A 109,789-nucleotide genomic window follows, 5' to 3' on the forward strand; every position below is an offset into this window, starting at 1 on the left:
GTTGGCGATCTCGCCGTTCACGCGCCGCCGCGCCGCCAGGCCCGGCAGGCCCAGCCCGAGGATTTCGACGAACAGCGTGCGCAGCAGCACCGGGTCTTGCGCGAGGTAGTCCATGTACGCGGTCATCGCCTGCTCCACCTGCGTGTGCCAGGGCTGGGCCGGATCGAAGGCCTCGCTCACGGCCTGCAGGCCGAGCCGGCTGGCCGTTTCATACAGCGCGATCAGGCACTCGGTCTTGGTGCTGAAGTGCTCGTAGAACGTGCGCCGCGACACGGCGGCCTCGCGCACGATGTCGGCGATGGTGGTGTCGGCGTAGCCCTTGGCCGCCACGGCATGCGCCATGCCCTGGAGCAGCCGCGCGTAGTGCTCGCTGGGCGCGCCTTCGGCGGCATCGGGCGTGGCGGTTTTGTCGATGGTGGCAGTCATGTGCGATTCATTTTCCTACGCCTTGGTACTTGACAGTACCAGCTCACAATTGCACCATGGCGGCACGCGGTACGGATCTGTACCAACCTTTGTGCCCACGACCTCAGGAATTGCCTTCCCATGACCGAACTCGTAGTCCGCCGCCTGCTGATCGACCTGCAACCGCCCTTCTCGCGCGACTGGTGCGGCGGCGATGCGTTTTCGACGGCTTTCTTCAACGCCCTGTCGATGAGCTTCCCCTTCGGCGAGCAGTTCTTCATCGACGCCGTGCGCGACGCCATGGCCACGCTGCCGACCGAGGTGCAGGAGCGCTACCGCGCCGACGTGCGCGGCTTCATCGGCCAGGAGGCGACGCACCGGCGCATCCATTCGCTGTTCAACGCGCACCTGGAGCAGCAGGGCCTGGTCGACCGCTGGACTGCGCGCGCCAGCCAACGCATGGAACTGATGGACGGCGCCGATCCGCGCCACGCGCTGGCCGTGACGGCGGCCACCGAGCACTTCACGGCGATGTTCGCCGAGTGGCTGCTGGCCCGCCCCGAGATCCTGGACGGCGCCGAGCCCCGGCTGCGCACGATGTGGCTGTGGCACAGCGCGGAAGAGCTGGAGCACAAGAGCGTCGCCTTCGACATCTACAAGGCCGCGGGCGGCTCCGACGAATGGCGCACGCGCTGGTTCCGCCGCGTGACGGTGATGTTCCTCGGCGACCTGATGCGCCAGACGGTCGACAACCTGCGGCATGAAAAGCAATTGTGGAAGTGGGCCACCTGGAAGAGCGCCGCGCGCATCCTGCTGGGTCGCGGCGGCCTGCTGCGGGGCAATCTCGCGGGCTGGCGCCAGTACCTGCGCAGCGACTTCCACCCCGACCAGCAGGACAGCAGCCTCTCGGCGCGCTGGCTTGCCGACAACGGCGCGCAGTTCACGCCCGTGGGCGCGCCTGCAGCCACGTCGGCCTGAATTCGTCAGTAGATGCTGGCGCGGTGCGGGCTCAACGCGCCCGCCTGCGTCGGCTGCCCGTCGGCGCGCAACGTGAGGTCGTGCAGCGTGTCGAAATCGGACGGCGCATCGGGCACGCGCATCACCACTTCGAGTTCGTGCATGGAGGCCACCCAGCGGCCGGCCGGTGATTCGGCCGGTTCGTCGTTGGCGAACACGCCGTCGCGGATGTAGAGCGTTTCGCCTTCGGGGCGTTCGCCGTGCAGCTCGATCAGGCGTGCGATCGAGAAGTTGTAGGTCACGAGCTTTTCGCGCGTGCGGCGGTCTTTGCCGCCGCAGTTGAACGAGCCCTCGGCCGCGATCACGATGCAGGAGCCGTCCACCCCGCCGTCGATGGCGATCTCGTTGCCCGAGCGCCAGATGGCGTTGGGCAGGCGCACGCGCACCTTGTCGATCACGAGGTCGCGTTGCTTGTTGAGGGCACCCAGTGGCGGCACCAGCGAGCGCAATTGACGCAGGCGCTCCGCGAAGTTGTCGTCCATGAGGAATTCGACATGGTGCGTGGCGCTGCCGGACGAGCGCTTGACGACCTGCATGACGACGTGACGTGGCTTGTTCACAGCTCAGGCCCTCCACGCAGAGAAAAATCCACGCCCGCTGCGGGGCACCGATCGCCTTCTTGCTGGATTTGAGTGGTCATCGGCTACAAATTAGAACTTTAGATTAAATGCAATTACTTGCATCATTTGTGTCCAACTGTATATCGATTGCGACCGGGATGGAAGGCAATCGACGACATGCCGATGAGGCCATGTCGCCAACGCGACGCGGCGCCGTGCTAGGCGCTCAGCTCGACGATGCTTCGGCCTCGAGGGCCTCGTCGAGCGCCTTGCACGAAGGCGCGCAGACGGTCTGCGACTTGCCCAGCACCTGACGCGTGCGCAGCTGCGAACGTACGCGGTGCTTGCCGCACATGAAGCAGGACATCGTGGCCCCGCTGAACGACGCCGAGGCGCGGAACGGAGAGCCCGGCGCCTTCGATTTGTAGCGCAGCCCGTCCGCCACCACTGCCGTTTTCACTTCACCCTTGGCCATGCATCTTGTCCTTGTTCGATTCGTCACCGCGCATGGCGCGGGCAATGGCTTCCCTGGCTGCGCCTTCGGCGGCCAGGGAAACGTCCAGCGCCGAGCGGCAAAGGCCGGCGTGCTGGTAATTCATATTTTCGTAGACCTCGGAGGCGGCCGGATAGGCATCGAGCAACTGCCCCAATTCGGCACCGGGCTCGACGTCTTCGAATTCATGCACCAGGTGCTCGACCACCGAGCGGTACTGCTCGGCACCAACCGGCACGGCGCTGTGCTCAAGCCTCTCCAGCAGTTGAGCCAGCACGTGGGTCACTGCCAGATCGGTCTTGGGAGACGGATTTCGGGTCGTGTTCATGGTTTGCATGTGGGGACAGCATACCCCTATGCAAGGGGCGGGTCGCGCGGAAGTGTCTCTGCCGACATGGCTTCCTGCGCCGCGCGCATGCGCTGGAGCAGGCTGTGGAGCATTTCGGTCGACAGGCCGTGGATCACCAGCCGGTGCCCGGCCCGCAGGGTCGACAGCGGCACCAGCGGATGCTTGTTGTTGACCAGGATCAGGTGCTCCGGCGCGTTCAGGATCGTCGCCGCGTAGATGCCGATGGTTTCGTCCAGTTGCAAGGAGTTGGCGGCGCGCCAGAAATCGTTGTCGGTCAGCATCAGCTGGTACAGCGGCGTGAACAGTTCGATGGCGCTTTGCAGGTCGAGAAAATTGAGCTTGCCCTGCGGCATGTCTTCCAGCCGCAACGCTGGCGGCTGGATCATCGAGAAATCGACCTGCTCGGCCTTGCACAGCGCCAACCCCTTGTCGCGCAATGCTTTGTTCAGCCGGATCACGAAGTTGAACAAATTCAGGTCGTGCTTCAGGAACATCTCGTCCTTCAGCGCGTCGATGTCGGCCGGCTCCAGCGGCGAGGTACCCACGGGCGCGGGCGAGTTGCGCCCGATGAAGGCCAGCACCTGCGAGCCCAGGTGAAAGTGCCTCAGGATCAGCCAGTTGGCCTCGGGCGACACGAAGCGCTTGAGCCCCCACGCCAGGAAGCGGTGCAGCAGCATCGAGTGCGACCAGTTGCGCGGCACGAACACCTTCACGATCTGGATCAGGATGATCGTCAGCCGCGCGATCGGCCGCAGGAACGGCAGCAGGTACTGGCGCGAGGCCGAGCTCGAATCGGCCAGCCACGCAGCCTTCACGTCGTCGGGCAGCGGCGTGCTCTGGTCGAGGTAAAGCGCCAGCCAGGGGCTGGGGTCGCGCTCGTCGTGGGCTTGCGTCAGGAATTCAGGCGTTCGGCTCACTAGAAACCTCCGCCTTCGGCTGCGGTATTCGCCTTGGGGCGGCCCGGCGGCTCATGGGGCATTCGTTCGGTGATGTGCTGGAACTGCATCAGGTACAGCGCCGCCGTATGGCGTGCGGTGTCGGCAATCTGTCGGGCGGCGCGGGCCTGCCCTTCCACGGCCATCACCATCTCGACCGCGGCGAGCCAGCGGTTCAGGTGGTGCTCATCGTTGTGACCGTGGTACTCGAGGAAACGGAACGCATCGGGCGGCAGCTTCAGGCTGGCCTTGAGCAGCGGCAGCAGCGCCGGCACGATGCGCTGGCCCGTGCCTTCGATGATGTAGATCGCGCCCAAAAGGCCAATCGGGTCGCGCGTGGCGGCCAGGCCGTGCAGGTAGGCGTTGAGTGCCTCGCCGCCGGGGTTGCGGCGCAGCTCGTCGATCGATTCGACCGTGCCGCCGGCCTTGCGGTAGTCGCTGAAGAGGATGTTGAAGTCGTTCTGCTCCTCGCCCGCGTGCACGTCGATCAGCGACGACAGCATGCGGTACGGCTCGCTCAGCGAGGCAGCGCCTTCACGCATCCACAGGCTGCCTTCGCGCACCTGCGGCACCCACTGTTCCATCCAGTTCAGGTAGTCGGGCACGGCAAAGCGGCGCTCGCGGATCTGGTGGATCAGCGGCGTGCGCCACACGCGCGAGCGGTAGTCGTGCCAGATGGCGGCCAGTTCGGTCAGCAAGGCGCCCAAGCCTTCGGGCGCGGCGGCCGGGTCGTGCGGGGGTGCGATGACGAGGTCGTCGTCGGGCGCCACCGCCGCCGCGCGCGGCGCGATCACGACAGGCGCCGCATCGACGGCCTCGACCTCGAGCAGCATGTACGCCGCCATGAAGCGCCCCGACTCCGGCACGTAGCAGAAGATCTGCTCGCCCGGTTTCAACGCCTTGGTGTGCAGGAACTCCGCCAGCATCACGAGGATCGATGCCGCACCGGTGTTGCCGCGCCACGCGAGGTTGCTCCACCAGCGCTCGCGCGGAATCGCCAGGTCGGCCTTGGCCATCAGGTCTTCGACCACCGGGATGAATTTTTCCGACGAGTAGTGGCACAGGAAATGGTCGACCCGCTTCGGATCGACCCAGCCGTCGCGCACCAGGCCGGCGTACTCGTGAATGCCGATGTCGAACAGGTGCGGCAAGAGCCGGATGTCCTGGCGCAGCGACAGCGCGCCGGCCGCCTCGGCCTCGGCCCACGAGCCGAAATCGAGATGCCCGCGCGCGCGGTCTTCGGTGAGGCCCAGCTGCATGCAGACCGGGTAGTCGCCCGAGAAGGCGCGCTGGTGCACCCACTTCAGCTTCAGGCGCAGCCCCGGCTTGTCGGCCAGTGCGGGCGTGCCGTCGGACAGCAGCAGCGCGCCCGCGCCATCGGACAGCATCCAGCGCAGGAAGTGCGAGTCGAAGTCGGTCTCGTAGCCGCGCGCGGCGAAGCGCGAGCGCTTGAACAGGCGCGACGGCATCTCACTGGCCACCGCCAGCGCCGAGCGGTGTGCGCCCAGCTCGATGCCCTGCGCCGCCGCCTGGATCGCCGACACGCCGGCCGCGCAGATGCCGTGCACCGAATGCGTTTCCATCGGCTGCGCCGCCAGCTCGCCCTGGATCATGTTGGCGAAGCCGGGCATCAGCGTGTCGCCGCCCGAGGAGCCGCTGGCCAGCAGCGACACGCGCGACAGCTCGGCGCCGCCGCGCTGCAGGCAGTCGCGGATCGCACCGGCCGCCAGCTGCGCGTTGGTGTGGCGCGTCACGCCTTCTTCGTCGATCGCGTAGTGCCGCGTGAGGATGCCGTTCTCGGCCAGGATGCGGCGCTTGATGCGCTCCGACATGCGGTTGAGCGGCGCGATGTACGCGTCCATGCGGTCGTTGGGAACAGGCTCGCCGGGCATGAAATAGCCGGCGCTTTCGAGGTACACGCGTTGGAATGAAACGGGCATGGGTTCAGGAGATGGGTGAATCGGGAGGCATCAGCGAGCGGCTGCGAAAACGCGGCCACACGGTCCCCAGCACGAAGACGCGCACCATGTACGGCACCAGCCCGCCCTCGTTGAGCGCGGGTGCCACCTGCGCGCGGTAGCGCGTGTGATGCAGGTGCGTGAGCTCGGACCAATGGGCATGCGGGTTCTCGTGGTGTGCGGTGTGCAGGCCGATGTTGAGCAGCAAGGGGTTCACCAGCCCCTCGAAATTGCGCGCGTAGTTCAGCTGGCTACCGCGGGTATCGCCGGATGCCTCCTTGCGCTGCGTCTTGCGGCCGTCGGCGTGCGCATGCTGCAGGTAGTTGGTGGCCAGCAGCCAATGCAGGCCGTGCAGCTGCGGCACGATCACGAAGATCAATGCCTTGCGCCAATCGATCGCCAGCAGCACGCTCCAGCTGGCCAGCCACAGCGCGTACTGCGCCATGCAGTAGCGCCAGGCACCGCGGTGATGCTGGTGCAGCCGCGCGAGCCAGCCGAAGAACACCGGCGTCAGCACCCACACGGCCTGGAACGGGTGCAGCAGGTAGCCCCACAGGTGGTTGGTGTCGCCGCCGAAACGGTAGGTGCGCGCCACGTCCTTCGGTCCATGGCGGTGGCGATGGTGGTTGGCCACATGCGCGGGCCAAAAGACGAAGGTCGGGTGGCCCTGCAGCAGCGTGATCCAGAAGTCAGTGAACCGGTTCATGCGCCGCCCGCGCCACATGCGCAGGTGCACGTGGTTGTGATGGATCACGCCGATGCCGAGCGTGAGGAACAGCATCAGCGCATACAGCACCACATGAAAGCCGTGCACCCACTGCCACGCCGCCAGCGCGGGCAAGGCGACGAGGTACGCCAGGCTTTGCCAGTCGCGCCAGTGGCGCAGCCTGGGCAGCCGATGGCGCGCGTCAGGCCGTCGTGGCGCCATGCTTCTTTCGAAAAGCCTGGAACAGCGGCTCGGCCGCGTCGGCCGCGATGCGCGTGCGGAACAGCCGGTCCATGAAGGTGAACTGGAAGCCGTAGTTGCCGTTGTGCACGGCATGGTGCAGGTGGTGACGGCGGCTCGCGGCGAACCAGTGGCTGTACGACACGCCGGGCACGAAGTCGTAGTTCGAATGCCCGACGCAGTTGAAGAACAGGCTGAACACCGGCACCGATGCCAGCGACCAGAAGCTGAAGTCGTGCAGCACCATCGGCAGCAGGATCACGTTGCCGAGCATCAGCGCCTCGATCGGATGAAAGCTGTAGGTGGCCCACGGCGTGGTCACGAACGAGCGGTGGTGCGGCCCGTGGAAGCGCCGCAGCCAGCGCGTGTGCAACAGCCGGTGGTTGAGCCAGAAATGCACGTCGTTCCACACCGCGAGCACGAGGATCTCGATGCCGATGCGGCGCCAGCCCGCGTCGGGCTCCAGCCGCGCCCAGCCCAGCTGCAGCAGCCCCCACGGAAACACCATGCCCAGCCCGAAGATCAGCACCGAGATGCCCGATTGCGCGAGCTCGCGCCGCAGCTGGCCGGGCTGCAGCGGCCGCGGATCGAGCGCGCGCCCGATGCCCAGCGCCGGCAGCACCCGCTTCGTGAGCAGCCAGGTGAGCGCGCCGAAACCCAGGTAGATGCCCCCGAAGAACAGCAGGCCCCACAGCATGACCTGCGGGGCCGAAAGAGAAGTGAAAGTCTGCGCCATCCCCCGAGGCTACAACAGCATCTCGGGCACCAGCGGGGAGATCAGGGTGTTGTACAGGCGCTGAAAGAAACCCGACTCGGGTTCCGAGGTGAGGATCACCTCTTTCTCGCCGTCGTTCGTGAGCCATTCGAGCGTGCCGCCCTCCTTCGACAGCCGCAGCCGGTACGAGTTCTGCAGCTTGCTCACGTGGATGATGCGCAGCATCTCGCGCGCCAGTTGTGGGTTGTCGACCACCACGCCCATCTCGGTGTTCTGGCTGGCCGAGCGCGGATCGAGGTTCATCGAGCCGATGAAGATGCGCGTCTTGTCGATGGCGGCGGTCTTGGCGTGCAGCCGGCCCAGCGAGTTGCCGAAGCTGCCGAAACGCATGCTCGCGGTGGTGCGCTGCGGGCTCAGCTCGTACAGGTCGGCGCCGCCTTTCAACAGGCGCTCGCGGTAGCGTGCGTAGCCGGTGTGCACCAGCGGCTCGTCGTTGGCGGCCAGCGAATTGGTCAGCAGCGTGAGCTTGACCTTGCGCTTGGCCAGGTCCTCGAAGGCGGCCATGCCGCGCTCGCCCGGCACGAGGTAGGGCGAGGTCAGGTCGACCTCGGTCTTGGCGTCGAGCAGCAGCGCCCAGACCTTCATCGTCACGCTGGTGGCAATGGCGTCCTCGGCCGTCAGCGTCGTGGGCTTGGAGGGCGGGTCGGCGATGGCGCGGGCCTCGCCCCACAGCAGGCCCATGCGGCCGCCGTCGAGCTCTTCGGCGATGGGGCCGTAGCCGAGGATGTCGGAAGGCGGCAGCACGACCTTCGGCGGCGGGCCCGACATGCCGATCTCGGCATCGAAGGTGGCGGCGCCGGCCTCTTTGCGCACGATCTCGGCAATGGGCCAGATCTGGTCGCTGTTCCAGTAGGCGTCGAAGATGCTCTCGAGCTGCGGCACCACCTTGCCGACCACCAACGCGTCCATGTCGATGAAGTTCTGCGCCTCGCTCAGCACGAAGTACTCGTCGGCGATGTTGCGCCCGCCCACCACCGCCATCGCGCCGTCGGCAATGAAGAGCTTGTTGTGCATGCGGTGGTTGAGCCGGTGGATGTCGAAGATCGACACCACGAAGCGCGACAGGAACCCGTCGCGCGCGCAACAGAACGGGTTGAACAGGCGCACCGACACATTGGGCGTCTCGGACAGCGCCAGCAACAGCTGCTGGCTCTTCACCGTGTACAGGTCGTCCACCAGCACCCGCACCTTCACGCCGCGCGCCGCCGCCTCGCGCAGCGTGCGCAGCAGCAGCCGGCCGGTGGCGTCGTTCTCGAGCTGGTAGTACTGCACCACCAGCGAGCGCTCGGCGCGCTGCGCGAGCTGCAAGCGCGCGTCGAGCGAGTACACGCCCAGCGGCATGAGCCGGAAGCCCGAATGCTCGCCGGGCGGCGTGGAGGCCGCGACGATCTTCGCGAGCGCGGTGCCCGGGTCGGCGGCGGCGGCGTGTTCGGCCGGGCGTTCGCGCGCCGGCGGCAGCGAGCCGCACGCGCCGAGCAATGCCAGCAGCACGCCGGCCAGCGCCGTGCGCAGAAGAGATCGGGCCCAGGCGTTCATGGTCGGGTTCCTCTTGTCGTTGTGGATGCCACTGCCCTGATGTACGCCGGTCCTCCCGCGGCGGTTTCAACGGGGCCCTTTTTGCGAAGCGTCGTCCTAGAATTCGATTCACTTCGCTTCGGAGTTACATCATGGCCCGATCGCTCCTTTTGCGCACCGCTTTGTGGGCCGCGGCCCTCGCCGCCGGGGTACCCCATGCCCACGCCGCACTCGACATCGGCGACCCGGTGCCCAAGTTCACGGCCACCGCCGCGCTCGGCGGCAAGACCTTCCGCTACTCGCTGGCCGAGGCGCTGGCCAAGGGGCCGGTGGTGCTGTACTTCTTTCCGGCGGCCGACTCCAACGACTGCTCCATCGAGGCCCACGCCTTCGCCGAGGCGGTCGACCAGTTCGCCGCGCTGGGCGCCTCGGTGATCGGCGTGTCGGCCGACGACATCGACACGCTGTCCAAGTTCTCGGTCAAGTCCTGCCAGAGCCGCTTCCCAGTGGCCTCCGACCAGGGCAAGACCGTGATCCAGGGCTTCGACGCGCTGATGCAGACCCGGCCCGACTTCGCCAACCGCCTGTCGTACGTGATCGCGACCGACGGCAAGGTCGCCTACTACTACCAGAACCTCAACCCCGACAAGCACGTCGAGCGCATGCTGAACGCCGTGCGCGCGCTGCCCAAAGCCACCGCGGCGAAGTAAGGCGGGCCGGCCGGGGCGCCACGCGCGGGGCGGGCTTCGCGCAAAATCTCGCCCCATGCAGCTCAACTACATCGCCAACGCGGACGTTCCCTCCGCCTCCGGCCGCACCCTCCCCGTCATCGACCCGTCGGACGGCCAGCCTTTCGACGAGATCCAGCGCAGCAACGCCGCCGACATCGACGCCGCCGTGCGCGCCGCGCGCGACTGCTTCGAGGGCGTGTGGCACAAGGTCAGTGCGGCCGACCGCGGACGCCTGCTCTTCAAGCTCTCGCAGAAGATCGCCGAGCACGTCGACGAGCTCGCGCTCATCGAGCAGCGCGACTGCGGCAAGCCCGTGAAGCAGGCCCGCGCCGACGCGGTGGCGCTGGTGCGCTACTTCGAGTTCTATGCCGGCGCCTGCGACAAGCTGCACGGCGAGACCATTCCCTACCAGGACGGTTACAGCGTCTTCACCTGGCGCGAGCCGCACGGCGTCACGGGCCACATCATTCCGTGGAACTACCCGATGCAGATCTTCGGGCGCAGCGTGGGCGGCGCCCTGGCGGCCGGCAACGTGTGCGTGGTCAAGCCGGCCGAAGACGCCTGCCTGTCGCTGATCCGCGTGGCGCAGCTGGCGGCCGAGGTCGGCTTTCCGGCCGGCGCGCTCAACATCGTGACGGGCTACGGCCATGAGGTGGGCGACGCGCTCGCACGCCACGAAGGCATCGACCACATCAGCTTCACGGGCAGCCCGAAGATCGGCACGCTGATCCAGCAGGTGGCGGCCGAACGGCACTGCCCGGTCACGCTCGAGCTGGGCGGCAAGAGCCCGCAGATCGTGTTCGCCGACGCCGACCTGGACGCGGTGATTCCCGTGGTGATCAACGCCATCGTGCAGAACGCCGGCCAGACCTGCTCGGCGGGCTCGCGCGTGCTGATCCAGCGCGACATCTACGAGCCCCTGCTCGAGCGCCTGGGCCACGCCTTCGAAGCCCTGCGCGTCGGCCCCGCGGCCATGGACCTCGATGTGGGCCCGCTGATCCGCCAGACGCAGCAGCAGCGCGTGTGGGATTTCCTCAGCGACGCGCAACATGCCGGCATCCCGATGGTGGCGCAGGGCGTGGTGGTCGAGGAAGCGCCCGAGACCGGCTTCTACCAGGCGCCGACCCTGCTGCGCGACGTGCCCGTGGGCCATCGCCTGGCGCAGGAAGAAGTGTTCGGCCCCGTGCTCGCCGCGATGCAGTTCGCCGACGAGGACGAAGCCGTGGCCCTCGCCAACGCCACCCAGTTCGGCCTCGTGGCCGGCGTCTGGACGGCCGACGGCGCGCGCCAGTTCCGCATGGCCCGGCGCGTGAAGAGCGGCCAGGTGTTCATTAACAACTACGGCGCGGGCGGCGGCGTCGAGTTGCCGTTCGGCGGCGTGAAGTCGTCGGGCTACGGGCGCGAGAAGGGCTTCGAGGCGCTGTACGGCTTCACGACCTTGAAGACCATCGCCGTCAAGCACGGCTGAGGCTGACGACGCCGCGCCCCGGGCGTCAGCCCAGCGCGGTGTCCAGCAGCATCATGAGCACGAAGCCGATCATCAAACCGCTGGTCGCATAGGCCTCGTGCCCCTTGCGGTGCGACTCGGGAATGATCTCGTGGCTGATCACGAACAGCATCGCGCCTGCCGCGAAGCCCAGCCCCCAGGGCAGCAGCATCGCCGAGTGCCCCACCACCGCCGCGCCGAGCACGGCGCCCAGCGGCTCGACCAGCCCCGAGGCCATGCCGATCAGCACCGCGAACAGGCGGCTGTAGCCGGCCGCCAGCAGCGCCACGGCCACCACCAGCCCCTCGGGCACGTCTTGGATCGCGATGCCGGTGGCGAGCGCATCGGCGCGCACGCCGTTGTTGGCCGCGTAGCCGACGCCGATGGCCAGGCCCTCGGGCACGTTGTGCAGCGCGATCGCGAACACGAAGAGCCAGGTGCGGCGCAGCTGCCGCCCGCTCTGCCCTTCGCGGCCCTTGATGAAGTGCTCGTGCGGCAGCACGCGGTCCATGGTCATCAGCACCAGGCCGCCCAGCAGGATCGCCGTGCCGATCACGCCGCCCGCCGCCCAGTCGCCACCGCCGAAGACGCCGGTCGACTTGGCGGCGTCCAGCCCGGGAATGATCAGCGAGAAGGCGCAGGCCGCGAGCATCACGCCCGCGCCGAAGCCGAACAGCGTGTCCTGCAGCTTGTCGGGCAGCTTCTGCGAGAACAGCACCGGCAGCGTGCCCAGCGCGGTCGCCAGCGCCGCCACCGAGCCGCCGCGCAGCGCGTTCCACACCAGCAGGTCGGCGCGCACGAAGGACCAGAACTGTGACGCCAGCGCCAGCGCGCCGGCCGCGACGATGGCAAAGCCGATCCATTCGCGCAACGGGCGCGGCGACCTCGGCGGCGGCGCTGTGGCCACCGTGCCCTGCAGCTGCGTGTCGTTCATGGGCGGGCTCCTCTTCGGCTCATCGGCCGCCGGTCGCGGCGGCATGGCGGCGGGCCACCTCGGCCCAGTTCACCACGTTGTAGAAGGCCGCGATGTATTCCGGGCGGCGGTTCTGGTACTTCAGGTAGTAGGCGTGCTCCCACACGTCCAGGCCCAGGATCGGGGTCTTGCCCGAGCCGATGCCGCGCATCAGCGGGCTGTCCTGGTTGCCGCTGCTTTCAACGGCCAGCTTGCCGTCGGTGCCGACAACCAGCCAGGCCCAGCCGCTGCCGAAGCGCGTGAGCGCGGCCTTGGTGAAGGCGTCCTTGAAGGCGTCGAAGCCGCCCAGGTCGGTGTCGATGGCCTGCGCGAGCGCGCCCGAAGGCGCCCCGCCGCCGCCCTGGTCCACGGGGGCCATCACGGTCCAGAACAGGCTGTGGTTGGCGTGGCCGCCGCCGTTGTTGCGCACGGGCGCGCGCAGCGCCTCGGGCAGTTCCTCGACACCGGCAATGAGGGCTTCGACCGGCGTGTCCGCATGCGGCGTGTCTTTCAACGCCGCATTCAGGTTGTTCACGTAGGTCTGGTGGTGCTTGCCGTGGTGGATTTCCATCGTCTGCGCGTCGATGTGGGGTTCGAGCGCGTCGAAGGCATAGGGCAAGGCTGGCAGGGTGTACGGCACGGTTCGGAAGCTCCTTGTTGGAAGAGAGCCCTTTGCGTGGTGCTTGTGCTGCGTACTCAGGCGTTCAAATGATAGTAATTCTCATTGTCTGCGTCAAGATATCGGCGCCATAGATGCCGCCAATCGGCCAGCACGCCACGACCGAAGCGCCGATACACTGCCCCGCGACCGGCTCGCACGGACGGCGCCAAGACCGTCTGCCCGGTTGCATCCATCCACCACCGACGGAGACAACACGCATGACCTTCCTGAAGCGCCGCGCCCTGGTGCGCACGGCCCTGCTCGGCCTGAGCCTCGCCCTGCCGCTGCTCGCCACCGCCCAGTCGCTGCCCACCGCCCGGCCCGAGTCGGTGGGCCTGTCCACCGAACGCCTGCAGAAGCTCACCGACGTGCTCAAGGCCGACGTGGCCGCCGGCAAGATCCCCGGCGCGGTGCTGCTGGTCGCTCGCCAGGGCAAGGTCGCGTGGTTCGAACCCGTCGGCAAGCTCGACGCGGCCGCCGGCACGCCGATGCCGCGCGACGGCATCTTCCGCATCTACTCGATGAGCAAGCCCATCACCACGGTCGCCGCGATGATGCTGGTCGAAGACGGCCGCATGAAGCTGGACGACCCGGTCGCGATGTACCTGCCCGAGTACGCCCGCATGACGGTGGGCATCGAGAAGCCCGGCGCCGACGGCAAGCCGGTGCTCGAGACCGTGCCCGCGCGCCGCCCGATCACCGTGCAGGACCTCATGCGCCACACCTCGGGCCTGACCTACGGTTTCTTCGGCCCGGGGCTGGTGAAACAGGCCTACAACACCGCCAACCTCGCGGACGGCGACCCGACCAGCGCCGAGTTCTCGCAGCGCCTGGCCAAGCTGCCGCTGGCCTACCAGCCCGGCACGACCTGGGACTACAGCTACTCGACCGACATCCTGGGCCGCGTGGTCGAGGTGGTGTCGGGCCAGTCGCTGTACCAGTTCGAAAAGGCGCGCCTGTTCGACCCGCTGGGCATGAAGGACACCACGTACTACGTGCCCGAACCGGCGCGCCAGCCGCGCATCGCCGAGCCGCTGCCGAGCGACCGCAGCTTCGGCGTGGGCGCCGACCTGAACGACCCGCGCATCGTGCGCAAGTTCGAATCGGGCGGCGGCGGGCTGGTGTCGACCGCGTCCGACTACGCGCGCTTCCTGCAGATGCTGCTCAACGGCGGCACGCTCGACGGCACGCGCTACCTCGGCCCGCGCACGCTGGCGCTGATGACGACCGACCATTCGAACGCCGGCGCCGGCATCGTGCCCGGCCCGCTGTACCTGCCGGGCCCGGGCTACGGCTTCGGCCTGGGCTTCGCGGTGCGCCGCAACGACGGCGAGGCGCCCTACCCGTCCGGCGGCGGCGAGTACAACTGGGGCGGCGCGGGCGGCACCTACATGTGGGTCGATCCGAAGAACGAGCTGTTCGTGGTGCTGATGCTGCAATCGCCCAAGTACCGAACCCACTACCGAAGCCTCGCGCGCAACATGGTCTATGCGGCAGTGCTGAAGTAGCCCGCATGGCGCGCGGTCGCGGGCCATGGCGCAAAATCGGCATCGCCCCATGAAGAAAAGCAGCAGCACCGTCATTCCGATCGCTCAGGCCGGCCACGCCGTCGTGGCCGCGCCGGACATTGCCGTGCCCGCCACCGGCCTGCTGGCCGACCGGCTGGGCCGTCCGCTGACCGACCTGCGCATCAGCGTGACCGACCGCTGCAACTTCCGCTGCAGCTACTGCATGCCCAAGGACGTGTTCGACAAGGACTACCAGTACCTGCCGCACAGCGCCCTGCTGAGCTTCGAGGAAATCACGCGCCTGGCGCGCCTGTTCGCCTCGCACGGCGTGCACAAGATCCGCCTGACCGGTGGCGAGCCGCTGCTGCGCAAGCACATCGAGGGGCTCATCGCCCAACTGGCCGAGCTGCGCACGCCCGACGGCGACCCGCTCGAACTCACGCTCACCACCAACGGCTCGCTGCTGAAACGCAAGGCCGCCGCGCTGAAGGCCGCCGGCCTGCAGCGCGTGACCGTGAGCCTGGACAGCCTGGACGACGCCGTGTTCCGCCACATGAACGACGTCGACTTTCCGGTGGCCGACGTGCTGGCCGGCATCGACGCCGCCCTGGCCGCGGGCCTGGGCCCGATCAAGGTCAACATGGTGGTCAAGCGCGGCACCAACGAGCAGGAAATCTTGCCGATGGCGCGCTACTTCCGCGAACACCACGGCGGCAAGGTCGTGCTGCGCTTCATCGAGTACATGGACGTGGGCGCCACCAACGGCTGGCGCATGGACGAAGTGCTGCCCTCGGCCGACGTCATCGCCCGCATCGCAGCCGAGTTTCCGCTCGTGCCGCTCGAAGCCACCACGCCCGGCGAGACCGCCCAGCGCTGGGCCTATGCCGACGGCGGCGGCGAGATCGGCGTGATCAGCAGCGTGACCCAGGCCTTCTGCCACGACTGCAGCCGCGCGCGCCTGTCGACCGAGGGCAAGCTGTACCTGTGCCTGTTCGCAAGCCACGGCCACGACCTGCGCCCGATGCTGCGCGACGGCGCGAGCGACGGCGACATCGCCTCCGCCATCGGCCACATCTGGCAGGGCCGCGCCGACCGTTATTCCGAGCTGCGCGCCCTGCGCGGCCCCGACGACAGCGCCCCCGACGCGGCAGCGCCCCGGCGCGTCGAGATGAGCTACATCGGCGGATGAGGCCACCAGCCATGGGTACCGCACCGGCCATCGCAGCGGCCGACATCACGGGCCTCGTGCTCGCCGGCGGGCGCGGCACCCGCATGGGCGGAGTCGACAAGGGCCTGCAACTGCTCCAGGGCGAAGTGCTCGCCGCACATGCCGTGCGGCGGCTGCGCCCGCAGGTCGGCCGCGTACTGATCAATGCCAACCGGAACTTCGCCGCCTACGAAGCGCTGGGCGTGCCCGTGTTCGCCGACAGCGTGCCCGACCACCCCGGCCCGCTGGCCGGCATGCTGAGCGGGCTCGAACACTGCCCCACGCCCTGGCTGCTCACCGTGCCCTGCGACACGCCGCGCTTTCCACCCGACCTGGCAGCGCGGCTGGCCGAAGCCCTGGCCGCCGAGGGCGCCCACGCGCGCATCGCCATGGCCGCCGCGCCTGAAACCGAGGCCGACGGGCGCACGGTGCTGCGCCGCCAGCCGGTGTTCTGCCTGCTGCACATCGAACTGCGCGACAGCCTGCGCCGCTTTGTCGAGGAAGGCGGCCGCAAGGTCGGCGCCTGGACCGCGCAGCACAACGCCCTGACCGTTCCCTTCGACCGCCCCGGCGACGCGCCCGACGCCTTCTTCAACGCGAACACGCTGGCCGACCTGCAGACGCTCGAACAGCCATGAGCCGCATCGCCGCCATTGCCGCCGACCTCGCGGACTACGACGCGGGCGACCTCGACGTCGACACCGTCGCCGCCTTTCTCGCGCGCCTCGTCGCACCGCTGGCCGTGGCCGACACCGAAGAAGTCGCGCTGCGCGACGCGCTCGGCCGCGTGCTGGCCGACGACCTCGTCTCGCCCGTGAGCGTTCCGCCACACGACAACTCCGCCATGGACGGCTACGCCTTCGACGGCGCGCTGCTGCCGGCCGATGCGCCCATCGACCATTCGCTCACGCTGCGCGTGGCAGGCACGGCGCTGGCCGGCTCGGCCTGGCGCGGCGCGCTCGGGCCGCACGACGCGGTGCGCATCATGACCGGCGCGATGATGCCGGCCGGCCTGGACACCGTGATCCCGCAGGAGTTCTGCAAGGTCGACGGCGACCAAGTCTGCTTTCCGGCCCGCGTGCTGCGGTGCGGCGACAACCGCCGCCTGGCCGGCGAAGACCTGATGCAGGGCCAGCCGGCGCTGCGGCGCGGCGAGCGCCTGTCGCCGGCCGCGCTTGGCATGGTCGCCAGCCTCGGCCTGGCGCGCGTGACCGTGCGACGCCGGCTGCGCGTGGCGTACTTCTCGACCGGTGACGAAATCCTCTGCCTGGGCGACACGCCGCGCGAAGGCGCCGTGTACGACAGCAACCGCTACACCCTGTTCGGCCTGCTCACGCGGCTGGGCTGCGAGGTGGTCGACCTCGGCCTGGTGCACGACGATCCCGCCACGCTCGCGGCCACGCTGCAGCGCGCGGCGCACGAGGCCGATGCCATCGTCACCAGCGGTGGCGTGAGCGCAGGCGCGGCCGACCACACGCGCGACGTGATGCAGCAACTGGGCGACATGGCCTTCTGGCGGGTCGCGATGCGGCCCGGCCGGCCGCTGGCGGTGGGGCTGATTCCGCGTCCGCGCGAGGCCACGGCCACATCGGCCGTGCTGTTCGGACTGCCGGGCAATCCGGTGGCGGCGATGGTCGCGTTCCTGGCCTTCGTGCGGCCGGCGCTGCTGCGGCTGATGGGCTGCCACGACGAAGCCTGCGCCCCGCCGCCGCTGCTGCGCGCGCGCAGCGCCGGGCCCATCCGCAAGAAACCGGGGCGCACCGAGTACCAGCGCGGCGTTGTCCGTCAGGTGCCGGGGTCGTTGCCCGAGGTGCGGGTGGCGGCGCACCAGGGTTCGGGCGTGCTGAGCTCGATGCTCGAGGCCAACGGGCTCGTGGTGCTGCCCCACGAGCAGGGCCATGTCGACGCCGGGCAGGAAGTCGACGTGATGGTCTTCGAAGGGCTGATCTAGTCCCTGGCCCTTCCGCTGACGGTCAGATCCGGCCCAGGGCCTTGTCCACGCCCTTGTTGGCCAGCATGTCGGCCCGCTCGTTGCCCGGATCGCCCGAGTGCCCCTTGACCCAGCGCCACTCGATCTGGTGGCCGCCCTCGGACACCAGCTTGTCGAGCTTCTGCCAGAGCTCGACGTTCTTCACGGGCTGCTTGGTCGAGGTGAGCCAGCCCTTGGCCTTCCAGCCGCGAATCCACTCGGTGATGCCCATGCGCACATACTGGCTGTCGAGGTACAGCAGCACCTTGCAGGGCCGCTTGAGCGCGGCCAGGCCCTCGATCACCGCCGTGAGTTCCATGCGGTTGTTGGTGGTGTTGAGTTCACCGCCGAACAGTTCCTTCTCGGTGGGGCCCGACTTGAGCCACGCGCCCCAGCCGCCCGGTCCCGGGTTGCCCTTGCACGCGCCATCGGTGTAGATCACGACTTCGTTCAAACTGACTGTTCCTTTTTTCTCTAGCGTCATGCGGGCGATGCCGCCCGCGTCCATGGATTCGTTCGTTCACTGCTTGCTGCGGTGCACCTTGCCCGCGATGGGCACCGGCGCCGTCGCCCGCGCGCCGCTGCGGCGCCAGTCGGCGCTCAGCAGGCGCATGCCGCGCACGCGCTTCACCGCCACCAAGAAGTAGGCGGCGCCGAAGATCGGCCACCAGCGCTCGCCGGCGGCGTCCATCCAGCGCGAGCGCTCCAGCCAGGCGTCGCTGCGCACCGCCGGCCGGTAGATGCCGAAGCGGCCCGACTCCACCTCGAAGCTCAACAGGCGCAGCCAGTCGCGCATGCGCCAGTAGCCGATGAACTCGCCGGCCTCGGGCAGGAAGGTCTCACCCAGGCCCAGCCGGCGGTACAGGTGCCCGCGGCGCTGCCGCAGGCCCCACAGGCTGGTCGGGTTCAGGCCGCAGATCACCACCCGCCCCTCGGGCACCAGCACCCGCTCGACCTCGCGCAGCGTGGCGTGCGGATCGGGACTGAGTTCCAAGGCGTGCGGCAGCACCACGAGATCGAGGCTGTTGGCCGCGAACGGCAAGGCGGCGAAGTCGGTCACCAGCGTGGCCTTGCCGGCCCGCACCGGGTCGGTCAGGGCCAGCCAGCGGTGCGGCATGCGGTTGGCGCGCAGCCCGTCGACCTCGGCGGCCCCGAGCTGCAAGGCGTGGTAACCGAAAACATCGGCCACCGCCTCGTCGAACTGGGCCTGCTCCCAGGCCAGGAGGTAGCGGCCGGGGGGGGTCGCGAACCAATCCTGCAAACCTATAATTTGACCGCTCATGACCCTTGTTCCGCTGCCCGCTTTTGCTGACAACTACATCTGGATGCTGCACGACGGGCACCACGCCATCGTGGTGGACCCGGGCGATGCCCAACCGGTGTTCGATGCGTTGGCGCACCACAAGCTGCAGCTGGCCGCGATTCTAGTCACGCACCACCACCCCGATCACACGGGCGGCGTGGCCGCGCTGCATGCGGCCACGGGCGCGAAGGTGTGGGGCCCGGCGCGCGAACGCATCCCCGAGCCTTTCACGCCGCTGGTGCAGGGCGACATCGCACAGGCCCTGAGCCTGCGCTTCGAGGTCATCGACGTGCCGGGCCACACGGCCGGGCACATCGCCTATTTCCTGCCGGCCTCGGCCGCGCAGGCCCCCGTGCTGTTCTGCGGCGACACCCTCTTCTCGGGCGGCTGCGGCCGCCTGTTCGAGGGCACGCCCACGCAGATGCTCGCCTCGCTCGACGCCCTGGCCGCGCTGCCCGGCGACACGCGCGTGTGCTGTGCGCACGAATACACACTTGCTAACCTGAAGTTCGCCCGCGCCGTGGAACCCGGCAACGCCGAACTCACTCACTACAACGCGCATTGCGAAAGCCTGCGTGCACAAGGGCAGCCCACGCTGCCGTCGCAACTGGCGATCGAACGCCGGATCAACCCTTTTCTTCGCAGCCGCGAAGCCACCGTCTTTCGAGCAGTGCGGGCCCATGCCGAGCTTTCCGCGGATGCCGCCGAAGCCGAGGTGTTCGCCGCCCTGCGCCAATGGAAAAACGACTTCCGATGAAATTTATCGTTGCCACCTGCCTTGCAGGCTCCCTGGTACTCGCGGGCTGCGCGAGCACGGACAACAGCGCTTCTTCCTCCACCTCCGCCAAGGCCGGCACCGCTGCCGGCGGCACCGGCGCCCGCCCCTCGGGCAGCGCCACGCCCATCTATCCGCGTGACTCCAACCTCAGCCCGCTCACCAGCGGCCAGGCGCGTTCGCAGAGCGTGGTCACGCTGGCACCGCCGGCCGACATGTGGGACCGCATCCGCCGCGGTTTCAAGATGCCCAACCTGGAAAGCGACCTGGTGCGTGACCGCGAGCAGTGGTACGCCAGCCGGCCCGACTACATCCAGCGCATGACCGAGCGCTCGAACAAGTACATCTTCCACATCGTCGAGGAGCTCGAGCGCCGCAACATGCCGACCGAGCTGGCGCTGCTGCCGTACATCGAGAGCGCCTTCAACCCGCAGGCCGTGTCCAGCGCGCGCGCCGCCGGCATGTGGCAGTTCATGCCCGCCACCGGCACCGACTTCGACCTCAAGCAGAACATCTTCCGCGACGACCGCCGCGACGTGGTGGCCTCCACCCGCGCCGCGCTCGACTACCTGCAAAAGCTCTACGGCATGTTCGGCGACTGGCAGCTCGCACTGGCCGCCTACAACTGGGGCGAAGGCAGCGTGGGACGCGCCATCGCCAAGAACCAGCGCCTGGGCCTGCCCACCACCTACAGCGACCTGTCGATGCCGGCCGAGACCCGGCTGTACGTGCCCAAGCTGCAGGCCGTGAAGAACATCGTGGCCAACCCGCAGGCCTTCAACGCCGAGCTGCCGCTGATCGCCAACCACCCCTACTTCCAGACCGTGCCGCTCACGCGCGACCTCGACGTGGAACTGGCGGCCAAGCTGGCCGACGTGCGCATCGAAGACTTCCGCGCGCTCAACCCCGCCGCCCACAAGCCCGTGCTGATCGCGGCCGGCACCTCCGAGATCCTGCTGCCCTGGGACAACGCGGCGGTCTTCAAGCGCAACTTCGACGCCTACACGCAGGGCCAGTACGCCAGCTGGACCGCCTGGGTCGTGCCCACCACCATGACGGTGGCCGACGCCGCCCAGCGCTCGGGCATGAGCGAGTCGGACCTGCGCGCGCTCAACAACGTGCCGCCGCGCATGCTCATCAAGGCCGGCTCCACGCTGATCGTGCCGCGCGGCGCACGCGTGAAGGAAGACGTGGCGGCGGTCGTGGCCGACGGCGGCCACCTGAGCTTCCAGCCCGAGATCATCACGCGCCGCACCACCGTCAAGGCCGGCCGCTCGGACAACGTGGCGAGCATCGCGCGCCGCTACAACCTCAAGCCGGCGGCCGTGGCCGACTGGAACGACGTCAACCAGAACCACGCCTTCAAGCGCGGCTACAGCGTGGTCGTGTACCTGCCGGTGCGCGCCACGCCCGCGGCGCGTGTCGGCTCGGGTGCAGCGCCCGCGCGCGGCCGGGGTGCGGCGGTGGTCACGTCCAAGCGCGGCGGCGCGCCGGTGAAGGCCGCCGCACGCGGCAGCAGCAGCGCCAAGCAGGCCGTGGTGCGCCAGCCGCGCGGCGGCACGCCCTCCAAGCGCAAGCGCTGATCCCTGCCCTGCCGGCGGGCGGTGCCGGGCCCGGACCAAAAAAGCGACATCAGGAGGACAGGCCATGGCAGTCGAAGGAAGCGCGGGCGATCTCATCAAGGTCGTCACGCTGTTGGGGGCCGCCGTCGTGGCCGTGCCGCTGTTCAAGCGGCTCGGGCTGGGCTCCGTGCTCGGCTACCTGGCGGCGGGCCTGGCCATCGGGCCCTTCGGCTTCGGCCTTTTCTCCGACCCGCAGACCATCCTTCACACGGCCGAACTCGGTGTCGTGATGTTCCTCTTCGTGATCGGGCTCGAGATGCGCCCGTCGCACCTGTGGAGCATGCGGCGCGACATCTTCGGCCTGGGCAGCCTGCAGGTGGTGGTGTGCGGCATCCTGCTGACCGGCGTGGGCATGGCCTTCGGCTTCCCGCTCGCCGTCTCGTTCGTGTGCGCGATGGGCTTCGTGCTCACCTCCACGGCCATCGTGATGCAACTGCTCGGCGAGCGTGGCGACATCGCCGCGCCGCGCGGCCAGAAGATCGTCGCCGTGCTGCTCTTCGAAGACCTGCTGATCGTGCCGCTGCTGGCCATCGTCGCCTTCATCGCACCGGTGGATGCAGCGCAGCAGGCCATTGCACCTTCGCGCTGGATCGGCATCGGCATTGCCGTGGGTGCGCTCGCGGCGCTGGTGGCGGCCGGCATCTGGCTGCTCAATCCGCTGTTCCGCGTGCTCGCCAACTCCAAGGCGCGCGAGGTGATGACGGCCGCGGCACTGCTCGTGGTGCTGGGCGCGGCGCTGCTGATGCAGGTCGGCGGCCTGTCGATGGCCATGGGCGCCTTCCTGGCCGGCGTGCTGCTGTCCGAATCGACCTTCCGCCACCAGCTCGAAGCCGACATCGAACCCTTCCGCGGGCTGCTGCTCGGGCTGTTCTTCATCGGCGTGGGCATGTCGCTCGACCTCGCGGTGGTGGCGCAGAACTGGCAGCTCATCGTCGCGGGCGTGATCTCGATGATGGTGGTCAAGGCGCTGTGCATCTACGGCGTGGCACGGCTCGCCAAGAGTTCGCCCGCCGATGCGCTCGACCGCGCCGTGCTGATGGCGCAGGGCGGCGAGTTCGCCTTCGTGCTGTTCTCGTCGGCGCTCGCCGCCAAGGTCATCAGCCCGACGGTCAACGCCAACATGACGGCGGTGGTGGTGCTGTCGATGGCGCTCACGCCGTTGGTGGTGCTGGTGCATCGCCGCTTCGCACCCACCGCGCAGGCCTCGATGGAGGGCGTGGAGAAAGCCGAGGAACTGGCCGGCAACGTGCTCGTCATCGGCTTCGGCCGCTTCGGGCAGATCGCGATCCAGGGCGCGCTGGCGCGCGGTGCGTCCATCTCCATCATCGACAACGACACGCAGGTGATCCGCGACGCCGCCGACTTCGGCTTCAAGGTGTACTACGGCGACGGCGCACGCGCCGACGTGCTGCATGCGGCGGGCGCGCACAACGCCCGCGCGATCATGGTGTGCATCGACAACCGCGCCGTGGCCACGCGCATCGCCGAACACGTGAAGACCGAGTTCCCGCATGCGCACCTGATGGTGCGCGCCTTCGATCGCGAGCATGCGGTGGAGCTCGTGAAGCTCGACGTCGACTACCAGATCCGCGAGACCTTCGAATCTGCGATGGCCTTCGGCCGGCAAGGCGTGGTCGCACTGGGCGCCACGCCCGAGGAAGCCGACGAGGTGATCGACGACCTGCGCCGCCGCGACAAGGAACGGCTGGTGCTCGAGATGTCCGGCGGCCTCTTCGCGGGACGCGCGCTGGTGCAGGTCAACACCGAGACGCGCCAGACCCACTGAAGGCACTGAACGCGCTGAACGCGCGGCTCAGAGCTTCTCTGTCTCGCCGCTGCGCGGCTGCCACTTCATGAGCCGCTTCTCGATCAGGCCCACGAGCCCGTCGAGCGCCAGCGCGAAAGCCGTGAGCACCACGATGCCGGCGAAGACCGTGTTCACGTCGAAGGTGCCCTCGGCCTGCAGAATCAGGTAGCCCACGCCGCGCGCCGAGCCCAGGTACTCCCCCACCACCGCGCCGACGAAGGCCAGGCCCACGGAGGTGTGCAGGCTGGAGAACACCCAGCTCGTGGCGCTGGGCAGGTACACCGTGCGCAGCAGCTGCCGCTGGTTGGCGCCCAGCATCTTGGCGTTGGCCAGCACCACCGGGCTCACTTCGCGCACGCCCTGGTAGACGTTGAAGAACACGATGAAGAACACCAGCGTGACGGCCAGCGCCACCTTGCTCCAGATGCCCAGGCCGAACCACAGCGCGAAGATCGGCGCGAGGATCACGCGCGGCATCGAGTTGGCGGCCTTGATGTACGGATCGAGGATCAGGCTCGCCGTGGGCGCCAGCGCCAGCCACAGGCCGCAACCCAACCCGAGCGCCGTGCCGATGCCGAAGGCCAGCACCGTTTCGAGCAGCGTCGTGCCCAGATGGCGGTAGATGTCGGCGTTGCCCTTCAGGCCTTCGGGAAACAGCAGGTTCGGCGGCACCTCGAAGGGCAGGAACCAGCTCCAGATGCGCCCCGCTACCACGATCGGCTGGCCGAGGAAGAACGCGATCTGGTCGTTGCGCGAGGCCACGTGCCACAGCACAAGAATCACGGCGAGCAGCGCGAGCTGCCAGAAGCGCGCATGGCGTGCATCGAGGCGCGGCATCATGCGGCCTTCCTCAGTTGCTGCGCGTAGCCCTTGAGCACCTCGTCGCGCAGCACCTCCCAGATCTGGCGGTGCAGCTCCACGAAGCGCGGCTGCGTGCGCACCTCGGCGACGTCGCGCGGACGCGGCAGGTCGATCACGAACTCGCCGATCGGCCGCGTCGCCGGGCCGGCCGACAGCACCACCACGCGGTCGCTCATCGCAATGGCTTCATCGAGGTCGTGCGTGATGAAGAGCACGGCCTTCTTCTTCGCGCTCCAGAGTTCGAGCACCTCGTTTTCCATCAGCTGCCGCGTCTGCACGTCGAGTGCGCTGAAGGGCTCGTCCATGAGGATGATGTCGGGGTCGAGCACCAGCGTCTGCGCCAATGCGACGCGCTTGCGCATGCCGCCCGAGAGCTGGTGCGGATAGCGGTCGCCGAAGCCCGTGAGGCCCACGCGCGAGAGCCAGGCCTCGGCCTGCACATGCGCCTCGGCATCGGGCACGCCGCGGTACTGCAGCCCCACCTTCACGTTGTCGATGGCGCTGCGCCACGGCATCAGCGCCTCGGTCTGGAACATGTAGCCCGCGCGCTTGTTCACGCCCGTGAGCGGCTGGCCGAAGACCTTCACCCCGCCCGACGATGGCTCTAGCAAGCCCGCGCCCACGTTCAGCAGCGTCGACTTGCCGCAGCCCGTGGGCCCGACCACCGAGACGAACTCGCCCGCGCCGATGCGCAGCGTGGTGTCGTCCACCGCCGTGTAGCGCTGGCCCGGGTCGTCCTTCGAAAGGAAGGTGCAGCGGATGGAAAGAAGTTCGAGGGCGTAGTCGGACATGGCGCTCCGGAAGAAAAAACCCGGCCGAAGCCGGGTTGCTGAACGTTCGCAATCAGGCTTTGAACCTGTCTTTCGCACGCTTTGCAAAATCGTTGGTGTAGGTCCTGGCGAGGTCGATCTTGTCGGCCTTGACCGAGGTGTCGAAGCTCGCGATGGCATTCAGCGCCGTCTTCGGCCCTTCGGCCGGCACGAGGCCGTCGGTGGCGATGGACTCGCGCACCTTGTCGAACGACGCGAGGTACAGCGCGCGGTCGCCCAACAGGTAGGTCTCGGGCACGGTCTTGATGATGTCGCCCGGCCCCGCCGTCTGCAGCCACTTCAGGCCGCGCACGATCGCGTTGGCCAGCGCCTGGCAGGTGTTGGGATGCTTCTGGATGAAGTCGATCGGTGCGTAGAGGCAGGCCGCGGGCATCGGCCCGCCGAACACCTGCTCGGTGCCCTTGAGCGTGCGCGTGTCGCTGATGATCTTCACGTCGCCCTTCTGCTCCAGCATGGTCATCACCGGGTCGGTGTTGCTGATGGCGTCGATCTGGCCCGAGCGCAGCGCGGTGAGCGCGCCGGCCGCCACGCCCACGCCGATGAAGCTCACGTCGCTGGCCTTGAGGCCGCCGCGCGAGAGCACGAGGTTGGCCACCATGTTGGTCGACGAGCCCGGCGCCGAGACGCCGATCTTCTTGCCACGCAGGTCCTGGATGCCGGTGTAGCCCGCCATGTTCTTCGTCGACACGCCCACCGCGATCTGCGGTGCGCGGCCCTGCAGCACGAAGGCCTGGAAGAACTGGTTCTTGGCCTGCAGGTTGATCGTGTGTTCGTAGGCGCCCGAGCAGACATCGGCCGAGCCCCCCACCACCGCTTGCAATGCACGCGCGCCGCCCGCGAAGTCGGAAATCTCGACCTCGAGCCCTTCGGCCTTGAAGTAGCCGAGCTGCTCGGAGATGGTGAGCGGCAGATAGTAGAACGCCGCCTTGCCGCCCACCGCGATCGAGACCTTGGTTTTCTCCAGCTTGGCCTGCTGCGCAAAGACCCGCGGCAATGCAATCGCTGCGGCAGCGACTGCGGAGGCGGAGATGAGGGTTCTGCGATGAAGCATGGCGCGGTCCTGCGGGCTCTGTGATTCTGGTGAACTGAATCGAGCTTAGGCGTGCGCCCTGTGGGCCTGCATCGGGGTCATCCCGTGCGGGTTTTCACGTAAGCACGAAGGCCTCCTGGAGAAGCCTTCGCCAAGGCGCTATCGCGCCAGAAAAAGTATCGCGATATTGACCAGGAACGCGAGTGCCCAGACCGCGCTGCGCGCGCTCGGCGCGCCGCGGATGTAGAGCGCGAGATAGATCACCCGCAGCACCACGTAGGCTACCGCGAGCATGTCGAGCCGCGCCTGCGCCACGCCGAGCTGGTGCGCGATGAGCACCGCGCCGATGAAGAACGGCAGGCCTTCGAAGCTGTTGGCCTGCGCGCTGTTGGCGCGTGCGCGCCAGCCGCTTTGCTTGGCGGCCCAGTCGCGCGGATGCATGTTGTCGCGCACGCCGAAGCTGCCCGCCTTCGCGATCCATGCCGCGAGGTACGGCAGGCCGCAGGCGATGAACACGCACCAGTAGGCGACGGTGAGCAAAGAGAAGGTCATGGTGACGACAACGAAGAGAAAGAACGAACGCGGCCTGCGTGAGGCCGCGCGTCAGCGGCGATCGACCAGCGCGTGCGCGATCGTGCCGAGGTCGACGTACTCGAGCTCGCTGCCGGCCGGCACGCCGCGCGCCAGGCGCGTCACGGTGAGCCCGTGCTGCTTGAGCGCCTCGCCGATCACGTGCGCCGTGGCCTCGCCTTCGGCGGTGAAGTTGGTCGCGAGGATGACCTCGCTCACCGTGCCGTCGCGTGCGCGGTCGAACAGCTTCTGCAGGCCGATGTCCTTCGGCCCGATGCCGTCGAGCGGACTGAGCTTGCCCATGAGCACGAAGTAGTAGCCGCGAAAGGCGCCCGTGCGTTCGAGCGCGGCCTGGTCGGCCGGCGTCTCGACCACGCACAGCTTGGTGCCGTCACGCCGCGAGTCCATGCAGACATGGCAGATCGGCGCTTCGGTGAAGGTGTTGCACAGCTCGCAGTGCCGCACCTGGCCTGCCGCCTGCTGCAGCGCGCGCGCGAGCAACTGCGCGCCCTCGCGGTCGTGCTGCAGCAGGTGGAAGGCCATGCGCGAGGCCGACTTGACGCCGACACCGGGCAACCGGCGCAGCGCATCGACCAGCGCATCGAGCGAACTGGCGTCTGCCATGCCTCGCTTAGAACGGGAGCTTCATGCCGGGCGGCAGGCCGGGCATGCCGGCCGTCAGCTTGCCCATCTTCTGCTCGCTGGTTTCCTCGGCCTTGCGCACGGCGGCGTTGAAGGCAGCAGCCACGAGGTCTTCGAGCATGTCCTTGTCGTCGGCCAGCAGGCTGGGGTCGATGGTGATGCGCTTGACGTCGTGCTTGCAGGTCATGACGACCTTGACGAGACCGGCGCCCGACTCGCCTTCGACCTCGATGTGCGCCAGTTCTTCCTGGGCCTTCTTGAGGTTGTCCTGCATTGCCTGCGCCTGCTTCATGAGGCCGGCCAGTTGTCCTTTGTTGAACATCGTTGGTCCTGTCTGTGATGGGTTGGTGATGGAAAGAATACGGTCGAAAATGCGGCGACTGCGGCGCCGGCTTCAGAGGGGCTTCAGCGATCCGGGAACAATCTTCGCATCGAAGTCGCGCATCAGCATCTGCACCTCGGGGTCGCTGCGGATGGCTTCCTCGGCCACCCGCTGGCGCTCGTCTGCCGCCTGCTTGTTGCGGCGCGCCGGGCTGTCGACCACGCCGCCGATCTCGATGGCCAGCCTCACATTGTGGCCGAGGCCCTGCAGCGCCGCCGTGAGCTTCTCGCGGCTGGACGGCTGGTTGAGGGTTTCGCGCTCGATGCGCAGCATCCACTGGTCGGTGTCGCGCGCCACCAGCTGCGACTGGAGCGCCAATTCGCGTGCCAGCGCCGCGACACTTTCGGCCGCGACGAGCTGCATGACCGTGGCATGCCAGAAGTCGCCCTCTTCGCTCGGAGGGATCGGGGTGTAGGTGCTGCGCTGTTCTTCTTCGCGCGGCACGTCGCGCTGGCCGGGCGGCGGCTGCACGCGGATCGGCACGCCGACGACATGGGCCGCGGGGGCGTCGGACGCCTCCTGCGGGGCAGGCCGGGGCATGGGCTGGCGCTGCGGGGCGTCGACCACCGCGAGCCGCTGACCGGCCGGTGCGGGTTGTGCGAATTGTGCGGGCGGTTGCGAAGGCGCGGCAGCAGGTGCCGGATCGGGCACCGAAGGCCGGGAAACCGGGGCAGCTTCGCGCGCGGGAGCCCGCGGCGCGGCGCCACCGGCGTCATTCAGAGTTTTTTTTTCCGTGGAGGCCGTCGAGGCGGCCGCGTGGGAAGGCTTGAAGGCCAGCAGCCGCAACAGCACCATGGTCAGCGCCGCGTACTCATCGGGCGCCAGGCCCAGCTCGCCGCGCCCATGCAGGCACAGGCTGTACAGCAGCTGCGTCTCGTCAGCGGGCATCAACGACGCCAGCCGCGCCGTGTCGGCCGCGTCGGGGTCGGTGGCCGCATCGGCCGATTCGGCGCGCGAGGGCACGGCCTGCAGCACGGCCATGGCCTGCAGCACCGCCGTCATTTCTTCGAGCGTGGACGCGGCGGACATGCCGTCGCGACGCAGCGCCTCGGAGGTGTCGACGACGGTCTTGCCGTCGCCTTGTGCCAGCGCTTCGATCAGGCGGAACACATGGCCGCGGTCGACGCTGCCGAGCATCTGGCGCACACCGGTCTCGAGCAGCTCGCCGTTGCCGAAGGCGATGGCCTGGTCGGTGAGCGAGAGCGCGTCGCGCATCGAGCCGCGCGCGGCGCGCGCCAGCAGGCGCAGCGCCTGCGGCTCGGCCGGCACCTGCTCGGTCTGCAGCACGCTCGTGAGGTGTTCGAGCACCGTCTCGGGCGCCATCGGCCGCAGGTTGAACTGCAGGCAGCGCGACAGCACCGTCACCGGCACCTTCTGCGGATCGGTCGTGGCCAGCACGAACTTGAGGTACTCGGGCGGCTCCTCGAGCGTCTTGAGCATCGCGTTGAACGCGGTGTTCGTGAGCATGTGCACTTCGTCGATCATGAAGACCTTGAAGCGCCCCTGCACCGGCTTGTAGACCGCCTGTTCGAGCAGCGACTGCACTTCGTCGACGCCGCGGTTGGAGGCCGCATCGAGCTCGGTGTAGTCGACGAAGCGGCCCGAATCGATGTCCTGGCAGGCCTGGCACACACCGCAGGGCGTGGCCGTGATGCCACCCTGCCCGTCCGGGCCCTGGCAGTTGAGCGACTTGGCCAGGATGCGCGACACCGTGGTCTTGCCCACCCCCCGCGTCCCGGTGAACAGATAGGCGTGGTGCAGGCGCTGCGTCGTCAGCGCGTTTTCCAGCGCCTGGACCACATGCCCCTGACCGACCATCTCACCGAAGGTTTTCGGACGGAACTTGCGAGCGAGCACGAGATAAGACATTGCGGGCATTCTAAAAGGCGCGGCGGGGGTCACTTCACGCTTGTTTCCCATCCGCCGTCGAAATGATTCACGCCCCGGCCAAGGGGGCAAATCCGCGCGGTTAGAATGCAGGCTGACGGGCCTCCCTGCATGGTGAAGTGGCCAACCGGGTCAGGTGGGGAACCAAGCAGCCCTAACTGCGTAGTCAGTGCCAGGGGTAAGGCTCGTCAACCTAACATCCAGAAGCCGTGAGTTCCTTTTCAGAGAACTCACGCGCTGTGTCCAGGGGTTACCGACCCCAGACACCTCAAATTCCCAGAACTTCGCGCAGCCATCCATGAACTTGGACATCCGGCCCGCCCGCATCAGTGATCTCGAAGCGTTGGTGCGCCTCGACACCGTGGCCGCGCACGATGCGCACCGCGCCGTGCAGATCAAAGGCTGGATCGAAGATCGCTTCTGCCATGTGATCGAGACGAATGGCGAGATCGCCGCCTACGGCGTGCTGCACCACCACTTCTTCGACTGCGGCTTCATCGAGATGCTCATGGTCGGCGAGCCATTTCGCCGCAGGCGACTCGGCCTGAGGCTCGTCGATCACTTCCAGTCGATCTGCGAACGCCCCAAGCTCTTCACCTCCACGAACCGCTCCAACGCGGCGATGCACGCGCTGCTGAAAGAAGCCGGATTCAGGGAGAGTGGCCACATCGAGAACCTCGATGCGGACGACCCCGAGCAGGTCTTTTTCTGGCCGTGCAAGCGCTGAGCAGCGCCTGCCGCTACAGCCCCAGCCGCTGGATCGCGCCGCGCGCCGCAGCCGCGCCGCTGGCCATCGCTGCCGTGAGCAGGTAGCCGCCGGTCGGCGCTTCCCAGTCGAGCATCTCCCCTGCCGCGAACACGCCGGGCAGCGCCGTCGCCATCAGGGCCGGATCGAGCGCGTCGAAGCGCACGCCGCCCGCCGTGCTGATCGCCTCGTCGACCGGCCGCGTTGCGACCAGCTTCAACGGCACCGCCTTGATGGTGGCCGCCAGCTGCGCCGGGTCCTGCATCGCTTCCTTGCTCAGCGCTTCGTGCAGCACGCCCGCCTTGATGCCCTCGATGCCGAGACGGCTCTTGAGATGGCTGCTCAGCGAACGCGCGCCGCGCGGATGCTTCACCGCGGCGAGCACCTGTTCGGCGCTGCGGTCGGGCAGCAGGTCGAGCAGCAGCGTCGCACTGCCGTTCGCTGCAATCTCGTCGCGCAGCAGCGCCGACGCCGCATAGACCAGGCTGCCTTCGATGCCGGTGGCCGTGGCAACGAACTCGCCCTTGCGCGCAAAGTGCCGCCCCTGGCTGTCGGTGAAGGCGATCGCGACCGATTTGAAAGGCTGCCCCGCGAAGCGGCTCGAAAAATGCTCGCTCCAGCCTGCGCCGTCGAAGCCGCAATTGGCGGGCAGCAGCGGCGCCACCGCCACGCCCTGCGCTTGCAGCCACGGAGCCCACGCCCCGTCGGAGCCCAGGCGCGCCCAGCTCGCGCCGCCCAGGGCCAGCACCACGGCATCGGCCTTGGCGGTGACCTCGCCCGCCGGCGTCGCGAAGCGCAGCGCGTTCGCATCGAAGGCCCCGTCACCCACCCAGCGATGGCGCATGTGGAATTGCACGCCCGCGGCGCGCAGGCGATGCAGCCAGGCGCGCAGCAAGGGCGCGGCTTTCATGTCGGTCGGGAACACGCGACCCGACGTGCCGACGAAGGTCTCGATGCCCAGCCCGGCCGCCCACTCGCGCGTCTGCTGCGGGCCGAAGGCCGCGAGCAGCGGTTCGAGCTGCGCACGGCGCTCACCGAAGCGGGTCACGAACACGTCGAAGGGCTCCGAGTGCGTGAGGTTGAGGCCGCCGCGGCCGGCCAGCAAGAACTTGCGGCCCACCGAGGGCATCGCGTCGTAGACATGCACCTGCGCGCCGGACGCGCTCAGCACTTCGGCCGCCATCAGGCCGGCAGGTCCGCCGCCGATGACGGCGACGGTAGAAGAAACAGTCATTCGAGATTCACCAGTTCGCCCTGCCCGGTCAGGAACGCGGCGCGCACCGTGGCACCGGGGTAGGCATGTTGCACGGCAGCGCGGTAGCGCTGCATCTGTGCGATCAGGGCCGCGTCCCGTTCGGGGCGCGCGGCCGATTTGTAGTCGAGGATCCACCATGCGCCGGTGGCGCGCTCGCGCACCAGCCGGTCGATGCGCAAGGTATCGCCCTCGTGGACCAGCGTGACTTCATTGCCATGCCAGTCGATGCTGCGATCGTCCCACACCCAGGCACCAGCGCCCGCGCGGATGCGCTGGGCCAGCGCCGCGGCGCCGCGTGCCTGCTGCGGATCGAGCATGAATTCGCGCGCGGCCGCCCGCACATGCGCCGGCGGCAGCGCCTCGCCGGGCACCGCCCATTCGAGCAGCCGGTGCATGGCCTGGCCGAACGCGGCGGCGCGTGCGTCGACCGTGGCGTCTTGTGCCTTTTTCTTTTCGGGCGGCGCACCGGTTGCAGCCACGAGCGGTGCGGGCAGGCGCTTCATCGCGAAGGTGCCCACTCCGGTCTCGCCGGCGGCGGAGGCTTCGACCAGCGGCTCGTCGGCCTCGGTCGGCTCGCACAGCGGCTCCAGCCGCGCCCACCAGCTGCCCTCGTTGGCGCGCGACGGTTTCACCGACGACAGCACCAGCCGCTCGCGGGCCCGCGTGGTCGCCACATAGAGCCCGTTGAGTTCTTCGCGGTGGCGCGCGCGCTGCTCCTCCTCGAGCAACGCGGCGGCGCAGGCCGGAGGGGTCTTCTCGCTGGCCAGGAACACGAAGCGCGTCGGCGCGCTGTCGCTGCCCTTCCACTCGACCAGCACGCCCATGGTCTGCGCGCGCGGCGGCGGCGCGTCGCAGTCGAGCATCAGCACGGTGTCGGCTTCAAGGCCTTTGGCTCCGTGCACGGTCAGCAGCTGCACGGCCTCGGGCGCGGCCACGGTGGGCGCGCGCACACCGCCCGCGCGCAAGGCTCGCACCAGGGCATAAGGCGTCGCGAAGCGCGCACCGTCGATGTCGAGCGAGGCGGCGACCAGCCCCCGCAGGTTGGCCAGCGCGCTCTGGCGCAAGGCCGCCGGCACCGCGGCGCCGAACTTCGCGAGCACGTCGCCGTCGTGAAAGATCGCGTCCAGCGCGTCGTGCGGCGGCATTGCCATCAGCCAGCGCTGCCAGCGGCGCAGCTGCACGCCCGCCTCGGTCAGCACGGGCGGCAGGCCTTCGCCCTTCTGGATCAGCGAGAACCAGCTGGCGACCGGCGTCTCGCGCTGGCAGCGCGCCAGCTGCACCAGCGTGTCGTCGTCGATGCCGAACAGCGGCGACTTGAGTGCGCGCGCCAGCGAAAGATCGTGCGCGGGCGACACCAGCGCGTCGAGCAGCGCGACCACGTCCTGCACCTCGGGTGCGTCGTTCAGGTCGTTCTTCTCGGGCTGCTGCACGGGAATGTGGCGGCGGCGCAGCGCGTCCTGCATGGCCGACAGCCGACTGCGGCGGCGCGCCAGCACCATGATCTGGCGCGGCGGCGTGCCGTCGGCGATGCGCTGCGCGACCCAGCGCGCGGCCTGCTCGCACTCCTTCTGCAGCAGTTGCTCTTCGGGCAGCACGCGCGGCGTGACGAGGCTGTCGCGCCAGTGCAGCATGCCGTCGTCGGCCGGCGCGGCGGCCACCGTGGTGTCGAGCGCGTCGCGGTCGATGGCGGGCAGCTTCAGCAGCTCGCCGTCGTCGCCGCGCTCGGTGGTGTGGGCGCGGTAGCCGTCGAACTCGCCGGCCGCCTGCGCGGCCAGCATCGCGCTGTTGACGAGGCCGACCACGGCACGCGCGTTGCGGTGCGTGTGGTCGCAGTTGAGCAGTTCGCCGCCGAGCCCTTCGCGCACGAACTTCTTGGCAGCGATGAACACCTGCGGCTCGGCGCGGCGAAAACGGTAAATGCTCTGCTTGGGATCGCCCACGATGAACACGCGCGGCGCACTGCCGCCCGCGCCGGTGTAGGCACTGAGCCAGCCGTAGAGCGCCTGCCACTGCAGCGGGTTGGTGTCCTGGAACTCGTCGATCAGCAGGTGCGCGACGCGCGCGTCGAGCCGCTCCTGCACCCAGCCCGACAGCGCCGACTGGCCCAGGAGCAGCTGCGCGGCCTGTTCGACGTCGTTCATGTCGACCCAGCCGTGGGCGCGCTTGACCTCGCCGAAGGCGGTGATCAGCAGGCGCGTGAGCCGCGTCATGCGTTGCTGGTAGAGCCAGGCCGCGTGCTGCGCCTGCGCCGCGCACAGCAGCTGCAGTTCGATCTCGGCCTCTTGCGCCGCGGGGAATTTCTGCAGGTTCTTGGTGAGCCGGTCTTCGCTCGCGACGAAGAAGGTCTTGCGCAGCACGGCGAGCGCGTCGGCCAGCGCCTCGGGCACGGGTTCGCCGGTGCCGAACACGTCGATGATGGCTTCGGCCGCCTTCTGCGGTGTCTTGTTGGCCTCGCGGCCGAGGGCGGCGGCGCGGTCGAGCCAGCGGCGGCGCACGGCCTCGCCGCGCAGCGCGTCGGTCGGCAGCTCCAGCCCCTGAAGGGCCGGGTACAGCACGTCGAACGGCGTCACCGCATCCTGGGGATCGGACAGCGAGAACTCGACCCGCTTCGACAGCGCCTCGCCCAACGCCTTCGCCGTCTGCGAGCGGCCGTGGGTGGCGACGACGGCGTAGTAGTCGGCCAGCGCGCGCGCGTCGCCGGTCACGGCCTCGAAGAACGGACGCCAGGTGTGGTTGCGCGCCTCGGCATCGTCTTCGAGCAGCTCGTAGTTCGCCGGCAGCCCCAGCTCGCGCAGCACGGCGAGCGGCGCGTTGCGCAGCAGGCCCGCGAACCACGCGTGGAAGGTGCGGAACTGCACCGGGCGCCCGCCTTCGAGCAGCCGCCGGTAGAGCCCCTGCAGGCGCGGCACGGCCGCCTGCGCGGCCTCCGGTGTCATGCCGCGCATCACGAGTTCGCGCTGCGAGGCGGCCGGATCGAGTTCGGCGAACAGCGCGAGCCACTGGTCGAGCCGCTCGCGCATTTCGCCGGCGGCCTTCTTGGTGAAGGTGATGGCCAGGATCTCGTGCGGCTCGCAGGCGGAATCGCCCTCTTCGAGCAGCGCGCGCACGATGCGCGACACCAGCATCCAGGTCTTGCCGGCGCCCGCGCAGGCTTCGACCGCGACCGAGCGCCGCGGATCGCAGGCGACGGTGTAGAAGGCCTCGCGCGCGACGTGCCGGCCATTGTGTTCGTAGGCAGCGCCGTTCATGGCGTGACCTCCCAGAAATCCTTGCGGCACAGGCCGCGTGCGGCGCAGAAATCGCAGACGCTGCCCTCACCCAGCGGCGGCAGCGGCGCGCCCTGCGCGATGCGCGCGAAGTCGTCGATGATGCCGGCGACCAGCGCATCGCGCGCCTCGACCACGGCGGGCTGCTCGACGGTCTGCGTGCCGGACGACTTCTCGCCCACGTTGACGTAGGCCGCACGCAAGGTGTCGTCGGCCACCAGCGCGGCGTAGAAGGCGAGCTGCGTGTCCTCGGTCGGGTCCTTCACGCGCTCCTTGGTGACGGAGGCGGTCTCGGTCTTGTAGTCGATCACGAAGGGCTGGCCGTCGGCCGTGCGGTCGACGCGGTCGAGCCGGCCGACCAGCCGCAGGGTGCCCAAGGGCTGCTCTTTCCAGGGTTCGGCCTCGACGAAGACCGCCCCGTCTGCTTCATGTTTCGCGAGCCAGTCGAGATACCCGTCGCGCACCGCCGGCCACGCGGCGGCGAAGGGCAAGAACTCGGCGTCGGAGTAGCCGAGGGTTTGCGTGACATCGCGCGCGGTGTCGGCGAGCAGCGCGGCGCGCGCTTGCGCATCGCTTGTCGGCGCGTCGCGCAGGGTCTCGTGGAACTGGCCCAGCACCGCGTGCAGCCAGTTGCCGAAGTCGCGCTTGTCGACCTCGGCATCGAGCTCGTCGGCGGTGCGCAGGCCCAGCTGGCGCAGCGCGAAGAAGCGATAGGGGCAGCGCCGCAGGTCTTCGTAGACGCTGGTCGACACGTTGGTGAGCGGCAGCAGCGCGCCCGAGGGCGTGGGCCGCAGGGTCGGCGTGACGGTGACGTCGCGCGGCGTGCGCGGATCGACGCCCGGCTGCAATGCGTGCGCGAGCTGCAGGGCCTGCACCAGCGGGCTCGGCCGCACGGGCTCGCCGCTGGCGTCGGAATGGCGCCAGACCAGGTCGCAGTTCGGGTTGCGCGTGGCCATGGCCCAGGCCGCGCGCTGCGCGGTCTCCAGCACCTCGCGCGAGGCCAGCCCCAGGTCGAGGCGCTGCGCCGCGCTCCAGTTGCCCGGCGGCTCGGGCGACGCGGGCATGCGGCGGTCGTCGCAGCCGGGAATGACGACGGCGCCGAAGACGCGGCCCAGCAACTGGTACATCGGCAGCACGGACACCTTGGGCGCCTCGTCGCCGGCGGGCGGCACGAAGCTGGCGTCTTCGAGTACGTCGCGCGCCCAGGCCGTGAACTCGGCCAGGCTGTGGCGTCCGCCGGGGAATTCGTCTTCCTCGCCGTGCGCGTCGGCATCGAGCCAGAGGGCGGCGATCACCTTGGCGCCCGCGAAGTCGGCGGCGAGCGCGTCCCACTGCTCGCCGGCCGTCAACAGCTCGCGCAGCGCGCGGTGCCACTCGGCCAGGGAGCGCGCGCGCGCCATCGGGGCGCGGCGGGTTTCGATGGTGACGGTGAACGTGCGCAGGCCTTCGTCCTGCGGCTTGTCGCTGCGCGCGATCAACGCGCACCAGGCCTGCCAGTCGCGCACGCCTTCGCGCCGCAGGCGCATTTCGAGCGACTGCACGGCGAACCCATCGACCTCGGCGCCGCTCTTGAGCCATTCGAGCACCTGGTCGGTGGCCGCGTCGTGCGCACAGGCGCGCAAGGCACTCATCAGCGTGGCGGCGGCGCGCGTGGTGGACAGCTTCCAGCCGGTTTCGTCGTGCGTGACGATGCCCTGCGTGCTCAGTTGGGCGCTGATGCGGCGGGTGAGCGCGCGATCGGTGGCAACGAGCGCAACCGGCGCGCGGCCCTCGGCCAGGTGCTGCAGCACGCAGGCGGCGGCCAGCTGGGCCTCGTCCTCGGGGTCGAGCGCCACATGGGCGTGAGCAGAAGACGGCGGGGCATCGGCGGGCACGAGCGGAATGCGGATCGCGCGGTCGCCCCACAGCGCGCACAGGGCCTGCGTGAGCGGATCGGTCTGGAAGCCTTCGAGCACGATCAGCGCATCGACCTGGCTGCGCGCCGCGTCGCGCAGCAGCACGTCGGTCGCGTAGCCCGAGTTCGCGGCCCAGGCCACGGCGACACGGATCAGCGCGCTCTCGATGCGGAACCACTCCGACTCGCTGCCGGCATCGGCCACCTTGGACGCCCCTTGAGCCCAATCGCTGCCGCGCACCTCAGGCGCCACGGCGGATGCCAGCGGCGCCAGCTGGTAGGCCAGCTCGACCACGCGCCCCGCGAGCGCGAAGCGTTCGGCCTGGAAGCCCGATTGCGCGAGCAGGCCCTGGGCCGTGACCAGGTCGCGCGCCATGTCGAAGGCGATGTCGTAGCCGGACGGCAGGAAGCCGCCCGCGCTGCGCGCCCAGTTGTGCGTGGTCTCGAAGCGCGGCACGAAGCCCGGGCTGCCGCAGCGCGCCCACATGCCGCGCGCGACCGCCATCAGCTGCGCGTACGGCACCAGCACCACGGTGCGCGCCGCATGCAGCTGGCGCTCGTCGAGCGCGCGCACGATCCGCGCGACGACGCCGTCGGCGGGATCGCACCACAGGGCCTGGACGGGGTGGCCTTCGTTCATGTTCTATCGAGGGGGTTGAGGGGGTCGGCGGCAGGGCCGCAAAGGGCTTTGGCTATCGCCGCCATAGCCGGGCCGCATGGCACGTCACCCCTTGGTTTCTGTCACAATGACCAGCACTTTAGCTGCACCGAAACTCTCTCTGCGCACAAGGACACATCACATGGCCAGCGAACTGATCAAACACATCTCCGATTCTTCCTTCGAGGCCGACGTGCTCAAGTCCAGCCAGCCGGTTCTGGTCGACTACTGGGCCGAATGGTGCGGTCCCTGCAAGATGATCGCCCCGATCCTGGACGAAGTCTCGGCCACCTACGAAGGCAAGCTGCAGATCGCCAAGCTCAACGTCGACGAGAACCGCGACATCCCCGCCAAGTTCGGCATTCGCGGCATCCCCACGCTGATGCTGTTCAAGGACGGCCAGCTGGCCGCCACCAAGGTCGGCGCCATGAGCAAGGCGCAACTCACGGCCTTCATCGACCAGCAACTCGCCTGATGCATTTCTTCCGGCCAGCGCGCAATGCGTTGGCCGGGGCGATTTTCCTGTCATAATCGCCCTCAGTTCACCGGGCCTTTCATCAGGCAACCGGTTCGAGTTCCCCGGTTCGTGAGGCAGTTCTTGCCCCACATCAAACCTCCCCCCGTTCCCGATTCGATTACCCCTCCAGGGGTCGTTCCATGCACTTAAACGAACTCAAGGCACTCCACGTGTCTGAAGTCTTCAAGCAGGCTGAGGCGCTTGAGATCGAAAACATCGGCCGCATGCGCAAGCAAGAGCTGATGTTCGCGATCATCAAGAAGCGCGCCAAGGCCGGCGAACAGGTCTTCGCCGACGGTGTGCTCGAAATCCTGCCCGACGGCTTCGGCTTCCTGCGCAGCCCCGACACCAGCTTCACGGCCAGCACCGACGACATCTACATCTCGCCCAGCCAGGTGCGGCGCTTCAACCTGCACACCGGCGACATGATCGAAGGCGAAGTGCGCACGCCCAAGGACGGCGAGCGCTACTTCGCACTGACCAAGCTGGACAAGGTCAACGACGGCGCACCCGAAGCCAACAAGCACAAGGTGATGTTCGAGAACCTGACGCCGCTGTTCCCCAAGGAACAGATGAAGCTGGAACGCGAAGGCGTCAAGGGCGAAGAGAACCTCACCGGCCGCATCATCGACATCATCGCCCCCATCGGCAAAGGCCAGCGCGCCCTGCTCGTGGCGCCGCCCAAGAGCGGCAAGACGGTGATGATGCAGCACATCGCCCACGCGATCAGCGCCAACTACCCCGACGTGCACATGATGGTGCTGCTCGTGGACGAGCGCCCTGAAGAAGTGACCGAAATGCAGCGCACGGTGAAGGGCGAAGTCATTGCTTCGACCTTCGACGAGCCCGCAGCGCGCCACGTGCACGTCGCCGAAATGGTGATCGAGCGCGCCAAGCGCCTGGTCGAACTCAAGAAGGACGTGGTGATCCTGCTGGACTCGATCACGCGTCTGGCCCGCGCCTACAACAACGTCGTGCCCTCGTCGGGCAAGGTGCTGACCGGCGGTGTGGACTCCAACGCACTGCAGCGCCCCAAGCGCTTCCTGGGCGCCGCGCGCAACGTGGAAGAAGGCGGCTCGCTGACCATCATCGGCACCGCGCTGATCGACACCGGCAGCCGCATGGACGAAGTGATCTTCGAAGAGTTCAAGGGCACCGGCAACTCCGAAATCCACCTGGACCGCCGCCTGTACGAAAAGCGCGTGTTCCCGTCGATCCAGCTCAACCGCAGCGGCACGCGCCGCGAAGAACTGCTGCTGGCCCCCGAGATCCTGCAGAAGACCCGCATCCTGCGTCAGCTCATGTACAACATGGACGAGATCGAGTCGATGGAGCTGATGCTCAAGAACATGAAGGCGACCAAGACCAATGTCGAGTTCTTCGACATGATGCGTCGCGGCGGCTGAGCTTCAAGCTCTTCCGCGAAAGCGCGTTGGCCCCACGGGTCAACGCGCTTTTTTCATGGGCGCTCGATGCGGATGGCGCGGCCTTCGGCGGCGCTCTGGCGGCCGATGTCGAGCAGCTCCATCAGTGCGACGGCCTGCGCGGGTGGCACGGGATTAGGCCCCTTGCCGAGGATCGCATCGCGGACCGCGGCGTAGTAGTCGGCGTAGTTGCCGGCCTGCGTCGGTACCGCGCGAAAGTGCGGTGCGCCGTCGCTGCCCGTCAGCGTGAGTTCGCCATCGAGTGGATCGGCGCCCCATCCTTCGGCCGGCGGCCGCTGGCCGGCGCGCAGCGCGTCTTCCTGCGTGTCGACGCCGTGCTTGACGTAGCTGCCGCGCGTGCCGTGCACGATGTAGCGCGGAGCCGCATGGGCCGCAAGCGTCGTGGCGTGCAGCACCACGCGCAGGGGCGCATGGGGGCCGCCTTCGTAGCGCAGCACGGCATGGAAATAGTCTTCGACCAGCGCGCCATCGCGCAAGGCGGCGGTGTCGAGTTGCAGCGTGTCGGGCCGGCCGAAGAGCTGCACGGCCTGATCGACCAGATGCGCGCCCAGGTCCACCCACAGGCCCGAACCTGGTACCGGCTGCTCTCGCCAGCGCTCACGAACCTGGGGCCTGAAGCGGTCGAAATGCGATTCCAGGTACACCGGGCGCCCCAGGTCGCCAGATGCCAGGACCTGCTGGAGCGTCAGGAAGTCGGCGTCGAAACGCCGGTTCTGGTAGACCGAGAGCACGCGATTGTTGCGCTCTGACAACAATTCGAGCTCTCGCGCTTCGGCCACGTCGAGCGTGAACGGCTTGTCGACCACCACGTGCTTGCCCGCCTCCAGCGCCGCTTTTGCCACGGGATGATGCTGGGCATTGGGCGTCGCCACCACCACGAGGTCGATGTCCGCCCGGGCGACCAGCGCCGCCACGTCAGGCACCACGGCCACGCCCGGCCAGTCGGCATGCACCTTGTGCGGCTGCGAGCTCGCCACGGCCGCCAGTTCGAGCCCGGGAACGGCCGAGAGCACCGGCGCATGGAAGGTCTGGCCGGCGAAACCGTAGCCGACAAGGCCGGCGCGAAGGGGTGTGGAAGTCATGGGAGGGCCCGGTTTGCTCGCGATGGGGGCAGTATGCGATAATCATGGGCTCCGCGAAAAGTGCGGCTGGGCACGTCGCCCGGCTTCCTTGGCCCTCACACTTCACGTCAAAGGCCTCAAGGGCGGCGCGCCAGATTGCTGGCACGCTGGTGGCTCTCGCATCGACCGCGCATTGATTCCAACAGCGCAAAAGGAAACACCATGGCAAAAGAAGGCATCCACCCGAATTACCGCGAAGTTCTGTTCGTCGACATGTCGAACGGCTTCAAGTTCGTGACCCGTTCGTGCGCGAACACCAAGGAAATGGGCAAGACCGACGACGGCCGCGAGCTGCCCCTGTTCAAGCTCGACACCACGAGCGAATCGCACCCCTTCTACACCGGCACGCAAAAGTCGGTGGACAACATGGGTGGTCGCGTCGAGAAGTTCCGCAACCGCTTCGGCAAGACCGCTGCCAAGTAATCAGGCACGCGCTCTGGCGTCGAGGGCAGCCCGGTTTACCGCGCTGCCCTTTTTCTTTCCAATCACCCCTTCGCCTCTTCCGCCTCGCCCTTGAACCAGCCGACCCCCGCGATCGTTGCCCAGAATGCCGTACGCCGGCTGCCGCGCGTCGCGTTGCTGTTGCTGTGCGCGGCCTACCTGCTGCCGGGCCTGCTCGGCCGGGGCCCCTGGAAGAGCGCCGACATCACGGCCTTCGGCTACATGGCCGAGCTGGCCCGCAGCACCGAGGGCATCGCCCGCTGGTTCGATCCGCTGCTGCTGGGCATGCGCCCCGAGACCCCCGCGCTGATCCCCTACTGGATCGGCGCCTGGGCGATCCAGCTCGCCCCGTCGTGGGTCAACCCCGACCTGGCCGTGCGCTTCGTGTTCGCGCTGATGCTGTGGGGCACCTTCACCGCGACCTGGTACGCCGTCTACTACCTCGCCCGCACGCCGCGCGCCCAGCCCGTGGCCTTTGCCTTCGGCGGCGAGGCACGCCCCACCGACTACGCCCGCGCCATCGCCGACGGCGGCCTGCTGGCGCTGATCGCTTCGCTGGGCCTGGCGCAGCTGGGGCATGAAACCACGCCCGCGCTGGCGCAGCTGTACTTCGCCTCGCATCTGTTCTACGGCGTGGCCGCACTGCCCTACCGCCGCGTCGGCCCGGTGATCGCGCTCGTGGTCGGCACCCTCGGCATGACGCTGAGCGGCGGGCCGACGGTCGGCCTCGCGCTGGCGATCGGCAGCGCGGTGTACATGGTCTACGAGCGCCGCCAGCGCGCCGCCCGCGAAGCGGAAGGCCGCAGCGACGACGAAAGCCCCGGCTTCACCCTGCCCGCCCTGCTGACGATGGTCGGCATCACCTTGCTGGCCGCCGCGCTGGTCTTCGGCCTGGGCCTGGCGCAATGGAAGATCACGCTGGGCCACTCTCTGCTGTCCGACGTGCGCAGCCAGGCCAAGCTGTTGCTGTGGTTCACCTGGCCGGTCTGGCCGCTCGCGATCTGGACGCTCTGGCGCTGGCGCCGCCAGTGGCTCGAGCGCCACGTCGCGCTGCCGCTGTGGTTCGCGCTGGTGCCGCTGGCCGCCACCTGGACCACCGACTTCTCCGACCGCTCCCTGCTGCTGGCCCTGCCCGCCTTCGCCACGCTGGCGGCCTTTGCGCTGCCGACCTTCCGGCGCAGCGCGGCGGCGCTGATCGACTGGTTCAACGTGCTGTTCTTCAGCGGCCTGGCCGTGCTCGGCTGGATGTACTGGATCGCCATGCTGACCGGCGCGCCGCGCAAGCCGGCCGCCAGCGTGGCGCGGCTGGTGCCGGGCTTCGTGGCCGAGTTCTCGCCGGTGGCCTTCGTGCTCGCATTGGCCGCCACGCTGGCCTGGTGCTGGCTGGTGCGCTGGCGCACCGGGCGCCATCGCGCCGCGCTCTGGAAGACGCTGGTGCTGCCGGCCGGCGGCACCGCGCTGTGCTGGATGCTGCTGATGACGCTGTGGCTGCCGTCCATCGACTACGCACGCAGCTACGTCCCGCAGGTGCGCGCCGTGACCGAGCGCATCGGCCACCCGCGCTGCGTCGCCGAGCTGGCGCTGAGCCGACCGCACATCGCGGCACTGCGCCACCACGGCAACCTCAACCTGCAGCCGCTGCTGCTGGGCAACGACTGCCCGTGGCTGCTCGTGAGCCCCGACACCATCGAGCGGCTGCACACCATCATCCCGCTGGAACAGTGGCGCTTCAGCGGCACCCTGCGCCGCCCCAGCAGCCCCGCGGACGACCTGCTGCTCTACGAAAAGATCGTGCGCTGACCCGTGAGCAGCAGCACGCACGGGAACGAACGCGGACTCATCGCACGGCACGCCGGCACGGTGCTGATCGGCCAGCTGGCCGTGATGGCCTTCGGCGTGGCCGACACCATCATCGCGGGCCGCTATTCCGAAGGCGCGCTGGCCGCGCTGTCGGTGGGCGCCGCCATCTTCGTCAGCGTGTATGTCTCGCTGATGGGCGTGCTGCAGGCGCTGCTGCCGGTGTGGGCCGAACTGCACGGCGCCAACCGGGGCAGCGAGATCGGCCGCTCGGTGCGCCAGTCGCTCTACCTCGCAGCCATCGCCGTCGTGGTCGGCATGACCGTGCTGCTGCTGCCCGGTGCCGCGCTGCGCTGGACCCAGGTACCAGCGGACATGCGCGGCGAGGTCGAGGCCTATCTCGCGGTGCTGGCCTTTGCGCTGGCGCCCGCCCTGCTCTTTCGTCTCTTCAGCACACTGAACCAGAGCCTGGGCAAGCCCAAGCTCGTGACCTGGCTGCAGCTGGCCTCGCTGCTCGTGAAGCTGCCGCTGTCGGTCTGGTTCACCTTCGGCGGCGCCGGCCTGCCGGCGATGGGGCTGGTGGGTTGCGCATGGGCCACGCTGTGCGTGAACTGGGCCATGCTCGGCTGCGCGGTCTGGCTGCTGCGCCACGGCGCGTTCTACCGCGGCTACCAGCTGTGGGAGCGCATCGAGGCGCCCGACTGGCGCCAGATCCGCCAGTTCGCGCGGCTGGGCGTGCCCGGCGGCCTCGCGGTGCTGGTGGAAGTGACCTCGTTCACGCTGATGGCGCTCTTCATCGCGCGCCTGGGCACCGCTGCGGCGGCTGCGCACCAGATCGCCTCGAACCTGCTGGCCGTGGCCTACATGACGCCGCTGTCGCTCGCCATCGCGACCAGTGCGCGCGTGAGCTTCTGGCTCGGCGCGGGCGACACCGCCAAGGCGCGCCATGCCTGCCGGCTGGGCTTCGAGCTCACCGCCCTGTTTGCCCTGCTCTATGCCGGCGCGATGGCCGTGTTCCGCACGCAGCTCGCCAACGTGTACTCCGACAACCCGGCCGTGATCGCGATGGCGGCGGCGCTGCTGACCACGGTGGCGCTGTATCACATCGCCGATGCGTTCCAGACGCTGTGCGTCTTCGTGCTGCGCTGCTACCGCGTGACGCTGGCGCCGCTGGTCATCTACTGCGCGATGCTCTGGGGCATGGGCCTGGGCGGCAGCTACCTGCTGGCCTACCGCGGCTTGGGGCCGTGGCCGGCCATGCAGTCACCGCTGGCTTTCTGGATCATGAGCGCCGCGGCGCTGGCGCTCACCGCGCTGTTGTTCGTGGCGCTGCTGCGCTGGACGATGAAGGCGCGGGCCCGCTGAAGGCCACGCGGCTTGCTTACTTGCTCATCACGCGCGCTTCGCGTACGCGCGTCGCCGGAAACAGCAGCGCGAAGCGGCTGCCCTTGCCCACCGTGCTTTCGATGCGCAGCTCGGTGCCGTGGCGCTGCGCGATGTGCTTCACGATCGCCAGCCCCAGACCCGTGCCGCCGGTCTCGCGCGAGCGGCTGCGGTCGATGCGATAGAAGCGCTCGGTGAGCCGCGGAATATGTTCGGCGGCAATGCCCGGGCCGGTGTCGCGCACGGCGTACTCGCCGCGCCCGTCGGGCAGCACCCGCCAGGTCACCACCACCTCGCCGCCACCGGGCGTGTAGCGGATGGCGTTGCTCACGAGGTTCGACATCGCGCTCTGCAGCTCGGTCGGCGCGCCCGACAGCTCGGACTCGGCCTCGGACGTGAACGTGAGCCGGTGTCCCTGCGGCGTGAGCCGGCCCGACAGGCCGCGCCCCTCGTCTTCGCACTGCGCCAGCAGCGCGCGCATGCGCACCCACTGGTTGCCCGACGGCGCCGCACTGCCTTCCAGCCGCGACAGCGTCAGCAGGTCGTTCACCAGCGTTTCCATGCGGTGCGACTGCTGCCCCATCAGCGACAGATAGCGCGTGCGTTCGTCGGCATCCAGCGGCAGGTTCTGCAGCGTCTCGACAAAGCCCGCCAGCACCGTGAGCGGCGTGCGGATCTCGTGCGACACGTTGGCCACGAAGTCGCGCCGCATCGCCTCGGCCTGCTCCAGCGCCGTGATGTCGCGCGTGAGCAGCATGCGCCGGTTGCCGGCGTAGGGATGCACCTGCACCGACAACCGCACCGGATGGCCGCGATGCTGTGCATGCACGAGACCGGGCGCATCGATGACGACATCGCGGCTGTAGTTCCACGAGGCCAGGTAGGCCACGAACGCCGGGTCGCGCACGAGGTTCGCCAGGTGCTGCAGCAGGTCGCGCTCGGCATCGATGCCGAACTGCCCCGCCGCCGTCTGGTTGCACCACTCGATGCGGCCCTGCTCGTCGAGCAGCACCACGCCGTTGGGCGACGCCTGGATGGCGGCCAGGAACTCCTGCAGCCGGTCTTCGGCCTGCCGGGTCTGTTGTTCGCGCTCGCGCAGCAGCTTGCGGATGCGCTCCGAGAGCTCGCCCCACACGCCCGGCCCGCGCGACGGCAGCCCGGCTGCGTCGTTGCGCAGCACGCGCAGCAGGCGTTCGGCGCGCCAGGCATCGAAGCCCAGCCAGAGCACCGCGCCCAGCCAGGCGCCCAGCCAGCCGTACTTCCAGCCAAAAAGGCCGACAGCGCCCGCCGCAATTACGAGGGACGCTATCAAAAAAGTAGCAATACGGAAAGGCATGGCGGGCGATTATCCGCGCCCGCCGCCGAGGCTCACGGCGCTGCTCACACCGTGACTTGGGCCGTCAGCCGGTAACCCGCTCCGCGAACGGTTTCCACCATCGGCGCGGCCACGCCCAGCGACTCACGCAGGCGCTTGACGTGCACGTCGACCGTGCGTTCCTCGATGTAGACGTGATCGCCCCACACCTTGTCCAGCAGCTGTGCGCGGCTGTGCACGCGCTCGGCATGCTGCATCAGGTAGGCCAGCAGCTTGAACTCGGTCGGGCCGACCTTCAGCGCCCCGCCCTGCCACGTCACGCGGTGGGTGGAGGTGTCGAGGGCCAGTTCGCCGATCTCGACGCGCTCGGTCACCACCTCGGGCGCGCGGCGGCGCAGCACGGCGCGGATGCGCGCCAGCATTTCCTGGGTGGAGAACGGCTTGGTGATGTAGTCGTCGGCCCCGGCATCGAGGCCGGCGACCTTGTCGGGCTCGTCGCCGCGCGCCGTGAGCATCAGGATCGGGATGGCCTTGGTGCGCGGGTCTTTGCGCCACTGGCGCGCGAGCTGCAGGCCGCTCTGGCCCGGCAGCATCCAGTCGAGCAGGATCAGGTCCGGCAGGAAGGCGTCGATTTCACGCTGGGCGGCGGCACCGTCTTCGGACCAGATCGGCTCGAAGCCGTTGTGGCGCAGGTTGACGGCGATCAGCTCGGCGATCGAGGATTCGTCTTCGACGATCAGGACTCTTGGTTTCTTCATGCGTTATGGGGAGTCTTTGCGGCGACGGTCGTCACTGCAATGCCGACTCGATTTCCTCCATCGAAGTGTGCCGCACATCGGCGCCCTTGACGATGTAGATGATGAACTCGGCGATGTTCTTGGCGTGGTCGCCGATGCGTTCGATGGCCTTGGCCAGGAACAGCAGGTCCAGGCTGGCGGAGATGGTGCGCGGGTCTTCCATCATGTAGGTGACCAGCTTGCGCACGAAGCCGTCGAACTCCTTGTCGATGAGGTCGTCGTCCTTGAGGATCGACAGCGCGGCGGCCGTGTCCAGGCGCGCGAAGGCGTCCAGCGCGGTGCGCAGCAGGTTCGAGGCCAGGTCGGCGGCAATGCGCAGCTCGGTGGTGGGCAGCTGGCGAGCCGATCCGCTTTCGATGATCGACTTGACCATGCGCGCGATCTTGTTGGCCTCGTCGCCCACGCGCTCCAGGTTGGCGGTGGTCTTGCTGATGGCGATGAGCAGGCGCAGGTCGCGAGCCGTGGGCTGGCGACGGGCGATGATCGACGACAGCTCGCGGTCGATCTCGATCTCCATCGCGTTGACGCGATGCTCGGTCTCCATCACGCGGTCGGCGGCTTCGGCGTCGAACTGCAGCAGGGCGTACACGGCCTGGTGGATCTGCGACTCGACCATGCCGCCGAGCTCCATCACGCGCGACGAGACGCCGTTGAGTTCGCTGTCGAACTGGCTGGAAAGGTGTTTCTCGGTCATGGTGTTTCCTTTGACTTCAACCGAAGCGGCCGGTGATGTAGTCCTCGGTCTCCTTGCGCTGCGGCTTGAAGAACATCTGTTCGGTGGCACCGAACTCGATCAGGTCGCCGAGGTACATGTAGGCGGTGTAGTCGCTGCAGCGGGCGGCCTGCTGCATGTTGTGGGTCACGATGACCACGGTGTACTCGTTTTTCAGCTCGGCGATCAACTCTTCGATCTTTGCGGTCGAGATCGGGTCGAGTGCGGAGCAGGGTTCGTCGAGCAGCAGCACTTCGGGCTTGATCGCGATACCGCGCGCAATGCACAGGCGCTGCTGCTGGCCGCCGGAGAGGCCCGAGCCGCTTTGCTGCAGCTTGTCGCGCACTTCGGTCCACAGGGCTGCCTTCTTCAGGGCCCACTCGACACGGTCGTCCATTTCGCTGGCCGACAGATTTTCGAACAGCTTCACGCCGAAGGCGATGTTGTCGTAGATCGACATCGGGAACGGCGTGGGCTTCTGGAACACCATGCCGACCTTGGCGCGGATCAGCGCCACGTCCTGCTTGGACGTGAGCAGGTTCTCGCCGTCCAGCGCAATGGTGCCTTCGGCACGCTGCTCGGGGTACAGCTCGAACATGCGGTTGAAAGTGCGCAGCAGGGTCGACTTGCCGCAGCCCGACGGGCCGATGAAGGCCGTGACCTTGTTCTCGGGGATCTCGAGGTTGATGCCCTTGAGCGCGTGGAACTTGCCGTAGTAGAAGTTCAGGTCCTTGACCGAGATCTTCGAGCGCGACGGTTGTTGTTGTGCGACGGTGTTTGGCATGTTGGCGCCTTCTTGATTTAGTGTTTGTTGCGCGTCAGCACGCGCGCCAGGATGTTGAGGGCAAGCACGGCGACGGTGATCAGGAACACACCGGCCCAGGCCAGTTGTTGCCAGTTCTCGTACGGGCTCATGGCGAACTTGAAGATCGTGACCGGCAGGCTGGCCATCGGCTGGCTCACGTCGGCGGTCCAGAACTGGTTGTTCAGCGCGGTGAAGAGCAGCGGCGCGGTCTCGCCGGCGATGCGGGCCACGGCCAGCAGCACGCCCGTGACCACACCGGCGCGGGCGGCGCGCAGCGTGATGCTCAGAATGACCTTCCACTTCGGCGTGCCCAAAGCGTAGGCCGCTTCGCGCAGGCCCGGCGGCACCAGCTGCAGCATGTTCTCGGTGGTGCGGATCACCACCGGAATCACGATGAGCGCCAGCGACAGTGCGCCGGCCAGGCCCGAGAAGGTCTTGAAGTAGGCCACCACCACCGCGTAGACGAACAGGCCGATCACGATCGACGGCGCCGACAGCAGGATGTCGTTGACGAAGCGCGTGATCGAGGCCAGCAGACCCTTGGGGTTGTACTCGGCCAGGTAGATGCCGGCCATGATGCCGATGGGCGTGCCCACGAAGGTCGCCAGCATCACCATCACGAACGAACCGAAGATGGCGTTGGCGATGCCGCCCGCCTCGTTCGGCGGCGGCGTCATCTCGGTGAAGGTGGCGAGCGCCAGGCCGCCCACGCCCTGGCGCAGCGTTTCCCAGAGGATCCACACGAGCCAGAACACGCCGAACGCCATCGCGGCGAGCGACAGCGTGAGGGCGATCTTGTTGACGCGGTTGCGCGAGGCGAACTTCGCCTGGCGCGTCTCTGCCAGGGTCTTGGCGTTGATCAGGTTTTGCGCGGTGCTCACGACTTGGTTCCTTCGCTCTTCTTCATCTGGGCCAGCAGCATCTTCGAGAGCGACAGCACGACGAAGGTGATGAAGAACAGCACGAGGCCGAGGTACATCAGCGCAGCCTGGTGCAGGCCCGCGCCGGCTTCGGCGAATTCATTGGCCAGTGCCGAGGTGATGCTGTTGGCCGCCTCGAACACCGACAGGGAGTTGAGCTGGTTCATGTTGCCGATCACGAACGTGACGGCCATGGTCTCGCCCAGTGCGCGGCCCAGGCCGAGCATGATGCCGCCGATCACGCCGGCCTTGGTATAGGGCAGCACGACCTTGGAGACGACTTCCCAGGTGGTGGAGCCCAGGCCGTAGGCCGACTCCTTGAGCAGCGCGGGCGTCACTTCGAACACGTCGCGCATCACCGAGGCGATGAACGGAATGATCATGATGGCCAGGATGATGCCGGCCGACAGAATGCCGATGCCCACGGGCGGGCCGGACACCAGGGCACCGAGGTACGGCACGCCAGCCAGCAGCTTCTGCAGCGGCTGCTGCACCCAGGTGGAAAGAATGGGGCCGAAGACCAGCAGGCCCCACATGCCGTACACGATGGACGGCACGGCAGCCAGCAGTTCGATGGCGGTGCCCAGCGGGCGCTTGAGCCAGTTGGGCGAGAGTTCGGTCAGGAACAGCGCGATGCCGAAGCTCACCGGCACGGCAATCACCAGTGCGATGAACGAGGTGGCCAGCGTGCCGTAGATCATCACGAGGCCGCCGTACTCGTCCTTCACCGGGTCCCACACGCTGCTCGTGAGGAAGCCGAGGCCGTACTTCGAAATGGCGGGCCAGGCGCCGGCGACGAGCGACAGCAGGATACCGATCAGCATCGCGAGCGTCAGCAGCGCGGCGCCCTTGGCGGCCCAGCCGAAGAGGCGGTCGGCCATGGGGCCGGAACGGGCCGCCTTGACGGGCGGCGGAGGAGCGGCGGAGGTGCGCGCGCGCTCGGCCGCGAGGTCGAGGGAGGCGGCAGCAGCGGGGAAGGTGGATGACACGGGTCGCTCCGGCAAAGACGAAAGCGGCGCGTCCTGGAGCGAAGAGTTGCTCATGGGCGCGCCGTCCTGGAGGGTGGATGAAGGGTTGCTTCTTACTTGAACGCGACCGGCTTGCCCGATGCGTCCTTCACTTCACCCCATGCCTTGGCAATGGTGGCCTTCACGGCGTCGGGCATCGGCACGTAGTCCAGCTCGTCGGCCGTCTTGTCGCCGCCCTTGTAGGCCCAGTCGAAGAACTTCAGCACGGTGGTGGCGCTGGCGGGCTTGTCCTGCACCTTGTGCATCAGGATGAAGGTGGCGCCGGTGATGGGCCACGAATCCTTGCCGGCCTGGTTGGTCAGCACCTGGTAGAAGCTCTTGTTCCAGTCGGCACCGGCGGCGGCGGCCTTGAAGGCGCTGTCGTCGGGCGAGACGAACGTGCCGGCGGCGTTCTGCAGCTGGGCGTAGGTCATCTTGTTCTGCTTGACGTAGGCGTACTCGACGTAGCCGATCGAGTTGGGCAGGCGGTTCACGAAAGCGGCGACGCCTTCGTTGCCCTTGCCACCCGCGCCGGTGGGCCAGTTCACGGCCGTGCCTTCACCGACCTTGCTCTTCCACTCGGCGTTGACCTTGCTCAGGTAGTTGGTGAACAGGAAGCTGGTGCCCGAACCGTCGGCGCGACGAACCGGGGCGATGGCGGCGTCAGGCAGGGCCAGCGAAGCGTTCAGAGCCTTGATCGCGGGGTCGTTCCACTTGGTGATCTTGCCCAGGTAGATGTCGCCCAGCACCTGGCCGTTGAGCTTCAGCTCGCCCGGCTTGATGCCGGGGATGTTCACCACGGGGATCACGCCGCCGATGACGGTGGGGAACTGCATCAGGCCCTTGGCTTGCAGTTCGTCGTCCTTCAGGGGAGCGTCCGAAGCGCCGAAGTCGACGGTCTTGGCTTCGATCTGCTTGAGGCCGGCACCCGAGCCGACCGACTGGTAGTTGATCTTGACGCCGGTGGCCTTGTTGAAGTCGGAAGCCCACTTGGCGTACAGCGGTGCGGGGAAGCTGGCGCCGGCGCCGGTCACGTCTTGTGCGAAGGCGGAAATGGAGAACAGCGCGGTCACGAGGCCGGCGGTTGCAAATTTGAACGTCGTTTTCATAAAGCTTCCTTGAGAAGTAAGAAGTAGTCCCTTTGGGGGCTCGAACGGACTCTAAAAAGCTTTTGTGACATCGATGTGACACCCCTTCTGTCGAGGGAAAATGCCGCTGCGCCACCCCTGTTGTGTGTGACGCTGTCACACAACCGTCATTCACCCCGCCTAACCTCCAGCCCTCGCCGTGACGTGACTTGGGAGGCGGCGCCTGCTGTCACGGCGCTACGATCAGAGAACCGCCCTCTTCACTACAACATGCAAAACGGCACCCGCCTCGCAGCAGTCGATCTCGGCTCGAACAGCTTCAGGCTGGAAATCGGCCAGGTCGACCACGGACAGATCCACCGCACCGAGTACCTCAAGGAAACCGTGCGCCAGGGCAATGGCCTGGACAGCGCCCGCAACCTCACGACCGAAGCCATGCAGCGCGGCTGGGACGCCCTCGCCCGCTTCGGCGAGCGGCTGGCCGGCTTCAAGCGCTCGCAGGTGCGCGCCGTGGCCACCCAGACCCTGCGCGAAGCGCGCAACCGCGAGGAGTTCCTGTTGCGCGCGCGCACCATCCTGGGCTTCGGCATCGACGTGATCCCGGGCCGGGAAGAAGCCCGCCTGATCTACCAGGGCGTGGCGCACCACCTGCCGCACACCGACGCGTCCGATCAGGAACGCCGCCTCGTCATCGACATCGGCGGGCGCTCCACCGAAATGATCATCGGCCACGCCCTCGAGGCCGAGCGCATGGAGTCGTACCGCGTGGGCAGCGTCGCCTGGTCGATGAAGCATTTCGGCGAAGGCCAGTTCACCGCCCCCGCCTTCCGCGCCGCCGAAGTCGCGGCCAAGGCCGTGCTGGACGACGCGCTCTCCAGCTACACGCGCGACCAGTGGGACGTGGCCTACGGCGCCTCCGGCACCATCGGCGCGGTGGGCGACGTGCTCGCCGCGGCCGGCGGCGAGGCTGGCCTCGTCACGCGCGAGGGCCTCGACTGGCTGCTCGACCGCCTGCTCAAGGCCGGCAGCATCGACAAGCTGCGCATCGACGGCATGCGCGAAGACCGCAAGGCCGTGATCGGCGGCGGCCTGAGCGTGCTGCGCGCGGTGTTCGACCTGCTCGACATCCAGGAAATGAAAGTCGCCCAGGGCGCCCTGCGCCACGGCGTGCTCTACGAGTTGCTCGAACGCGACGAGAGCGTGGCCGACATGCGCAGCGCCACCGTGGCGCGGCTCGCCACCCGCTTCGCGGTCGATCCGGCCCAGGCCAAGCGCGTGAGCGACACCGCCGCCGCGCTGTTCGTGCAACTCGCCCCCGCCGCACGCGGCGGCAGCACCTCCAGCCGCGCCGGCCGCGCGCTGCGCAAGCTCGGCTGGGCCGCGCAGCTGCACGAGATCGGCGCGCTGATCTCGCACAGCGACTATCACAAGCACGGCGCCTACATCCTCGACAACACCGACGCGCCGGGCTTTGCAGTGAACGAACTGCATGCCCTCGGCCAGCTGGTGCTGGGCCAGCGCGGCAAGCTGCGCAAGCTCGAAGCCTCGCTGGACGACGAGACCTTCGTGATGCAGCTGCTGGCGCTGCGCCTGGCCGTGATCCTGTGCCACGCGCGCCGCGACCCCGAGCCGCAGGCGCTGAACCTCGCGGCACTCGGTGCCAGGGCCTTCACGATCGCCTGCGCGCCCGACTGGGCCGAGATGTACCCGCAGTCGGCGCACCTCCTGCGCGAAGAAGTGCTGGCCTGGCAAAAGACCGGCAACTGGCGCGTGGAACTCAGCGGCGCCTGAGCCGTTTCACTTCGTGTCGATGCCGGCCGTCTGCGTGACTGCCGCAGCGCTGGCCTTGCGCGGCTCGTCTTCCCCGAACAGGCTGACATAGGCCGGCTGCACGATCTGGTCGAGCCCGCGCTTCAACCCTTCGCGAGCGCCTGCGGTGTCCTTGAGCAGGCCGTCGTACAGCAGATAGGTCGGCTCGCTCACGTCGGCGACCTGCAACGTCTGGCCCACGACGGATTGCTTCTCGTCCCTCAGCAACTGTTCCACCCAGACGTACGGCTTGAAGCTCGATGTCGCATCGGCCGCGCCATAGGACGTCGTGATCCGCAAGATCAAGGTGCTGTAGCCGGGCGTCGGCTGGAGTTCCTGCACCTGCATCTGCGCGTGCTCTCCGGTCGCGCGGAAGAAAGGCGTCAGCTTCACCTCGCGGCCACTGTCCCGCAGGCGCGCCGCCAGTCGCTCTGCGAACTGCCTGTTGAGCCCCATGGTCACTCCGCTGTTCTTCACTGCGGCCGTGAACTCCTTGCTGCGCTGGTCGGTCCGGGCGGCCATCGTCAGTCGGCTGTTGGTATCGACGGAGATGGCCACCAGCGCAGCGAGGGGTCCCAGAAATCCTGCGAAGCCCGTCAGCCCCGACCCGCCGCCATCCGTGACGATCAGTTGGTCTTCCTGGTTGTAGATGAGCTCGACCTTCTCGATCGACCGGGCGACGTCGTGACGGGTCGGCGGCGCAGGCGCGGCGGTGTTCGTCGCGCACCCCGACAGCAGGGCTGCGGCAACCAGCAGAAAAATCAGCGCCTTCAACCGCACGTCCGCGTCTGAACGCAGCATGTTCATGAAGCTTCCTGGCAGTGTGTTGAGCGGTTTCATGCGTCTTCCCCAGTGATGTGGTCGACCGGCACCGCTTCTTTCCCGCATCGGCGTCAAAAGCACGCTGCCGTGGAGTCACACTGTAGAAATTGCGCCGCGCGCGCGCATGAGTGCTTCGCCCCTTTTTCCGGGAGACAAGCGCCCTGCCAGCTCTGCCCGCAACCGTGACAAAGCGCCTGTCCGCAAGCGCCAGGCAGGGGTATTCGCAGCGGAGGACCGCTGTAGCAGCTAGAGAAGCTCGGGCGCCTGCACCGTCACCACGACGGTCTGCACGTCGCCGTCGCGCTCGCGGGTGCGGATCCACCACAGCGAGCCCTTGCGCACCGGGCAGCTGTCCTGCTTCAGGCCGAGCAGCATCGAGATGGCCTGGCCCAGCGAGGGCTGGTGGCCGATCACCAGCACCACCGACTTGCCGTTGGGCCAGCCCGTGGCGGCCAGCAGTGCGTCGGGGGTGGTGTCGGGCGACAGCTCGGAGCGCAGCTTGTATTTGCGGCCCAGCGCCAGCGCGGTCTGCTCGCAGCGGCGCGCCGGGCTGCACACGATGCGCGTGCCGTCGGGCAGCTGCCGGTCGAGCCAGGTGGCCATGCGCTTGGCCTGCTTTTCGCCGCGCGGGGTGAGCGAGCGCTGCATGTCGTCACACCCTTCGGTCCAGTCCTCGGCTTCGGCGTGACGCCAGAAGATCAAGTCCATGCTCATCGTCTTTCGAACTTCTTCTTCAATTTCAATTGCCGGACGCATCACGGTGGTTTCCTCGTGATGCATAGCGGCCCATCAAGGCGGCCTGGGCGCCATGCGCTTCGATCGCGGGGGACGCACCCGCCTCGCCGGGGTGGGTGTCATGGTCGACACGCCGGTAGATGCCGTCGCCGCCCAGGTCCCAGGCGTCGCGCCCATCGTGCAGGTAAGCCACCAGGCACTCGTCGATGAGGCGCTGGCGCAGGTTGGGGTCGGTCACGGGCCAGGCCAGCTCGATGCGCCGCATCATGTTGCGGTTCATCCAGTCGGCGCTCGACAGGTACAGCGACTCGTCCTCGCCATGGCGGAAATAGAACACCCGCGAATGCTCGAGAAAGCGCCCGATCACCGAGCGCACGCGCACGTTGTCGGTGAGCCCCGGCACCTGCGCCGGCAGCGTGCAGGCGCCGCGCACGATGAGGTCGATCTTCACGCCCTTCTGCCCCGCGCGGATGAGCGCGCCGATGATCTCCTCGTCGGTCAGCGCGTTCATCTTGGCGACGATGCGCGTGGGCTCGCCGCTGGCGGCGGCCTGTCCGAGCGCATCGATGCGCGCGACCAGGTTCTTGTGCAGGTCGAAGGGCGCGAGCCACATGCGGTTGAGCTTGGGCAGGCGGCTCTGGCTGGCCATGTGCACGAACACGGCCTCCATGTCGGCGGTGAGCGCCGGGTCGGCCGTGAGGTGGCTGATGTCGGTGTACAGCCGCGCCGTGCGCGGGTTGTAGTTGCCGGTGGACAGGTGGCCGTAGCGGCGCAGTTGCTTGCCCTCGCGGCGCGTCACCAGCAGCATCTTGGCGTGGGTCTTCAGGCCCACCACGCCGTACACCACCTGCGCGCCGATCGACTCGAGCATCTCGGCCCAGTTGATGTTGGCCTCTTCGTCGAAGCGCGCCTTCAGCTCGACCACCACCGTCACTTCCTTGCCGCGGCGCACGGCTTCACGCAGCAGGTCCATGAGCTCGGAGTCGGCGCCGGTGCGGTAGATGGTCTGCTTGATGGCGAGCACCTGCGGGTCGAGCACCGACTCGCGCAGGAACGCGAGCACGCCGTCGAAGCTCTCGAAGGGCTGGTGGATCAGCACGTCGCCGCGCTGCAGTCGCTCGAAGAACGACTGGGCGGGCGACAGCGTGACGGGGAACGACGGCGCGTACGGAGGAAAGCGCAGCTGCGGCTCGCCGATCAGGTCGATGAGCTGCGTGAGCCGCGCCAGGTTCACCGGCCCGTGCACACGGTACAGCGCCTGCGGCGGCAGGTTGAACTGCGCCAGCAGGAAGCTCGCGAGCGATTCGGCGCAGCTGGCCGACACCTCCAGCCGCACGGCCTGGCCGTAGTGGCGGTGCTGCAGGCCCTGGCGCAGCGCGGTGCGCAGGTTCTTGACGTCTTCCTCGTCGACCGCGAGGTCGGAATGGCGCGTGACGCGGAACTGCGAGAAGTCGCCCACCTCGCGGCCCGGGAACATGCTGGCCAGGTGCGCGCGCACCACGCTCGACAGCGCCACGAACAGCGTCTTGCCGTCCGACACCTTGGCCGGCATCTTGATCAGGCGCGGCAGCACGCGCGGCAGCTTGACGATCTGGATCGGGTTCTCGCGACCGAAGGCGTCCTTGCCGCCCAGGCGCACGATGAAGTTCAGCGACTTGTTCGCCACCTGCGGGAACGGATGCGCCGGGTCGAGCCCCACGGGGATCAGCAGCGGGCGCACTTCGCGCTCGAAATACTCGCTGACCCACTTGCGCTGGGCCGGGTTGCGTTCGCCGTGCGACACGATGTGGATGCCGTGCGTGGCAAAGGTCGGCATCAGCTCGTCGTTGTACAGCGCGTACTGGCGCGCCACGAGCGTGTGGGCCGCTTCGGACAGGCGTTCGAAAGACTCGACCGTGTAGGTGCCCTTGCGATCACCGGCACTGCCCGCGCTCAGGTGCGGTGCGGCGCGGACTTCGAAGAACTCGTCGAGGTTCGACGACACGATGCACAGGTAGCGCAGCCGTTCGATCAGCGGCACTTCGGGCCGGTGGGCCCAGTCGAGCACGCGCTCGTTGAACGAGAGGATGCTGTGGTCGCGGTCCAGCAACGCGAACGGAGGCGCTTCGCCGGCGCGCGACGGGTCAGCGGAGAGGGAGGGCATGGGCACTGATTCTGGAGCAAGCGGCACGGGAGAACACGACGGCTGAAATATGACAGTGTCAACTTCGTCCGTGACAGTTCCATGACATTCGCGTGACGCGCCCTGCCCCACAGAGAGCGAACCTGACACATTCGGCGACGGCGAGGCAGCGTGCGGCCCGGCGTCGGGCCGGATGGCCGCCGGCTTCATGCGCCGAGGAAGTGCTTGCGGTAACGCGCCGGCAGGTCGTCGATGCGCATCAGCATCGGCAAGTCGGCGGTGTTGAAGTCCGGGTCCCAGGCCGGCGCGCCGAGCACCTTGGCGCCCAGGCGCAAGTAGCCCTTGATGAGCGCAGGCGGTTCCACGTCGAGCGCGCTGTCGAGCCGTTCGACCGGCAGCGGCAGGCGCGGCTGCACCTGATATTGAATAGGCGCGAGGTGGCTGGCCGAGAGCTGGCGCCAGATGCTGGCGGCCGCGTCGCCGCTGGTCACGCCGTTGTGCGACATCGGGATGCTCGCGCAGCCGATCATGGTGTCGAGCTTGTTGCGGTGCATGAAGCCGGCCAGCGCGCCCCAGAGCGCGAGGATCACGCCGCCCTGGCGGTGCTCGGCGTGCACGCAGCTGCGGCCCAGTTCGACCATGCGCTCGCGCAGGTCGCGCAGGCGGGTCAGGTCGAACTCGGTGTCGCTGTAGGTGCTGCCGACGCGGCGCGCCTGCGCGGGGGTCAGCACGCGGTAGGTGCCGATGACCTGGCCGGTGAGTTCGTCGCGCACCAGCAGGTGTTCGCAGAAGTCGTCGAACAGGTCGATGTCGTGGCCGGCCAGCGGCGTGGTCAGGCGTGCGCCCATCTCGCCGACGAACACGTCGTGACGCAGGCGTTGCGCGGCGCGCACGTCATCCAGATGACGCGCCCAGCTCACAGTGATGCCCGGCTTGGCTTCGACGACCGGCGGCACGATGACGGCCAGCGGCGCCTCGGGCACCGCCGTGCGGGTGGCCAGTGCGGCGACGGTGGCGGCAGCGGCGGCAGCGGCGGCAACGGCGGGGGTTCCGGCCGCGGGTGCGGGCCACAAGGCTGCGCGCAGTCCGAGCTGCGAGAGCGGAAACGTCGGGTTCGGCAGTTCTTTCATGGGAAATCCCTTTCTGCTGACCGAGTCTGGACACGCGCAATGAAACCGGCATGTCAGCGGCGTGGCAGACACATGACGTTGTTACATCGCGCGTCAGCGTCGCTTTGGCGCCGCTTCGGCGTCTAATGCGGGGCATTCGCGACACGGAGTTCGACCCCATGGCCACCGACGCACCAGGCGCCAACAGCCGCCTGCACCAGACTTTCCCCGTCCTCAGTGACGCCGAGATGGCACGCATCGCCAGCTTCGGCAGCGTGCAGCGCTTTGCGCGCGGCGAGCGCCTGTTCACCGCCGGCGAGACCGGCGCCGGCATGTTCGTGCTGCTCAAGGGCGTGGTCGCCGTCACGCAGCGCGACGGCCTCGGCCATGTGGTGCCGATCGCACGCCAGGGGCCGGGCGAATTCCTTGCCGAGGTCGGCCAGCTGAGCGGGCGCCCTGCCCTGGTCGACGGGCATGCCGACGAAGAAGTCGAGGCGCTGGTCGTGCCGCCGGACCGCCTGCGCGCGCTGCTGGTGGCCGAGGCCGACCTGGGCGAACGCATCACCCGCGCGCTGATCCTGCGGCGCGTGGCGCTGATCGAATCGGGCGCGGCCGGGCCGGTGCTGATCGGGCGGCCCGACTCGCCCGAAATGGCGCGGCTGGAGAACTTCCTGCGCCGCAACGGCCATCCTTATCACCTGGTCGATGCAGCCGCCGATGCCGATGCCGCCGCGCTGCTCGCCCAATACGGTCCCGACAAATTACTGGCTGTCTGCCCCGACGGCTCGGTGCTCGTCAACCCGAGCGACGAAGGCCTTGCGCGCTGCCTCGGCATGGTCGACACCGCGGCGCGCGACGAGCTCTACGACGTGGCCGTGGTCGGCGCCGGGCCGGCTGGCCTCGCGACCGCGGTGTATGCAGCCTCCGAAGGACTGCGCGTGATCGTGCTCGACTGCCGCGCCTTCGGCGGCCAGGCTGGCGCCAGCGCGCGCATCGAGAACTACCTGGGTTTTCCGACCGGCATCTCGGGGCAGGCCCTGGCGGGCCGCGCGTTCGTGCAGGCGCAGAAGTTCGGCGTCGAGATGCTGATCCCGGCGCAGGTCGCGGCGCTCGACTGCTCGCGCGAGAACGCGCGGGACAGCCTCGCGCTGAAACTCACCGACGGCCGCACGATCAACGCGCGCACGGTGGTCATTGCGAGCGGCGCGCGCTACCGCCGACCCGGCGTGCCGCGCCTGGCCGAATTCGAAGGCCGCGGCATCTGGTACTGGGCCTCGGCGATCGAAGCCAAGATCTGCGCGCAGCAGGAAGTGGCGCTGGTGGGCGGCGGCAACTCGGCGGGCCAGGCGGCGGTGTTCCTGTCGCGCCATGCGGCCAAGGTCAACGTGCTGGTGCGCGGGCCGTCGCTGGCGGCCAGCATGTCGCGCTACCTCATCGACCGCATCGAGGCCACGCCCAACATCTCGCTGCAACCGCACACCGAACTCGTGCGGCTGCACGGCGCGCCCGAAGAAGGCCTGACCGGCGCCACGTGGCGCTGCCACACCTCGGGCCAGGAGCACGACTGCCCCGCGCGCAACATCTTCCTGTTCGTCGGTGCGGAGCCCGAGACGTCGTGGCTCGACGGCTGCGGCGTGTCGGTCGACAAGCACGGCTTCGTGCTGACCGGCGCGGCCGCGAGCAGCGGCTTTCCGGCGCGCCCGGCGACGGCGCTCGAATCGAGCGTGTCGGGCGTGTTCGCGGTGGGCGATGTGCGCTCGGGCTCGGTCAAGCGCGTGGGCGGCGCGATCGGCGAAGGCGCCGCGGTGGTGGCGCTCATTCACCAGCATTTGTCGTCGGCCTCGGCCGTGGCCTGAACCCTTCTTGTCCTGAAACACCCATGCCCATCCACGCCTGCGAACACGTTCCCGCCGACCTCGCCCAACCACACGCGCCCCATGGCTGCGAAGACTGCCTGAAGACCGGCGACACCTGGGTGCACCTGCGCCTGTGCGTGCACTGCGGCCACATCGGCTGCTGCGACTCGTCGAAGAACCGCCATGCCACGAAACATGCGCGGGCCGAAGGGCATCCGGTGATCCAGTCGATCGAGCCCGGCGAGCATTGGATGTGGTGCAACGCGCACGAGCGGCAGGTGGGGTAAGCGGTCGACCGTGCGGCCAATGCCCGCACCCGCACGCGACCGCAGGGGCGTGTATATGCTGCCGTTCTCCCGTCACAACCCTCTCACTCCGGAGCCCGCGACATGCCCGCATCGCCCATCGAGGTCTATTCCTGGCCCACGCCGAACGGCCACAAGATTCACATCATGCTCGAGGAGTGCGGCCTGCCGTACCACGCGCACCCGGTGAACATCGGCACCGGCGACCAGTTCGCGCCCGAGTTCCTGAAGATCAGCCCGAACAACAAGATCCCCGCCATCACCGATCCCGACGGACCGGACGGCCAGCCGATCTCGCTGTTCGAATCGGGCGCCATCCTCGTGTACCTCGCGGGCAAGACCGGCAAGTTCCTGCCCACGGGCGACCGCGAACGCTACGACGTGCTGCAGTGGCTCATGTTCCAGATGGGCGGCGTCGGTCCGATGCTGGGCCAGGCGCACCACTTCCGCATCTACGCGCCCGAGAAGATCGCCTATGCCGTCGACCGCTACACCAACGAGGCCCGGCGCCTGTACGGCGTGATCGACCGGCAGCTGTCCAAACACAAGTTCATCGCCGGCACGAGCTATTCGATTGCCGACATCGCCATCTTCCCGTGGCTGCGCAGCTGGGAGAACCAGGGCATCACCCTCACCGACTACCCGCACCTGAAGGCCTGGTTCGACGGCATCGCCGCGCGCCCCGCCGTGCAACGCGGCGTGAAAGTGCTGGCCGACCTGCGTCGCCCCATCACCGATGACAAGGCGCGCGAGATCCTTTTTGGCAAGACACAGTATGAGAAGCGCTGAGCGGCCTCTTATTCGGGCTAGAATGGAAGGCTTGGCGGGGTGTAGCGCAGCCTGGTAGCGCATCTGGTTTGGGACCAGAGGGTCGAAGGTTCGAATCCTTTCGCCCCGACCAAAAGAAAAGTGAAAGCCTGCAACGATGAAAGTCGTTGCAGGCTTTTTTCTTTTCCGGGCCGGTCGCGATCACCGCGAATCTCACGCCCCTTTAGACGTTTCGTAGCACGACCCACGGCTTTCCGTACATCGGGCAACGCCGCTGCCTTGTTGTTACACCGTCAAGACAACCTTTTTCTTAAGGAACTACCCGCGAGGCCCTCGGCGCTCACGCAGAATCGAGCCAATCGTGATCGTGTTTACAAAGTAAGCGGAATCGCGTTTACAAAGCCGAAGAGCTGAGTCAGGGATGGACGTCACCGCAGAACCCTCACCCCTGGACCCTTTTCCGATGCTGAATTACTTTTCCCGCTGTTCTTGCGGCCTCAGGCATCTCGCACGCATCGAGCGCCGGCCATGGATGCGACTCTTCTCGAGCCTGCGCTTCTACCAATGCAGCGCCTGCGGAAAGAAGCAACTGGCGTCCGAACGCGCGGTGAACGACGCGGTCTGGAAGTACCGCTCGGAAAACGTCTGACGCCCCCTCCGCCCCAGCGATCCGCAAAGGCATCGGACGGTCGAAACGCCCTCCTTAGCAATCTGTTGCGCGTGCAGCCCTTTCGCTGCATACCTTGCGCCCCCACAGAATCGAACGCGGGTGCTTCACGGTTGCGCAAACCGCGAAGCAGCGTCGGGGAAAGAGTGTCGACACCTTCCCGGTTTGAACTCTTCTGTGATGCTGCTGAATCTGTTTCTCCGATGTTCCTGCGGCCTGGCCGGCCTTCGCCGCATCGAGCGGCGAACCTGGATGAGGATGCTGCCGGCCCTCAGGTTCTACCGGTGCAGCACCTGCGGCAAGAAGCAGCTCGTGTCGAAGCAGGCCGCCGAGACCGCCAGGGTGTCGTCCCGCGCCGACCCCGCCCTTTCGCCCTCTCAACGACCGCCGCCGAAGGCGTCGTGCATGGAGGGATGTAGGTAGAATCCGCGCTTCCCCGGTCAGAGGCAGAAGCGTCCAGACCGTTGATTTTTCGGGTCTGTTGCCGCACCGCTTGCGGCCCGAGGACCGAAGGCTCCGGCCCTCGCTTCTCGACCGGAATCTGCCCGTAGCTCAGTTGGATAGAGCACCTGCCTTCTAAGCAGGTTGTCGGGGGTTCGATCCCCTCCGGGCAGGCCATTTCTTGGCTCCACGTTCCCCCACAAAGAACCGTGAACCGCCATTTCTCCTCTGAAGAGGCCAGCGGTATTGCTTCACGAGCAGCCACGAAAAACCGCTGAGATTCCTCCAATTTGGGGGAACAAACGGGGGAACGGGTACAGTTTCAGCACCAGTCGCCGAAATTGTTCCCCCATGCTCACCGACACCGCCTGCAAGAAGACCCTCTGCCCTGCCGACAAGCTGCGGCTGCGCCTCGCCGACTCCGGCGGCCTCTATCTGCAGATCGAGCCCAGCGGCTCGAGGCGATGGTTCTGGAAGTACCGCTTCGATGGCAAGGAAAAGCGCCTGGCACTGGGCAGCTATCCCGAGGTGACGCTCAAGGCCGCGCGCACCGGCCGCGACGACGCCCGCAAGATTCAACAGCAAGGCATAGACCCCGCGCAGCGCCGGCAGCTTGAGAAGCTCGAGCGCAAGGTCGACACCGACGCCAGCTTCGAGGCGGTGGCGCGGGAGTATCACAAGACCAAGAGTTCGGCGTGGAGCCCGCGGTACGCGGAGCGCTGGCTCTCCATCATGGAGAAGGATGCGCTCCCCTGGCTCGGCAGCCTGCCCCTATCCAGCATCACGGCGCCGATGCTGCTGCAGGTCCTACGTCGCGTCGAGGCTCGCGGCGCGCATGAAACCGCCCACACGTTGCGCCAATGGTCCGGCCAGGTGTTCCGCCACGGCATTGCCACCGGCCGGTGCACCAGCAACCCAGCGCCCGATCTGCAAGGCGCGCTGGTGCCGGTGCAGGTCAAGCACATGGCCGCGGTGCTGGAGCCAGTGAAGGCCGGCGAGCTGATGCGCGCAATCGCCGCATACGCTGGCCAGCCTGCGACGCGAGCGGCACTGCACCTCTCCGCCCTCCTCTTTCAGCGGCCCGGCAACATCCGGCAAATGCGCTGGTCGGATCTCGACCTCGAGAAAGCGCTATGGACGATCCCGGCGGCGGACATGAAGCGCACGAAGACCGCCAAGATCAACGGACGCCCGCACCTGGTGCCGCTGCCAATGCAGGCCGTCGAGGTCCTTGTCGACCTCAAGCCACTCACTGGCCACGGCCTGTACGTTTTCCCGAGCCTGCTGACCGGCGAGCGGCCTATGAGCGACAACACTGTGAACACGGCTCTGCGCCGCATGGGCTTTGACAACACCGAGATGACAGCTCACGGTTTCCGAGCGATGGCTCGCACGATCATGGTTGAGCAGATGGACGTCGAGCCCGAGGTCATCGAGGCGCAGCTCGCGCACGGGAAAAGTGGGCCTCTCGGCGCCGCCTACGATCGCGCGGAGTTCGTGGTCAAGCGCCGAAAGATGATGCAGCTATGGGCCGACCATCTCGACGAGCTGCGCCAGGGAGCAAAGGTGATTCCTCTGCGAGCGGCGTGATGTCTCGAGGTAAGACCATAGGCAATGAGATCTGACGACGCCTCGGGGCAGATGCTCCACTCGATCCCCCAGGGCGTAGCGTCCTTACAGCCACCGAGTGATCTTGGCGACGTCGCCATGACGTCCGCGATCGCTCTCGCCATTCAAGCCGTCCAGCCCCCATCCTTGGGCTCCGACGCCTCACGCGCAGTCCCCAGGGACATTTCAGGCGTTCCGACGTGCTTGCTGTTCGTATAATCAATGGCTTTGCAAAAAAGCCAGCAAAGTTTCACGGCCTCCTTCTTGCCTCCGTAACCAAAGGTCACATATGATCTTGACGGAGCAGGAGATAAACAAAAAGATGACGACAAACGTACGTGATAGCCGTGCCGGTGATGTGGCTTGCGATTCTCGATGGACCTGGGACCTACGCCCTTTTGGGTATGCAAACCAGTTGCTGTTAGATGACAGCGGCTACGAGAAGCTAGTTCGGTTCAACGATTTCGTAGTCATGTTTGCGGGTAACGCAGAGGTGATCGACTCTTGGAAGCTTGCTTTCGCGAAAGCGTCTTACAAGGGTGAGAAAGTCGACTGGGGTAGTCTCAAGGTGAATGGCATGGCGATTTCGACCATTGCTGTCGGCTCCGGTCAGGTCATTTACGAATACGGTCACGAGATCTCGCTATCGGACGCCAGCTTTGCCGGGACCGGCTCCTATGCGGCGGCCGGGTGCTGGAGTGCAAACAAGTGCGCACGAACCGCTGTTGAAACAGCCAAAAGTTCGGATATGCACACCGGCGGAGCTGTAAGGTTCCTCAATTTTCGAAGTGGTGATAGCAATTTGGTGGCGGATAGGCCACTATCTGAGCTAATCCCGCAGTTCATGCAAAGGGGCAAAATCATGGCAAACACGAATCCGTCTGTGACTTTCACAAACGTCGCAGCCAACGACGAAGCTCTAAAGCTGGCGATGGAGAAGGCTGCCGCACAGGGTGCGGGGCCGGCCGCGCCATGCGATGCCGTCTTCAATGAGTGGCCAGAAGCCGAGAAGACGAAGCTCATTCATGCCATGGAAGAGCTATTCGCTCAGTAACTCTACTCCCACACACAAAAGGCCCGCATTGCGGGCCTTTTTGTTTTCTAGCTAGTCGACTGCCCCGCCGGCGCCGCCAGGCCTGAAAAAGCGCATCTGCGCCTTCGGGATCGGCTCGCCAACCGGCATAGCTTCTCGGCGGAGTACTAGCCCACAAAGCCCGCCGAATGCTCAAAACCGGGGCATCGAGCTATGCCTCGCACAGCTCCCCCCCGATGGCATCGGTCACTTTACCCGCTTGAGTGAAGGCCTAAGTGGTGGCGGACCATCCTGGACTTGGCTAGGCTCCTGAGCCACAGGGACCAGCGCCGCACACGCGTCGCCAGCTTTAGGCGACTCGAGCGCTGCCGCTCTCAGACGCTCGACATCAGTGCAAAGATTCAATACGCGCTCAGCACGCAGCAAAACATCAGAATACTCTCGCTCAGACAATGAGTCTTCAAGGCGATAGTCCGCGAAATTTCGAAATCTTCTGAGGCGCGGCAACGCTTGAGCAATCTGATTGGCGTTCGTTCGACCTGGCTGAATAGATTTTCCATACACCACGGCCCGACCGATGATCTCAGCGTGAGAGGATTCACCATCGATGCGGACACTCTCTTCCGTCTTCGGAAAGGTTGCATCCGTTGCGTGAAGAGTAGCGTAGTACGCCCGAGAGATCACGCATCGCTGCCATGTCTCATCTTTCTTCAGCGCAAATAAATCCTTCGACAGTTGCAATAGCTCAGCAGGCGATGAGGGCATCTTCTTCTGCGGAAAGGTAGTGAATTTGCACAGCAAGGCGACTTGGGTTCCACCGATCATCTCGAGCGAGTCGCTGCGCGAGTTCGTCCTCTAGCCGGAATTCCTGCTCGATGTCTCCAAAAAACTCAAGCGCCATCGATATAAACGGTGCACCATCCGGATCGTCCAGATCTTCATAACTAAGCGACCGCGTACGAACTCTTGAGTCAATCAGAACTTGTCTAGCAGTTAACAACTCGCTTCCAAGCCAGTCCTCCGACACGTCGGCACGCCCCAAAGCGGCGAGCAGCTCACCAGCGTTCGTGTCAAATCCCGCCTCTGGGTTCAACTCGATGCAACGCTTCTGAAGTCGCGCCGCATCTGAGACCCTACCGAGAGCCACATAAACGGCTGCAGCGTGATTCACCGCTTGGGGGTCCGAAGGGGCCTGGGTCGATACAGCGTCTGCGAGCCCAGCCGCCAAGTCGGGACGCATGATCAGATTGAACGTGACGATTGAGTTGACCAGAGCCCAAACAGACCTATCGAGCTTCAATGCCGAATCAACGTGCACCTTAGCACCCTCGACGTCCCATTCCAACGCAGCGACTGCCGACAAAAGAATGTACCCCGAGGCGACTTCATTCGTTTTGAGCACTGCGCTTGCGTCGCGGCGCAACCGCGCCAGCGCAAGCGCATCGGGCTTTGCGTTCATGAGCAAGAGCTCGCCTATCTGGTCGAACAAAGCGGCGGATTTTGAAGCGGGCCGATTGAAAATCATATTTGTAACAGAGAACATTGCGTCCACTGTTTTTTCCCATTATGCAGCTCAGATGCTGAGCCCTCCTAGCCGTTCCGCTTTTGCCGACGCACAGAGGAGACAAATTTCAGTCAATGCGGAACGGTTCGCCCGAAAAACCGCATGGACGTTGGATCCTGTGAGGGGTCAACCTCCCCCGCTGACGGGCATGCCAACTCGATTTCGCGAGGTTTCGCTCCTGCGTTCGCACAACGGCATTCGCACATGTGGAAGCCCGCCAGCCCCATCGTGATCGCCGGCCAAGCCCTGACCGATGAGGAGGCTTGGTGGCACGAGTTCATGGACGAGTTCTATGACCTGTGCAACGGCGCAGTCGATGGCGACTGGCTGACCATGATCTGCTACCAGCTCTATCCGCTCGCGCGCAACGTCGACCCGAAGCACATGGCACAGATCGCCCACGTCATCTTGAAGTTCGAGCCCGCGGAGTTCGTGGAGCGTCAGCACGCGGCCCGCGCCCAAACGCTCCACCTGAAGGCGTCCGGCCCATGGAAGTCTCGCTGCCCGGGTCCGTGGCGGCAGCGCGGGTAGCTCAGGCCTCGACGGGCCCGGTGTCGAACAACTCGAAGCTGATCTCGCACAGCCGCCCTTGAGGCGGCTTTTTCATGGGCACTCGTTGATCTGCGATCCGATGTCGGAATCAGATTGGCTTGCTGACGCTTGTCGCCGCAGAAGGGAGTGCTTTGAACGAGGTCAATGCTTGGACCTGAAGCTCGAGGTTCCTGACCTTCTCCTCCAGCTCGCTCCTCTTTGCATTCCGCACGTCGAGCACGTTGTCCATCGCTGTCATGAACAGAATGAACGGCACTCCGAACAAGTTGAATATGTGCATCAACAGGACCAGCACTTCACCACGTGTAGGTCCAGTGGTGGAGTGCCAGAACAGCCAAATGCCGAAGGTGGAGTTGACGACGAGCACGATCAAAAAGACGATCTTTATCCATCGCTTCCAGAAACGAACCAGGTTGTCGCGCTTGCTCTCCTCAAGGGCGGCAATAGGTATCGAAAGACCGACGAGCGCGATGATTGTGCCGACGATGAAGCTGAGGAGCGAGAGATCCATGGTGCCTTGCTGAGTGCTTGTTCAGTACGACTATATCCACGGCGCCCTCCCGGCCCGCTACCACCACCCATACAGGATGATCTGCGACACCTTGTTCGGAGCTCACCGTCTCCGGGCGGCTTTTTCGTGGGCGCCGATCCGTCGCCACCGGGTTCCGTGGGCTCCCACAAATGGGGTATTGGGTCTGCAAGACCTTCCACTAGATTTGGCCATTCCTAGTTGGAGGAGATAAGGATGAGGGTCAATCACCTCTTTGCGCTCGCAGTCTTGCTTTGGGTCGGCTCACCGGGTCACGCATCCCCCTCAAGTGACACTTCCATTGCGTCGCCTCACGGCTGCGAAGTCATGGCGAAAGATTTGGAAGGAATGAACAGCCTTCCGAATACCCTGGAGGTAAACACCGAGCGTGCGGCGAAGTTGTACGCATACGCCAACCGAGGCTGCGGAAAAGCCACCGAGGCCCACAAGAAAGAATTTCTAGACTCGTATCGCCAACTTTCAGCAGAGTGCAAGCGAGCCAGAGGCAGAAACTGCGACCCTTTGAATGCTCTTGAACGCCCAACGGTTCAGGCGAGCGGGGCCAATTCCGTGCCCCCGGATAACAGCAGAAACCGCCTCAAGGCCGGGAGCCCTGCGACAAATGCCAGTAGCGGCGCGCGCCCTATCTGGCCGTCCGACATGGAACCCGGCAACGTCTATTTCGTTGTTGAAACCGGAACCGGACAAGAAGAGTATGCGCCAATCATGGTTTCTGCCCTTAGCGGACAAGAGGCGGTGGCGCGGGTACAAACTGCTCGGGCGAAGGACCGCTCTATGACCGCTGGTAGCTACAAACTCCTCGCAGGCCGCGAGTGCATCGGTCCGGCATGGGGCGCCGTGGTCCAAATACACAGCGCTTGGTGGGGCGGCGCCTGCGCCAACACCCCGGCTGCAGCCATCGAAGGGGCTTATATCGCTTGTCGGCAGCGATCCCCCCAAGGCCAGGACTGTGGGCAATTTCAAGTTGACATCGTGCTGGTGCTGAGCGGCAGCACCTCCTGGAATCCAGCAATCTATCAGATGGGCAATTCCGAGTTCGGACGATTTGGCTCCTACGCTGCAGAGACCTATATGTCCCAGTACACGACCCGCCCAGTTAAAAGCATGCTGCAGGCACTCACCGGTTTCGATAAGGCGTGTGACGATAGGCGGCCTTGCTACAAGACCTCATCGAACATGCGTTGTGTGAACAGCTTTGATCCGGGGGAAAGCATGAAGTGCCTGGACCGTAATCTGACGCCCAATGGCCTGACGGGCTCGATACGCAACAAGATTCAATGACACACCGCGAGCATTGAACTGTCAGCACCCTGAAAACAGAGCCGGCCTCGAGTACGCGCTGACGGAAGTCAAGTCGTTGTTGGCGGCTATTGAGCCAGCAGCGCCCGGTCGTTCTTCACGGTGCCGAGCAGAAGCTGCACTTCGTTGTCTCGCCCTTCAACAACGGGTCGACTCCGCTCAAGTAGCTGAAGGCAGCCACATAGGACTTTAGTCCAATGCGCTCGATGGAACGCCCACCTAGGATCGCGCGTCCTTGGAGGGGTCTTCTCATGTCATCTGCTTCCCGCGCCGCGGGCCTCAGCCTTCGGGTGCAGCTCAAGCTCAACCCAATATCGCGCCTCATGCTGAGCGCAATGCTGCCCGCAATCCTTTTCGCCTGCGGAGGCGGTAGTGGCGGGGGCGCGCCATTTGCCCCCATCGCCGTGGCGCCTACTCCAGACATCCCGCCGCCCCCACCGCCTCCTGAGCCGCCGGCTGCACCGCCACCGGCCGTTACTCCGCCGCCAGCAGCACAAACAACGACCCTCGTGCCCAGCGTCGACAGGCTCGCGCTGTCAGCAAACAACCCGCGACTGAATGCAGCACTTACAGGCGCGATGCGCACGATCACCATCACGAATACGGGGCTCCACGATGCCAAGGGGCTCACGGCGGCTGTCTCGCCGGCGTTGCCCGCCGAAGCCTCGTATTCCACGAACTGCGGCGGCGTGTTGCCATCCGGCGGCAGCTGCCAGGTCACCGTGTCGCCCGGCCTGACGCCCACGGCGGCGGCGCTGGTCGTGGCACCCGCGCCGTCCACGCTGCGTGTCGCGGGCGACAACACCAACCTCTCGATCACCGACATCCACATCCTGAGCTATGGAAGCGTGTACCAAGCGGGCTATGTCTTCAACCTGGACGACACCACGGCTCCAACCGGCAGCGTTGGCGGCAAGGTGCTGGCCCTGTCGCCCGCCTCGAACGGAGAAATATGGGGCCCGGATGGGTCGACCACCGGCGTGCCCTACGGCGACGGACGGGCGACGACACAGGCCCTCGTCGCCCTGTTTCAGGGCCAGTCCTCGGCGGCGAAGACCTGCACCAGCAGTTCCGCTGGCGGCTATTCGGATTGGTATCTGCCGGGATTGTGCGAAGTGTTGGACTGCAGCCAGCCAATGGGCCGCACGCTGCTGACGCGGTATTTTGGAAGCGACGACCCGTCGATCTTCTATTGGCTGGCGGACCCGCAACCCCAGGGGAATCCGCCGTCGGTCACGACCGCCAATTCGTACAGTGTTTCCGGGGTCAACCATGTGACGCTACGCAGCAACCTCAAGCCCACTCGCTGCGTGCGCGATCTCTCGAACTGATCAGGCACACGGGCGCTTCTATCGAAGTGGCCGAGAACACGCCTGGCGTGATGGTGGCCGCGGATGACACCGAGGTGCCGCTGCAATGAAATCTGGTTACTTGCGCTTCTTGTTTTGGTACAACTCCATCGCAGAGTTCGCAAAGTCGTATGCGACGGCGTGGATTGGCGCCTCTGGATTTTTTGCACACACCGTGTCCAAGACCCTATTGATTAACTTGTGATTGGGCACCGCTAAAACCATCTTGTCTTCGGAGCCATCCGAGTTCCTGCTCGACAGATAGCCCTGCACCCAGGACTGCACCATCGCTTCCGTGAGGACCTCGTTGTCCTGCTGCGGTGTCTTCCGGACCTGTAGCCAGACATCGCATTTCACGACACCGATACCGCCAATAGCCGACTCGGCCCAAGCCAAGCCCGTAGCAGCCAGCATGACGGCCAGAAGAATGTATCGAGTGGATTGCATGAACCCATTGTCCACTGCGCGCCCAATTTCAAAAGCCGCGCACTACAACCTGCTGGGTGTCCTGCTCGATGCCCAGCAAGGGCTACCGGTGGCGCTCCATCGTTGTTGGCCGTCCGGTACATCGCTTGCCTCGCCAGCTATGGCAGCCTCGATTGAGTTGTGCTCGCGCGGGTCAGTAACCAGTGCACCGGCGTTCAGCAGCCGAGCGGTGTAAATGCCAGGCACATCTTTGTGGATGTCGAGGGTCAAGATCATCGGGCTTCCAAGCGAGTTGAATGATGTTATCGCGAGCGACAAGCATGCTCCGTTGCCACGAGCCCGCTGTAGGACGGACTTGCTCGCCATCTCAACGGGATCGATCTCTCAGATGGGGCATATCGCCTCCTCTAATCCGGAGTTTCTTGCTTAGCATTCGCTTGCCCGTTGAAAGAGTGACCTCGACTTGAAGGAGCGGGCCATCGAAACGGCTTAGCATATTGCTCCCAACGCGGTGGCTCAACGTAACGGGCTGGTACGCCTCGAGCTTGAGCGGCTTGTCCTTCATGAGGTCAAACACGACGGCTCGATAGCGAAAGACCTGATAGAACGTGGGTCGCGCCAACGGGTGCTCAAGATGCCGTCGCCATACATAAGGCCGTGAGTACGCTTGCTTCGCATAGCACTCCACGACGTAGACGGGCACCTTGCTCCTGTTGGTGATGGTCGTACCGATGGTCTCGTGCGCATCCTCGCCAAATCGGACACTAAATTTCGGCTCAACGTCGAGCGGCCGCTGCCACCGCCTGAACTGCCAAACGATTCCCACAATCGTCGCTAAGGCACCCGGCAGCGCGAGTATCTTTCCGGCCGCCTCCAAGTACTCCATGTGTCTGCCTATAGATCAAGCGACCAGAGTCGCATAGTAGTAGTCGCCGTCAAGCTTCAGTAGCGTCGATTTCGGCACCATTTCGCCTGTCGTGACTTTCGCAGACGCAACCTTGACGGACGGGTCGATCGTCCTGGCGTACAAGTGATAAATCAAAATGAGCAGTGCCCCAAGGGCGTTCAGTGCATGCTTCAGAGTCGCCTCGTGAAAGTGTGCGTCGCGCTGATGTTTGACATTGTTGTAGCTCCGCCACCAGAACGGGTTGGCGGGTGGCGGAACAGGTTGACCAGGCGCAGATGGGCCAGGGTGGCCCCAGTTGTCCCACGGCTTGAAGCGCATCCCATAGCGCGCAATGACTATTTGGTCGTTGGGCAGGTCGGGAAGAGCCGCAAGCAAGATATCCCGGTAGTCGTTGATATTGCCTGGTCGGGCCCCGGGGTGGACGACCTCACAGAGCAGCTTTGCGACCACATCGACCTCAGATGCCGCTGCAAAGAGTAGGTGTGCCAACTCGATGGAGAAGACGTCTTGATTCCTGTCGTCAAATTCCACGTAGCGCGTCATGACCTCTAGGTCGCGCTCAAGCGCCAGGAAGTAGTTCCAATGAAGCTTGCCTGGGGAAACGTGGATGGTCACGGGCGCTGTTCTTGAATGTGTCGCAGTCTCTTACTTTACATGCCTAGGAGCGGGAGCCTTTGCGTCGAACGCCAGCCGCCATCCCCTTGTAGGGATTCGCCACTCGGCCGACCTGCGAGAACATTCCCCTCGGCGCCTTTGCCGGACCGTTGTCTCCTCGCCTGCTACCTTGCGGGTGATTCGCCCGCCGGGTTCGCCCGAGCGGGCTTTTTTATCGAGGAAAGATCGGTGCGGCGATCAGCTGTTCGAAGACATGCGGGTCCTCGAGGTCGCGTGTCCCGTCGCACAATGTGACCGGAAAGGCGAACGGTGCGGCCAACGATGCGCGCGTTTCCAACTGGATGTAGACCTTCGCAGGGCCATCGTCGGCCAGGATGGTAGTCACAGCGACAACGTCATCACGCTGGCGAACAACGGCTTCGAGCTGTTTGGCGACTTGGGTTCGAAGCGACTCGTGCGTGGCTTGCTCAGCTGTTTCCGCCGCCTCGAATGGCGCAACGAGTTGGCGCCTTCCGTCCGCGAAGAAGGCGATCCCGAATGGGGGAAGGTCTCCCATCTTGTTGAGGATTGCTGTCGCCGCTTCCGCTGAACTGTGCACCGCACGCGCGGCTAGGTCCTCAGGCGATTCGTCAGTCATGGTGTTCGGCTTCCTGATCTAACTTCCCGCGCAGGAACATCCCTGCGCTCCAGACGGGGATTCTGCACCCCCTATAGGGTTCGACCCCTCGCCATGCGCCCGGAACACTCGCGAGCATGGCAACTCGCAAGCCGACCAAGAAAGAAGAAGCGGCTCTTCGGGCAGCGCGCCAAGAAAGCATTCTCCGACCTGGTCTACATGAAAGACGTCGAGCTCGAGACTGCCCGAAGACCGATCGCTATGGCCGGAGCGCGTGGCCGGAGCCGCCCTGCACACCTGGGTTGCCAAGGGCCCGGGCGAGGAGTCCGGCATGACGGACACAACCGCGTGACCAGGCTTCGACCAACTGCCGGGGCTTTCAAGCGGCCCCCGTCCCCTCATCAAGGCGCTTGGTAAGCTTGACGGCAAGACCGTTCTTCCACGAATCCCGAATAGCTGTCGTCGTGTGCAGCTTCTTTGATGGGTTCCCTTTTGGCGTAAGGCCAAAGACACGCAAGCAGATATCGCCAGACGTACGTGGATCCGCATACACCACGAACACACCCGCGGAATTCTCGTGCCGCTTTACGAACGAGTGGACGCGTCCATCGACGATCCGCTCGAAGCCCATGCCTGCTAGACGCTCCACTGCCCATTCAATGCCTAGCGGCCCCTCGCCGTCGGCCCTGCGATGAGGACGCCATCTTGGCTCCGAGTCATCGATAAGAACTGCGGGAAGATTGGGGTCGATCAAATACAGGGGCTCTACAGCAACGCGTTCTTGATGCCGGTCTTGGCTCGCCTTCTCGGCAGCCGCTTCAGCCTCGGCAAATTTGCCATTGAAATGCGCTCGAGCGATGGTTGCGGAGACTTCCATTACCCGGCACTTCCAAGTGTTGCCCCACCCCGTTAGATGCCGTCGAAGCCCTTCTGGCAGCGTATAGCCACTGGCATAGGGGCTCGACGAACCGTCACCACAGAGAGGGCAATAGGCACTTCTTGTCAACCCGCCCGACGCCCCCTCGACGGGCTTCGCGAGTTCGATGATCTCTTCGACCAACTCGTGAGCCCACCGCCTTCCCGCTTCTCGGCTGTCGCAGAGGTAGAACCCATTCAAAAGTCGCGGAAACGGATCCGTTGTCATGTCCAAGACCAAATGGCGCACTTCGGAAAGTTGGGCCTCGAGGTGCGCAATACGTGCTTCGCGCGGATCAGCGTCCTGAACGTGGTGGTAACGAATTCTGCTCATAGACGTAAGTCTTCCTATAGCCCGGGTTTTGTCAACGGCGGCAACACCCAGCACACGTTAGCGCCGCCCACGCCCAACAACGACGGAAATCTGAAGCCGCGCCAGGGCATGGGTCACCCAGTCGGCGTGTCACTTGCAGATGATGCCGGCGACGCACGTTTATCAGCGGCAACTGCAAAAGCTTCCGCTCGAACGACAACACGGTGAACAGAGATCACGGTGCGCGAGGCAACCCTCATTGCGTCCATGTCGCGAATCCCAAAGAATGAGGTTCATCGGAGATTCATGAATTTAGGGGTAGGAGAATGGAATGGTTGACGATCCTGATGCTCGAAAAGCCCAAGGCGGTCAGGGGGTGGGGCAAGGCGCTCTTCAATGCTGGGGGGCTTGCCACGATAGTGGGAATCTGGGGGGTGCTCGCCCTCCGGGCAATTGCGGTGCCGGCCAAGCTGCGAAGCACCAACGCCGTCACGCGCAGTCTGGCCGATGCCTACCCCGCGTTACCCACCTGGTGGATTCCTGAAAGCGCGGCTGGCTTCGCCTTGAGCATTGGCATTGCTGCCGTGGGCGTGTGGCTTGTCATGGCCACCAAGCACGTCAATCGCACCTTCCGTTGATGAGCCGCCGCGGCCGAGCACGAAGCTGCACGCGATGCCTACAAGTGCTTCTGGCCGCAGCAGCACTGATCGTCAGCGGAGTCTCTTCAGCGAACTATCCATGTTCCGGTGGGAAAGGTGGAGTCGCCCGGTGCAACGGTGCGCTGTTTATCTGCAATGACGGATCGATCAGCGGCTCAAAGAAGAACTGCTCGGCCGAGCTAGGCGCGCCGGCGCTCAACCTGATCGCCCCTCAACGTGCAGCGGCCGGGGGCGATTGCTCATGCCGCTCGAACAACATCTGCACGGGCCCACGTGGTGGCCAGTACTGCTTGAGCGACACCGGCGCGAAGAGCTATGTGCGGCGCTGATGAAGCTACTGCGTCGTGACGCAAGGCCGCGCGCGCACTGTGCTTGGCCGCCTGACCGATCACCATCAGGAGCGACCATTCCCCGTGAGAGGGACTGAAGCTGGACGCCGTGGCCACGGGCTTCCGCACCGAAGTCTCTGGTCTTTCCCGCCAGCAGATCCTTTAGCGTGTTCACGACCGCGCCGGGCAGTTCGAGCGCCAAGGTTGCCGGCCACAATTCGTGTGATCACCATTTCAGCTTGGAAGGCCCAAGGTGCCCAGAATCTTGTTGCAGCAGAACGGCGTTGTGCGCCATCTTGCCTCGGTCAACGTTACACACGACGGGTCGATAAAGCTCGACTTGGTGCGCAATGGCCAAGGGAGCGTGAAATGGACTCGGACGGGAGTAAATGGGCATGCGGGCCCGACAAACCACCTCGCGGTCGAGGAGCGAAAGACCAAGTCGATCACCATCCATACCACCGGGCGAATCAACTACCACTTCCATCCCAAACACTCTAACTACGCGCCATGCTTGATGGATCTGGAAGGGCCCGTGCCTGTTGTCATGTATTCGATCCCAGCACTCGCGCTGCTCGACGAGCAGGTAAAGCCAGAGTCTGCAGATTTTCTTGAGGTCATCCCCGGTGAGGCAGTCGGGAGATTGAGCTTCCGCTTCGATATCCTGCCGGCAGTGAGTCCGCCTGAAAAGCAGGAGCTTTGCCGATTCGGAGTTGAAGGCCTGTTCGCTCTCTCATGCATTGCCTCCTCAGGCAATGGTGGTGTTCCGCTTGGAGGCGGAGTCCCTGAAAGTGGATTCACAACCGTTCGTCCAACCGGGATGCTGCCTTCCCAAGTGATTGCAGAAGAAGTCGCTTTTCTCCGATTCCATCGGGCGAGGTACACCAGCAATTTGAGCGGCAACGTTGCTTCAGCACAGTCCGCCGAAGAAAGCGACGCATTGCCAGTGGAAGCGATGATCGCACTTGGGCCGTTCGTCTATCCACCCAATCAGCAAGGCGTGTGGACGTGCATCGCCGCGGCTCCAATGCGGGTGGCGCCAAAACTTGAGGTTGTGTTTGCAGATACCCGCTACGAGGCGCATGTAGAAAATGCGAATCATGCGGATACACGACTGTCCACTGTCAGGGTGCGATTCAAGGTCTTCAACAAGATAGCAAGCGCGTACGAAAAGAAAATCGTGGAGATTGTGTCCATCGCACTCGAGACTGGGTTCTAAAGTCACCGGGCAGCGAGTCGGTACCCTACTGGACCGCGCCGAGGCATGGACCGACCTGGACAAGCTGCGCTACTGGGCGGTGATGGGCGCCGGCTACTTCGACCTGGTGCCCGGCTTCGACGGTCAGCCCAACGCGATCCCGCGCTCGCTCGACTTCGACAGCATGGAAAAGGCGGACTTCAGCGAGCTGCACCGCGCGGTCGACGCGTTCCTCTGGACGCCTCGAAAGTTGCGTCTTCGGCGCTTTTAGGGGTTGCGCCCGCAACTTGCGCAACTTTGCCGTCCGCCTTCAGTTGCGCTCTCTCTGCTACTTTCCGCTGCGCATCAACCTTCGTCCAGTTGTCGCCGTTGGCAATCGTCCAAAAAGCGCAAAAGCCGCCCTGAGGCGGCTTCTACGACTGTGCGAACGAGGTTAGTGGGGGGTCCGTCCCCACATTTCGAGAACGTGCCAACCCAAGTACGCAGTGACGCCCAGAATGAGGAACCTGAACTGCCACGAGGCGGCCTGCACTGCTAGTCGGTTGTGCTTCTCGGCAATGTCAGTAAGCGCTTCTACGCCGATGGCGATGCCTTCCGGATGGCGCCCCACAAGCGGGTCGCGGCCATCTCGCAGCTTCAGAAGGCCCATGTTGACGTTTGCAACCGACGCCACCCTGTTGATGTGCACGCAGCCGCACCAAAAGCTCGCCGCCCAACATGCCACTGCGAAGGCCAGCGGCACCTGTAGTGGCGTAAGGGTTGCGTCTTTAGTCTGCGTCGCGGCGAACCCAATGCACGCGCCAACGGCCGCGAGCAGGAAGTATGTGTACTTCTCCAGACCAGCACGATGGTGGCGGTACAGCTCGAGTTCGAGATCAGCAGACATCGCGGCCCCTTGGTTGGTGTCGCGAGATTCTAGGAGGGGGCCGCGTCCGGCGTCCCTCGGACATGCAGGGTGTGAAGCCAAGCCGGAAACCGTTTCGAAACGAGGCATTTGAACGTGCCCACAAAGAGGTTCTACAGAGGGGCGAGCGCAACCTGAACAGTTTAGAAACGCTATGAAGGATTTTTAAACTATGAGATCGCTCGGATGACCTCGACCCCTGACCAGGTGCCGCGAGTTGATCTACAACGCCAGCTCCCGAAGCGGCCCAGAACTTTCTTCCTCCACCCTCCTCCTTTTCGTTTCAGGGCCGGCCGTTGCTTGCTCATCGCCTTACCAGTTTGGCCATCGCCGCTATCCCCGCGCCGGCAAGGTTCTGCGCAGGGTCGTCACGACACGCGCTGTCGACCATCGTTCGTACTGCAGCGGCATCTGGAAGATTGATCGTCTTGCCTCCGGGCATCGCAAGCTGCATTGCATTCATCCCAGAAAGGAAGCCCTGCATCCAAACCGTTTCGTTGATAGTCCAGCTATCCGCGCCCGTGCGCATCTGCTTGGAGCGCGCCTCGCTCCAGTGGCCACAAGACATACTTCCGACTCCGACGATCTGCCCTTGGGCGTATGTGGCTGCGCTCCCTACGATCAGCGATGTGATCGCGATGACTCGTCTAACTTTCATAGCCCTTCTCCTCCTCGAATGCTCGTAGAAGGAACGATTCTGCCGTGAGTTGCCTACCTGAAAGGCGGCGAGGACCGTCTAGCGCTGCGCGTGAGAAATCTACGATGACACCAGCACAAGGCCGTTGCGACGCATGGTTGACTGGATGTCCAACCCGCCGATCCTTTGCACGTAGCCAACGTCGGTCTCTCCAACCCACCGCGCTTCGCCCAGTAAGCGCACGGCCGCGGCCTCGTACGGAATAACAAGGGCCTTGATGCGCTCGCGCAAAGCCTCCGCCGCGTCACCCACCTGTAGACCGCTTGTGGCGCCCCTAGCCGTCTGAACCACGAGACTTGCTGCCAAGTCCGCCAACTGCCCTTTCTGATCTTCTACCTCACAGAGAAGGGCTGCTGCAGTTGCTTGAAACCGCACAAGATCCACGGCGGTTCGGTATTGCATCTTCAACCTCCTGTAGACACGTCGAATGCGCGAAGAGACATGCGGCCGTCGGCGGTGCGCGGCCCGGTGCTCGGCCGGCTCAGTTCCTTGGCCTGGTAGTTCGACACCGTGCGGGCCAACACCTTGCCGTCCAGCACCGTCGTGCTTTCAACCTGCACCATTTGCGGGGCCGCGCCGCGGATGGTCGGGTTGCCGAATGCCGCGCCGCCACCGTTGGACGCGAATTCACCAACGGGGTTCATCGGCTTCGATCCGCGCCTGGCCTCGTTACCCCACGTCTCCGGCTTCTCTCCGATCAAGCCACTGATCATGTTTCCGAGGGGATTGAGCGGCGAGTGCTTGTAGAGCCAACCAACACCGGAGACCAACGTGTTCACCGCCTTCTCGTTGTCGGCAATGAACGAGGAAACGCCACGCATGAATGTGCTCGAGTTCGTCAAGATATTCGAGAACGCAGGCAACATCGTGATGCCAAAATTGGTCTTGAAGTCTGTCCACGCAGCAATGAATTCGGACTCTTTTCCAGTGAGGGACTTCTTCCAAGCTTCGATGGTTTGCTCACCATTCATTGCTCGGTTAGTCATGTTGAAATCGCGCATGACTTGGCCTTGCTGCGTCGTAAACGTAGCGGCCAAGTTGCTGCCGGTTCGGTTCGACAACAGTCTGTTCATGAACGAGATGACCTCAGAGTCGGTCTTCGCGCCCGCGGCCTTCGCTGCCGCGGTGCCGTAGGTCATCAGCCACAGTCCAGGGTCTTCCCGGGCCATCTTTTCATCTTTGATTGAGGTGATCTGTGTCGAGCGAGTTTGCTTCGAGCCGACCGCACCGCTGACTACCGTTCCGAGAGTCACAAGCCCTGCCTCTTGCAGCGCCGCCATTGTCTTCTTTGTGGTCCGACCTGCTACCAAGTTCTGATAGAGGGACATGATCGCAGTACCAGTCGTCGCACCGCCCTGCTCTTGAGCCACAGTCATCAGGCGCATGACGCCCTCAGCACTGAGGCCCTTCGCAGCCGCTCCGCCCTTCTTATAGAACTGTTCAATCCCTGCAAAGTCAAGTGCACCACCAGAGCCGGTGATGAGTTGCTGCACGAAGTTCAAGCCCTTGGCGAAATCCGCCGGGCTATCGGTCAGCCCGCGCATGTCGTTGACACGTGAAATAGCTTGAGAAGCGCCCTTGTCGATCACTCCGATTTTTCCGGCGAACAGCCCAGAGTTCGCGGCGTTGAGCTGAGCGATAAGCGGCGCGACCTGCCTAGCTGAATCTAGAGAACCCAGCATCCCGACCGACTCGCGCACGGTATCGAGGGTGTCCTTGCTGGAGACACCAAAAATGCGCGAGCCCCGCGCGAAGGCGCTGGCCTGCTTGTTGACCTCGTCACCAAGATTCAGGGTCTTGAAGCGGACGAAGGCGGTTTCGTAGTCCTTTGCGGCCTGGTACATCGAATTCGCCACGTACACCGTGGCTGCGGTAGTCGCCAGCGGCACGATCGCACCGCCCACCCCGAAGCCCATGGAGCCAACACCGATGCCTCCGGGGCCCATGCGGATGTTGCCGCCGTGCAGCCCGGTGTTGTTCCAGTTGCCGCCAGCACCACCACCGCGGCCATCGCGCCGGCCTCCACCGGCTGCAGCGCCTGCAGCCGCCGTAGCAGCCCCACCGCCGCCTCCAGAGGCCCCAACTGCAGCCGCGCCCGCCAAGTGGGGCATGGTCGCCGCGTTGGCGCGCAGGGCCGCCATGTGCTGATTCAGCACCGAGGCGCTGCGCGTGGCGCGGTCCATGGCCACGGCGGATGCGTTCGAGGCAGTCGCGATGGCGCGCAGACCAGCCGCCTCTGCGCCGATGGTGCGCAGCGTGCTCTTGTAGGCGACCGTCAGCGCTTCGATCTTCTCGAAGTCGCGCGCCAGCAACGCGAGCTGCGGGGAGACAAGGTTGTTCAGCCGGAGCGTGATGCCCACAGAATATGCTTCAAACACCACTCGTCCTTTCGATCACCGGCGGGTAGTCAGCGGCTCTTGCATATCCATACATGAGGCAAAGCTCACGAGGTGCGGTGAAGTGTTCGCCGTCGTAGTGATAGCCGATCGCGACCATCACGCCCGCCGGGACCTCAACCATGGTCGCCCCGGCTGAAGTACCCGATGATTTGAGATCGCCTTCGCGTTCGATCAAGTTAGTGACCACGCCGCTTTCGATATGTGCATATGTCATTTCCTGTCCTTCAATGTGCATCGAGGTCACCAAGTCAAAGCTGCGCCGCAGCAACGAACAGCGCGTCGAGCGCGGCGTCGTCGAGATCGATCTGTGCAGCAAGCCTGGCCAGGAACGGCGATGCGCGCTCGACCGAGGCGGCGAACTCCCACTCGATCTCGGCCGCCTCCTTTTGCGGGCTGGGCAGCGCGGCGATGGCGTCGCTGACGGCCTGCAGCTTTCCGGCGCCCAGCAGAGCCAGGCGGGCCTGCCGCATCGTCACTGCCGCGGGCACAACCACCACCGGTTCCGGCTCCGGCGGTTCGGCCGGCGGGTTCAGAGGGTCGTACTCCACCAGCGTTGCCACGAAGTCCGGATGAAACCGTTCCTGGATGGGGATCTCGTTGTCCAGCGCATTGAACACGGGGGGAAGGATTTCGACGACGCGGCCGGCCGTCATCAGTGCGTAGGTCTTCATTTATGCGTACTCCCAAACAATCACGATGCCGGCGAAGCCATCGCCGCCTGCAGCGGCCCCCCCAGAGTTGTTCAGCACGAGGCCACTGCCGCCGGCGCCATAGTTGACAGCGTCGATGCCCGCGTTATTCCCGGCGGGACCTGCAGCGCCCAAACCGAACTGGCTGCCACCGCCATTGCCTCCGAAGCCGCCGTTAGCCGAAGCCGAGCCGCCAAAGGACGGATTGCCAGCGGCGCCGCGCACGCCATAGAGATTTGCGCCTGTGGGCGCTGATGTCGGTACGCCGTTGCCGTTCACCGCTGGAGGCGTCTGGTTGTTCAGCGTGCCGCCACCGATGCCGCCGGGCACGGTTAGGAGCGAACCGATCGAACTGGAACTACCATTGCCTCCTGTGGTGCCTGACGCTTTCACGCCCTTGGCGCCAACCGTGATCGCTTGCGAAGCTCCGACCGCCGAGGCAGTGAAAAGGCCGCGCCCATAGGCACCGGCACCACCCGGCGCGCCCAAGCTGATATTGCCTGCGGACGCCGTGCCAGCACCACCCCCTGCGCCGCCGCCTGCCTGCGCTTCGCCGATGATGAACGTCATCCCAGGCGTCGGCGTGTAGGTTCCACTCGCGGTGAAGACCTGCACGCCAAGAAGGCGGCCCTTGGTGATGGGCTGCGCGCCCACCAGCGGCGCCGCCGGGTAGACGCTGATGTTCGCGTTCACGACGGTCGACGCACCATTGGCGACAGTCACCACGAAGAGCCCGAGCTTGCCGGCGTCCGGCGCCGGCGTGGTCTGCGTGCCGGTCGTTGCCGCGGTGCCTGGCTTTGCGCTGACCACGGCGATGCCCTTGCGCACGGTCGGCTGCGCGGCACCGGAGTTGGCTGGGCCCGAATAGGCCACCGACGGGTTGCTGGCGTTGTAGTACGCCAGCACGGTCGAGCCGCTATCGCTGTCCTGGTAGCCAACCTGGATCAGGTAGTTGATGCTGAAGCCCGGCGTGCCCGGCGGCGCGATGGCGATGGTCGCAGCATCCAGCAAGATACCCTGCTTCACGATCAGGTGCGCCGTGTCCTGAGGCAGCGAGCTGACGGCCGTCGCCTCCAGGTTCTGCTGGCTGTAGATCTCGCCTGGAGCAACGAGCACGTTCAGCGACGGCACGACCGTCTGCGTAGTGCCGAAGCCTGTGGCCATGCCACCGGTGCCGAAGATGGCTTGGCTCAGCTTAGCCAGCCCCACCATGACCGACTGGTTTGTGAGCAGCAGGTCCGTTTCGAGCGGCACCTGCCCGGGGTAGTTAATGACTCTATCCATATGGAACTCCTAGTTGGATTGGTTTCCGATCAAACTCAAAACTCTCATGCACGGCTCCCGCGATGACTCGGCCAGCTCATCGGCACGATGCGAGAACCCTCGCGCAATCTGTCGTACGCGCGATCCCCCAACACCGCCTTCAAATCTGCGACAGCGAGGTTCGAAATGACGACGGTCGGCCGCTCTAGTCGGTACCGCTCGTCGACGATGGCGAACAATTGCTCGCGTTGCCACTCGCTATCACGCGTCACACCGATCTCATCGAGCACCAGTAGTGATTGATTGCTGAGCCGGTATAGGAGCTCGTCCGCGGTTTCAGGCTCATTCCAGCCTGCGCCCTCTTTTCGTCCAAAGCTCTCACGAAGCATCTTCATGACCTGGTGAACGGCGTGAATGCTGGCGCTCCGCAGACGTTGACGAATGACGTGCGAGACGATGGCCGAGCCAAGGTGCGTCTTGCCAGTGCCAGGCGGCCCGATCAGCCAGAGCCCGCCGCCAGCATCGGCGTTGAACGTCTCGGCGAACACGCGGCACGCCTGCAGCGCCGCGGCCTGCACGGGAAAATCCGCGGTATAGGTGTCAAACGTCGCGCGCGAGAACCTGCCAACCAAGCCGCTAAGACTGAGACGACGAGCAAGGTCTGCCACCGCTCGCGCATCCGCTTGCCTCTGCTGTTCCTCGGCTTCTCGCGCGACACGAAGCTGCTCCTCCTCCGCGGCACATGCGGGGCACCTCTTCCACAAGCGGCCGGCGCGCTCCACGGCCATATACGTGCCGTGGACCTCGCAATTGAGCGGCTCACGCACGCCGGAGGTCTCAGGCTGGAATTGATCCGTCGGCATTCATGCCCTCCGTGTAGTCGATGTCAGCGAAGCCGGTGTGCGTGGAGCGAGCTTTCGCAGCACCACGGTTGTCGTAGTTGCCCTGCAAGGTCTTCGTGAAGTTCTCAGCCTTCAGGACCCACTGCAGCGACGCCTGAAACTTCCGGTCGTTGTGGCCGGTCAGGAACGAGGACTTGCCCACCCGAGTAAAAAAATCCGCGAACCACGCGATTGCTTCGGCTTCCGTGCTAGCGAGGCGCACGCCGGCGTCGTCGGTCTCTGTCATCAACCAATCCCAGCGCGCGCGCATCGCATCAGCTGACTTACCTTTCCACAGTGACGCAATCGGTGCCGGGTTGACCGGAGCCTTCTGCTTCCAGAGTTCGATCAAGAGCTTGTGTGGACACGCAGGCAACTGTGTTGCCAAACCGCTCTTGGTTTCTTCCTTGGGTTCTATTGGGTTCTCTTGGGTTTCGTGTCCCGTTTTTGGTACCGGTGGCAGGGAAAAACGGTACTGGTCACCGGGAAAAACGGTACTGGTACTCGGGAAATTTGGGACCGGTCCCGCTTCTGGTGCCAGTTCCAGTTGCGGCACCTGTCCCGGTCCCGTTTCTGGCACCGGTCCCGAAGTTGGAACCTGTACCAAAGCAGGTACCGGTGCCAAAGTCGGGACCGGTCCCGCTTCTGGTACTGCTTCCATGCACAGCACGAAGACGATGGTCTGATTGGTTGCACCATCGGTACCGACAGCCCTGATAAAGCCTGCTTCCTTCAGGCGTTTGATGTTCGCGATGACGGTCTTGCGATCTTGGAGGGTGCGCTCGCACATGCTGGCGATCGACAGATAGGCGTGTAGCGCCGGCCACTCCTTGCCGAACCTCGAAACGGATGGGCGATCGCTGGCCACGTTGGCCAATGTCACCAAGAGTTGTCGCGCGCCACTGCTGCCAGTGGGTTGCTTCTCTGCCCAATCGATAGCCGCGTTGCTCATCGAATCCCTTCGTGCGCATGCACCTTGGCATCGATGGCGCCAGTCACCAGATCTACGAATATCTGCAGGTGGTCGAGCCTCTCGAATCGGCGGCACTGCCCCCAGCACGTAGCCAGATAGCAGTCCCGGCCATCTTCGAAGCGTTTGTAGATCGTGTGGCCGGCGCGCGCCGCGCGCGTGCGCAGCTGCTCGAACATCCTGTCCGTCACGGTCACGCTCGAAGCGATGGCAGTGCGCGGCATCAACGAGCGCCCTCAATTGCCTTGGCGATCTGGCGCGTAAATGCACGCAGCCTGTCTCCGTCACCTGTCGCACGAATCGCTTGGAGCGCCGCATGAAGAGCATCCGGCAGTGCGTCGCCGGTCTTGATCTGCGTGATGAGCTTCTGCGCATCCTGGCAGGCCTTGGCGCAAACGAGCACTGCGGTGGCAGTGCTCATGCTGCACCCGCCCGTTCGCGCAACCAGGCCGTCACGTCGCCCGCACGCCACCGTGTACAGCGGGCCCCATCTTTGATCGGCTGCGGGAAGCCGGCTGCTGCCATCTTCCTGCGGATCGTCGACTCGCCCAAGCCCGTAATGGTCTTCACAACCTCGATGCGGAGAAGCGCGTCGGGAATCTGGGCTGCCAGGATGGATTGCGCAGCCGGGCTGCGCGGCTTGGTGTTCGTGCTCATCAGTCTGCATCCTCAAAAATCAATCGGGCGGGCGTGGTCTGTCGCATCGCTTTTTCGAACAAGACCTCGAACGCCTGGAACGTGCGGGCGTCAACGCATCGGAAACTGGAATCCACGACCTTCAGACCGGCATGCGCCAGTACGTTGGCGAACTTGTCGAGGTGGTCACTCAGGAGGCGCGAGATCGTGCTTTCTGATACGCCCATGGCCGCGGCAATGGCCGCCTGGGTGGACTCGCGCTGAGCCGCCTGCAGCACCGCTGCAGCAATGCGACGCGCGCGCAGCGCCGGAAGACCTTGCTCGTTCATGCAGCACCGCCCGCAAACTTGCAGCGGGCCCAACTGAGCGGAGGTGCTGCACGCGATCGTGCAGAGGTGGTGCTCTGTCTTGCTGGTCTTTCAGGAATACGAAGTCGAGACTTCATTCCCATGCACACACCACACCGCCCCATTCGCTTCGAAGCCGTGCCCGCCCTACCCTTGCCCGACGGCTCGGTCTTGCATCGCAGCTCACGTACCGCCATGGCCGTCAATCCCACTAGCGTCGGCCGGTTCACCACGACCGTGATGACATCGCAGTTAAAGTTATCTGTCGAGCGCGGCGCGCTGCAGATCGAATGCACCGGCAGGCGCCTGGAGGTCGAAAGCACCGAGTCCGCAGTAGGAGCGCGGCGGCGCGCATGGCGCGTGCGGGGTGCGCTATGACAGCGGCTGTCCGTCCCCCCCCGGGGCAGAATGGAATTTCCTACACGCCTATCCTTGAGAGGGGCAGACAAGATGAACGACGAACAGCTGCTAGTCATCGTCACCCTCCTTACCGGCTTGGAAGCAGCGGTGCTGCACCTAGCCAACGTGATCGCAGAGCACAAGCCAGACGAAAAAGAAACGCTGTCCAAGTCGTTCGAAGCAATGGCGGATGGAATGGCAAATCAGTTGCTAGCGCTTCCGTTCCTTCACATCGCGTCAGGACTACGAAATTCGACGAGACAGCAGATGAACGATCTGCTCGATCGCCTGCGGCGCGGGCCAACGCCTCCGCCTTCAGCCCCGACTGGCGGTTGAGTGACGGCGGCGAAGATCGCTCCGCCGCCTGGAAAGCTGCAACCAACTCGGCTCGCGCTGCGGCGAACCACTCCACCGCGAGGTGGCTTGGCATATTGGCGAGCTCCATTTCAAGCCGCCTTCTCTTCAACGGGCGCGGCGCCAGCCTGCATGCGCAGCACGTCCCAGGCAACGTCGGGGCGCAACTCTTCACAGCGCACTGCACCGTTTGTGGCCCGCTCTATCGCGGGACACTTTTCGGCAGGCACACGCCGAATCCCCCGTGACCATTGCCACACAAGCTGCGGCTGAGCCCCGATCGCGGCAGCCAATGCCATCTGGCGGCCGCGGGCTGCATCGACATATTCGCTAAGTTTCATACCTCAATGTTAAGCGCATCGCATAGAAAATAGAAGCGCCGCGCATATTGTTTCGCTTAATATCCCACACCGACACTCTCAGACATGAAAACAATCAGCGAGATCCGCCTCGAAAACCTGGAACTACTCGTCGCGCTGGATGGCACCTTGGAGTCCGTTGCCGAGAAGACAGGGAGCAGTTCCGTCTATCTAAGTCAGATCAGGAACTCAACCCTCGACCAAAAGACAGGGCGGCCGCGCCAGATGGGCGATCAAATGGCAAGGCGGTTGGAAGCGGCACATGAAAAGCCTCGGGGCTGGATGGATACGCCGCATCCGGCCCCAGGAACAAACAAGCGCGTGCCGGAGCACGGCTTTGAAATCGCAGGACGCAGCGGGAATGTCGATGCCATACCCGTAGTGGGCTCAGTGCGCGTCGACCGCGAGGAGTTCGTAGTGGACACAAGTCATGCGGGCGGATTCGTTCTTGGATCGGGCTTGCAGGATGGCTATGCACTTCTGGTGCGAGGCGATGGCCCAGCTAGGTCGCTCCGTGATGGGCAGTACTTGGTGATCGAGCGGAACGGCGACCCCATGTATAGCGACTACTGCATCTTCGAGACGCGCGAGGGGGAGAAACTGATCGAAATCCGAGCAAGACGCGAGGGCGGGCGCGTCTCCGCCGAGGTGGTCTACTCCGGCAACCGCCTCGCCCTCGATGAAGATGAACTTAGGGGTGTCGACTGCGTAATAGCAGTGGTTTCGCCAAGCCGTTTTCGACAACACGCGGGCGTCGAGACCGCGCCAAAATAAAGCGCAGCGCTTGAATTAATTATTCAAAGCGCTTAATATCGCTCCGACAGCCCATCCCGGGCTCTTGGAGCGATAGATGCAATCCACTCTCACGCGATCACGGCCCGTCGCAAAGAAGGCGCCGCAGTACCCTAGCGCCAGCTCAGCGCAACAAATCGGCATGGACATGGTGCCGCCCTACGGGGTGTACGTCGACGGCAACTGCATCGCCGAGTACGACACCGAGGAAGAAGCCAGTAAGCGCTTCAATCAACTCTGCGGCAGGCCCCCCCTGGTGCAACCCGGAGCAGCCCTAGCTACACCGCGCTGGGAACTCCTCTGCTACCGGCCATCACGCGCCGGGTTCACGATCGAATCGAAGGCACCTGACGGCACTGTGTACGTGGAGGACATCGCCACATTCGTGCGCGAGATGCCAACACGGTTTTGGGGCAGCAATCTCGACGAGGCTGAGCACATCCTCGAGCTCCACAAGCAACTCGGAGCCGCGAAAGCGCAACGAGCGGTTGCCGACACGCCTCAATCCGAAGCGCCCTTCGCCCTGGGCTCTCTCGTCACCGATCGCGACGGCTCGCCCACAGTCTTGGCACGCAGCATGTTTGCGCCGTTCTGGATCTGCGTCGATGGCGTGGTAGTGGCCGAATACGGCGACGACGAGGAAGCCGCAGAAGCCCACTACACCCCTCTGCGGCTGGCGCTTCGCAAGCGCATGGGCTGGCCCACTGAACCGATCCAAGTGAACGCCTCGTGATCGAGCTCGCCTTCCTCATCCTGCTTCTTCTCGGACTTCGATTCGCAAGTGCAGGGAGGTGCCAGCATGAAGCACCTGCTCCAAGAGCTGCGGCAATGCAACCATAGCGATCCCAACCACCGACGCACTGGCGCCGGAAAGTGGGTCACCGTGAATGTGCCTGCTGGATTGTGGGCAAAGATTCAAGCCGCCACCGAGCTGAATGAACCCAGTGAGCTTTCATCCTCGGCTCCGACGCAAAGGCCCCGTCGACCACCCGCCCAGGCCCTGCAGGCGGCTCTCATACCCGACGCACTCTTGCGCATCGATGTTGTTGAACATCTCACCGGCCTTGGCGAATCGACGATCCGTCGAAAGATGGCCACAGCCAACTTCCCGCAGCCCATCAAGAGCGGCGCTCGATGCACGCGCTGGCGCGCTGGTGACGTGACGACCTGGTTGCGGGAACAAGGAGTTGCAACGTAGGCTTCAACCGCTCTTTGCATAAGTGGCGCTGGAGGCAATTAGGCCCCCTCTGGCCGAACCGCATACGGCCTCGGCGGCGTCTCCAGCGCTGTGGCGCGCGAGGGCCGAGGTGCGCCGCCAGTACTGCCAGCTGCCCACCTGCCGCCCGACCGACTCGCAGCGCGGAACGATCCGCTGAGATGCGGCGGGAACCTCACCTACTCCACCAGCGCGATCGACGGCCGTACGACTGGCCGCAGCTCCAGCGCTGGCCGCCTGAATTGGAGCGGAATGGGCCACCGCGATTTCTTCAATCACTTGACCCCTCAGAATGCTTGAACACGGTCTTTTCGGTCGTGACCGCTCGCGAGCCCCCAAAACTCGCACGAATTCCTCTAAATCATAGAGGGTTTCTGAAGACCTTCAAAAACTTCCAGCAACTCGTGAATTCGAGTACTAGGATTCATCTCTTCTTCTTCGCAAGCAATTTTCAAAACTCTAGTGGCTCTGGCGCGCGCATCACCCAAATAGCCATAAAGATCATCAAAAAGCCCTTCAGCACGACCCTTCGCGTAACCCGCCAACGGCGGGTATTTTTTAATAGTTCGACATAAAACATCTCCAGCCGACAGCTCACCTTCTCGCATGACTGGCGATCTGTTTTCGTGAAAATGCAGAAGCAACCAAAATTCATAACAAGGGTAAGAGACGATCATCTCAATCCCATTATCTTTCGCCATTTTCAGAGCCTCGTCGAACCCCTTATGAGTATCTCTGTCTATAGCACAGTAAACAGTATCGAACTTCCTTTTGCGGGAAACAGCTTCTCGAACTATGCTCGTTGGATCAGTTTTTCCGCAGTGCGCAAGCTCTACCTCAGCAATAACGCGATAGTGACGCGCTGCCTCTCGCAGATATGTTCGCGATGATTTTTCATCCTCGCAAAGAACCAAAACTCTTGGTTGCTGCTTAAACCTCGCTGCTCGCCGTTCAAATGATTTTTTCGGGATAGGCATTACTGCACCTTAAGAATCGGCAATCCTCTGTAACGCCCCTCAAAGTATCTTTTCTCAATAGCTTCGCCCTCACGGCCAGCGAAGTCGTGAACTGAGTACAAGTTCGTGGCACCATCCGCGTCACGCTCAGTTATCCATATTTGATCACGACGAAGCATTTTTGCATCCATCAAGTGGGTGTCGTGTGTGGTGAAGATAAGCTGTGCATCGTCATCAGACGCCAAGTGCCGCGAGACCAATGCCTCAACAAGCTTGGGATGCAGACTGCTATCAAGCTCGTCAACTATCACAACCCGCCACCCAAAATCGGCTGTTTCCCGCATAAACCAAGGCAACCAAAATCCTATCAAATTTCTAGTCCCCTCCGATTGTTCTTCAAAAGAAAATTCTGCTTCGCCTAATGCAGTAAGGTGCGTAAGTGTCATTTTATGAGAAGAGTCTCGGACACTTTCTCTGGTCGATCTTTTGACATCGCTTGAGGGCTCGACGTGTTCAGTAACAATTTTTGAAATTGGCACATCAATGTCCCTCAAAAACTCAGCGAGCTGATCAGTATATGCAGAATTTCGAAATGAAAATCGTTGAAATATAGGAATCAGCCCCCTCATACCACTTAGCAATGAGACAACCTCATCTGTAAACCACGAGTACGGAGTTTTTAGCTGAACTAGCTTCTCGCTGCTATTTGCAACCGCTTGGGCGAGAAACAACACTCGAGGACCAGTTAACTTCTCCCAGGTACGAAAAAGCTCCTCCCCTCCCTCGAGCTTCTCTCCATAGGAATAAAAGTAATCTTCATCTTTATAAATTCGCTCATACATTAGCTCCTCCCTACCACGGGGAAAAGCGACCAAGCGTTCAAACAAAACTCGATCTTTTGTTGCCGACAGCTGAAATTGATAGCGCGTCCTTTTCACAATAAAGTGCAGATCGAAATGGCTGGGCGCATTTTTCGTTGCTGCATCGAATCTAAATCCGTCCACGGGAAGCGGCTCCGAGGCAGCCGTCGGTTGCCGTTCCGCAATCGTTTGCAGCGTACGAAATGCTTGCAACAGAGTGCTCTTTCCGGAGGCATTAGGTCCATAAATTACGGCCAACTTGAGAAGAGGAGGAAATTTCTCCCCCAACAAGTTCGCTTCCATTACGTGCATTCCCTTTTTTAACTTCGGGGCTGCAACCATAGAAAGGGTTTGTCGATCCCGAATGGACCGATAGTTTTCGACAGAGAGTTCGATGAGCATGTGCAGGATTTTCGCATCAACGGGCCAATCTCGCCCGTTTTCGTAGCGATCACGGACCGTTTCCTGCTGATTTTCAGCATCAAGATGGTGGCACCGCCCTTCGGGCGGCTACGAGGCTAGTCGAGATGCTGTCGTACGGGCGGTCGTCGCAGAAGCATCTCGCAGCAGAGCGTCGACATGAAGAACCTGCTCCAAGAGCTCCTGCCACGCAACCGCGGCGACCCGAAACGACGGCGGCCTAGTGCCGGAAGGTAGGTCACTGTGAACATGCCGGCCGAGCTGTGGGAAAAGATTCAAGCCGCCACCGCGGCTGACTAAACTCCGTGAATCTCGACTTCCGGCTCCGACGCAAAAGCACCGGGTACCACCCGCCCAGACCCGGCAGGCGGCTCTCATACCCGACGCACTCTTGCGCATCGACGTCGTTGAACATCCCACCGGCCTCGGCGGGTCGACGATTCGACGGAAGATGGCCGCAGCCAACTTCCCGCAGCCGATCAAGAACGGCGTGCGATGCACGCGCTGGCGCGCCGGCGACGTGACGACCTGGCTGCACGAACAAGGAGCTGCAGCGTAGGCGCCACCGTTCTTTGCAGCAACGGCGCACGAGCAATTGGGTTCCCCCAGGCCGGATCACATTCGGCCTTGGTGCTCTCCCGCAGCGCACCTACTCGCCCTGAAATCGCTTCGAAAGCAAGCACATTCAATGCGGGGGAACAGACGGGGGAACAATTCGAACGCCTACGTAGGGAATCAAGTACTGGTGCGGTCTGTAGCTCGTCCTTCAATCCCCTCCGGCTCCAACTTTTTTGCGCCGTTGCTCCGACGGAAGGACGACGCACAGAGCACGCATGCGCGAGCTACCGTCAAGTCGACGCGCTTGCTGCCCATGGATGCGACGGTAGGTTTAGCCCGCCCGTCGCCTGCTCACTCCCTCGCGGTACACCCCCTCCGATCTCTCCCAAGACTGCCCAGCCATCCTCCGAAAGGTGATCGCTGCCGTGCTACCGGTATCCGTTGACTCCCACAAATGCGGTATTTGGTTTGCAAAATTGCATGGATAGATTCGGGTCTTCCACCACGAGGAGACGTCGATGAATTACAAGAGCCCGCTATTGGCATTCGGCCTTTTTCTTTACGCCGCCCTTGCGAGCGCCAATGAAGCGCAGCGCGCATGCGGGGACTTCGACAGCGCCGTCATGACAACGCGCGCGCAATGCCAGCGCGAGCGAACACAGGACGACAGAGATTACTGCGCAGCCACCAGGCTCAAGCGCGCCCAAGACGCGCACGCCACGTGCCTTGTTCGATTCAACACCCGGGGAGCGGGGTCCGTTCAAGAAGCCAGGGAGCGCTCAAATCGTATCCGGCGGGAACCCTGAGGCGAAATAACGCTTGCAATTCATCATTGACAAAACAGGGCTTTATAGGAGTTCACATGATTCGATTTTCTCTCGCTATCTTGCTGGCATTCGTCTCCTCTCATGCACTCGCCAGCAATTGGACGACATCCATGGACAACAAAAGAAAATGTGAAACTGCCGCTCATGAGGCTGAGAAGAATCGCCGACCGATGGCGGCCAACCATTACAAGCAATGCGCCAAGGACTTTCAGACTGCTGCCCAATATTTTCGGGAGAATGACCAGGCGTACAACGGGAAAACGGCTTTTCAGCGTGGGCTTGACCAATACAACCGGGGGAACATGCAATAGCCAATATGCCTCGGTGCGCTGATCGAGAAGATCGGCCACCAGACTGAGTTCAGTGGCCCAATTTTTCTCTCCTCTCCTCAGGACCACCCTTGCCCGCCGTCGTGCGGGCTTTTTCTTGGCCAGCGCAGTCGCAGCCCACTGGTTTCCGTGGACTCCCACAAAAGAGGTATTTCGCTCGCAAATCGAGCGACTAGATTCGGCTGGTCTCAAATCGAGGGGATGACGCCATGACGATAAAGACCACCGCGCAAGAACCTAACGCCACCTCCCACCGCCGAGGTCGGGATGGCCTCTTGCACGCAATCCGGATCCCCACCCACTTCCTGTCGGTGCTCGTCCTCTCGGCCTGTGTACTGGCTGTTCCTGCGGACGCTCGGGCTCAAGTCAATCCCGAGATCGCCAACTGCGCCGAGCTCAAGGACGAGGCCACAGTCACCCAGGCCGATCTCTGCGCCGCGCATGTCGGCTGCCGCTTCGTGCTGAACGTGCAGAAGACCTGCGCACGCGCCAAGAGCTACCTGGAGCGGCTGCAGGCTGCCATTGGCGAAGGCACGCGCACGCTGCTGTTCGGCTATCGCAAGGAAGTCACACCCGATGCCATCTTCACGGCAGAGCTGAACAGCGAGGAGCGCAGCAACGAGCGTGCGCTGGGCGCCCGACCCGACGTCCAGCCCCGCGCACAGGACATCGGCAACCGCGTGCGCGATGCAGGCACCGGCGATACCCTGAGCGGCAATGGCAAGAACGGCACCACCTGGGTCTATTACGGCCAGACCCGGGACGGCCAGGAAGAAGGCGCCGGCACGACGATCTTTTCCAGCGGCGAGATCCAGCGCGGCCAGTACCGGCAAGGCGAGAGGCAGGGGGCATTCGACGTCCTGCACCCCACCGGCGACCGGTTCGTGGGCGAGTATGTGAACGGCAAGCGTGTCGGCGCGGGCGCGTACGGCTTCAAGAACGGCGCCACCCTGGTCGGCCGCTGGACCGACACAGGCGCCGTGCAGGGCACCTTCACGCGCGCCGACGGCTCACGCTTCGAAGGCCTGCGCGTGGACGGCAAGCCCGCGCAGGGCCGCGAGTACCGCGCCGACGGGTCGCTATCCGAGGAAGGCCGCTACGACAAGGGCGTGCTGTCGGTAGGCGCGCGCATCGACACCGAGGGCAACCGGATCGATGTCAACCTGCCGCGCGACCGCGAGGCCGCCGCACGCGCCGAAGCAGAAAAGAACCGGCTCGCGGCCGAAGCCGAACAGCAGCGCAAACGCGAGCAGGCGGCCCAGGCCGAACAGCAATTCCGAACCAGCCTGCAGACGATGAACCCAGGCCAGCTCTTCGCCCGCGCCGACGAGCTGAACGCCCAGGGCGACCGCGCCCGCGCGCGCGAAGTGCAGCGCACCTTGATGAGCCGCTTCCCCGACCATCCGCTGGCGGCCACGACGGCGCGGCAGATGACGGGTGAGTCGGGTGGCAGCACGGCCGCGGGCGGAGGTTCGTCGCCAGGGGGCACGGCCAACGCGGCCAGCCGCCCTGTCGGAACGCGCCTTTCCAGCCAGACCTGCGAAGCCATGAAGCAGTCGGTCATCGCGACGAAGGTCGCACCCAATGCCTCGATCACCGCCAGCCAGGAAACGGTGATGTTCATGACGAAGACGGTGCTGGACATGATCGCCGCCAACTGCCCCACCGAGCCCGGCGTGACACCCGCCCAGATCGCCGCGGAACGCCAGACGCGCCAGCAGCAATACGCTGCCGCCGAGAACGCCTGCAATGCCGTGCAATCCGGGGGGCGCCGGTGCGTTGCGCAGAATCATTTCGGCCCCGGCCGTTGACGCCTGCGAGCGCAGGCCTCACGGCCTCACGCGCAGCCGCTTTTCGCGGGCCTCAGCACCTTGCCCTGAACTGCTGATCCCGGGCCTCCTTGCGTTGCTCCGCAATCCAGGATTGCGTCGCGCCACTCTGCGGTTGCCGCGCCAAACGGTCGTAGTGGGCCACCCGCTCGTTGAAGTGCGCACAGCGCGACGTGTCGCCACTGGTGCCCGTCACGCCCGGTGACGTCGCACCGCGTTGTTGCGCGGCTTGTTGCTGGACCGCATAGCCCTGCCGGGTTTGCCGGTCGGCCATCTCCACCTGCTGCTCCCACGGCAATCCTGCCGGGACCGGCTCGATGCGCTCGACCAGCGCGCCCCGCTCGCGGCAGTGATTCGGCGACCAGAAACGCCCGCCACTGTTGCTCACGCAGAGAAACACCTGGGACGCACCGGCCGCCTCGAGGTTGCGCACCGGCGGCGACACGTCGACCACGCGGCCGCCGCTGCCGCCGCACGGCTCACCGCTGTACTGGTTGCCGCATCTATAGACCTGCTGGGCATGGGCCATGCCGCTGGCGATCAGGAGAAGGCTGGCGAGGAAGGTGAGGCGCATGGACGCGATGGTAGTAGCGATGCCTCGCAGTGCACAGGTCATCGACGCCAGCCGCGCCGATGCCCCGCACGAACCCGTCACGCCCCGGCCTAGGCGCCCGCTGGCCGCAACGCCTCCCGCGCACGGGCGGAGAGCGGCACGCTCTCGGGCAGCAGCGACAACGCCTGCGCCCCGCGCGCCGCCGTGCCCACATTGGCCACGCAAGTCCGCCGCGCGTCATGGAACTCGAAGATCAGGTTGAAGGTGCCATAGGCCTCGCGCACATCGACCTGGCGGATGTCCGCAAAGGGCCGCTCGCGCTGGCGCAGCACGCGGTACACCAGCTGCTCGCTTTCGATGCGCAAGACAGGGTTCAGGCTGTTGGTCGCCAGCGCCACCCACGGCAGTCCGCGCAGGCCGGTGAATGTGGCCACGACGGGCACCGCGCCGCCCTTGATCGCAAGGGGCGCAGCGCCCGCCCGGGGCGCCTTGGGCGTACGGAGCTTCTTCCAGAGCCAGTAGAGGAACCAGAATGACAGCCCTTGGAGGACGATCACTCCGACGGTCCCCAGGACGGTCATCCAATCCATCTGCACGTCGCCTTCCTCAGTGACACAAGCCCGGGCCCTCCCCCGGCAAGGCGCCATTAAAGCAGAGGGCTCCACGCGCCAGATGCGCGCCATCTGTCATTTGAATTCTGGATTCAATACTGTACATTTAAACAGTATTCTCAAGGAATCCACATGCCGAAGAACGCATCCCAGTCCAACGCGTGGGTGAACCATGACCCAAGCTGAACTCTTCTTCCCCCGGCCGGCAACGCCGCCCTCGCCCCTCTTCAACTTCCACGAGCCCTCTGCCGTTGCGGCCGCGCTCGAAGACACCGAGGACGAACCGCGTGACGCCTTTTCCGCCAAGCTGATCGATTACCCCCACTCGTCGGCCGACGCAGTCAGGGTCGCGGAGCAACGCTTCCGGCGCGAACTCGAAAAGCAGCTGGGCGCCGACGTGCTGCCGGCGATGCGCGCCTTCCAGAACGCCAGCGAATCGAGCGACACCGACCTCACCAAGCGTGAGATCGCGCTGGCCGCGCGCTGGGTCAAGGCCTACGACGCCGCGCGCACAGCAGGCTTTCGCGACCTGGGCGACACGGACGAGGCGTACTTCGAAGTCAAGGCGATCTAGCACCCCGGCGAGGGCTCGTACCAGTTTTCGGTGATGGCTCCTTCGAGGGCAAAAAGACACACTTCGACGCGTTTGTCTTGTTTGCTTTCACAGGGGAAGAGTCCATGCCGATCCACGTCCACATCCACGGTGTCCATGGACAACCGTCGCGCGTCAGCGCCCTTCGGCACTTGGCTGCCGTGGCCTTGCTAGCCGCAGGCAGCGTCCATGCGGCCGGCTTGACGCACGGCGATGCGGGCAGCGCAGGCACGAGCAGTTCGGCAGGAACAGGCGGCCTCGGCGGCGGCGCAGCCTCGGCCGCCTTCGACGGCGCGACAGCACTGGGTGCGGGCGGCAATGGCGGGTCCGCGACCTCTGGCGGAACCGGTGGCTCGGGTGGCACCGGTGCCAGCGCCACCGCCGGCGGCGCAACGGCCGTCGGCGGCGGAGGGACCGGCGGATCGAGCGAAGCAGGCGGCATAGGCGGCGCTGGAGGACGTGGTGCCGTGGCATCGGCGGGCGGGGCCATCGCACTCGGCGCGGGAGCCACAGGCAGCAACGGTTGTTGCGGCAACAACGGCCCATCGGGCGGCAGCGGCGCACAGGCATCGGGCAACGCCGCGGTCGCCATCGGCAGCGCTTTGGGCACCCAACAGGGCGCCCAGGCCTCCGGCAACGGCAGCACGGCCATCGGCGGCGCGAGCGACACAGCCTCGGGCGCCGCAGCACTGGCCGCGGGCGGCGTGGCGATCGGCTCGGGCAGCCGGGTCGCGAACGGTGCGAACGGCGGCGTGGCCATCGGCGCGAACTCGGTCGCCACATCGGCCAACACCGTGTCTTTCGGCAGCGCGGGACAGACGCGCGGCCTGGTCAACGTGAGCGCCGGCGCGGTGAACGCCACCAGCACCGATGCCGTCAACGGCGGCCAGCTGTACACCGTGCGGCAGGCCGCGGACACCGCACAGGCCGCGGCCTCCGCGGCCAATGGCACGGCCGTCCTCGCCAGGGACGCCGCGCAAACCGCGCAGGCGGGCGTCGCCACCGCGCAGGCCGCAGCGGCGGCCGCCCAGGGCACGGCCAACACCGCGACCACAGCCGCAGCCACGGCCCAGGGCACCGCCAACACGGCCCTCGGTGCGGCGCAGGGCGCGCAAGCCAGCGCCACGGATGCCAAGGCCACCGCCGTCGCCGCGCAAGGCACTGCCAACACGGCGCTGGGCGTGGCGAACAACTCCGTGCAATACGGCGCGGGCGGTGCCCAGGTCGCGCTGAACGCCAACGGCGGCGCCGGCACCACGTTGAGCAACGTGCGCGCGGGCGTCGCCGCCACCGATGCCGCCAACGTCGGCCAGCTGCAGCAGGTGCAGCAAGGCGCGCTGACCACCGCCAACACCTTCACGATGCAGCAGATCGCCGCCTTGCAGGGCGTCATGAACCAGGCGCTGTCCAATGGCCTGTGCAGCTTCAGCGGCGGCAACGTGACCTGCGGCACCGGCACCCAGGCCACCGGCACGGGCGCCACGGCGCTGGGCACCAATGCCACCGCCAACGGTGACAACACCACGGCGATCGGCAACGGGGCGCAGGCGCGCTTCGTGGGCTCGGTGGCGATCGGTGCGGGCGCGAAGGCGCTGGCCGATCCGACGACCGCCGTCGGCAACGACGCCATCGCCACCGGCAACAACGCGGTGGCGCTGGGCGCCAACACGCTGGCCGCGGGATCGAACTCGGTCGCCCTCGGTCAGGGCTCGGTGGCCACGCGCGACAACTCGGTGTCGGTGGGCAACGCCGCCACCGGCCAGACGCGCAGCATCGCCAACGTGGCACCCGGCGTGCTGCCCACCGACGCGGTCAACCTGCAGCAGGCCCAGCAGCTGACGGCGGCCGCGGTGTCCGAAGCGCGCAGCTTCGCGGCCAAGGGCGTGGCCGCGGCGATGGCGATGGGCGACGCGCCGATGCCGTCCGCACCGGGCAAGACCAGCTGGGCCGCGCAGCTGGCGAACTACAAGGGCCACTCCGCGATGGGTGCCAGCGTCGTGCACCGCCTCGCGACGGACATGCCGCTGGCGCTCTCCGCCGGGGTCAGCGGCGCGAGCGGATCGGTGGGCGTGCGCGTGGGGCTGAAGGGCGAGTTCTGACGCAACGGCGCCGCCCACCCGCCGCGCATAAGAAAACACGAAAAGCGTATTTCCCAGCGACGGCATGGCGCGGGCACAGTCCCACGCCTGTATCGCTCTTTTTCCGGCGCGCCCTCGGGGCCGCCCGGCTCTCCATGGCATCCATCCACGACACGCCGACGCGCCCCGCCGCGCCCACGGCCTTCGCCCGCCCTTCCACGCTCGCACCCTCTTCCCAGCAACTCGCCGAGCGCTTCCGCCCCGTCTTCGCGCGCATCGCCGAGCACGCGGCGCAGCGCGAGAACGACCGCGAACTGGCCTACGCGCCGGTGGCCTGGCTCAAGGCCGCCCGCTTCGGCGCACTGCGCGTGCCGCTCGCGCACGGCGGCCTGGGCGCTTCGGTCGAGCAGCTGTACGACCTGCTGATCGAACTCGGCGAGGCCGACTCCAACCTGCCACAGATCCTTCGCGCGCACTTCGGCTTCATCGAACGCCTGTTCGCCGAGATCGATCCTGCGCTGCACGGCCCCTGGATGCGCCTGGCGGCCGACGGCGTGATCTTCGGCAACGCCACCACCGAGCTCGGCGAAGGCGCGCTCGGCGCGCTGCAGACCACGCTCACGCGCGACGCGCAGAGCGCCGACACGTGGCGCCTCGACGGCGACAAGTTCTACAGCACCGGCACGCTCTACGCCGACTGGATCTCGGTCGCGGCCCAGCGCCTGAACGACGACGGCAGCAGCGACCGCGTGATCGCGCTCGTGCCGGCGGAGGCCGTGGGCGTCGAGCGTGTCGACGACTGGCGCGGCTTCGGCCAGCGCCTGAGTGCCTCGGGCACGACGCGCTTTCGCCAGGTGCGCGTGAAGCCCGAGCACGTGCTGCTGTACGTGCGCGACCAGCCCACGCCGCTCACCGCGCATTTCCAGCTCACGCACCTGGCGACGCTGGCGGGCATCGCACGCGCCATCGTGCGCGATGCCGTGGCCTTCGTGCAGCCGCGCAAGCGCGTCTACAGCCACGGCAGCGGCGCCACGCCGCGCGAAGACCCGCTAGTGCAGCAGGTGATCGGCCAGCTCGCGAGCACGGCCTTCGTGGCCGCGTCGACGGTGCAGGCGGTGGCGCGCGGCCTGGGCGAGGTCGACCGCCACCTGCAGCGCGGCGAGGCCGTGCCCGAGCAGTTGCTGTTCGAGGTGGAGCTGAACACCGCCAAGGCGCAGGCCGGCATCGTCGATGCGGTGCTGCAGGCGGGCACGCGGCTGTTCGACATCGGCGGCGCCTCGGCGCTGCAGGAAGACCGGCGGCTCGACCGGCACTGGCGCAATGCGCGCACGCTGGCGTCGCACAACCCGACGATCTACAAGGGGCGCGTGGTGGGCGACCACCTGCTCAACGGTGCACGGCCGACCTTCTACTGGGCGGTCGGCGCCATCGCGAGCTGAGACGGAAAGAAAGAAGGAAGAAGCCGCGAGGCGGTGTTCAGACCCGCGGCAGCGCCGCGAGAAAGGTCGACACCACGATGGCAGCCGCGCGATCGAGCTGCAGGATGTCGGCGACGTCGAAGGCATTCGGCGCCGTGTGGCCGCTGGTGCCGAGCGGCTTGCGGATTTCGACCAGCACTTCGGCGGCGAGTTCGCGATCGCTGCGCGGACGGCCGTCGGGGTGCATCACCCACTCGTCGACCTGCTCGATGGGGATGCTGCGAAACACCCCCACGATCGGGACGTACTTGTAGCGGTCCTCGCCCACGAGGATGGGCACGCTGAGATTGCAAAAAAACGTATTCGTCGACATGCGGAACGCCGTCGCTAGCCAAAGCAAAAGTTGATTAATTGTTTTCGAGTGTGACTCCGATAGTCATTTTCCCGACCGAGGGCATACGGCAAGACGTGACCTTCTGCACACAAAGTGCGGTCAATTCCGCCGAATTACTCGGGAAAACAACTACTTAATTCTTACACAAAGACACGGATGGCGCGCTTTGTGTACGATTTTTGGCATACGAAATGTTGCGAGCGCCGCTTCGACCGGCCGAAACAGGCGCGCAAACAGCTGCGCCTCGCGGTGTCCGCACCGCGAGGAACGCAAGAAAAAACGAGAAGAAGAAACTCAGGCCGGCGCGCTGAACTGCGGCGCCCGCCGTTCGATGTTGGCCTTCACGGCCTCGCGCTGGTTGGGGCTGCCGATCAGCGCCTGCTGCTCGACCGACTCGGCGATCAGCAGCTCGGCGGCGCTGTGCGCGAGCGACGCGTTCAGCAGCCGCTTGCCGGCGCGGATCGCGTCGGGGCTCTTGGCGGCGATCTCGTGCGCCATCTGCAGCGCCTCGGCCAGCGGGTCGGCGGCCACGCGCGTGGCCAGGCCCAGGCGCACGGCCTCTTCGCCCGAGAAGATGCGGCCGGTGAAGGTGAGTTCGCGCACGACGTCGGTGCGCGCCAGTTCGCGCATCAGCACCATGCCGGCCATGTCGGGCACGAGGCCCCACTTGATCTCCATCACCGACAGCTTGGTGTCGGCGGCCACGAGCCGGATGTCGGCGCCCAGCGCCACCTGCAGCCCGCCGCCGAAGGCCACGCCGTGCACGGCCGCGATGACCGGCACCGGCACTTCGCGCCACACCATCGCCACCTGCTGCGCGGCATTCGAGAGGCCGTGCGTGCGCGCGACCAGGTCGGTGCCGCCGGCCGAGGCGCCCAGCACGTCGCTGGCGGCGCCCTGCCCCATGCGTTCGAACGACGCCATGTCGAGCCCCGCGCAGAAGGCCTTGCCGCGGCCCGCGATGACCACGGCGCGCACGCTCTTGTCGCCCCGCAGCGCTTCGCCGGCCTGGACCAGCGCGTCGAACATCGCGGGGTCGAGCGCGTTCATCTTGTCGGCGCGCGCCAGCTGCAGTTCCACCACGCCGTCGGCGTGGCGGGTCCATTCGATACGGTCGCTCATTGCATGTCTCCTGTCGGTGTCCGGGTATCGGTCCAGTATCGCGCGACCGGGCCGCTGGGCGATGATGCGCACTGTCGCCGACCCAACACCTCCGCCGCCTCGCCATGCCCCTGGACCGCCGTCACTTTCTCCTGCAATCGGGCGCCACCGCCGCCGTCGTCGCGCTGTTCGGCCAGGGCTGCGCGCGCTCGCAGCTGCCGCCCTCCACGAGCGCGACGGGCCCGTCGGGCTTCTTCACCAGCGTGCCCATTTCGCAACGCGATGCGGTGGTGGTGCCGCCGGAGTACGAGTGGCAGATGCTCTACCCCTGGGGCGCGCCGACGGGCGTTGCGGGCCGCATGCCGGCCTTCGCGCCCGATGCCGGCAACAGCGCCGAGGAGCAGGCCCTGCAGGCCGGCATGCACCACGACGGCATGCACTTCTTCGCGCTCGATGCGCGCGGCGAACGCGGCCTGCTCGTGATGAACCACGAGTACACCGACGAGCAGCTGCTGCACACCGACGGCGTGAAGGCCTGGAACGCCGACAAGGTTCGCAAGTCGCTGCATGCGATGGGCGTGTCGGTCATCGAGGTCCGCCGCACACCCGAGGGCTGGCGCCAGGTGCTGCCCTCGCCCTACGCGCGCCGCGTGCACGGCCGCACGCCGATGCGCATCGCCGGCCCCGCCGCGGGCACGCCATTGATGCGCACCGCCGCCGACCCGGCGGGCACCACCGTCTTCGGCACCTTCGCCAACTGCGCGATGGGCGTCACGCCCTGGGGCACCTACCTGACCTGCGAGGAAAACTTCCACGGCTATTTCGGTGGCCCGAAAGAGGCTGCGAACCACGCGACGCCCGCGCAGCGCCGCTACGGCACCGTGCCGGGCGCGCAATGGGTCGAGTACTGGCGCTTCGACGAACGTTTCGACCTGAGTCGCCACCCGAACGAGCCGCACCGCTTCGGTTGGGTGGTCGAGATCGATCCCTTCGACCCCGAGTCGGTGCCCGTCAAGCGCACCGCGCTCGGCCGCAAGCGCCAGGAAAGCGCGACCTGCACCGTGGCCAAGGACGGCCGCGTGGTGGTCTACATGGGCGACGACGCGCGCTTCGAATACATCTACAAGTTCGTCAGCCGCGACCCCGTGCGCCCCGGCACCGATGCCGCCGCGCGCGCCGCCAACCGGCACTTGCTCGACGAAGGCACGCTGCACGTCGCGCGCTTCGACGCCGACGGGCGCGGGCGCTGGCTGGAGCTCGTGCACGGGCGCCACGGCATCGACGCCGCCAGCGGCTTCGCCGATCAGGCCGAGGTGCTGATCCACGCGCGGCTGGCGGGTGACATCGTCGGCGGCACGAAGATGGACCGCCCTGAATGGATCGCCGTGCATCCGCACAGCGGCGAGGTGTACGTCACGCTCACCAACAACTCGCAGCGCGGCGACCTCGGCAAGCCCGGCGCCGACGCCGCCAACCCGCGCGCGCCCAACTTCTTCGGCGGCATCCTGCGCTGGCGCGAGGACGGCGGCGACGCGGCGAATACAGCCTTCGCCTGGGACCACTACGCGCTCGCAGGCGACCCCACGCAGCCCGGCGCCGGCACGCGCTACCCCGGCGACAGCGCCGACGCATTCGGCTGCCCCGACGGCCTGCACTTCGACAGCGGCGGGCTGCTGTGGATCCAGACCGACATGAGCGGGCAGTCCATGGGCAAGCCGCCCTACGCCGCGCTCGGCAACAACCAGATGCTGTGCGCCGACCCGGCCACGGGCCGCATCCAGCGCTTCCTCACGGGGCCCAACGGCTGCGAGATCACGGGCTGCGTGGTCACGCCCGACCGGCGCACGCTGTTCGTCAACATCCAGCACCCGGGCGAGTCGCGCGATGACGGCGACGCGAAGCACAACAGCGCCTGGCCCGACGGCACGCAGCCCGGCAGCGCGCGACCGCGCTCGGCCACGCTGGCGATCCGCCGGCGCGACGGCGGTATCGTCGGCACCTGACCGTCGAACACATCACAACAATAGCCCCAGGAGATCCCCGTCATGAGCATCCGCATCGTCCGCCTAGGCACCCCGCGCGCACCCGGCGAGGGCCTGCGCATCGGCACCGTGCGCCGTCCGCCTCGCGGCGTGCCGAAGACCGAGTTCGCCTCGCAGAACTGGTACGACGTGTGGTACCCCAACCTCGCGCCATCGGCCGAGACGATGAAGCTGGGGCAAGAGGCCGAGACGCCGGCGCAATGGAACGCCTTCATGCGCAAGTACAAGGCCGAGATGGCCGAGGCCGACGCGAGCCGCAGCCTCGACCTGCTCGCGGCGCTCTCGCACACCGCCGCACTGGCGGTCGGCTGCTACTGCGAGGACGAGTCGCGCTGCCACCGCTCGCTGCTGCGCGGCCTGCTGGCCGAGCGCGGCGCGGACATCGCGGCCTGAGCGCGGTCGCTCAGGCCAGCGGCGCGCCGACGAACACCGGCAGCTGCTCGGCCTGCGTCGTGTACGCGGCGAGCAGCGGAAAGTCCGACGGGCGCACCGCGTCGGGCAGGATGAACTGCGTGAAGGTCCAGGCCACCGCCGCCGAAATGCCGCCCTGCGTGATCGTTTTTTCTGCGGGTGCCGCCAGCGGTGCAGCCGCCAGTTCGCGCTCCACCTCGGCATAGGCCGTATTCAGCTGGCCCTGCACGCGATCGACCCACGGCTGGTGCTGCTTTTCGCTGGGCCGCAGGTTGCGCTCATAGACGATCTGTACCGTCTTCTCGCAGGCTGCGAGCGCGAGCCCCGTGAGGCGCAGGTCGCGCAACCGATCGGCCGGATCGGCAGGCCACAGGCTGCGGCCGGTGACCGCTTGTGCGTGGTCGATGATGAGCGTCGAATCCATCAGCACCGTGCCGTCGTCGCACACCAGCGTCGGGGCCTTGACCACCGGGTTGATCGCGCGGAACTGCTCGAAGGTGCTGAAGACCGAGATCGAGCGGTGCTCGAAACCGAGGCCGAGCAGGCGCAGCGAGATCGCGGCGCGGCGAACGAAGGGCGAGTCGAGCATGCCGACGAGTTGCATGGGGTCTCCTGGAAAAAGATGACCGCCACCATAGCGCCCGCGCCGCGCGCGCAGAAGGGCAACCCATCGAAAATCGGCGCCGCCCGCCGATCGATCATCGGTCTCCTCTTCCTTCGCCGCACACCATGACCCTCGACAAGAAAGACCGCCTCATCCTCGAAGCCCTGCAGACCGACGCGCGCCAGAGCCTGGCCGCGATCGGCAAGCGCATCGGCCTGTCGCAGCCGGCGATGAGCGAGCGCGTGCGCAAGCTCGAGCACGCAGGCGTGATCGAAGGCTACGGCGCACGCGTGAACCTGCGTGCGCTGGGCGTGGGGCTGGAGGCCATCATCCGCATCGACACCACGCACGCGGCCATTGCGCGCTACCTCGCGCTCTTCGAGGCCATGCCCGAGGTGCTCGCGGTGGACCGCGTGACCGGTGCCGACTGCTTCTTCGTGCGCTGCGCCATCGCCGAGCCGACCGACCTGGAGCGCGTGGTGGACGCGCTCGCGGTCGATGGTTCGGTGACCACCTCGCTCGTGCTGTCGAGCCCCGTGCGCAAGCAGGTCACCGTGGGTGCGGCAAAGGCGCCGCGCAAGTAAGCGTCAGCGCTGCGCCTTGTCCTTCTGGTTCTGCGCCTCGATGCGTTCGCGCGCGGCCAGCCAGTCGGCGTCGCTCCACTCGCGCAGCTCGTAGAAGTTGCCGCCGGTGGCCAGCGCATTGCCGCCGTCCATCATGATGCTCTGGCCCGTGAGCCAGTCGCACTGGCCCGGCGCCATCAGGAAGGACGCGAGGTTCTGCAGCTCGCTCATGCGGCCCACGCGCGCCATCGGGTTGGTCTTGATGCTGCGCGCGCCGGGTTCCTCGCCGGGGTTCAGGCGCTTGCTCATGCCTTCGGTCGGGATCTCGCCGGGGCCCACCGCGTTCAGGCGGATGCCGTGGCGCGCCCACTCCACCGCGAGCGACTTGGTCATGACCTCGATGCCGGCCTTGCTCATGGCCGAGGGCACGACGTACGGGCTGCCGTTGTCGACCCAGGTGACGATGATGCTCATCACGCTGCGAAAGGCATCGCCCGGCTTCCACGCGCCCGACTTGGCCTGCGCCACCCAGCGCTTGCCCACCGCCTGCGTCACGTAGAAGCTGCCGTGGAACACGATGTTGGCCACGGCGTCGAAGGCGCGCGGCGAGAGGCTCTCGGTCGGCGAGACGAAGTTGCCCGCCGCGTTGTTGACGAGGCCGGTGAGCCCGCCGCTCTGGAACAGGCTCTCGACCATGTCGTCGACCTGCTGCGCGATGCGGATGTCGACGCCGAAGGCATCGATGCGCCGATCGGGAAACTGCTGGCGCCAGGCGGCGGCGGTTTCTTCGCAGACCGCCTGGCGCCGGCCGCAGATGGCGACGTCGGCGCCCAGGCTCAGGAAACGCTCGGCCATGGCACGGCCGAGGCCGGTGCCGCCGCCGGTGACGAGGATGCGCTGGCCGCGCATCAGGGATGCTTCGAACATGAGGGGTCTCCTTGGCGTTGCGGCAGCGGCAGGAGCGCGTGCTGCCATCGGCCGCATGCTACGACTGCCAGGGCGCCATGGCTTGCGGAATCTGGCTCTGCCGGCGGGTGAAAATGGCCGCGCCCCCTTCCCTTTCACCCCTGGACCTTCCGGACACACGACCCATGCCCCGTTCCTCCGATGCTTCCTTCCTGCCGCTCGACGGCGTGCGCGTGCTGAGCCTGGCGCTCAACCTGCCGGGCCCCGCCGCGCTGCTGCGCTGCCGCACGATGGGCGCGGCCTGCCTCAAGCTGGAGCCGCCCGGCGGCGATCCGATGGGGCTGTACAACCGGCCCGCGTACACGGCGCTGCACGAGGGCGTCGAGGTCCGCGCGGTCGACCTGAAGACCGAGGCCGGCCAGGCGCAGCTGCATGCCGAGCTGGCCCGCACCGACGTGCTGCTGACCTCGTTCCGCCCCTCGGCGCTGCAGAAGCTGAAGCTCGACTGGGCCTCGCTGCAGGCGCGGCATCCGGCGCTGTCGCAGGTCGCCATCGTCGGCGCGCCGGGCGAACGCGCCGAGGAGCCGGGCCACGACCTGACCTACCTCGCCGAGAGCGGCCTCGTCACCGGCACGGCGCTGCCGCCCACGCTGTACGCCGACATGGGCGGCGCGCTGCTCGCGAGCGAGGCGGTGCTGAAGGCCGTGCTGCAGCAGACGCGCCAGCGCGGCGGCGTGTACCTCGAAGTGGCGCTGAACGCGTCGGCCGACTGGCTCGCCCTGCCCCGCACCTGGGGCCTAACGAAGCCCGAAGGTGCGGTGGGCGGCGCGCACGCAGGCTACCGGGTCTACCCGTGCGCCGACGGCCGCGTGGCGGTGGCGGCGCTGGAGCCGCATTTCGCGGCGCGCCTGTGCGACGTGTCCGGCGTGGCACCGCCGGACATGATGGCGCCGGCCACGCACGCGGCGCTGGCCGCCTGGCTCGCGACGCGCACGCGCGCCGAGCTGGAAGCCATGGGTCGTGAGCGCGACGTGCCGCTGCTCACGCTGGCCGACTGAGGGTGCTCAGAGCGCGGGCAGGCGCAGCTCGCTGAGCTTGCGATCGAGCTTGATGAGCCAGATGCGCGTCGGCCGCTCCAGGTCGGAGCCGCGCGTGATGCGCGCGCTGACGGTGCCCGCGGGGCACTTGCTGAGCTCGCCCTTGACATCGACCGTGCAGTCTTCGACGCTGCCGGCCACGGTCTTGCCATCGGCGCCGAGCAGCACGGTGCCCAGGCCGAAGTCGTTGTCGTTCACCAGCGCCAGGGTCTGGTCGTCGACGACTGTCAGGCCCTCGGCCTTCTCGGCCAGCCAGCCCAGCACGTTGAGGTCGAGCAGCTCGGTCTTGCGCATCGTCACCACGGTCGAATAGTCGGCACCGTTCGACGCGGCCTGCGTGATGCTGCTGATTTCCAGGTTGTGGTCGAAGGCCTTGATGTCGGTCGCGTTGGCCGGCAGCTCCACCAGCATCAGCTTGTTGAACACCTTGCCGTCGCCCTTGCGCGCGCCCTGCTCGATGACGATGAAACGGCCGTTGCCCAGGCTCACCATGTCGCCGAGCTTGGCGTTGCCGGTGCGGTCCTTGTCGTACTGGCTGCCGTCGATCGGGTAGGCGTAGAGCTTCGAGGTCTCGGTGGCCGGATCAAATGCGAGCCAGCGCGTGAACTTGGCGATGTGCCGCACGTCAGTGTTGGTGCCGCCGGGCGGCTTGGCCTTGATCGACTTGCCGTTGGCGTCGCGCGGATCGATCGGGCTCTGCAGGAAGCCGTGCAGCACGCCGCTGGCCGCATCGAGCGTCAGGCCTTCCATGCCGCGGTTGGGGCGGCGCTGGGCCAGCACCGCCGGCAGGTCGGTGGCACCGGGGCCGGGCGCGTACTTCTTCTCGACCAGGCCGGTGGCGATGTTCAGGCGGGCGATGAAGGGGCCGTACTCGTCGCTGGTCCACAGCACGTTGCGCGCCTTGTCGAGCACCAGCGTCTCGGGATCGAGGCCGTGGGCGTCGTAGCCGGCCTTGGCTTCGTCGAACTTGTATTGGTCGTTCAGCGGGGTCTCGCCGGTCGAGCCCACGCCCGAGCGCGGCGGCAGGCCGGTGATCTTGGTGTTGGCGTCGCGCTTGAGCGGCACGCTGGTGCTGAGCACGGCGCCGGTCTTGCCCACGCGCACGATGCCGAAGCTCGGCGCGAACGACGGCGCCGGGAACACCTTGCTGGTGCTGGTGACGCCGTCCGCGCCGCCGGGCACGGGCGCGGTCGGGCCGTCGCCGTTCGGGCCGCGGTCGGTGATGGCGTAGAACTCGAGCGCGCCGTCGTCCGCCTTGCCCTTGAACGCCAGGCCCGAGCCGTAGGCCGGCAGGAAGCCTTGCGGAAAGTCGGCCTTGATGTTCGCGTTGTCGCCCTCGTAGGGCACGTGGAAGCGGGCGTCGGCCTGCAGCTGGTAGCGCGTGACGGCGATGCCGATGGCGCCGAGCTGGTTGGTTTGCGTCGATGCTTCGGTGACCGGTGCGGCCAGGCGCGAGGCCAGCGTGTCCTCGAAGTGTTCGCGGGCCAGCATGCGGCGGTTCGAGTCGACCATGCGGGCATTGTAGGGAGCGGGCAACGCGGCCAGCACCGCGTTGAGCGCGGTGTGGAAGGCGTCGGGCGCGGCGTTGAAATCGAGCGCGCCGGCCGTCAGGGCGGCCTTGAGCGCGGGCGTCAGGCGGATGCCGTTGGCGGGGTCGCGGTCCTCGTCGAAGCTCTGCAGCGCGAGCAGGCGATTGACCACGGCATCGGCCTTCACGTCGCTGCCGCCCGCCAAGGTGAGCGGCGTGATCGCTTCGCCGCAGGCGGCGCTGCCCAGGGCCAGCGCGCCGGCGCTGAAGGTGACGGTCTCGCCGTCCTTGCAGATGAATTCGCCCTTGGCGTTGGTGGCGGCCTTGGCGGCGCTGCCGGCCACGTAGTCGAGGCCTTCCACGGCGGCATCGAGGAAAGTGCCGGTCTTCGACTGTGCCGCCGGTGGGTTGGTCGTGCCGCCACCGCCCACCGGGAACGACCAGCCGCCCCCGCCGCCGTTGCCACCGCCGCAAGCGGTCAGCACCGCGCCAGCGCCCACGAGCGCCAGCCATCCCATCCTCGATCCTCTTGTTATCTTGCGCATTGCTTGTTGTCCTTGTGATGCGCCCGCGCAAAGGCGCAAGCCCCGGCGATTAGTGCCGAGGCAGATGACAAGCCCGTGAAACTGCAACCGAAAGGTTGCGGTGGTCAGCGCCTTTTCAGCGGCCGCTGCCGTCGCGCTGGCGGTCTTCGCGCTTGACCGCGAGGTAGGTGTCGAGGTCGACCTCGTGCAGCTGGCGCGGGTAGCGCTCGGCCGCCGCGAACCAGTAGCGCTGCCGGCGCTCGGCCGGGTCGTTGGCGCCGGTCGCCAGGTAGGCGTCGAGCGTGAGGAAGTAGCGCATCGCATTGCGCTCCACCAGCCCGCGCAGGCCGCGGATGTACTCGGGCTGGCCGTCGGCGCCCTTGCCCACCACGGTGAAGCCCACCTTGGAGCTGCCGAAGGTGGCGAGGTAGGCCTGCGTGGCCAGCCGCACCATCGTGTTGTGGTTGTAGCCGTAGCTGAAGTGCAGGAAGGTCTTGCGCTCGTCGAGCGCCACCGCTTCGAGCCGCACGCGGTAGTTGCTGGTGCCGAACGGGCCGGTGTCGGCCGACATCTCGACCTGCAGGTGCTCGGGCGTGGCACTGGCCACGCGGTAGGCAAAAGGCAGCTCGAAGGCCTGGTCGACCGGCTTGTCGTAGCGGCGCACCACGAACAGCGTGAGCGTCTCCTTGCCCTGCGGCGAGGTGCTGATGCGGCAGCGCCGGTTGTTGATGTGCAGCGTGAGCAGTTCGCACCAGTGGTCCGAGCCCTTGAGCGCTGCGCTGACCTTCGACAGCGGATGCTCGACCACGGCGTAGATGTCGCCCTCGAGGCCGCCGGGCGTCTCGGTGGAATCGAGTTGCACGGGACGCCCGAAGCGGCTCTGGTCGAGCTTGTCGCTGAGCTTCTGGTGCTCGGCGCGCAGGGCCTGGGCGCCCGCGGGCGCGGAGGCCTCGGGGGCCGCCGCCTGCGCCAGCAGCGACACGCCGCAGCAGGCGGCCACCGCCAGGATGCGCTTCCACGAAACCGGCACGGGGGGCGAACTGCTCGTCATGGGGCTACACGATACCCCGGTTCCGCCGCACCAGCAGCAGCATCGCCCCCGCCAGCAGCGCCGCCCCCAGCCATTGGCGCGGCGCCATCGGCTGCGCCAGCCACAGCGCCGCCAGCCATGCGGCCACCAACGGTTCGATCAGCGTGCCGACCACTGCCGCCGTCGGCGAGAGCCGACGCGCCCCCCAGGCGAAGGCCAGGTAGGCCACCGACGTGGTCGCCACGCCGGTGTAGGCCGCGCCCGTCCATTGCGCCGCGCCCTCGGGCCAGGTGATGCCGTTCGCCACGGCGACGCCGAGCATGCACAGCGCCGCGGCGCTCATGCCCCACGCGGACGCGGTCACGGCCGGCACCCGCGCCGGCATGCGCGCGTTGCCCAGCACCACCAGCGCATAGCAGACGGCCGAGCCGAAGGACCACGCCAGCCCTGTGCCATAGCCCGTCGGCAAGGCGCCCCAGCCGGCGGCCGGCATCACCAGCAGCAGCACGCCCGCCAGCGCCAGCACGAGGCCACCGAGCAGGCGCGCGCCGAAGGGTTCGTAGCCGCGCAGCACCGACACGCAGGCCACGATCAGCGGCGCGCAGCAGATCGAGATCACCGTCGGCAACGCGGCGCCCAGGTGCGCGATGCCGGCGAACCAGCAGCTCACGTTCAGCGCCATCGCGGCGCCGGTGCCGACGACGTGGCCTTGCTCGCGCCGCGTCAGATGGCGCCACCCGGCATCAACGGCCGGCGCGCGCCGCGTCACCTGCCAATGCAGCCACCACAGCAGCGGCATGCCCAGCGCGAAGCGCGCGAGCGACAGGCTGTGCGGCGCGATGCCGCCGTCGATCAGGAATTGCGCCACCAGGGCGCCGCCGCCCCAGAGCACGCCGGCCAGCAGCACGCCGCCCCAGGCCAGGGCGGCCGTTGTTCTTGCATTCATGTTGAAACTCTCCGTGAGGCCCGTCGCCTCGGCGTCGCGTCGACGCATTGCCGGGGGCGGGCATGACCATCCGGCCGCCGCCCGGCCTGTCTTCGTTCAGCGGAAGAAGGCGGACGGCAGCGACCACTTGCGGGCCTGACGGGCGCGGCGCGAGGCGCGCGCGAACGTCAGCGGCAGGTCGACGAAGGGGGAGAGTGATGCAGGAGCATGAGCGGTCGATGATAGGAGCGGCACCCCGCGCCCACAAGAGAGAATCGCCCGCATGTGCCCTGCCCTTTCTCACTGCATGCCATGAAGCGCCAAGGTCGACTCGTTCGTTGGGAGGCCGAGCGCGGCTTCGGTTTCATCCGCAGTCCGGAGGTGTCGGCCGACGTGTTCGTGCACCTGCGCGACTTTCGCGACCGCCAGCTGAAGCCGCAGGTCGGCATGGCGGTGCACTTCGAAGAGATCCATGTCGGCGGCAAGGGGCCGCGGGCGATGGCCGTGGAGGCTGCGGCCTCGGCGGGTGCCGTACTCCGCGCAGCATCACGCCCGCAGCCTCGCCGGCCTTCGGGTCGCAGCACGGCCGGCACGCCGTGGGGTGCGTGGCTGATCGGGGTCTACGCGCTGGGCCTGGGCGCCGCCGTCTGGCTCGGCCATCTGCCGCTGCTCGCGCTGGCGGTCGTCGCGGGGCTGAGCCTGCTCACCTTCGGAATTTATGCCTTCGACAAGAGCGCGGCGCAGGCCGGGCGTTGGCGCACGCAGGAAAGCACGCTGCACCTGCTCGCGCTCGCGGGTGGCTGGCCGGGCGCTTGGTG

At 66.2% G+C, this 109,789-nt stretch carries 113 protein-coding genes, 2 tRNA genes and 1 other RNA gene (2 of these 116 running past the window's edge); 48 read left to right on the forward strand and 68 right to left on the reverse strand.

Features of this window, described 5'->3' with window-relative positions:
- Positions 1-426 carry the 5' portion of a TetR/AcrR family transcriptional regulator gene (locus tag AC1RAD_RS10560; RefSeq protein WP_062473073.1) on the reverse strand. Its footprint begins 204 nt before the window's first position, so 426 of the gene's 630 nt are visible here — the first part of the coding sequence; it begins with the start codon at positions 424-426; the stop codon falls past the left edge of the window.
- 120 nt (positions 427-546) lie between these two features.
- On the opposite strand from AC1RAD_RS10560, the gene AC1RAD_RS10565 reads away from it, so the two are divergent.
- Positions 547-1,383 (forward strand): metal-dependent hydrolase, encoded by an 837-nt coding sequence (locus tag AC1RAD_RS10565; protein WP_492734735.1) that lies wholly within the window; start codon positions 547-549, stop codon positions 1,381-1,383.
- 5 nt (positions 1,384-1,388) lie between these two features.
- Here AC1RAD_RS10565 and AC1RAD_RS10570 read toward each other — a convergent pair whose 3' ends face one another.
- The 8 genes from AC1RAD_RS10570 to AC1RAD_RS10605 all read right to left on the reverse strand — a co-directional run bounded on the left by AC1RAD_RS10570 (position 1,389) and on the right by AC1RAD_RS10605 (position 8,974).
- Positions 1,389-1,982 carry a hypothetical protein gene (locus tag AC1RAD_RS10570; protein ID WP_070060930.1) on the reverse strand — a complete coding sequence of 198 codons (594 nt, stop codon included), beginning with the start codon at positions 1,980-1,982 and terminating at the stop codon, positions 1,389-1,391.
- A gap of 226 nt (positions 1,983-2,208) precedes the next feature.
- Complete coding sequence (locus tag AC1RAD_RS10575; protein WP_056580179.1) at positions 2,209-2,457, reverse strand: hypothetical protein; 249 nt, start codon at positions 2,455-2,457, stop codon at positions 2,209-2,211.
- Positions 2,444-2,803 carry a hypothetical protein gene (locus tag AC1RAD_RS10580; RefSeq protein ID WP_370680636.1) on the reverse strand — a complete coding sequence of 120 codons (360 nt, stop codon included), beginning with the start codon at positions 2,801-2,803 and terminating at the stop codon, positions 2,444-2,446. Before AC1RAD_RS10580 ends, AC1RAD_RS10575 begins: the two co-directional genes overlap by 14 nt.
- 26 nt (positions 2,804-2,829) lie before the next feature.
- Complete coding sequence (locus tag AC1RAD_RS10585; protein WP_492734736.1) at positions 2,830-3,741, reverse strand: DUF6999 family protein; 912 nt, start codon at positions 3,739-3,741, stop codon at positions 2,830-2,832.
- A complete protein-coding gene (locus AC1RAD_RS10590; RefSeq protein ID WP_492734737.1) occupies positions 3,741-5,699 on the reverse strand; it encodes an iron-containing redox enzyme family protein in 1,959 nt (652 codons plus the stop codon). The genes AC1RAD_RS10585 and AC1RAD_RS10590 overlap by 1 nt, the downstream gene beginning before the upstream one ends.
- A 4-nt stretch (positions 5,700-5,703) precedes the next feature.
- Positions 5,704-6,645: a fatty acid desaturase family protein gene (locus AC1RAD_RS10595; protein WP_492734738.1), complete on the reverse strand. Its 942-nt coding sequence runs from the start codon at positions 6,643-6,645 to the stop codon at positions 5,704-5,706.
- On the reverse strand, positions 6,626-7,399 hold the full coding sequence (locus tag AC1RAD_RS10600; RefSeq protein WP_492734739.1) for a sterol desaturase family protein: 774 nt from the start codon (positions 7,397-7,399) through the stop codon (positions 6,626-6,628). Before AC1RAD_RS10600 ends, AC1RAD_RS10595 begins: the two co-directional genes overlap by 20 nt.
- A 9-nt stretch (positions 7,400-7,408) precedes the next feature.
- A complete protein-coding gene (locus AC1RAD_RS10605; RefSeq protein WP_062473093.1) occupies positions 7,409-8,974 on the reverse strand; it encodes a phospholipase D family protein in 1,566 nt (521 codons plus the stop codon).
- Positions 8,975-9,105: 131 nt separating this feature from the next.
- Between AC1RAD_RS10605 and AC1RAD_RS10610 the strand changes: the two genes are divergently transcribed.
- Positions 9,106-9,663 (forward strand): peroxiredoxin, encoded by a 558-nt coding sequence (locus AC1RAD_RS10610; protein ID WP_307588537.1) that lies wholly within the window; start codon positions 9,106-9,108, stop codon positions 9,661-9,663.
- Between the two features lie 55 nt (positions 9,664-9,718).
- The gene (locus tag AC1RAD_RS10615; protein ID WP_062473096.1) at positions 9,719-11,152 is read left to right on the forward strand and encodes an aldehyde dehydrogenase family protein; all 1,434 of its coding nucleotides are present in this window, start codon (positions 9,719-9,721) and stop codon (positions 11,150-11,152) included.
- A gap of 25 nt (positions 11,153-11,177) precedes the next feature.
- On the opposite strand, the gene AC1RAD_RS10620 is transcribed toward AC1RAD_RS10615, so the two are convergent.
- Together AC1RAD_RS10620 and AC1RAD_RS10625 are read right to left on the reverse strand one after the other, a co-directional pair.
- On the reverse strand, positions 11,178-12,104 hold the full coding sequence (locus tag AC1RAD_RS10620; protein ID WP_492734740.1) for a ZIP family metal transporter: 927 nt from the start codon (positions 12,102-12,104) through the stop codon (positions 11,178-11,180).
- Positions 12,105-12,123: 19 nt separating this feature from the next.
- A complete protein-coding gene (locus AC1RAD_RS10625; RefSeq protein ID WP_492734741.1) occupies positions 12,124-12,762 on the reverse strand; it encodes a superoxide dismutase in 639 nt (212 codons plus the stop codon).
- A gap of 239 nt (positions 12,763-13,001) precedes the next feature.
- Between AC1RAD_RS10625 and AC1RAD_RS10630 the strand changes: the two genes are divergently transcribed.
- Genes AC1RAD_RS10630 through moeA form a run of 4 tightly spaced genes read left to right on the forward strand, consistent with a single transcriptional unit; the run spans position 13,002 to position 17,449 of the window.
- Positions 13,002-14,291, forward strand: coding sequence for a serine hydrolase domain-containing protein (locus tag AC1RAD_RS10630; protein WP_492734742.1), 1,290 nt, complete (start codon positions 13,002-13,004; stop codon positions 14,289-14,291).
- 49 nt (positions 14,292-14,340) lie between these two features.
- Positions 14,341-15,480, forward strand: coding sequence for a GTP 3',8-cyclase MoaA (moaA, locus tag AC1RAD_RS10635; RefSeq protein WP_492734743.1), 1,140 nt, complete (start codon positions 14,341-14,343; stop codon positions 15,478-15,480).
- A gap of 11 nt (positions 15,481-15,491) precedes the next feature.
- The gene (mobA, locus tag AC1RAD_RS10640) at positions 15,492-16,136 is read left to right on the forward strand and encodes a molybdenum cofactor guanylyltransferase MobA (RefSeq protein ID WP_307693018.1); all 645 of its coding nucleotides are present in this window, start codon (positions 15,492-15,494) and stop codon (positions 16,134-16,136) included.
- Positions 16,133-17,449: a molybdopterin molybdotransferase MoeA gene (gene moeA, locus AC1RAD_RS10645; RefSeq protein WP_492734744.1), complete on the forward strand. Its 1,317-nt coding sequence runs from the start codon at positions 16,133-16,135 to the stop codon at positions 17,447-17,449. Before mobA ends, moeA begins: the two co-directional genes overlap by 4 nt.
- Before the next feature lie 22 nt (positions 17,450-17,471).
- On the opposite strand, the gene rnhA is transcribed toward moeA, so the two are convergent.
- Together rnhA and AC1RAD_RS10655 are read right to left on the reverse strand one after the other, a co-directional pair.
- The gene (gene rnhA / locus AC1RAD_RS10650) at positions 17,472-17,921 is read right to left on the reverse strand and encodes a ribonuclease HI (protein WP_095745544.1); all 450 of its coding nucleotides are present in this window, start codon (positions 17,919-17,921) and stop codon (positions 17,472-17,474) included.
- Positions 17,922-17,987: 66 nt separating this feature from the next.
- Positions 17,988-18,749, reverse strand: a complete 762-nt coding sequence (locus tag AC1RAD_RS10655; protein ID WP_223301333.1) for a class I SAM-dependent methyltransferase — start codon at positions 18,747-18,749, stop codon at positions 17,988-17,990.
- Between AC1RAD_RS10655 and gloB the strand changes: the two genes are divergently transcribed.
- From gloB to AC1RAD_RS10670, 3 genes are all read left to right on the forward strand, one after another.
- A complete protein-coding gene (gene gloB, locus AC1RAD_RS10660) occupies positions 18,748-19,527 on the forward strand; it encodes a hydroxyacylglutathione hydrolase (RefSeq protein WP_492734745.1) in 780 nt (259 codons plus the stop codon). The two genes, AC1RAD_RS10655 and gloB, sit on opposite strands and share 2 nt — an antisense overlap.
- Positions 19,524-21,128, forward strand: a complete 1,605-nt coding sequence (locus tag AC1RAD_RS10665) for a transglycosylase SLT domain-containing protein (RefSeq protein ID WP_492734746.1) — start codon at positions 19,524-19,526, stop codon at positions 21,126-21,128. Before gloB ends, AC1RAD_RS10665 begins: the two co-directional genes overlap by 4 nt.
- Before the next feature lie 64 nt (positions 21,129-21,192).
- Positions 21,193-22,953 carry a monovalent cation:proton antiporter-2 (CPA2) family protein gene (locus AC1RAD_RS10670; RefSeq protein WP_492734747.1) on the forward strand — a complete coding sequence of 587 codons (1,761 nt, stop codon included), beginning with the start codon at positions 21,193-21,195 and terminating at the stop codon, positions 22,951-22,953.
- A gap of 27 nt (positions 22,954-22,980) precedes the next feature.
- On the opposite strand, the gene AC1RAD_RS10675 is transcribed toward AC1RAD_RS10670, so the two are convergent.
- From AC1RAD_RS10675 to dnaX, 7 genes are all read right to left on the reverse strand, one after another.
- The gene (locus AC1RAD_RS10675) at positions 22,981-23,814 is read right to left on the reverse strand and encodes an ABC transporter permease (protein WP_062473112.1); all 834 of its coding nucleotides are present in this window, start codon (positions 23,812-23,814) and stop codon (positions 22,981-22,983) included.
- Positions 23,811-24,626, reverse strand: a complete 816-nt coding sequence (locus AC1RAD_RS10680; RefSeq protein WP_159276614.1) for an ABC transporter ATP-binding protein — start codon at positions 24,624-24,626, stop codon at positions 23,811-23,813. Before AC1RAD_RS10680 ends, AC1RAD_RS10675 begins: the two co-directional genes overlap by 4 nt.
- 52 nt (positions 24,627-24,678) lie before the next feature.
- Positions 24,679-25,716 carry an ABC transporter substrate-binding protein gene (locus AC1RAD_RS10685; RefSeq protein ID WP_159271585.1) on the reverse strand — a complete coding sequence of 346 codons (1,038 nt, stop codon included), beginning with the start codon at positions 25,714-25,716 and terminating at the stop codon, positions 24,679-24,681.
- 138 nt (positions 25,717-25,854) lie between these two features.
- Complete coding sequence (locus AC1RAD_RS10690) at positions 25,855-26,247, reverse strand: MAPEG family protein (RefSeq protein WP_062473118.1); 393 nt, start codon at positions 26,245-26,247, stop codon at positions 25,855-25,857.
- A gap of 51 nt (positions 26,248-26,298) precedes the next feature.
- On the reverse strand, positions 26,299-26,889 hold the full coding sequence (gene recR, locus AC1RAD_RS10695) for a recombination mediator RecR (RefSeq protein ID WP_062473120.1): 591 nt from the start codon (positions 26,887-26,889) through the stop codon (positions 26,299-26,301).
- A 7-nt stretch (positions 26,890-26,896) separates the two neighbouring features.
- A complete protein-coding gene (locus tag AC1RAD_RS10700; RefSeq protein WP_007836669.1) occupies positions 26,897-27,229 on the reverse strand; it encodes a YbaB/EbfC family nucleoid-associated protein in 333 nt (110 codons plus the stop codon).
- A gap of 72 nt (positions 27,230-27,301) precedes the next feature.
- Positions 27,302-29,158: a DNA polymerase III subunit gamma/tau gene (gene dnaX / locus AC1RAD_RS10705; protein ID WP_492734748.1), complete on the reverse strand. Its 1,857-nt coding sequence runs from the start codon at positions 29,156-29,158 to the stop codon at positions 27,302-27,304.
- Between the two features lie 114 nt (positions 29,159-29,272).
- Here dnaX and ffs point away from each other — a divergent pair.
- Positions 29,273-29,369, forward strand: an RNA gene (gene ffs / locus AC1RAD_RS10710) — signal recognition particle sRNA small type.
- 105 nt (positions 29,370-29,474) lie between these two features.
- On the forward strand, positions 29,475-29,903 hold the full coding sequence (locus tag AC1RAD_RS10715) for a GNAT family N-acetyltransferase (RefSeq protein WP_492734749.1): 429 nt from the start codon (positions 29,475-29,477) through the stop codon (positions 29,901-29,903).
- A gap of 13 nt (positions 29,904-29,916) precedes the next feature.
- Here the strand turns inward: AC1RAD_RS10715 and AC1RAD_RS10720 are convergent, their stop codons facing one another.
- Genes AC1RAD_RS10720 through AC1RAD_RS10730 form a run of 3 tightly spaced genes read right to left on the reverse strand, consistent with a single transcriptional unit; the run spans position 29,917 to position 36,976 of the window.
- Positions 29,917-31,155 carry a TIGR03862 family flavoprotein gene (locus AC1RAD_RS10720; protein WP_492734750.1) on the reverse strand — a complete coding sequence of 413 codons (1,239 nt, stop codon included), beginning with the start codon at positions 31,153-31,155 and terminating at the stop codon, positions 29,917-29,919.
- Positions 31,152-34,424, reverse strand: a complete 3,273-nt coding sequence (locus AC1RAD_RS10725) for a UvrD-helicase domain-containing protein (RefSeq protein ID WP_492734751.1) — start codon at positions 34,422-34,424, stop codon at positions 31,152-31,154. Before AC1RAD_RS10725 ends, AC1RAD_RS10720 begins: the two co-directional genes overlap by 4 nt.
- Positions 34,421-36,976, reverse strand: coding sequence for a PD-(D/E)XK nuclease family protein (locus AC1RAD_RS10730; protein WP_492734752.1), 2,556 nt, complete (start codon positions 36,974-36,976; stop codon positions 34,421-34,423). The genes AC1RAD_RS10725 and AC1RAD_RS10730 overlap by 4 nt, the downstream gene beginning before the upstream one ends.
- A gap of 160 nt (positions 36,977-37,136) precedes the next feature.
- Between AC1RAD_RS10730 and trxA the strand changes: the two genes are divergently transcribed.
- Together trxA and rho are read left to right on the forward strand one after the other, a co-directional pair.
- Positions 37,137-37,469, forward strand: coding sequence for a thioredoxin TrxA (trxA, locus tag AC1RAD_RS10735; protein ID WP_042578306.1), 333 nt, complete (start codon positions 37,137-37,139; stop codon positions 37,467-37,469).
- A gap of 182 nt (positions 37,470-37,651) precedes the next feature.
- Positions 37,652-38,917 carry a transcription termination factor Rho gene (gene rho / locus AC1RAD_RS10740; RefSeq protein ID WP_062473130.1) on the forward strand — a complete coding sequence of 422 codons (1,266 nt, stop codon included), beginning with the start codon at positions 37,652-37,654 and terminating at the stop codon, positions 38,915-38,917.
- A 53-nt stretch (positions 38,918-38,970) separates the two neighbouring features.
- Here rho and AC1RAD_RS10745 read toward each other — a convergent pair whose 3' ends face one another.
- On the reverse strand, positions 38,971-40,038 hold the full coding sequence (locus AC1RAD_RS10745; protein WP_492734753.1) for an oxidoreductase: 1,068 nt from the start codon (positions 40,036-40,038) through the stop codon (positions 38,971-38,973).
- Positions 40,039-40,239: 201 nt separating this feature from the next.
- Between AC1RAD_RS10745 and AC1RAD_RS10750 the strand changes: the two genes are divergently transcribed.
- The 3 genes from AC1RAD_RS10750 to AC1RAD_RS10760 all read left to right on the forward strand — a co-directional run bounded on the left by AC1RAD_RS10750 (position 40,240) and on the right by AC1RAD_RS10760 (position 43,680).
- Positions 40,240-40,500 carry a type B 50S ribosomal protein L31 gene (locus tag AC1RAD_RS10750; protein ID WP_056580149.1) on the forward strand — a complete coding sequence of 87 codons (261 nt, stop codon included), beginning with the start codon at positions 40,240-40,242 and terminating at the stop codon, positions 40,498-40,500.
- Between the two features lie 90 nt (positions 40,501-40,590).
- Complete coding sequence (locus tag AC1RAD_RS10755; protein ID WP_492734754.1) at positions 40,591-42,318, forward strand: hypothetical protein; 1,728 nt, start codon at positions 40,591-40,593, stop codon at positions 42,316-42,318.
- Between the two features lie 3 nt (positions 42,319-42,321).
- On the forward strand, positions 42,322-43,680 hold the full coding sequence (locus AC1RAD_RS10760; RefSeq protein ID WP_492734755.1) for an MATE family efflux transporter: 1,359 nt from the start codon (positions 42,322-42,324) through the stop codon (positions 43,678-43,680).
- Positions 43,681-43,696: 16 nt separating this feature from the next.
- On the opposite strand, the gene phoR is transcribed toward AC1RAD_RS10760, so the two are convergent.
- From phoR to pstS, 7 genes are read right to left on the reverse strand one after another with little or no spacing between them, the layout of a single operon-like run.
- Complete coding sequence (gene phoR / locus AC1RAD_RS10765; RefSeq protein WP_174254361.1) at positions 43,697-45,034, reverse strand: phosphate regulon sensor histidine kinase PhoR; 1,338 nt, start codon at positions 45,032-45,034, stop codon at positions 43,697-43,699.
- A 44-nt stretch (positions 45,035-45,078) separates the two neighbouring features.
- Positions 45,079-45,771 (reverse strand): phosphate regulon transcriptional regulator PhoB, encoded by a 693-nt coding sequence (gene phoB / locus AC1RAD_RS10770; protein ID WP_062473140.1) that lies wholly within the window; start codon positions 45,769-45,771, stop codon positions 45,079-45,081.
- A 31-nt stretch (positions 45,772-45,802) separates the two neighbouring features.
- The gene (gene phoU / locus AC1RAD_RS10775) at positions 45,803-46,504 is read right to left on the reverse strand and encodes a phosphate signaling complex protein PhoU (RefSeq protein ID WP_062473142.1); all 702 of its coding nucleotides are present in this window, start codon (positions 46,502-46,504) and stop codon (positions 45,803-45,805) included.
- A gap of 16 nt (positions 46,505-46,520) precedes the next feature.
- Positions 46,521-47,306 carry a phosphate ABC transporter ATP-binding protein PstB gene (gene pstB / locus AC1RAD_RS10780; protein ID WP_056580144.1) on the reverse strand — a complete coding sequence of 262 codons (786 nt, stop codon included), beginning with the start codon at positions 47,304-47,306 and terminating at the stop codon, positions 46,521-46,523.
- Between the two features lie 17 nt (positions 47,307-47,323).
- Positions 47,324-48,208, reverse strand: coding sequence for a phosphate ABC transporter permease PstA (gene pstA / locus AC1RAD_RS10785; RefSeq protein WP_159271577.1), 885 nt, complete (start codon positions 48,206-48,208; stop codon positions 47,324-47,326).
- Positions 48,205-49,290: a phosphate ABC transporter permease subunit PstC gene (gene pstC, locus AC1RAD_RS10790; protein WP_095745556.1), complete on the reverse strand. Its 1,086-nt coding sequence runs from the start codon at positions 49,288-49,290 to the stop codon at positions 48,205-48,207. Before pstC ends, pstA begins: the two co-directional genes overlap by 4 nt.
- A gap of 38 nt (positions 49,291-49,328) precedes the next feature.
- On the reverse strand, positions 49,329-50,363 hold the full coding sequence (gene pstS / locus AC1RAD_RS10795) for a phosphate ABC transporter substrate-binding protein PstS (protein ID WP_062473144.1): 1,035 nt from the start codon (positions 50,361-50,363) through the stop codon (positions 49,329-49,331).
- A gap of 249 nt (positions 50,364-50,612) precedes the next feature.
- On the opposite strand from pstS, the gene AC1RAD_RS10800 reads away from it, so the two are divergent.
- Positions 50,613-52,133 (forward strand): Ppx/GppA phosphatase family protein, encoded by a 1,521-nt coding sequence (locus AC1RAD_RS10800; protein ID WP_492734756.1) that lies wholly within the window; start codon positions 50,613-50,615, stop codon positions 52,131-52,133.
- A gap of 6 nt (positions 52,134-52,139) precedes the next feature.
- Here the strand turns inward: AC1RAD_RS10800 and AC1RAD_RS10805 are convergent, their stop codons facing one another.
- The 4 genes from AC1RAD_RS10805 to AC1RAD_RS10820 form a co-directional block, all read right to left on the reverse strand.
- The gene (locus tag AC1RAD_RS10805; protein WP_492734757.1) at positions 52,140-52,991 is read right to left on the reverse strand and encodes a hypothetical protein; all 852 of its coding nucleotides are present in this window, start codon (positions 52,989-52,991) and stop codon (positions 52,140-52,142) included.
- Between the two features lie 228 nt (positions 52,992-53,219).
- Positions 53,220-53,681 (reverse strand): SixA phosphatase family protein, encoded by a 462-nt coding sequence (locus AC1RAD_RS10810; protein WP_062473174.1) that lies wholly within the window; start codon positions 53,679-53,681, stop codon positions 53,220-53,222.
- A 31-nt stretch (positions 53,682-53,712) separates the two neighbouring features.
- The gene (ppk1, locus tag AC1RAD_RS10815) at positions 53,713-56,040 is read right to left on the reverse strand and encodes a polyphosphate kinase 1 (RefSeq protein ID WP_492734758.1); all 2,328 of its coding nucleotides are present in this window, start codon (positions 56,038-56,040) and stop codon (positions 53,713-53,715) included.
- Positions 56,037-56,960 carry a GNAT family N-acetyltransferase gene (locus AC1RAD_RS10820; protein WP_492734759.1) on the reverse strand — a complete coding sequence of 308 codons (924 nt, stop codon included), beginning with the start codon at positions 56,958-56,960 and terminating at the stop codon, positions 56,037-56,039. The genes ppk1 and AC1RAD_RS10820 overlap by 4 nt, the downstream gene beginning before the upstream one ends.
- 158 nt (positions 56,961-57,118) lie before the next feature.
- On the opposite strand from AC1RAD_RS10820, the gene AC1RAD_RS10825 reads away from it, so the two are divergent.
- The 8 genes from AC1RAD_RS10825 to AC1RAD_RS10860 all read left to right on the forward strand — a co-directional run bounded on the left by AC1RAD_RS10825 (position 57,119) and on the right by AC1RAD_RS10860 (position 63,638).
- Positions 57,119-58,795 (forward strand): FAD-dependent oxidoreductase, encoded by a 1,677-nt coding sequence (locus AC1RAD_RS10825; protein ID WP_492734760.1) that lies wholly within the window; start codon positions 57,119-57,121, stop codon positions 58,793-58,795.
- 23 nt (positions 58,796-58,818) lie between these two features.
- A complete protein-coding gene (locus tag AC1RAD_RS10830; RefSeq protein WP_492734761.1) occupies positions 58,819-59,082 on the forward strand; it encodes a UBP-type zinc finger domain-containing protein in 264 nt (87 codons plus the stop codon).
- Positions 59,083-59,184: 102 nt separating this feature from the next.
- A complete protein-coding gene (locus tag AC1RAD_RS10835) occupies positions 59,185-59,889 on the forward strand; it encodes a glutathione binding-like protein (protein WP_095745562.1) in 705 nt (234 codons plus the stop codon).
- A gap of 35 nt (positions 59,890-59,924) precedes the next feature.
- Positions 59,925-60,001: transfer RNA gene (locus AC1RAD_RS10840), tRNA-Pro, on the forward strand.
- Positions 60,002-60,289: 288 nt separating this feature from the next.
- Positions 60,290-60,517 (forward strand): hypothetical protein, encoded by a 228-nt coding sequence (locus AC1RAD_RS10845; RefSeq protein ID WP_492734762.1) that lies wholly within the window; start codon positions 60,290-60,292, stop codon positions 60,515-60,517.
- A 559-nt stretch (positions 60,518-61,076) separates the two neighbouring features.
- Positions 61,077-61,153, forward strand: a tRNA-Arg gene (locus AC1RAD_RS10850).
- A gap of 174 nt (positions 61,154-61,327) precedes the next feature.
- Positions 61,328-62,566 carry a tyrosine-type recombinase/integrase gene (locus AC1RAD_RS10855; protein ID WP_492734763.1) on the forward strand — a complete coding sequence of 413 codons (1,239 nt, stop codon included), beginning with the start codon at positions 61,328-61,330 and terminating at the stop codon, positions 62,564-62,566.
- A 340-nt stretch (positions 62,567-62,906) separates the two neighbouring features.
- Positions 62,907-63,638 (forward strand): hypothetical protein, encoded by a 732-nt coding sequence (locus tag AC1RAD_RS10860; RefSeq protein WP_492734764.1) that lies wholly within the window; start codon positions 62,907-62,909, stop codon positions 63,636-63,638.
- Between the two features lie 225 nt (positions 63,639-63,863).
- Here the strand turns inward: AC1RAD_RS10860 and AC1RAD_RS10865 are convergent, their stop codons facing one another.
- A complete protein-coding gene (locus AC1RAD_RS10865) occupies positions 63,864-64,382 on the reverse strand; it encodes a hypothetical protein (protein WP_492734765.1) in 519 nt (172 codons plus the stop codon).
- A complete protein-coding gene (locus AC1RAD_RS10870) occupies positions 64,363-65,160 on the reverse strand; it encodes a hypothetical protein (RefSeq protein WP_492734766.1) in 798 nt (265 codons plus the stop codon). Before AC1RAD_RS10870 ends, AC1RAD_RS10865 begins: the two co-directional genes overlap by 20 nt.
- Before the next feature lie 225 nt (positions 65,161-65,385).
- On the opposite strand from AC1RAD_RS10870, the gene AC1RAD_RS10875 reads away from it, so the two are divergent.
- Positions 65,386-65,712 carry a hypothetical protein gene (locus AC1RAD_RS10875; RefSeq protein ID WP_492734767.1) on the forward strand — a complete coding sequence of 109 codons (327 nt, stop codon included), beginning with the start codon at positions 65,386-65,388 and terminating at the stop codon, positions 65,710-65,712.
- A 109-nt stretch (positions 65,713-65,821) separates the two neighbouring features.
- On the opposite strand, the gene AC1RAD_RS10880 is transcribed toward AC1RAD_RS10875, so the two are convergent.
- Positions 65,822-66,244 carry a hypothetical protein gene (locus tag AC1RAD_RS10880; RefSeq protein ID WP_492734768.1) on the reverse strand — a complete coding sequence of 141 codons (423 nt, stop codon included), beginning with the start codon at positions 66,242-66,244 and terminating at the stop codon, positions 65,822-65,824.
- Positions 66,245-66,922: 678 nt separating this feature from the next.
- On the opposite strand from AC1RAD_RS10880, the gene AC1RAD_RS10885 reads away from it, so the two are divergent.
- Together AC1RAD_RS10885 and AC1RAD_RS10890 are read left to right on the forward strand one after the other, a co-directional pair.
- A complete protein-coding gene (locus tag AC1RAD_RS10885; RefSeq protein ID WP_492734769.1) occupies positions 66,923-67,564 on the forward strand; it encodes a hypothetical protein in 642 nt (213 codons plus the stop codon).
- Between the two features lie 527 nt (positions 67,565-68,091).
- The gene (locus tag AC1RAD_RS10890) at positions 68,092-68,913 is read left to right on the forward strand and encodes a hypothetical protein (protein WP_492734770.1); all 822 of its coding nucleotides are present in this window, start codon (positions 68,092-68,094) and stop codon (positions 68,911-68,913) included.
- Positions 68,914-69,009: 96 nt separating this feature from the next.
- On the opposite strand, the gene AC1RAD_RS10895 is transcribed toward AC1RAD_RS10890, so the two are convergent.
- The 4 genes from AC1RAD_RS10895 to AC1RAD_RS10910 all read right to left on the reverse strand — a co-directional run bounded on the left by AC1RAD_RS10895 (position 69,010) and on the right by AC1RAD_RS10910 (position 72,744).
- Positions 69,010-69,378: a hypothetical protein gene (locus tag AC1RAD_RS10895; RefSeq protein ID WP_492734771.1), complete on the reverse strand. Its 369-nt coding sequence runs from the start codon at positions 69,376-69,378 to the stop codon at positions 69,010-69,012.
- An 880-nt stretch (positions 69,379-70,258) separates the two neighbouring features.
- Positions 70,259-70,879 (reverse strand): hypothetical protein, encoded by a 621-nt coding sequence (locus AC1RAD_RS10900; RefSeq protein ID WP_492734772.1) that lies wholly within the window; start codon positions 70,877-70,879, stop codon positions 70,259-70,261.
- A 211-nt stretch (positions 70,880-71,090) separates the two neighbouring features.
- Entirely contained in the window at positions 71,091-71,516 is a 426-nt protein-coding gene (locus AC1RAD_RS10905; RefSeq protein ID WP_492734773.1) for a hypothetical protein, read from the reverse strand.
- Between the two features lie 358 nt (positions 71,517-71,874).
- Positions 71,875-72,744, reverse strand: coding sequence for a hypothetical protein (locus AC1RAD_RS10910; RefSeq protein WP_492734774.1), 870 nt, complete (start codon positions 72,742-72,744; stop codon positions 71,875-71,877).
- A gap of 314 nt (positions 72,745-73,058) precedes the next feature.
- On the opposite strand from AC1RAD_RS10910, the gene AC1RAD_RS10915 reads away from it, so the two are divergent.
- The 4 genes from AC1RAD_RS10915 (at position 73,059) to AC1RAD_RS10930 (ending at position 75,180) form a co-directional block, all read left to right on the forward strand.
- Positions 73,059-73,361: a hypothetical protein gene (locus AC1RAD_RS10915; RefSeq protein ID WP_492734775.1), complete on the forward strand. Its 303-nt coding sequence runs from the start codon at positions 73,059-73,061 to the stop codon at positions 73,359-73,361.
- Positions 73,361-73,711 carry a YdcA family protein gene (locus tag AC1RAD_RS10920; RefSeq protein ID WP_492734776.1) on the forward strand — a complete coding sequence of 117 codons (351 nt, stop codon included), beginning with the start codon at positions 73,361-73,363 and terminating at the stop codon, positions 73,709-73,711. Before AC1RAD_RS10915 ends, AC1RAD_RS10920 begins: the two co-directional genes overlap by 1 nt.
- A gap of 265 nt (positions 73,712-73,976) precedes the next feature.
- Positions 73,977-74,930 carry a hypothetical protein gene (locus tag AC1RAD_RS10925; RefSeq protein WP_492734777.1) on the forward strand — a complete coding sequence of 318 codons (954 nt, stop codon included), beginning with the start codon at positions 73,977-73,979 and terminating at the stop codon, positions 74,928-74,930.
- Complete coding sequence (locus AC1RAD_RS10930; RefSeq protein WP_492734778.1) at positions 74,899-75,180, forward strand: DUF1367 family protein; 282 nt, start codon at positions 74,899-74,901, stop codon at positions 75,178-75,180. Before AC1RAD_RS10925 ends, AC1RAD_RS10930 begins: the two co-directional genes overlap by 32 nt.
- A 162-nt stretch (positions 75,181-75,342) precedes the next feature.
- Here AC1RAD_RS10930 and AC1RAD_RS10935 read toward each other — a convergent pair whose 3' ends face one another.
- From AC1RAD_RS10935 to AC1RAD_RS10995, 13 genes are all read right to left on the reverse strand, one after another.
- Positions 75,343-75,795: a hypothetical protein gene (locus AC1RAD_RS10935; protein ID WP_492734779.1), complete on the reverse strand. Its 453-nt coding sequence runs from the start codon at positions 75,793-75,795 to the stop codon at positions 75,343-75,345.
- A 322-nt stretch (positions 75,796-76,117) separates the two neighbouring features.
- Positions 76,118-76,471: a hypothetical protein gene (locus AC1RAD_RS10940; RefSeq protein ID WP_492734780.1), complete on the reverse strand. Its 354-nt coding sequence runs from the start codon at positions 76,469-76,471 to the stop codon at positions 76,118-76,120.
- 99 nt (positions 76,472-76,570) lie between these two features.
- Positions 76,571-76,912 (reverse strand): hypothetical protein, encoded by a 342-nt coding sequence (locus tag AC1RAD_RS10945; protein WP_492734781.1) that lies wholly within the window; start codon positions 76,910-76,912, stop codon positions 76,571-76,573.
- A gap of 2 nt (positions 76,913-76,914) precedes the next feature.
- On the reverse strand, positions 76,915-78,870 hold the full coding sequence (locus tag AC1RAD_RS10950) for a hypothetical protein (RefSeq protein WP_492734782.1): 1,956 nt from the start codon (positions 78,868-78,870) through the stop codon (positions 76,915-76,917).
- Between the two features lie 10 nt (positions 78,871-78,880).
- Positions 78,881-79,144 carry a hypothetical protein gene (locus tag AC1RAD_RS10955; RefSeq protein ID WP_492734783.1) on the reverse strand — a complete coding sequence of 88 codons (264 nt, stop codon included), beginning with the start codon at positions 79,142-79,144 and terminating at the stop codon, positions 78,881-78,883.
- 13 nt (positions 79,145-79,157) lie between these two features.
- Positions 79,158-79,580 (reverse strand): hypothetical protein, encoded by a 423-nt coding sequence (locus tag AC1RAD_RS10960; RefSeq protein WP_492734784.1) that lies wholly within the window; start codon positions 79,578-79,580, stop codon positions 79,158-79,160.
- Positions 79,581-80,882, reverse strand: coding sequence for a hypothetical protein (locus tag AC1RAD_RS10965; protein ID WP_492734785.1), 1,302 nt, complete (start codon positions 80,880-80,882; stop codon positions 79,581-79,583).
- A 44-nt stretch (positions 80,883-80,926) separates the two neighbouring features.
- Entirely contained in the window at positions 80,927-81,724 is a 798-nt protein-coding gene (locus tag AC1RAD_RS10970; protein WP_492734786.1) for an ATP-binding protein, read from the reverse strand.
- Entirely contained in the window at positions 81,699-82,694 is a 996-nt protein-coding gene (locus AC1RAD_RS10975) for a hypothetical protein (RefSeq protein WP_492734787.1), read from the reverse strand. Before AC1RAD_RS10975 ends, AC1RAD_RS10970 begins: the two co-directional genes overlap by 26 nt.
- Positions 82,691-82,936 carry a hypothetical protein gene (locus tag AC1RAD_RS10980; protein WP_492734788.1) on the reverse strand — a complete coding sequence of 82 codons (246 nt, stop codon included), beginning with the start codon at positions 82,934-82,936 and terminating at the stop codon, positions 82,691-82,693. Before AC1RAD_RS10980 ends, AC1RAD_RS10975 begins: the two co-directional genes overlap by 4 nt.
- Entirely contained in the window at positions 82,936-83,133 is a 198-nt protein-coding gene (locus tag AC1RAD_RS10985; RefSeq protein WP_492734789.1) for a hypothetical protein, read from the reverse strand. The genes AC1RAD_RS10980 and AC1RAD_RS10985 overlap by 1 nt, the downstream gene beginning before the upstream one ends.
- Positions 83,130-83,369 carry a helix-turn-helix transcriptional regulator gene (locus AC1RAD_RS10990; RefSeq protein ID WP_492734790.1) on the reverse strand — a complete coding sequence of 80 codons (240 nt, stop codon included), beginning with the start codon at positions 83,367-83,369 and terminating at the stop codon, positions 83,130-83,132. The genes AC1RAD_RS10985 and AC1RAD_RS10990 overlap by 4 nt, the downstream gene beginning before the upstream one ends.
- Positions 83,369-83,677 carry a helix-turn-helix domain-containing protein gene (locus AC1RAD_RS10995; RefSeq protein WP_492734791.1) on the reverse strand — a complete coding sequence of 103 codons (309 nt, stop codon included), beginning with the start codon at positions 83,675-83,677 and terminating at the stop codon, positions 83,369-83,371. The genes AC1RAD_RS10990 and AC1RAD_RS10995 overlap by 1 nt, the downstream gene beginning before the upstream one ends.
- A gap of 468 nt (positions 83,678-84,145) precedes the next feature.
- Between AC1RAD_RS10995 and AC1RAD_RS11000 the strand changes: the two genes are divergently transcribed.
- Positions 84,146-84,430 (forward strand): hypothetical protein, encoded by a 285-nt coding sequence (locus AC1RAD_RS11000; protein ID WP_492734792.1) that lies wholly within the window; start codon positions 84,146-84,148, stop codon positions 84,428-84,430.
- 110 nt (positions 84,431-84,540) lie between these two features.
- Here the strand turns inward: AC1RAD_RS11000 and AC1RAD_RS11005 are convergent, their stop codons facing one another.
- Positions 84,541-84,789, reverse strand: coding sequence for a transcriptional regulator (locus AC1RAD_RS11005; RefSeq protein WP_492734793.1), 249 nt, complete (start codon positions 84,787-84,789; stop codon positions 84,541-84,543).
- Between the two features lie 84 nt (positions 84,790-84,873).
- Between AC1RAD_RS11005 and AC1RAD_RS11010 the strand changes: the two genes are divergently transcribed.
- The 3 genes from AC1RAD_RS11010 to AC1RAD_RS11020 all read left to right on the forward strand — a co-directional run bounded on the left by AC1RAD_RS11010 (position 84,874) and on the right by AC1RAD_RS11020 (position 86,797).
- Complete coding sequence (locus tag AC1RAD_RS11010; protein WP_492734794.1) at positions 84,874-85,581, forward strand: hypothetical protein; 708 nt, start codon at positions 84,874-84,876, stop codon at positions 85,579-85,581.
- A 76-nt stretch (positions 85,582-85,657) separates the two neighbouring features.
- Complete coding sequence (locus AC1RAD_RS11015; RefSeq protein ID WP_492734795.1) at positions 85,658-86,332, forward strand: hypothetical protein; 675 nt, start codon at positions 85,658-85,660, stop codon at positions 86,330-86,332.
- A gap of 66 nt (positions 86,333-86,398) precedes the next feature.
- Complete coding sequence (locus tag AC1RAD_RS11020) at positions 86,399-86,797, forward strand: helix-turn-helix transcriptional regulator (protein ID WP_492734796.1); 399 nt, start codon at positions 86,399-86,401, stop codon at positions 86,795-86,797.
- A 374-nt stretch (positions 86,798-87,171) separates the two neighbouring features.
- Here the strand turns inward: AC1RAD_RS11020 and AC1RAD_RS11025 are convergent, their stop codons facing one another.
- Together AC1RAD_RS11025 and AC1RAD_RS11030 are read right to left on the reverse strand one after the other, a co-directional pair.
- Positions 87,172-87,792 (reverse strand): RloB family protein, encoded by a 621-nt coding sequence (locus AC1RAD_RS11025; RefSeq protein WP_492734797.1) that lies wholly within the window; start codon positions 87,790-87,792, stop codon positions 87,172-87,174.
- Entirely contained in the window at positions 87,792-89,033 is a 1,242-nt protein-coding gene (locus AC1RAD_RS11030; protein WP_492734798.1) for an AAA family ATPase, read from the reverse strand. Before AC1RAD_RS11030 ends, AC1RAD_RS11025 begins: the two co-directional genes overlap by 1 nt.
- A gap of 409 nt (positions 89,034-89,442) precedes the next feature.
- Here AC1RAD_RS11030 and AC1RAD_RS11035 point away from each other — a divergent pair, with 409 nt between their 5' ends.
- Positions 89,443-89,610 (forward strand): helix-turn-helix transcriptional regulator, encoded by a 168-nt coding sequence (locus AC1RAD_RS11035; protein WP_492734799.1) that lies wholly within the window; start codon positions 89,443-89,445, stop codon positions 89,608-89,610.
- Positions 89,611-90,127: 517 nt separating this feature from the next.
- The gene (locus AC1RAD_RS11040; protein ID WP_492734800.1) at positions 90,128-90,415 is read left to right on the forward strand and encodes a hypothetical protein; all 288 of its coding nucleotides are present in this window, start codon (positions 90,128-90,130) and stop codon (positions 90,413-90,415) included.
- Positions 90,416-90,438: 23 nt separating this feature from the next.
- Here AC1RAD_RS11040 and AC1RAD_RS11045 read toward each other — a convergent pair whose 3' ends face one another.
- Positions 90,439-90,786, reverse strand: coding sequence for a hypothetical protein (locus tag AC1RAD_RS11045; protein ID WP_492734801.1), 348 nt, complete (start codon positions 90,784-90,786; stop codon positions 90,439-90,441).
- A 188-nt stretch (positions 90,787-90,974) separates the two neighbouring features.
- Between AC1RAD_RS11045 and AC1RAD_RS11050 the strand changes: the two genes are divergently transcribed.
- Positions 90,975-92,576 (forward strand): MORN repeat-containing protein, encoded by a 1,602-nt coding sequence (locus AC1RAD_RS11050; RefSeq protein WP_492734802.1) that lies wholly within the window; start codon positions 90,975-90,977, stop codon positions 92,574-92,576.
- A 52-nt stretch (positions 92,577-92,628) separates the two neighbouring features.
- Here AC1RAD_RS11050 and AC1RAD_RS11055 read toward each other — a convergent pair whose 3' ends face one another.
- The gene (locus tag AC1RAD_RS11055) at positions 92,629-93,168 is read right to left on the reverse strand and encodes a hypothetical protein (RefSeq protein WP_492734803.1); all 540 of its coding nucleotides are present in this window, start codon (positions 93,166-93,168) and stop codon (positions 92,629-92,631) included.
- A gap of 89 nt (positions 93,169-93,257) precedes the next feature.
- Positions 93,258-93,737: a hypothetical protein gene (locus AC1RAD_RS11060; protein ID WP_492734804.1), complete on the reverse strand. Its 480-nt coding sequence runs from the start codon at positions 93,735-93,737 to the stop codon at positions 93,258-93,260.
- A gap of 193 nt (positions 93,738-93,930) precedes the next feature.
- On the opposite strand from AC1RAD_RS11060, the gene AC1RAD_RS11065 reads away from it, so the two are divergent.
- From AC1RAD_RS11065 to AC1RAD_RS11075, 3 genes are all read left to right on the forward strand, one after another.
- Complete coding sequence (locus tag AC1RAD_RS11065; RefSeq protein ID WP_492734805.1) at positions 93,931-94,332, forward strand: hypothetical protein; 402 nt, start codon at positions 93,931-93,933, stop codon at positions 94,330-94,332.
- Between the two features lie 104 nt (positions 94,333-94,436).
- A complete protein-coding gene (locus AC1RAD_RS11070; protein ID WP_492734806.1) occupies positions 94,437-96,449 on the forward strand; it encodes a YadA family autotransporter adhesin in 2,013 nt (670 codons plus the stop codon).
- A gap of 134 nt (positions 96,450-96,583) precedes the next feature.
- Positions 96,584-97,867, forward strand: a complete 1,284-nt coding sequence (locus AC1RAD_RS11075; RefSeq protein ID WP_492734807.1) for an acyl-CoA dehydrogenase family protein — start codon at positions 96,584-96,586, stop codon at positions 97,865-97,867.
- A gap of 37 nt (positions 97,868-97,904) precedes the next feature.
- Here the strand turns inward: AC1RAD_RS11075 and AC1RAD_RS11080 are convergent, their stop codons facing one another.
- Positions 97,905-98,219, reverse strand: coding sequence for a hypothetical protein (locus AC1RAD_RS11080; RefSeq protein ID WP_070060970.1), 315 nt, complete (start codon positions 98,217-98,219; stop codon positions 97,905-97,907).
- Between the two features lie 315 nt (positions 98,220-98,534).
- Entirely contained in the window at positions 98,535-99,362 is an 828-nt protein-coding gene (locus AC1RAD_RS11085) for a crotonase/enoyl-CoA hydratase family protein (protein WP_492734808.1), read from the reverse strand.
- Between the two features lie 104 nt (positions 99,363-99,466).
- Here AC1RAD_RS11085 and AC1RAD_RS11090 point away from each other — a divergent pair, with 104 nt between their 5' ends.
- A complete protein-coding gene (locus tag AC1RAD_RS11090; protein ID WP_492734809.1) occupies positions 99,467-101,344 on the forward strand; it encodes a PhoX family protein in 1,878 nt (625 codons plus the stop codon).
- Between the two features lie 42 nt (positions 101,345-101,386).
- Positions 101,387-101,776, forward strand: coding sequence for a DUF488 domain-containing protein (locus AC1RAD_RS11095; protein WP_095947243.1), 390 nt, complete (start codon positions 101,387-101,389; stop codon positions 101,774-101,776).
- Positions 101,777-101,786: 10 nt separating this feature from the next.
- Here AC1RAD_RS11095 and AC1RAD_RS11100 read toward each other — a convergent pair whose 3' ends face one another.
- Complete coding sequence (locus AC1RAD_RS11100; protein ID WP_492734810.1) at positions 101,787-102,398, reverse strand: glutathione S-transferase; 612 nt, start codon at positions 102,396-102,398, stop codon at positions 101,787-101,789.
- A 125-nt stretch (positions 102,399-102,523) separates the two neighbouring features.
- On the opposite strand from AC1RAD_RS11100, the gene AC1RAD_RS11105 reads away from it, so the two are divergent.
- Positions 102,524-102,982 (forward strand): Lrp/AsnC family transcriptional regulator, encoded by a 459-nt coding sequence (locus tag AC1RAD_RS11105; protein WP_062481605.1) that lies wholly within the window; start codon positions 102,524-102,526, stop codon positions 102,980-102,982.
- Positions 102,983-102,985: 3 nt separating this feature from the next.
- Here AC1RAD_RS11105 and AC1RAD_RS11110 read toward each other — a convergent pair whose 3' ends face one another.
- Positions 102,986-103,888 carry an SDR family oxidoreductase gene (locus AC1RAD_RS11110; RefSeq protein ID WP_095745627.1) on the reverse strand — a complete coding sequence of 301 codons (903 nt, stop codon included), beginning with the start codon at positions 103,886-103,888 and terminating at the stop codon, positions 102,986-102,988.
- A gap of 164 nt (positions 103,889-104,052) precedes the next feature.
- Here AC1RAD_RS11110 and AC1RAD_RS11115 point away from each other — a divergent pair, with 164 nt between their 5' ends.
- Positions 104,053-104,925, forward strand: a complete 873-nt coding sequence (locus AC1RAD_RS11115) for a CoA transferase (RefSeq protein WP_492734811.1) — start codon at positions 104,053-104,055, stop codon at positions 104,923-104,925.
- Between the two features lie 6 nt (positions 104,926-104,931).
- On the opposite strand, the gene AC1RAD_RS11120 is transcribed toward AC1RAD_RS11115, so the two are convergent.
- From AC1RAD_RS11120 to AC1RAD_RS11130, 3 genes are all read right to left on the reverse strand, one after another.
- Positions 104,932-107,010 carry an esterase-like activity of phytase family protein gene (locus AC1RAD_RS11120; protein WP_492734812.1) on the reverse strand — a complete coding sequence of 693 codons (2,079 nt, stop codon included), beginning with the start codon at positions 107,008-107,010 and terminating at the stop codon, positions 104,932-104,934.
- Between the two features lie 142 nt (positions 107,011-107,152).
- On the reverse strand, positions 107,153-108,067 hold the full coding sequence (locus AC1RAD_RS11125) for a hypothetical protein (RefSeq protein WP_307586849.1): 915 nt from the start codon (positions 108,065-108,067) through the stop codon (positions 107,153-107,155).
- Positions 108,068-108,071: 4 nt separating this feature from the next.
- Positions 108,072-108,992, reverse strand: a complete 921-nt coding sequence (locus tag AC1RAD_RS11130; protein WP_492734813.1) for a DMT family transporter — start codon at positions 108,990-108,992, stop codon at positions 108,072-108,074.
- Positions 108,993-109,283: 291 nt separating this feature from the next.
- Between AC1RAD_RS11130 and AC1RAD_RS11135 the strand changes: the two genes are divergently transcribed.
- A protein-coding gene (locus AC1RAD_RS11135) for a DUF1294 domain-containing protein (RefSeq protein ID WP_492734814.1) crosses the window boundary here: on the forward strand, positions 109,284-109,789 show its 5' portion. Its footprint extends 133 nt past the window's final position; only the first 506 of its 639 coding nucleotides appear in the window; it begins with the start codon at positions 109,284-109,286; the stop codon falls past the right edge of the window.

The sequence above is a fragment of the Variovorax sp. GW823-FHT04B03 genome (assembly GCF_058796495.1).

Coding starts and splice junctions, on each gene's coding strand:
- AC1RAD_RS10975 (WP_492734787.1), bottom strand. CDS start 82,694: ATGAGCAACGCGGCTATCGATTGGGCAGAGAAGCAACCCACTGGCAGC.
- AC1RAD_RS10750 (WP_056580149.1), top strand. CDS start 40,240: ATGGCAAAAGAAGGCATCCACCCGAATTACCGCGAAGTTCTGTTCGTC.
- AC1RAD_RS10680 (WP_159276614.1), bottom strand. CDS start 24,626: ATGTCCGACTACGCCCTCGAACTTCTTTCCATCCGCTGCACCTTCCTT.
- AC1RAD_RS10880 (WP_492734768.1), bottom strand. CDS start 66,244: ATGGATCTCTCGCTCCTCAGCTTCATCGTCGGCACAATCATCGCGCTC.
- AC1RAD_RS10630 (WP_492734742.1), top strand. CDS start 13,002: ATGACCTTCCTGAAGCGCCGCGCCCTGGTGCGCACGGCCCTGCTCGGC.
- AC1RAD_RS10690 (WP_062473118.1), bottom strand. CDS start 26,247: ATGACCTTCTCTTTGCTCACCGTCGCCTACTGGTGCGTGTTCATCGCC.
- AC1RAD_RS10965 (WP_492734785.1), bottom strand. CDS start 80,882: ATGGATAGAGTCATTAACTACCCCGGGCAGGTGCCGCTCGAAACGGAC.
- phoU (WP_062473142.1), bottom strand. CDS start 46,504: ATGACCGAGAAACACCTTTCCAGCCAGTTCGACAGCGAACTCAACGGC.
- AC1RAD_RS10685 (WP_159271585.1), bottom strand. CDS start 25,716: ATGCTTCATCGCAGAACCCTCATCTCCGCCTCCGCAGTCGCTGCCGCA.
- AC1RAD_RS11080 (WP_070060970.1), bottom strand. CDS start 98,219: ATGTCGACGAATACGTTTTTTTGCAATCTCAGCGTGCCCATCCTCGTG.
- AC1RAD_RS10885 (WP_492734769.1), top strand. CDS start 66,923: ATGGAACCCGGCAACGTCTATTTCGTTGTTGAAACCGGAACCGGACAA.
- AC1RAD_RS11020 (WP_492734796.1), top strand. CDS start 86,399: ATGAAGCACCTGCTCCAAGAGCTGCGGCAATGCAACCATAGCGATCCC.
- AC1RAD_RS10985 (WP_492734789.1), bottom strand. CDS start 83,133: ATGAGCACTGCCACCGCAGTGCTCGTTTGCGCCAAGGCCTGCCAGGAT.
- AC1RAD_RS10600 (WP_492734739.1), bottom strand. CDS start 7,399: ATGGCGCAGACTTTCACTTCTCTTTCGGCCCCGCAGGTCATGCTGTGG.
- AC1RAD_RS10715 (WP_492734749.1), top strand. CDS start 29,475: ATGAACTTGGACATCCGGCCCGCCCGCATCAGTGATCTCGAAGCGTTG.
- AC1RAD_RS10825 (WP_492734760.1), top strand. CDS start 57,119: ATGGCCACCGACGCACCAGGCGCCAACAGCCGCCTGCACCAGACTTTC.
- AC1RAD_RS11070 (WP_492734806.1), top strand. CDS start 94,437: ATGCCGATCCACGTCCACATCCACGGTGTCCATGGACAACCGTCGCGC.
- AC1RAD_RS11085 (WP_492734808.1), bottom strand. CDS start 99,362: ATGAGCGACCGTATCGAATGGACCCGCCACGCCGACGGCGTGGTGGAA.
- AC1RAD_RS10810 (WP_062473174.1), bottom strand. CDS start 53,681: ATGGACTTGATCTTCTGGCGTCACGCCGAAGCCGAGGACTGGACCGAA.
- AC1RAD_RS11015 (WP_492734795.1), top strand. CDS start 85,658: ATGCAATCCACTCTCACGCGATCACGGCCCGTCGCAAAGAAGGCGCCG.
- AC1RAD_RS10800 (WP_492734756.1), top strand. CDS start 50,613: ATGCAAAACGGCACCCGCCTCGCAGCAGTCGATCTCGGCTCGAACAGC.
- AC1RAD_RS10945 (WP_492734781.1), bottom strand. CDS start 76,912: ATGCAATACCGAACCGCCGTGGATCTTGTGCGGTTTCAAGCAACTGCA.
- AC1RAD_RS10745 (WP_492734753.1), bottom strand. CDS start 40,038: ATGACTTCCACACCCCTTCGCGCCGGCCTTGTCGGCTACGGTTTCGCC.
- AC1RAD_RS11095 (WP_095947243.1), top strand. CDS start 101,387: ATGAGCATCCGCATCGTCCGCCTAGGCACCCCGCGCGCACCCGGCGAG.
- AC1RAD_RS10605 (WP_062473093.1), bottom strand. CDS start 8,974: ATGAACGCCTGGGCCCGATCTCTTCTGCGCACGGCGCTGGCCGGCGTG.
- AC1RAD_RS11050 (WP_492734802.1), top strand. CDS start 90,975: ATGACGATAAAGACCACCGCGCAAGAACCTAACGCCACCTCCCACCGC.
- AC1RAD_RS10895 (WP_492734771.1), bottom strand. CDS start 69,378: ATGCAATCCACTCGATACATTCTTCTGGCCGTCATGCTGGCTGCTACG.
- ppk1 (WP_492734758.1), bottom strand. CDS start 56,040: ATGAAGCCGGCGGCCATCCGGCCCGACGCCGGGCCGCACGCTGCCTCG.
- AC1RAD_RS10670 (WP_492734747.1), top strand. CDS start 21,193: ATGGCAGTCGAAGGAAGCGCGGGCGATCTCATCAAGGTCGTCACGCTG.
- AC1RAD_RS11040 (WP_492734800.1), top strand. CDS start 90,128: ATGAATTACAAGAGCCCGCTATTGGCATTCGGCCTTTTTCTTTACGCC.
- AC1RAD_RS10920 (WP_492734776.1), top strand. CDS start 73,361: ATGAGCCGCCGCGGCCGAGCACGAAGCTGCACGCGATGCCTACAAGTG.
- AC1RAD_RS11125 (WP_307586849.1), bottom strand. CDS start 108,067: ATGACGAGCAGTTCGCCCCCCGTGCCGGTTTCGTGGAAGCGCATCCTG.
- AC1RAD_RS10955 (WP_492734783.1), bottom strand. CDS start 79,144: ATGCACATTGAAGGACAGGAAATGACATATGCACATATCGAAAGCGGC.
- pstC (WP_095745556.1), bottom strand. CDS start 49,290: ATGAGCAACTCTTCGCTCCAGGACGCGCCGCTTTCGTCTTTGCCGGAG.
- AC1RAD_RS11105 (WP_062481605.1), top strand. CDS start 102,524: ATGACCCTCGACAAGAAAGACCGCCTCATCCTCGAAGCCCTGCAGACC.
- pstS (WP_062473144.1), bottom strand. CDS start 50,363: ATGAAAACGACGTTCAAATTTGCAACCGCCGGCCTCGTGACCGCGCTG.
- mobA (WP_307693018.1), top strand. CDS start 15,492: ATGGGTACCGCACCGGCCATCGCAGCGGCCGACATCACGGGCCTCGTG.
- trxA (WP_042578306.1), top strand. CDS start 37,137: ATGGCCAGCGAACTGATCAAACACATCTCCGATTCTTCCTTCGAGGCC.
- AC1RAD_RS10830 (WP_492734761.1), top strand. CDS start 58,819: ATGCCCATCCACGCCTGCGAACACGTTCCCGCCGACCTCGCCCAACCA.
- recR (WP_062473120.1), bottom strand. CDS start 26,889: ATGGCAGACGCCAGTTCGCTCGATGCGCTGGTCGATGCGCTGCGCCGG.
- AC1RAD_RS10865 (WP_492734765.1), bottom strand. CDS start 64,382: ATGCCCTCATCGCCTGCTGAGCTATTGCAACTGTCGAAGGATTTATTT.
- AC1RAD_RS10700 (WP_007836669.1), bottom strand. CDS start 27,229: ATGTTCAACAAAGGACAACTGGCCGGCCTCATGAAGCAGGCGCAGGCA.
- AC1RAD_RS10730 (WP_492734752.1), bottom strand. CDS start 36,976: ATGAACGAAGGCCACCCCGTCCAGGCCCTGTGGTGCGATCCCGCCGAC.
- AC1RAD_RS10665 (WP_492734746.1), top strand. CDS start 19,524: ATGAAATTTATCGTTGCCACCTGCCTTGCAGGCTCCCTGGTACTCGCG.
- AC1RAD_RS10620 (WP_492734740.1), bottom strand. CDS start 12,104: ATGAACGACACGCAGCTGCAGGGCACGGTGGCCACAGCGCCGCCGCCG.
- AC1RAD_RS10860 (WP_492734764.1), top strand. CDS start 62,907: ATGACGACAAACGTACGTGATAGCCGTGCCGGTGATGTGGCTTGCGAT.
- AC1RAD_RS10980 (WP_492734788.1), bottom strand. CDS start 82,936: ATGCCGCGCACTGCCATCGCTTCGAGCGTGACCGTGACGGACAGGATG.
- AC1RAD_RS11025 (WP_492734797.1), bottom strand. CDS start 87,792: ATGCCTATCCCGAAAAAATCATTTGAACGGCGAGCAGCGAGGTTTAAG.
- AC1RAD_RS10970 (WP_492734786.1), bottom strand. CDS start 81,724: ATGCCGACGGATCAATTCCAGCCTGAGACCTCCGGCGTGCGTGAGCCG.
- AC1RAD_RS11100 (WP_492734810.1), bottom strand. CDS start 102,398: ATGCAACTCGTCGGCATGCTCGACTCGCCCTTCGTTCGCCGCGCCGCG.
- pstB (WP_056580144.1), bottom strand. CDS start 47,306: ATGCCAAACACCGTCGCACAACAACAACCGTCGCGCTCGAAGATCTCG.
- AC1RAD_RS10910 (WP_492734774.1), bottom strand. CDS start 72,744: ATGAGCAGAATTCGTTACCACCACGTTCAGGACGCTGATCCGCGCGAA.
- AC1RAD_RS10595 (WP_492734738.1), bottom strand. CDS start 6,645: ATGGCGCCACGACGGCCTGACGCGCGCCATCGGCTGCCCAGGCTGCGC.
- moeA (WP_492734744.1), top strand. CDS start 16,133: ATGAGCCGCATCGCCGCCATTGCCGCCGACCTCGCGGACTACGACGCG.
- AC1RAD_RS10725 (WP_492734751.1), bottom strand. CDS start 34,424: ATGAACGGCGCTGCCTACGAACACAATGGCCGGCACGTCGCGCGCGAG.
- AC1RAD_RS11010 (WP_492734794.1), top strand. CDS start 84,874: ATGAAAACAATCAGCGAGATCCGCCTCGAAAACCTGGAACTACTCGTC.
- AC1RAD_RS10870 (WP_492734766.1), bottom strand. CDS start 65,160: ATGTTCTCTGTTACAAATATGATTTTCAATCGGCCCGCTTCAAAATCC.
- gloB (WP_492734745.1), top strand. CDS start 18,748: ATGACCCTTGTTCCGCTGCCCGCTTTTGCTGACAACTACATCTGGATG.
- AC1RAD_RS10960 (WP_492734784.1), bottom strand. CDS start 79,580: ATGAAGACCTACGCACTGATGACGGCCGGCCGCGTCGTCGAAATCCTT.
- AC1RAD_RS11075 (WP_492734807.1), top strand. CDS start 96,584: ATGGCATCCATCCACGACACGCCGACGCGCCCCGCCGCGCCCACGGCC.
- moaA (WP_492734743.1), top strand. CDS start 14,341: ATGAAGAAAAGCAGCAGCACCGTCATTCCGATCGCTCAGGCCGGCCAC.
- AC1RAD_RS10590 (WP_492734737.1), bottom strand. CDS start 5,699: ATGCCCGTTTCATTCCAACGCGTGTACCTCGAAAGCGCCGGCTATTTC.
- AC1RAD_RS11000 (WP_492734792.1), top strand. CDS start 84,146: ATGAACGACGAACAGCTGCTAGTCATCGTCACCCTCCTTACCGGCTTG.
- AC1RAD_RS11030 (WP_492734798.1), bottom strand. CDS start 89,033: ATGCTCATCGAACTCTCTGTCGAAAACTATCGGTCCATTCGGGATCGA.
- AC1RAD_RS11110 (WP_095745627.1), bottom strand. CDS start 103,888: ATGTTCGAAGCATCCCTGATGCGCGGCCAGCGCATCCTCGTCACCGGC.
- AC1RAD_RS10610 (WP_307588537.1), top strand. CDS start 9,106: ATGGCCCGATCGCTCCTTTTGCGCACCGCTTTGTGGGCCGCGGCCCTC.
- AC1RAD_RS10940 (WP_492734780.1), bottom strand. CDS start 76,471: ATGAAAGTTAGACGAGTCATCGCGATCACATCGCTGATCGTAGGGAGC.
- AC1RAD_RS10565 (WP_492734735.1), top strand. CDS start 547: ATGACCGAACTCGTAGTCCGCCGCCTGCTGATCGACCTGCAACCGCCC.
- AC1RAD_RS10995 (WP_492734791.1), bottom strand. CDS start 83,677: ATGAACGAGCAAGGTCTTCCGGCGCTGCGCGCGCGTCGCATTGCTGCA.
- AC1RAD_RS10905 (WP_492734773.1), bottom strand. CDS start 71,516: ATGACTGACGAATCGCCTGAGGACCTAGCCGCGCGTGCGGTGCACAGT.
- AC1RAD_RS10990 (WP_492734790.1), bottom strand. CDS start 83,369: ATGAGCACGAACACCAAGCCGCGCAGCCCGGCTGCGCAATCCATCCTG.
- AC1RAD_RS11055 (WP_492734803.1), bottom strand. CDS start 93,168: ATGCGCCTCACCTTCCTCGCCAGCCTTCTCCTGATCGCCAGCGGCATG.
- AC1RAD_RS10720 (WP_492734750.1), bottom strand. CDS start 31,155: ATGACTGTTTCTTCTACCGTCGCCGTCATCGGCGGCGGACCTGCCGGC.
- rho (WP_062473130.1), top strand. CDS start 37,652: ATGCACTTAAACGAACTCAAGGCACTCCACGTGTCTGAAGTCTTCAAG.
- AC1RAD_RS11120 (WP_492734812.1), bottom strand. CDS start 107,010: ATGGGATGGCTGGCGCTCGTGGGCGCTGGCGCGGTGCTGACCGCTTGC.
- AC1RAD_RS11090 (WP_492734809.1), top strand. CDS start 99,467: ATGCCCCTGGACCGCCGTCACTTTCTCCTGCAATCGGGCGCCACCGCC.
- AC1RAD_RS11065 (WP_492734805.1), top strand. CDS start 93,931: ATGACCCAAGCTGAACTCTTCTTCCCCCGGCCGGCAACGCCGCCCTCG.
- AC1RAD_RS11005 (WP_492734793.1), bottom strand. CDS start 84,789: ATGAAACTTAGCGAATATGTCGATGCAGCCCGCGGCCGCCAGATGGCA.
- AC1RAD_RS11130 (WP_492734813.1), bottom strand. CDS start 108,992: ATGAATGCAAGAACAACGGCCGCCCTGGCCTGGGGCGGCGTGCTGCTG.
- AC1RAD_RS10575 (WP_056580179.1), bottom strand. CDS start 2,457: ATGGCCAAGGGTGAAGTGAAAACGGCAGTGGTGGCGGACGGGCTGCGC.
- AC1RAD_RS10675 (WP_062473112.1), bottom strand. CDS start 23,814: ATGATGCCGCGCCTCGATGCACGCCATGCGCGCTTCTGGCAGCTCGCG.
- AC1RAD_RS10580 (WP_370680636.1), bottom strand. CDS start 2,803: ATGAACACGACCCGAAATCCGTCTCCCAAGACCGATCTGGCAGTGACC.
- AC1RAD_RS10615 (WP_062473096.1), top strand. CDS start 9,719: ATGCAGCTCAACTACATCGCCAACGCGGACGTTCCCTCCGCCTCCGGC.
- AC1RAD_RS11115 (WP_492734811.1), top strand. CDS start 104,053: ATGCCCCGTTCCTCCGATGCTTCCTTCCTGCCGCTCGACGGCGTGCGC.
- phoB (WP_062473140.1), bottom strand. CDS start 45,771: ATGAAGAAACCAAGAGTCCTGATCGTCGAAGACGAATCCTCGATCGCC.
- AC1RAD_RS11060 (WP_492734804.1), bottom strand. CDS start 93,737: ATGGATTGGATGACCGTCCTGGGGACCGTCGGAGTGATCGTCCTCCAA.
- AC1RAD_RS10820 (WP_492734759.1), bottom strand. CDS start 56,960: ATGAAAGAACTGCCGAACCCGACGTTTCCGCTCTCGCAGCTCGGACTG.
- AC1RAD_RS10855 (WP_492734763.1), top strand. CDS start 61,328: ATGCTCACCGACACCGCCTGCAAGAAGACCCTCTGCCCTGCCGACAAG.
- AC1RAD_RS10655 (WP_223301333.1), bottom strand. CDS start 18,749: ATGAGCGGTCAAATTATAGGTTTGCAGGATTGGTTCGCGACCCCCCCC.
- AC1RAD_RS10845 (WP_492734762.1), top strand. CDS start 60,290: ATGGACGTCACCGCAGAACCCTCACCCCTGGACCCTTTTCCGATGCTG.
- AC1RAD_RS10875 (WP_492734767.1), top strand. CDS start 65,386: ATGTGGAAGCCCGCCAGCCCCATCGTGATCGCCGGCCAAGCCCTGACC.
- AC1RAD_RS10935 (WP_492734779.1), bottom strand. CDS start 75,795: ATGTCTGCTGATCTCGAACTCGAGCTGTACCGCCACCATCGTGCTGGT.
- AC1RAD_RS10805 (WP_492734757.1), bottom strand. CDS start 52,991: ATGAAACCGCTCAACACACTGCCAGGAAGCTTCATGAACATGCTGCGT.
- AC1RAD_RS10835 (WP_095745562.1), top strand. CDS start 59,185: ATGCCCGCATCGCCCATCGAGGTCTATTCCTGGCCCACGCCGAACGGC.
- dnaX (WP_492734748.1), bottom strand. CDS start 29,158: ATGTCTTATCTCGTGCTCGCTCGCAAGTTCCGTCCGAAAACCTTCGGT.
- phoR (WP_174254361.1), bottom strand. CDS start 45,034: ATGCCTTTCCGTATTGCTACTTTTTTGATAGCGTCCCTCGTAATTGCG.